General features: G+C 72.5%; 82 protein-coding genes, 4 tRNA genes and 1 riboswitch (1 of these 87 running past the window's edge). Of the genes, 70 read left to right on the top strand and 16 right to left on the bottom strand.

The window, feature by feature from the left end:
* Window positions 1-45: 45 nt before the first annotated feature.
* Window positions 46-119: transfer RNA gene (locus tag ACZ5OX_RS00905), tRNA-Cys, on the bottom strand.
* Window positions 120-159: 40 nt separating this feature from the next.
* Window positions 160-232: transfer RNA gene (locus tag ACZ5OX_RS00900), tRNA-Gly, on the bottom strand.
* Between the two features lie 317 nt (window positions 233-549).
* On the opposite strand from ACZ5OX_RS00900, the gene ACZ5OX_RS00895 reads away from it, so the two are divergent.
* From ACZ5OX_RS00895 to ACZ5OX_RS00885, 3 genes are all read left to right on the top strand, one after another.
* Window positions 550-1671, top strand: a complete 1122-nt coding sequence (locus tag ACZ5OX_RS00895; RefSeq protein ID WP_465627935.1) for a chorismate-binding protein — start codon at window positions 550-552, stop codon at window positions 1669-1671.
* A gap of 25 nt (window positions 1672-1696) precedes the next feature.
* Window positions 1697-2527 (top strand): aminotransferase class IV, encoded by an 831-nt coding sequence (locus ACZ5OX_RS00890; protein WP_465627933.1) that lies wholly within the window; start codon window positions 1697-1699, stop codon window positions 2525-2527.
* Between the two features lie 67 nt (window positions 2528-2594).
* The gene (locus ACZ5OX_RS00885) at window positions 2595-3443 is read left to right on the top strand and encodes a GNAT family N-acetyltransferase (RefSeq protein WP_465627931.1); all 849 of its coding nucleotides are present in this window, start codon (window positions 2595-2597) and stop codon (window positions 3441-3443) included.
* A 12-nt stretch (window positions 3444-3455) separates the two neighbouring features.
* Here ACZ5OX_RS00885 and ACZ5OX_RS00880 read toward each other — a convergent pair whose 3' ends face one another.
* Window positions 3456-3956, bottom strand: a complete 501-nt coding sequence (locus ACZ5OX_RS00880; RefSeq protein ID WP_465627929.1) for a DsbA family protein — start codon at window positions 3954-3956, stop codon at window positions 3456-3458.
* A 110-nt stretch (window positions 3957-4066) separates the two neighbouring features.
* Here ACZ5OX_RS00880 and ACZ5OX_RS00875 point away from each other — a divergent pair, with 110 nt between their 5' ends.
* Window positions 4067-4534, top strand: a complete 468-nt coding sequence (locus tag ACZ5OX_RS00875; RefSeq protein WP_465627927.1) for a hypothetical protein — start codon at window positions 4067-4069, stop codon at window positions 4532-4534.
* An 8-nt stretch (window positions 4535-4542) separates the two neighbouring features.
* On the opposite strand, the gene ACZ5OX_RS00870 is transcribed toward ACZ5OX_RS00875, so the two are convergent.
* The gene (locus ACZ5OX_RS00870; RefSeq protein ID WP_392914155.1) at window positions 4543-5112 is read right to left on the bottom strand and encodes a CGNR zinc finger domain-containing protein; all 570 of its coding nucleotides are present in this window, start codon (window positions 5110-5112) and stop codon (window positions 4543-4545) included.
* A gap of 430 nt (window positions 5113-5542) precedes the next feature.
* Window positions 5543-5956 carry an SsgA family sporulation/cell division regulator gene (locus tag ACZ5OX_RS00865; protein ID WP_030056266.1) on the bottom strand — a complete coding sequence of 138 codons (414 nt, stop codon included), beginning with the start codon at window positions 5954-5956 and terminating at the stop codon, window positions 5543-5545.
* A 195-nt stretch (window positions 5957-6151) separates the two neighbouring features.
* Between ACZ5OX_RS00865 and ACZ5OX_RS00860 the strand changes: the two genes are divergently transcribed.
* From ACZ5OX_RS00860 to ACZ5OX_RS00850, 3 genes are all read left to right on the top strand, one after another.
* Window positions 6152-6610: a TIGR02611 family protein gene (locus ACZ5OX_RS00860; RefSeq protein ID WP_465627925.1), complete on the top strand. Its 459-nt coding sequence runs from the start codon at window positions 6152-6154 to the stop codon at window positions 6608-6610.
* 78 nt (window positions 6611-6688) lie between these two features.
* A tRNA-Val gene (locus tag ACZ5OX_RS00855) sits at window positions 6689-6760 on the top strand.
* 208 nt (window positions 6761-6968) lie between these two features.
* Window positions 6969-7040, top strand: a tRNA-Val gene (locus ACZ5OX_RS00850).
* 80 nt (window positions 7041-7120) lie between these two features.
* Here the strand turns inward: ACZ5OX_RS00850 and ACZ5OX_RS00845 are convergent.
* Window positions 7121-7885, bottom strand: a complete 765-nt coding sequence (locus ACZ5OX_RS00845) for an exonuclease domain-containing protein (RefSeq protein WP_465627923.1) — start codon at window positions 7883-7885, stop codon at window positions 7121-7123.
* A gap of 165 nt (window positions 7886-8050) precedes the next feature.
* Here ACZ5OX_RS00845 and ACZ5OX_RS00840 point away from each other — a divergent pair, with 165 nt between their 5' ends.
* The 4 genes from ACZ5OX_RS00840 to ACZ5OX_RS00825 all read left to right on the top strand — a co-directional run bounded on the left by ACZ5OX_RS00840 (window position 8051) and on the right by ACZ5OX_RS00825 (window position 12521).
* On the top strand, window positions 8051-8611 hold the full coding sequence (locus tag ACZ5OX_RS00840) for a DUF4365 domain-containing protein (RefSeq protein WP_465627921.1): 561 nt from the start codon (window positions 8051-8053) through the stop codon (window positions 8609-8611).
* 32 nt (window positions 8612-8643) lie between these two features.
* A complete protein-coding gene (locus tag ACZ5OX_RS00835; protein ID WP_465627919.1) occupies window positions 8644-9807 on the top strand; it encodes a hypothetical protein in 1164 nt (387 codons plus the stop codon).
* Between the two features lie 88 nt (window positions 9808-9895).
* Window positions 9896-11875 (top strand): threonine--tRNA ligase, encoded by a 1980-nt coding sequence (thrS, locus tag ACZ5OX_RS00830; RefSeq protein ID WP_465627917.1) that lies wholly within the window; start codon window positions 9896-9898, stop codon window positions 11873-11875.
* Between the two features lie 85 nt (window positions 11876-11960).
* Entirely contained in the window at window positions 11961-12521 is a 561-nt protein-coding gene (locus ACZ5OX_RS00825) for an HIT family protein (RefSeq protein WP_097238679.1), read from the top strand.
* A gap of 71 nt (window positions 12522-12592) precedes the next feature.
* Here the strand turns inward: ACZ5OX_RS00825 and ACZ5OX_RS00820 are convergent, their stop codons facing one another.
* Window positions 12593-14239, bottom strand: coding sequence for a hypothetical protein (locus ACZ5OX_RS00820; protein WP_465627915.1), 1647 nt, complete (start codon window positions 14237-14239; stop codon window positions 12593-12595).
* 194 nt (window positions 14240-14433) lie between these two features.
* Between ACZ5OX_RS00820 and ACZ5OX_RS00815 the strand changes: the two genes are divergently transcribed.
* Window positions 14434-14859, top strand: coding sequence for a thiol-disulfide oxidoreductase DCC family protein (locus tag ACZ5OX_RS00815; RefSeq protein ID WP_449789506.1), 426 nt, complete (start codon window positions 14434-14436; stop codon window positions 14857-14859).
* Between the two features lie 25 nt (window positions 14860-14884).
* Here the strand turns inward: ACZ5OX_RS00815 and ACZ5OX_RS00810 are convergent, their stop codons facing one another.
* The gene (locus ACZ5OX_RS00810; protein WP_465627913.1) at window positions 14885-16933 is read right to left on the bottom strand and encodes an elongation factor G-like protein EF-G2; all 2049 of its coding nucleotides are present in this window, start codon (window positions 16931-16933) and stop codon (window positions 14885-14887) included.
* A gap of 290 nt (window positions 16934-17223) precedes the next feature.
* Here ACZ5OX_RS00810 and pgsA point away from each other — a divergent pair, with 290 nt between their 5' ends.
* The 16 genes from pgsA (at window position 17224) to ACZ5OX_RS00730 (ending at window position 33080) form a co-directional block, all read left to right on the top strand.
* On the top strand, window positions 17224-17871 hold the full coding sequence (gene pgsA, locus ACZ5OX_RS00805; protein WP_465628865.1) for a phosphatidylinositol phosphate synthase: 648 nt from the start codon (window positions 17224-17226) through the stop codon (window positions 17869-17871).
* 16 nt (window positions 17872-17887) lie between these two features.
* Complete coding sequence (locus ACZ5OX_RS00800; protein ID WP_465627911.1) at window positions 17888-18850, top strand: phosphatidylinositol mannoside acyltransferase; 963 nt, start codon at window positions 17888-17890, stop codon at window positions 18848-18850.
* A 52-nt stretch (window positions 18851-18902) separates the two neighbouring features.
* Window positions 18903-20087 carry a glycosyltransferase family 4 protein gene (locus ACZ5OX_RS00795; RefSeq protein WP_465627909.1) on the top strand — a complete coding sequence of 395 codons (1185 nt, stop codon included), beginning with the start codon at window positions 18903-18905 and terminating at the stop codon, window positions 20085-20087.
* A gap of 74 nt (window positions 20088-20161) precedes the next feature.
* Window positions 20162-20530, top strand: coding sequence for a 5-carboxymethyl-2-hydroxymuconate Delta-isomerase (locus ACZ5OX_RS00790; protein WP_449789501.1), 369 nt, complete (start codon window positions 20162-20164; stop codon window positions 20528-20530).
* A gap of 74 nt (window positions 20531-20604) precedes the next feature.
* A complete protein-coding gene (locus ACZ5OX_RS00785) occupies window positions 20605-21105 on the top strand; it encodes a hypothetical protein (RefSeq protein ID WP_387751912.1) in 501 nt (166 codons plus the stop codon).
* Between the two features lie 129 nt (window positions 21106-21234).
* Entirely contained in the window at window positions 21235-22146 is a 912-nt protein-coding gene (gene pdxS, locus ACZ5OX_RS00780) for a pyridoxal 5'-phosphate synthase lyase subunit PdxS (RefSeq protein ID WP_465627907.1), read from the top strand.
* A gap of 96 nt (window positions 22147-22242) precedes the next feature.
* Window positions 22243-22866, top strand: coding sequence for a pyridoxal 5'-phosphate synthase glutaminase subunit PdxT (gene pdxT, locus ACZ5OX_RS00775; RefSeq protein ID WP_392874674.1), 624 nt, complete (start codon window positions 22243-22245; stop codon window positions 22864-22866).
* A gap of 78 nt (window positions 22867-22944) precedes the next feature.
* Complete coding sequence (locus ACZ5OX_RS00770; RefSeq protein ID WP_049651428.1) at window positions 22945-23703, top strand: YebC/PmpR family DNA-binding transcriptional regulator; 759 nt, start codon at window positions 22945-22947, stop codon at window positions 23701-23703.
* Between the two features lie 163 nt (window positions 23704-23866).
* A complete protein-coding gene (gene ruvC / locus ACZ5OX_RS00765; protein WP_465628864.1) occupies window positions 23867-24418 on the top strand; it encodes a crossover junction endodeoxyribonuclease RuvC in 552 nt (183 codons plus the stop codon).
* Window positions 24415-25026: a Holliday junction branch migration protein RuvA gene (gene ruvA, locus ACZ5OX_RS00760; RefSeq protein WP_465627905.1), complete on the top strand. Its 612-nt coding sequence runs from the start codon at window positions 24415-24417 to the stop codon at window positions 25024-25026. Before ruvC ends, ruvA begins: the two co-directional genes overlap by 4 nt.
* A gap of 53 nt (window positions 25027-25079) precedes the next feature.
* Window positions 25080-26150, top strand: a complete 1071-nt coding sequence (ruvB, locus tag ACZ5OX_RS00755) for a Holliday junction branch migration DNA helicase RuvB (RefSeq protein WP_465627903.1) — start codon at window positions 25080-25082, stop codon at window positions 26148-26150.
* 260 nt (window positions 26151-26410) lie between these two features.
* Window positions 26411-26818 (top strand): preprotein translocase subunit YajC, encoded by a 408-nt coding sequence (yajC, locus tag ACZ5OX_RS00750; RefSeq protein ID WP_449789496.1) that lies wholly within the window; start codon window positions 26411-26413, stop codon window positions 26816-26818.
* A gap of 146 nt (window positions 26819-26964) precedes the next feature.
* Window positions 26965-28767 carry a protein translocase subunit SecD gene (gene secD, locus ACZ5OX_RS00745; protein WP_449808557.1) on the top strand — a complete coding sequence of 601 codons (1803 nt, stop codon included), beginning with the start codon at window positions 26965-26967 and terminating at the stop codon, window positions 28765-28767.
* Between the two features lie 4 nt (window positions 28768-28771).
* A complete protein-coding gene (gene secF, locus ACZ5OX_RS00740) occupies window positions 28772-29875 on the top strand; it encodes a protein translocase subunit SecF (RefSeq protein ID WP_465627900.1) in 1104 nt (367 codons plus the stop codon).
* A 46-nt stretch (window positions 29876-29921) separates the two neighbouring features.
* Window positions 29922-30473: an adenine phosphoribosyltransferase gene (locus ACZ5OX_RS00735; RefSeq protein WP_392874692.1), complete on the top strand. Its 552-nt coding sequence runs from the start codon at window positions 29922-29924 to the stop codon at window positions 30471-30473.
* Between the two features lie 120 nt (window positions 30474-30593).
* Entirely contained in the window at window positions 30594-33080 is a 2487-nt protein-coding gene (locus tag ACZ5OX_RS00730) for a RelA/SpoT family protein (RefSeq protein ID WP_465628863.1), read from the top strand.
* Between the two features lie 90 nt (window positions 33081-33170).
* On the opposite strand, the gene ACZ5OX_RS00725 is transcribed toward ACZ5OX_RS00730, so the two are convergent.
* A complete protein-coding gene (locus tag ACZ5OX_RS00725) occupies window positions 33171-34400 on the bottom strand; it encodes a DUF349 domain-containing protein (protein ID WP_465627898.1) in 1230 nt (409 codons plus the stop codon).
* Window positions 34401-34665: 265 nt separating this feature from the next.
* The gene (locus ACZ5OX_RS00720; RefSeq protein ID WP_465627896.1) at window positions 34666-35508 is read right to left on the bottom strand and encodes a peptidylprolyl isomerase; all 843 of its coding nucleotides are present in this window, start codon (window positions 35506-35508) and stop codon (window positions 34666-34668) included.
* Window positions 35509-35743: 235 nt separating this feature from the next.
* On the opposite strand from ACZ5OX_RS00720, the gene ACZ5OX_RS00715 reads away from it, so the two are divergent.
* The 7 genes from ACZ5OX_RS00715 to rpsD all read left to right on the top strand — a co-directional run bounded on the left by ACZ5OX_RS00715 (window position 35744) and on the right by rpsD (window position 43449).
* Entirely contained in the window at window positions 35744-36451 is a 708-nt protein-coding gene (locus tag ACZ5OX_RS00715) for an MBL fold metallo-hydrolase (protein ID WP_465627894.1), read from the top strand.
* 11 nt (window positions 36452-36462) lie between these two features.
* Complete coding sequence (hisS, locus tag ACZ5OX_RS00710) at window positions 36463-37725, top strand: histidine--tRNA ligase (protein ID WP_465627892.1); 1263 nt, start codon at window positions 36463-36465, stop codon at window positions 37723-37725.
* Window positions 37722-39512 (top strand): aspartate--tRNA ligase, encoded by a 1791-nt coding sequence (aspS, locus tag ACZ5OX_RS00705; protein ID WP_449789488.1) that lies wholly within the window; start codon window positions 37722-37724, stop codon window positions 39510-39512. Before hisS ends, aspS begins: the two co-directional genes overlap by 4 nt.
* A 156-nt stretch (window positions 39513-39668) precedes the next feature.
* A complete protein-coding gene (locus ACZ5OX_RS00700) occupies window positions 39669-40115 on the top strand; it encodes a GNAT family N-acetyltransferase (protein WP_465627890.1) in 447 nt (148 codons plus the stop codon).
* A gap of 140 nt (window positions 40116-40255) precedes the next feature.
* Window positions 40256-41074, top strand: a complete 819-nt coding sequence (gene ppk2 / locus ACZ5OX_RS00695) for a polyphosphate kinase 2 (protein ID WP_465627888.1) — start codon at window positions 40256-40258, stop codon at window positions 41072-41074.
* 38 nt (window positions 41075-41112) lie between these two features.
* Window positions 41113-42522, top strand: coding sequence for a replication-associated recombination protein A (locus tag ACZ5OX_RS00690; RefSeq protein ID WP_402406522.1), 1410 nt, complete (start codon window positions 41113-41115; stop codon window positions 42520-42522).
* Window positions 42523-42834: 312 nt separating this feature from the next.
* Entirely contained in the window at window positions 42835-43449 is a 615-nt protein-coding gene (gene rpsD, locus ACZ5OX_RS00685; RefSeq protein ID WP_030056230.1) for a 30S ribosomal protein S4, read from the top strand.
* A gap of 81 nt (window positions 43450-43530) precedes the next feature.
* On the opposite strand, the gene ACZ5OX_RS00680 is transcribed toward rpsD, so the two are convergent.
* A complete protein-coding gene (locus ACZ5OX_RS00680; RefSeq protein ID WP_449789484.1) occupies window positions 43531-43857 on the bottom strand; it encodes a tetratricopeptide repeat protein in 327 nt (108 codons plus the stop codon).
* 46 nt (window positions 43858-43903) lie between these two features.
* Window positions 43904-46051 (bottom strand): ATP-binding protein, encoded by a 2148-nt coding sequence (locus ACZ5OX_RS00675; RefSeq protein ID WP_465627886.1) that lies wholly within the window; start codon window positions 46049-46051, stop codon window positions 43904-43906.
* Window positions 46052-46352: 301 nt separating this feature from the next.
* Between ACZ5OX_RS00675 and ACZ5OX_RS00670 the strand changes: the two genes are divergently transcribed.
* The 15 genes from ACZ5OX_RS00670 (at window position 46353) to ACZ5OX_RS00600 (ending at window position 62635) form a co-directional block, all read left to right on the top strand.
* Window positions 46353-46832, top strand: coding sequence for a DUF948 domain-containing protein (locus tag ACZ5OX_RS00670; RefSeq protein ID WP_449789482.1), 480 nt, complete (start codon window positions 46353-46355; stop codon window positions 46830-46832).
* Between the two features lie 4 nt (window positions 46833-46836).
* A complete protein-coding gene (locus ACZ5OX_RS00665) occupies window positions 46837-47277 on the top strand; it encodes a DUF6167 family protein (RefSeq protein WP_465627884.1) in 441 nt (146 codons plus the stop codon).
* On the top strand, window positions 47277-49946 hold the full coding sequence (gene alaS, locus ACZ5OX_RS00660; protein WP_449789481.1) for an alanine--tRNA ligase: 2670 nt from the start codon (window positions 47277-47279) through the stop codon (window positions 49944-49946). The genes ACZ5OX_RS00665 and alaS overlap by 1 nt, the downstream gene beginning before the upstream one ends.
* Entirely contained in the window at window positions 49946-50425 is a 480-nt protein-coding gene (gene ruvX / locus ACZ5OX_RS00655) for a Holliday junction resolvase RuvX (RefSeq protein WP_392874730.1), read from the top strand. The genes alaS and ruvX overlap by 1 nt, the downstream gene beginning before the upstream one ends.
* Before the next feature lie 137 nt (window positions 50426-50562).
* Window positions 50563-51843 (top strand): endolytic transglycosylase MltG, encoded by a 1281-nt coding sequence (gene mltG, locus ACZ5OX_RS00650; RefSeq protein WP_465627882.1) that lies wholly within the window; start codon window positions 50563-50565, stop codon window positions 51841-51843.
* A 187-nt stretch (window positions 51844-52030) separates the two neighbouring features.
* Window positions 52031-53935 carry an endolytic transglycosylase MltG gene (mltG, locus tag ACZ5OX_RS00645; RefSeq protein WP_465627880.1) on the top strand — a complete coding sequence of 635 codons (1905 nt, stop codon included), beginning with the start codon at window positions 52031-52033 and terminating at the stop codon, window positions 53933-53935.
* Window positions 53936-53969: 34 nt separating this feature from the next.
* A complete protein-coding gene (locus ACZ5OX_RS00640; RefSeq protein WP_465627878.1) occupies window positions 53970-54800 on the top strand; it encodes a shikimate dehydrogenase in 831 nt (276 codons plus the stop codon).
* A 200-nt stretch (window positions 54801-55000) separates the two neighbouring features.
* Complete coding sequence (gene aroC / locus ACZ5OX_RS00635) at window positions 55001-56185, top strand: chorismate synthase (RefSeq protein WP_465627876.1); 1185 nt, start codon at window positions 55001-55003, stop codon at window positions 56183-56185.
* A complete protein-coding gene (locus ACZ5OX_RS00630) occupies window positions 56182-56703 on the top strand; it encodes a shikimate kinase (RefSeq protein ID WP_465627874.1) in 522 nt (173 codons plus the stop codon). The genes aroC and ACZ5OX_RS00630 overlap by 4 nt, the downstream gene beginning before the upstream one ends.
* Entirely contained in the window at window positions 56696-57787 is a 1092-nt protein-coding gene (aroB, locus tag ACZ5OX_RS00625) for a 3-dehydroquinate synthase (RefSeq protein ID WP_465627872.1), read from the top strand. Before ACZ5OX_RS00630 ends, aroB begins: the two co-directional genes overlap by 8 nt.
* 8 nt (window positions 57788-57795) lie before the next feature.
* Entirely contained in the window at window positions 57796-58224 is a 429-nt protein-coding gene (aroQ, locus tag ACZ5OX_RS00620; RefSeq protein WP_392875774.1) for a type II 3-dehydroquinate dehydratase, read from the top strand.
* 85 nt (window positions 58225-58309) lie between these two features.
* Window positions 58310-59167 carry an AAA family ATPase gene (locus tag ACZ5OX_RS00615; RefSeq protein ID WP_465627870.1) on the top strand — a complete coding sequence of 286 codons (858 nt, stop codon included), beginning with the start codon at window positions 58310-58312 and terminating at the stop codon, window positions 59165-59167.
* An 80-nt stretch (window positions 59168-59247) separates the two neighbouring features.
* Window positions 59248-60057, top strand: coding sequence for an Fpg/Nei family DNA glycosylase (locus tag ACZ5OX_RS00610; protein WP_465627868.1), 810 nt, complete (start codon window positions 59248-59250; stop codon window positions 60055-60057).
* A 172-nt stretch (window positions 60058-60229) separates the two neighbouring features.
* The gene (locus ACZ5OX_RS00605; protein WP_392874757.1) at window positions 60230-60556 is read left to right on the top strand and encodes a putative quinol monooxygenase; all 327 of its coding nucleotides are present in this window, start codon (window positions 60230-60232) and stop codon (window positions 60554-60556) included.
* Window positions 60557-60625: 69 nt separating this feature from the next.
* A complete protein-coding gene (locus ACZ5OX_RS00600) occupies window positions 60626-62635 on the top strand; it encodes an AAA family ATPase (protein ID WP_465627866.1) in 2010 nt (669 codons plus the stop codon).
* A gap of 7 nt (window positions 62636-62642) precedes the next feature.
* On the opposite strand, the gene ACZ5OX_RS00595 is transcribed toward ACZ5OX_RS00600, so the two are convergent.
* Window positions 62643-64316, bottom strand: coding sequence for a hypothetical protein (locus ACZ5OX_RS00595; RefSeq protein ID WP_465627864.1), 1674 nt, complete (start codon window positions 64314-64316; stop codon window positions 62643-62645).
* A 50-nt stretch (window positions 64317-64366) separates the two neighbouring features.
* Window positions 64367-64750, bottom strand: coding sequence for an ArsR/SmtB family transcription factor (locus ACZ5OX_RS00590; protein ID WP_449789471.1), 384 nt, complete (start codon window positions 64748-64750; stop codon window positions 64367-64369).
* An 81-nt stretch (window positions 64751-64831) separates the two neighbouring features.
* Window positions 64832-65045, top strand: a riboswitch (cobalamin riboswitch).
* 29 nt (window positions 65046-65074) lie between these two features.
* Between ACZ5OX_RS00590 and nicT the strand changes: the two genes are divergently transcribed.
* From nicT to ACZ5OX_RS00560, 6 genes are all read left to right on the top strand, one after another.
* Window positions 65075-66190, top strand: coding sequence for a Nickel transporter NicT (gene nicT, locus ACZ5OX_RS00585; RefSeq protein ID WP_465627862.1), 1116 nt, complete (start codon window positions 65075-65077; stop codon window positions 66188-66190).
* A 223-nt stretch (window positions 66191-66413) separates the two neighbouring features.
* The gene (locus ACZ5OX_RS00580) at window positions 66414-67520 is read left to right on the top strand and encodes a M24 family metallopeptidase (protein ID WP_465627860.1); all 1107 of its coding nucleotides are present in this window, start codon (window positions 66414-66416) and stop codon (window positions 67518-67520) included.
* Window positions 67521-67596: 76 nt separating this feature from the next.
* Window positions 67597-68160 carry an elongation factor P gene (gene efp / locus ACZ5OX_RS00575; RefSeq protein ID WP_449789468.1) on the top strand — a complete coding sequence of 188 codons (564 nt, stop codon included), beginning with the start codon at window positions 67597-67599 and terminating at the stop codon, window positions 68158-68160.
* A 4-nt stretch (window positions 68161-68164) separates the two neighbouring features.
* Window positions 68165-68602: a transcription antitermination factor NusB gene (gene nusB / locus ACZ5OX_RS00570; protein ID WP_402406573.1), complete on the top strand. Its 438-nt coding sequence runs from the start codon at window positions 68165-68167 to the stop codon at window positions 68600-68602.
* A 139-nt stretch (window positions 68603-68741) separates the two neighbouring features.
* Window positions 68742-69569 carry a thioesterase family protein gene (locus ACZ5OX_RS00565; RefSeq protein WP_449789467.1) on the top strand — a complete coding sequence of 276 codons (828 nt, stop codon included), beginning with the start codon at window positions 68742-68744 and terminating at the stop codon, window positions 69567-69569.
* Between the two features lie 152 nt (window positions 69570-69721).
* Window positions 69722-70639 (top strand): hypothetical protein, encoded by a 918-nt coding sequence (locus ACZ5OX_RS00560; RefSeq protein WP_465627858.1) that lies wholly within the window; start codon window positions 69722-69724, stop codon window positions 70637-70639.
* Between the two features lie 146 nt (window positions 70640-70785).
* On the opposite strand, the gene bldD is transcribed toward ACZ5OX_RS00560, so the two are convergent.
* Window positions 70786-71289 carry a transcriptional regulator BldD gene (gene bldD, locus ACZ5OX_RS00555; RefSeq protein WP_030056198.1) on the bottom strand — a complete coding sequence of 168 codons (504 nt, stop codon included), beginning with the start codon at window positions 71287-71289 and terminating at the stop codon, window positions 70786-70788.
* Window positions 71290-71619: 330 nt separating this feature from the next.
* Between bldD and pyrR the strand changes: the two genes are divergently transcribed.
* The 14 genes from pyrR (at window position 71620) to ACZ5OX_RS00485 (ending at window position 88177) form a co-directional block, all read left to right on the top strand.
* Window positions 71620-72243, top strand: coding sequence for a bifunctional pyr operon transcriptional regulator/uracil phosphoribosyltransferase PyrR (pyrR, locus tag ACZ5OX_RS00550; protein ID WP_449789465.1), 624 nt, complete (start codon window positions 71620-71622; stop codon window positions 72241-72243).
* 5 nt (window positions 72244-72248) lie between these two features.
* On the top strand, window positions 72249-73244 hold the full coding sequence (locus ACZ5OX_RS00545; RefSeq protein ID WP_392874788.1) for an aspartate carbamoyltransferase catalytic subunit: 996 nt from the start codon (window positions 72249-72251) through the stop codon (window positions 73242-73244).
* Entirely contained in the window at window positions 73241-74545 is a 1305-nt protein-coding gene (locus tag ACZ5OX_RS00540; RefSeq protein WP_465627856.1) for a dihydroorotase, read from the top strand. Before ACZ5OX_RS00545 ends, ACZ5OX_RS00540 begins: the two co-directional genes overlap by 4 nt.
* Window positions 74545-75108, top strand: coding sequence for a PH-like domain-containing protein (locus ACZ5OX_RS00535; protein ID WP_465628862.1), 564 nt, complete (start codon window positions 74545-74547; stop codon window positions 75106-75108). The genes ACZ5OX_RS00540 and ACZ5OX_RS00535 overlap by 1 nt, the downstream gene beginning before the upstream one ends.
* Entirely contained in the window at window positions 75105-76262 is a 1158-nt protein-coding gene (gene carA, locus ACZ5OX_RS00530; RefSeq protein ID WP_449789463.1) for a glutamine-hydrolyzing carbamoyl-phosphate synthase small subunit, read from the top strand. The genes ACZ5OX_RS00535 and carA overlap by 4 nt, the downstream gene beginning before the upstream one ends.
* Window positions 76255-79563 (top strand): carbamoyl-phosphate synthase large subunit, encoded by a 3309-nt coding sequence (gene carB / locus ACZ5OX_RS00525; RefSeq protein WP_465627854.1) that lies wholly within the window; start codon window positions 76255-76257, stop codon window positions 79561-79563. The genes carA and carB overlap by 8 nt, the downstream gene beginning before the upstream one ends.
* Before the next feature lie 88 nt (window positions 79564-79651).
* Window positions 79652-80755, top strand: coding sequence for a quinone-dependent dihydroorotate dehydrogenase (locus ACZ5OX_RS00520; protein WP_449789461.1), 1104 nt, complete (start codon window positions 79652-79654; stop codon window positions 80753-80755).
* A gap of 29 nt (window positions 80756-80784) precedes the next feature.
* Window positions 80785-81618 carry an orotidine-5'-phosphate decarboxylase gene (gene pyrF / locus ACZ5OX_RS00515; protein WP_465627852.1) on the top strand — a complete coding sequence of 278 codons (834 nt, stop codon included), beginning with the start codon at window positions 80785-80787 and terminating at the stop codon, window positions 81616-81618.
* A gap of 421 nt (window positions 81619-82039) precedes the next feature.
* Window positions 82040-82366, top strand: a complete 327-nt coding sequence (gene mihF / locus ACZ5OX_RS00510) for an integration host factor, actinobacterial type (protein WP_030056187.1) — start codon at window positions 82040-82042, stop codon at window positions 82364-82366.
* 49 nt (window positions 82367-82415) lie between these two features.
* Complete coding sequence (gene gmk, locus ACZ5OX_RS00505; RefSeq protein WP_392874805.1) at window positions 82416-82973, top strand: guanylate kinase; 558 nt, start codon at window positions 82416-82418, stop codon at window positions 82971-82973.
* A gap of 37 nt (window positions 82974-83010) precedes the next feature.
* Window positions 83011-83277 carry a DNA-directed RNA polymerase subunit omega gene (gene rpoZ, locus ACZ5OX_RS00500; RefSeq protein WP_030056185.1) on the top strand — a complete coding sequence of 89 codons (267 nt, stop codon included), beginning with the start codon at window positions 83011-83013 and terminating at the stop codon, window positions 83275-83277.
* Between the two features lie 145 nt (window positions 83278-83422).
* Window positions 83423-84640: a bifunctional phosphopantothenoylcysteine decarboxylase/phosphopantothenate--cysteine ligase CoaBC gene (gene coaBC, locus ACZ5OX_RS00495; RefSeq protein ID WP_402406603.1), complete on the top strand. Its 1218-nt coding sequence runs from the start codon at window positions 83423-83425 to the stop codon at window positions 84638-84640.
* A gap of 152 nt (window positions 84641-84792) precedes the next feature.
* Window positions 84793-86016 (top strand): methionine adenosyltransferase, encoded by a 1224-nt coding sequence (metK, locus tag ACZ5OX_RS00490; protein ID WP_392874811.1) that lies wholly within the window; start codon window positions 84793-84795, stop codon window positions 86014-86016.
* A 91-nt stretch (window positions 86017-86107) separates the two neighbouring features.
* The gene (locus ACZ5OX_RS00485; RefSeq protein WP_465627849.1) at window positions 86108-88177 is read left to right on the top strand and encodes a primosomal protein N'; all 2070 of its coding nucleotides are present in this window, start codon (window positions 86108-86110) and stop codon (window positions 88175-88177) included.
* 167 nt (window positions 88178-88344) lie between these two features.
* Here ACZ5OX_RS00485 and ACZ5OX_RS00480 read toward each other — a convergent pair whose 3' ends face one another.
* A protein-coding gene (locus ACZ5OX_RS00480) for a hypothetical protein (protein WP_465627847.1) crosses the window boundary here: on the bottom strand, window positions 88345-88501 show its 3' portion. Its footprint extends 506 nt past the window's final position; only the last 157 of its 663 coding nucleotides appear in the window; its start codon lies beyond the right edge, outside the window — the gene reads right to left on this strand; it ends in the stop codon at window positions 88345-88347.

Here is an 88501-nt window from a genome sequence, read left to right as displayed (position 1 = left end):
GCTAATCGCGCGGGGAGGTCCCCCGGTGGAACCGGGGGAGCCTCTTGGAGGTGGAGACGGGATTTGAACCCGTGTACACGGCTTTGCAGGCCGTTGCCTCGCCTCTCGGCCACTCCACCAGGCAACACATGAAGAACGATCTTACACTGTTCTCCATCGAGCGGACGACGAGATTCGAACTCGCGACCCTCACCTTGGCAAGGTGATGCTCTACCAACTGAGCCACGTCCGCCTGTCTCCCAGGGCCTTCACCGCTTTTCTTCGGCTGCGCTCCCTGGCGACGTGTTGAACTCTAGCGGATTCCCGGGCCAGCTAAAAATCCGTTCCCGCAGCATGCCGAGGGGATGGTCGCGAGTGCCGTCCCGTCAGCCCTCCCGGCACGTCACCGGCCGCCACCTGCGGCGCTCCCGGACGATCATCCGCAGGTCACCCGGCGCACACCTGGGTGACGCACACGGGTGCTCGTGCGCGGGGCGCGAGCCGGTCCGGGCCCGCGCCCCCGACCTACACTTCAGGCACCGCCGCCCAGCACCACCGCGCAGGAGAACCGTGTCCGGCCACCCCGACCCCCGCACCCCACTCGCCCGCTTCGGAGGCCGCCTGGCCACCGGACTGCGCGACGTCACCTCGGACCCGGCCGCCCTCGACTCCGCCGGCTACTGGGCCGTCGCCTACGACTTCGAGGGCCGGCTCACCTGCGCCCGCTTCGACGAGGTCCGCCCCGCCCCCGCTCCGCCCTCCGGTGCGGGCTGGCGCGGACCGCAGGCCGGCAGCTGGCACAGCTCCCTCGACCGCGCCGCCTACATCGCGGGCGTGCGCCGCATCCGCGAGCACATAGCCGCCGGCGAGGTCTACCAGGCCAACCTCTGCCGGGTGCTGTCCGCACCGCTGCCCGACCCGGACCGCAGTGACGTCGACGCCCTCACCGGCCTCCTCGCCCACGGCAACCCCGCCCCCTACGCCGGCACCATCCGCCTGCCCGGTCACGGCGTCGAGATCGCCACCGCCTCGCCCGAGCTCTACCTGCGCCGCACCGGCCGCACCGTCTCCTCCGGCCCGATCAAGGGCACCGGCCGCACCGAGGACGACCTCCTCGACAAGGACCACGCCGAGAACGTGATGATCGTCGACCTGGTCCGCAACGACCTCGGCCGGGTCTGCGAGACCGGCAGCGTCACCGTCCCCGACCTCTGCGCCGTCGAGAAGCACCCCGGCCTGGTCCACCTGGTCTCCACCGTCGAGGGCACCCTGCGCGAAGACGCCGGCTGGCCCGAGCTCCTCGCCGCCACCTTCCCGCCCGGCTCCGTCACCGGAGCCCCCAAGTCCAGCGCCCTGCGGATCATCGAAGCCCTGGAGACCGCCCCGCGCGGCCCCTACTGCGGCGCCGTCGGCTGGGTCGACGCGGACCGGGGCGAGGCCGAACTCGCCGTCGGCATCCGCACCTTCTGGATCGACCGGACGGACCCGGGCGCACCCGTCCTGCGCTTCGGTACCGGTGCCGGCATCACCTGGGGCTCCGACCCCGAGCGCGAATGGGCCGAAACCGAACTGAAGGCCGCCCGCCTGGTCGCGATAGCGTCGGGCAGCGAACCCGGAGCCGAGCCCGCAGCCGGGCACGGAGCCGAGCCTGGCGCCGAGTCCGGCCGCGGATCCGAGCCTACCGGGGCCTGAGCCCCCACCGCCTAGGAGCAGCCCGATGCACAACCGCACCACGAGCTGGGTCAACGGCACGCTCGTCGACTCCGCCGACGCGGCCGTCTCCGTCCTCGATCACGGCCTCACCACCGGCGACGGCGTCTTCGAGACCATGAAGACCGTCGACGGCCGGGCCTTCGCGGTCACCCGCCACCTGGACCGGCTCACCCGCTCCGCCCGCGGCCTCGGCCTGGCCGACCCCGACCACGACCTGGTCCGCGAGGCCTGCACCCGGGTCCTCGCCGCCAACCCCGCACCGCTCGGCCGGCTGCGCATCACCTACACCGGCGGCAACGGCCCGCTCAGCTCCGAGCGCGGCACCACCGGCCCCACCCTGGTCGTCGCCCTCAGCCCGATCACCCGCCGCCCCGACGAGACCGCCGTCACCGTCGTCCCCTGGCGCCGCAACGAGCACAGCGCCGTCGCCGGCCTCAAGACCACCTCGTACGCCGAGAACGTCGTCGCCCTGGCCGCCGCCCACCGCGCCGGCGCCTCCGAGGCCCTGTTCGCCAACACCGCCGGCCTGCTCTGCGAGGGCACCGGCTCCAACGTCTTCGTGGTCCTCGACGGCCGCCTGCTCACCCCCACCCTCGCCTCCGGCTGCCTGGCCGGCATCACCCGGCAGCTCGTCATCGACTGGTGCGGCGCCGAGGAGGCCGACCTCCCGCTCGGCGCCCTCCGGAACGCCGAGGAGGTCTTCCTGACCTCCACCACCCGCGACGTCCAGGCCGTCACCCGCGTCGACGACCGCGAACTGCCCGGCACCGGCCCCGTCACCGCCAAGGCCATGGCCGTCTTCACCGAGCGCAGCGGCGACGACCTCGACCCGTGACCTCCGACCCGAGGAGCGCGCGCCGACCGGGTGGATAACCCTCCGCACAGGGGGAAGGGACCACCACATGACCACCACGCTGCGCCCCGAGGGCCCGGAGACACCCGCCGCGGCCGGCGGCCGCACCAGACGCTGGCTGATCCTCTCCAACGGCCACCCGGTCGGCGCGCTGCGCACCACCGCCGATCCGCAGGGCGGTCAACTCTGGGGTCGGATATCCGAGTTGGAGGTCACCGAGGGACGCGGCCGGGGTCGGGGCACGTTCGGCGCCCTGGCCGCCGAGGAGGTGCTGCGCAACTGGGGCTGCACCCGGGTGGACGTCGGCGTCCCCGAGGCGGCCACGACGGCGCGCGGGCTCGCCGTCGCCCTCGGCTACACCGAGCGGGCCCTGAGCATGTCCAAGCGGCTGGTCGCCGCCCCCGCGCTGCCCTCCGGGGTGAGCGCGCGCCCCTTCGACCCGGCCGACCTCGACGACTGGCTCGCCCGGTCGGCGGAGGGCTACCGCCGGTCGCTCGTCGGGTCCGGCCTCACCGAGGAGCAGGCCCGCGCCAGGACCGGCGGCGACGACCCGCCGAACCCCGCCCCGCAGGGCGTCGACACCCCGGGCGTCGTCCTGCGCAGGCTGTACGGCGCCGACGGCGCAGAGGGCCCGTACGGCTCGATCTGGGTGCAACTGCGGCTGCGCGACCTGCCGGACGGCGAACCGCTCGCCTGGGTGATGGGCGTCGAGGTGTCCCCGGACCACCGGGGCCGGGGACACGGACGCACACTGATGCTGCTCGCCGAACGCGAGTGCCTGGCCGCCGGGGTGCACGACCTGGGCCTCAACGTCTTCACCCGCAACGAGGTCGCCGTCCGGCTCTACGACTCGCTCGGATACGCGGTCACCGAGCGCTTCTACGGCAAGCCGCTGTGACCTGACGTGCCGTCAGGACCACTTCGCCGCCTCGATGACGGCCACGATCCGCTCGCGCAGCCCGTCCTGGCTCTTGCCGCCGTCGAGGCGCTTCCCGCCGATCACGTACGTCGGCGTGCCGGTGACCCCGATCGCCTTGCCCTCGGCCTGGTCGGCGTCGACGGTCAGCATGTGCCGGCCGTCGACCAGCGCGGTGTCCACCTCCTCGACGTCCGCCCCGACCTCCCGGGCCACGTCCAGCAGCACCTGCTGCCCACGCGCGTCCAGCTCCGCGGTGCGGGCCAGCAGCGCCTCCACGAACGGCCAGCCCAGCCCCTGCGCGAACGCCTCCTCGGCCGCTTCCGCGGCGGCGTAGGCGTGCTTGTGCTTCTCCAGCGGGAAGTGCCGCACCTCCACGGGCAGCGCGTCGCCGTACTGCGCGCGCAGCGCCCGTACGTCGTCCAGCGCGGTGTGGCAGTCCGGGCACTGGAGGTCGCACCAGAACTCGAGGCGGGGGAGGGAACCATCGATCATTGCCCCAGTGTTCCACTAGTGGGCGCCCGCTCCGGCCGGAGGTGCGCCCGGAGGCGGACCGAGAGGAAGGCACCGATGACCAGGACGACCGGACACGAAGGAGCGCTTCCGTGCTGAGTGCGGCGGTCAGTTTCGTCCTCACCGCGGGCGGGGTGGCCTTCGCGGGACTGCGGGCCTACCGGCGGCGCTTCCTGTCGGCGACCCGCTGGTTCGCGGTGGCCCTGCTGCCCGCCGGGCTGTACCTGACCGGCCTGTTCCCGCTGGCGAGCACGATCGCCGGGGAGTTCGCCGACTGGGCGGCCAAGCTGGTCTTCGACCCCCGGGTGTGGACGGGCATCGCGCTGCTCGGCCTCTCCGCGGTCCTGCTGGTCACCACTCGCTGGGCGGGCCGCCGGGGCGGCGCGGCGGCGGTGGAGGGCGCCCCGGAGCGCCCGGCCGCGGCCCGCCCGGCGCCCGAGCGCCGGGCGGTGGCGCCGACGCCGCCCGGGGCCCCGAAGAAGCAGGCCGCGGGCAAGCGGGACGACGGCCTCGGCGACTTCGCCGACATCGAGGAGATCCTCCGCAAGCGCGGGATCTGAGCGGCGGGTCAGGCGGAGGGGACGGCCTCCGCCGACCGCTGGCGCGCCCGGTAGGCGGCGACGTGCAGCCGGTTGCCGCAGGTGCGGCTGTCGCAGTAGCGCCGCGAGCGGTTCCGGGAGAGGTCCACGAAGACCCGCGCGCAGTCCGGCGCCTCGCAGCGGCGCAGCCGCTCCCGCTCGCCCGCCACCAGGATGAAGGCCAGCGCCATGCCCAGCTCGGCCGCCAGGTGGTCGCCGAGCGCGGCGTGCGGTGCGAAGTAGTGGATGTGCCAGTCGTGGCCGTCGTGGTCGGTCAGCCGGGGCGTCGTGCCGGCGGCCGCGACGATCGAGTTGACCAGCTCGGCGGCCTCCGCGGTGGACTCCGTCGCGAACACCTCGCGCAGCCGGGTCCGCAGCTCGTGCACCCGCCGCAGGTCGTCCTCGGTCAGTGAGTCGATCTCGCTGATCTCCTGGCGGACCACGAAGGCGTCCAGTGCGGCGACGTCCGGCAGCCGCTCGGCGCCGCACACCTCGGGCGCGGTGTTGAGCAGCTCCACGAGGATGCTCAGCGCGCACTCGGTGTCATGGGTGATCAGCACGTTGGGGGCTCCTCGCGCAGGGGGACTCCGATACCCCGCGTCCGCGGTTACCCCAGACCATACCGGGCCCCGTGCCGGTGGGGCGGCGCCTTCTTTCGAATGCGTGTACGCAGTACGTCAAGGCGTACGAAACCGGGCGTCGTCCGGGGTGGCGGGCCCCGGGCCGGGGTCCGTGGACCCCGGCGGACGCGGCCGCCGGAACACGCCGACGCCCGGCGCCCGAGGCCGGCCACCCGTGAGGATGACCGGCTTCGGCGCCGGGCGTCTGTGGTGCTGGGGACCGCTCCGGTAGGAGCAGAACCGTTTCACCGGCCCCGAGGCCGCGTCGTGCGCGGCTGAGTCCGCTGCCGTGCCCCCGAGTAGGACGGCTGCGATGGCGGCAGGGGCTGCGGCCCCGCCGACAGCGGGGCGTGACCGCCTCCGGACGGAGTCAGCTTTCGGCGAGGATGTGGGACAGCTCCCGGTCGAGGTCGAAGTGACGGTGTTCGGTGCCGGGGGGTACCGCGGCGTCCGTCCGCTTGAGGAACGACTCAAGCGCCCGGGCCGGGGCCTCCAGCAGGGCTTCTCCTTCCGGAGAGCTCAGGGCGATGCAGACCACCCCTTGCCCGTGGCTCCGCGACGGCCACACCCGGACGTCGCCGGTACCAGTGGGTCGGTGCAGCCCCTCCGCGAGGAGATCTCGGGCGAACACCCACTCCACGGTCTCGTCGGCGCCCGTGTGGAACGTGGCGTGCACGGCGTAGGGGTCGGCAGTGTCGTAGCGCAGGCCCGCTGGGACGGGCAGTGAGGACTCGCTGGACACGATGAGGCGCAGGTGCAGCTCGCAGCTGACCGTGGTGTTCATAAGCGCCATGGCCTTTCGCTCAGTGTGCGCTCGGGGAATCGCACGTCGGCGAACGGACCATCCCACCTCCAAGACCGATGTAAACCCCTCTGTCCCGATTCGGGCGCGAGTCGTACCCCTTACGGCGCATTGCGGAATCGCTCCGCAGCGGCCGGGCCGGGCAATACCCGGGCGCTACTTGGTTAGTTTCCTGGCATGACTGTGCGAAACGACAAGACCGGCGGGAACGCGAGAACGGGTGAAGCGGCCGAGGCTGTTGACGCGGTCGTCGACGGTGGGCGGGCGGTCGGTTCGAGGGCCCCGGCCTTCGTCCGCCGCTCGCCGGCGCTGCACCGGATCTGGCAGGTGGCGATCTTCCTGGCCGGCCTCGCGGTGGTGGTGCTCGGGCTGGTCATGCTGCCGCTGCCCGGCCCCGGCTGGCTGGTGATCTTCCTCGGCATGGGGATCTGGGCCACCGAGTTCGTCTGGGCCCAGCTGGCCCTGCGCTGGACCCGCCGCAAGGTCGCCGAGGCCGCCCAGCGGGCCATGGACCCCCGGGTGCGCCGCCGCAACCTGACGCTCACCGCGATCGGACTGGCCGCCCTCGTCGGGGCGGGCGGCTGGTACTTCGCCCGCTACGGCCTGGCCGTCCCCTGGCAGCTCGACGAGAGCTGACCTGCCCGGGCGCGGGGTCCGGGGTCGGGAGAGTGGTCGGAGCACCCTCCGGGATGCGGTAATGTTTTCCCTGCACCCGGGCGATTAGCTCAGCGGGAGAGCACTTCGTTCACACCGAAGGGGTCACTGGTTCGATCCCAGTATCGCCCACCGGAATGCATTGTGATACGTGAGGCCCAGCCGATTATCGGCTGGGCCTCACGTGTATTTCCGGAATCTGCCTGAAGAGCCGTCGGTAATCGGCTGAGGCACAGTCATCTTCCGTGTGGAGCGCGAGTTCTGCGGCGGTGTCGGTGCCACCCGGAAGGGCGAGTTGTACGACCGGCCCCGAATGGTGCTACAGTTCTTCTCGTTGCCCGGGCGATTAGCTCAGCGGGAGAGCACTTCGTTCACACCGAAGGGGTCACTGGTTCGATCCCAGTATCGCCCACCGGACAGCACGCAGGCCCTGACCAGGAAACCGGTCAGGGCCTGCGGCGCGTTCCGGGCCCGGGATCCCGGGGCCGCCCGCTACGCCGCCGCCTCGCACCCGTGCTCCGGCTCCAGCCGGCGCCCACAGCCGCACCGGGCCGGCCGCAGCGGCCAGGACAGGTCCACCCGCTCCGGCGTCCCCGAGCGGTCGAACCAGTGCTGCAGCCCGCGCGCCTGCGCCGCGTGCCAGATCGCCTGCCGCAGGTGCAGCTCCGCCGCCGACAGCCCGCCCAGCGCCGCCGGGTAGCGGGCGCCTATCCGCCGGGTCAGCGCCAGCGCCGCCGTCGCGTCCGCCGCCGCGTCGTGCGCCCCGGCCAGCTCCACGCCGTAGTGGGCGCACAGGTCGGTCAGCGTCCGACGGCCCTTGCGGTAGCGGTCCACGTGCTTGTCCAGCACCCGGGGATCCAGCACCAGCAGGCCCGCCGCCGGCCCGTCGGCCAGCGTCACCCCGTGATGGCGGCGCAGCTCCCGGTCCAGCAGCGTCAGGTCGTAGGGCGCGTTCATCACCACCACCGGGCGCCCGGCCCGCGCCTCGGCCGCCAACGCGCGGGTGACCTCCGCCACCACCGTGCCGGCCGGCCGGCCGTGGGCGCGCACCTGCTCGTCGGTGATCCCGTGCACCGCGCGGGCGCCGTCCGGGATCGGAACCCCCGGATCGGCGAGCCAGGTCGTGGTCCGCGCCGGTGTGCCGGGCGCGAGCTGGACGACCAGGGCGGCCGAGACGATGCGGTCGTTCTCCACGTCCACGCCGGTCGTCTCGGTGTCGAAGGAGGCGAGCGGGCCGGTGTACCAGTGCTGCTGCATGACTGCCCCTCAGACGAGCGTTGCGCCCGGTTGATACCCGGCCCTGACGCCCCTTCAACCCGTTTGGCCCAAGCCCGGCCGGGGATCCTGCCCATGACCGTCCCGTTCGAATCGACTGCCCGTCCGGACCGGGACGGGCCCGGAACCGGGGGAGGCCACGGGGCGATGGCACTGACCCAGCCGCAGCCCGAGGAGACGGCGACGACGGCGGTACTGCGGGGGAACCTCGCCGTCACCGCCTGCATGGAGACCCTGCAGGTCGGCTATCTGCACGCGGTGGCCGCCGCGGCCGGCTGCTCGCTCTCCCAGCCCTTCCCGGACAACGGCATCGACTGGCACGTCAGCCACGGCTCCCGCGAGCACGAGGTGGACGACGAGGTCACCGTCAAGATCCAGCTCAAGGCCACCCAGCAGGTCGCGCCCGACCCGGCCGGGCCGTTCTTCAGCTTCACCCTGGACAACGAGCACCTGCGCAAGCTCGCCCGGCCCCGGGTCGCGGTGCCGCGGATCCTGGTCGTGATGCTGCTGCCGCGCCGGGTCGACCACTGGCTGCGGGCCCGCCCGGACGCCCTGGAACTGCGGCACTGCTGCTACTGGGTCAACCTGGCCGGCCATCCCGTCACCGGGAAGCGGCGCACCAACGTCCGGCTGCCCACCGAGCGGGTCTTCGACGACCGCGCGCTCTGCGACATCATGGCCCGGGTCGGCGCGGGCGGCAGCCCGTGACGGCCCGGCCCCGGCAGGGAGGAACCGGACCCATGACACCGCCGTACGGACCGGGCGAACCGGCCCCGCTCCTGCCCGATCCGGCCACCGTCGACCCGAAGGTCCTGGCGACCCTGCTCGCCCGGCACGGCTGGGTCCGCCGCGGCGGACCGGCCGCCCGCTACGGACGCTGGACCCCGCCCGACGGCGAACCCGGCACCAGCCTGCTCGTCCCGGCCGGGGACGGCTTCGACGACGCCGTCGAGCTCCTCACCGACGCCGTCACCGCGCTCTCCCGCTCCCGCACCCCCTCAGCCCGCTCCATCCTGCTCGCCCTCGCCGTCCCCGGCGACGAACTGTGCTGGCACCGCGAACCGCCCGGCCCCGACGGGACCACCGCCTGGGGCGAGGCCGAGCGGCTCCGGCGGGCGGCCCGCGGCATGCTCGCCGCCGGTGCCAAGGCCGCCCGCACCAGGGCCGGCTACTTCGGCGCCCGGCTGGACGGCCCCGCCGGGGACTTCCTGGACCGCGTCCTGCTGGTCGAACAGGGCGCCGCCCTCACCGCCCACACCCCCGCCCCCGAGGGCCGCGCCGCCGTCACCACCCTGGTCCGCGCCCTGGAGGCGCTGCGCGACGCCGTGGACTACCGCCGGGTCAGCGGCGGGCCCGAGGCCTTCGGGAACGCCGTCCGGTCCGGTGTCAGCCGGGAGCTCGTCCAGTCCGTCGAGGAGTTGGTGCGCGACGCGACGGCAGCCCGGCTCAGCGTCTCCTGGTCACCCGCCGCCGGAACGCCGGGCGGCTTCGGGGACCGCCGGATCGACCTCGACTTCTCACCCGGTGACCTGCCCGCCCTGGTGGAGGCCGCCGACCTGCTGGAACGGATCGAGCCCGCCGTCGCCGTCACCGTGCTCGGCGTCGTCACCCGGCTCAAGCGTGCCGACCCCACGGGCCCCGGCTCGGTACGGCTGCGGGTGCTGGCAGGCGCCGACGTCCGCGAACTCAAGCTCCGCCTGCCCGACCCCGACTACCGGCTCGCCGCCGAGGCCCACCTCGCGGGCCTGCCCCTGCGGGTCTCCGGCCGGCTGGACCGGCACGGCGGCTTCCGCCGGCTGACCCTCCCGCACGGACTGGAACTCCGCGGCTGGGAGGAAGGGGACCGCGAGCGGCTGCTGAAAGCGCTCGGGGAGACGGCGGAGGGAGGGGGAGAAGGGGCGTAGGTGGACGGCGGGGGCGGCGCTCTCGGTACCATCGTCACGCGCAGCGCAGTGTTGCGTCCTCTGAAATCCAGCACGTCAGGAGAGACCGGTGACGGACGTCCGGGTAATCATCAGCCGCGAACCCGATCGGGAAGAGCGCGTGGTGACGACGGGCACCACGGCCGCCGAGCTCTTCGCCGACGACCGCTCGATCATCGCCGCCCGCGTCGGCGGCCAGCTCAAGGACCTCGCCTACGCCGTCCAGGACGGCGACGAGGTCGAGCCCGTCGAGATCGGCAGCAAGGACGGCCTCGACATCCTGCGCCACTCCACCGCGCACGTCATGGCCCAGGCCGTGCAGCAGCTCTACCCCGAGGCCAAGCTGGGCATCGGCCCGCCGGTCAAGGACGGCTTCTACTACGACTTCGACGTCGAGAAGCCCTTCCACCCCGATGACCTCAAGGCCATCGAGAAGAAGATGCAGGAGATCATCAAGCGCGGGCAGAAGTTCTCCCGCCGCGTGGTCACCGACGAGTCCGCCCGCGAGGAGCTGGCCGCCGAGCCGTACAAGCTCGAGCTGATCGGCCTCAAGGGTTCCGCCGCCACCGCCGGCGAGGGCGCCGACGTCGAGGTCGGCGCCGGCGAGCTCACCATCTACGACAACCTGGACGCCAAGAGCGGCGAGCAGTGCTGGGGAGACCTCTGCCGCGGCCCGCACCTGCCCAGCACCCGGCACATCCCGGCGTTCAAGCTGATGCGCAACGCGGCCGCCTACTGGCGCGGCAGCGAGAAGAACCCGATGCTCCAGCGCATCTACGGCACCGCCTGGCCGACCAAGGACGAGCTCAAGGCCCACCTCGACTTCCTCGTCGAGGCCGAGAAGCGCGACCACCGCAAGCTCGGCAACGAGCTCGACCTCTTCTCCATCCCCGAGGAGATCGGCTCCGGCCTCGCCGTCTTCCACCCCAAGGGCGGCATCATCCGCCGCGCGATGGAGGACTACTCGCGCAAGCGGCACGAGGAAGAGGGCTACGAGTTCGTCTACACCCCGCACGCCACCAAGGGGAAGCTCTTCGAGAAGAGCGGCCACCTCGACTGGTACGCGGACGGTATGTACCCGCCCATGCAGCTCGACGAGGGCGTGGACTACTACCTCAAGCCGATGAACTGCCCGATGCACAACCTGATCTTCGACGCTCGCGGCCGCTCGTACCGTGAACTGCCGCTGCGCCTCTTCGAGTTCGGGACGGTGTACCGCTACGAGAAGTCGGGTGTGGTGCACGGCCTGACCCGTGCCCGCGGGTTCACGCAGGACGACGCCCACATCTACTGCACCCGCGAGCAGATGGCGGACGAGCTCGACTCGACCCTGACCTTCGTGCTCAACCTGCTCCGCGACTACGGTCTGACCGACTTCTACCTGGAGCTGTCGACCAAGGACCCGGTCAAGTACGTCGGGTCGGACGAGACCTGGGAGGAGGCCACCGCCGTCCTGGCGAGCGTGGCCGAGAAGCAGGGGCTGCCGCTGGTTCCGGACCCGGGCGGCGCGGCCTTCTACGGCCCGAAGATCTCGGTGCAGGCGAAGGACGCCATCGGCCGTACCTGGCAGATGTCGACCATCCAGCTCGACTTCAACCTGCCCGAGCGCTTCGACCTGGAGTACACCGCGGCGGACGGCTCGCGTCAGCGGCCGGTCATGATCCACCGGGCGCTGTTCGGCTCGATCGAGCGCTTCTTCGCCGTGCTGCTGGAGCACTACGCGGGCGCCATGCCGCCGTGGCTGGCCCCGGTCACCGTCACCGGCATCCCGATCACCGACGAGCACGTGCCGTACCTGCTGGAGGTCGCGGCGAAGCTCAAGAAGCACGGGATCCGGGTCGAGGTCGACACCTCGGACGACCGCATGCAGAAGAAGATCAGGAACGCCCAGCGCAGCAAGACGCCGTTCATGCTGATCGCGGGCAACGACGATGTCGAGGCGGGCGCGGTGTCCTTCCGCTACCGCAACGGCGAGCAGAAGAACGGTGTGCCGGTCGACGAGGCGATCGCCGAGATCGTGGACGCGGTGGAGCGTCGTATCCAGGTGTGACGTAGGCCCCGCCCTGGCGGGGACGCGCGGGGCAGGCTCTCGAAGAGTCTGCCCCGCGCGGCTTTGCAAGCACCGTTGGGCGAATATGCTGATCAGCATGACGACTGAGCCGGAACTGCAGCGGGGCGTCGGTGAGCCGGACGGCTTCCGCCGCCTGTGGACCCCCCATCGGATGGCGTACATCCAGGGTGAGAACAAGCCCACCGGCCCGGCTCCGGACGACGGTTGTCCGTTCTGCTCGATCCCGTCGCTGAGCGACGAGGACGGGCTGGTCATCGCCCGGGGGAGCGCCGTTTTCGCGGTGCTGAACCTGTACCCGTACAACGGCGGGCACCTGATGGTGGTCCCGTACCGCCACGTGGCCGACTACACCGACCTGGACGAGGCCGAGACGGCCGAGCTGGCGGACTTCACCAAGAAGGCGATGACGGCGCTGCGGGCGGCCTCCGGGGCGCACGGGTTCAACATCGGGATGAACCAGGGCGCTGCGGCCGGGGCCGGGATCGCGGCGCACCTGCACCAGCACGTGGTGCCGCGCTGGGGCGGGGACACCAACTTCATGCCGGTGGTCGGCCACACCAAGGTGCTGCCGCAGCTGCTGGCGGACACCCGGAAGATGCTGGCCGAGGTCTGGCCGCAGGGCTGAGCCCTGGCGACGCGTGCGAGAGGGCCCCACCGGGATGCTCGGTGGGGCCCTCTCGCGTGCTCCGCGCCGGGTCAGCCGGCGTTGAAGGTGTCCACGTCGTACGGGCGCGGGCTCTGCGCCTCGGACTTGATGATCGAGGTGCGGTTCTTGAAGAAGCGGTCGGCGTCCAGGTCGTGCTCCTCCAGGAACTCCAGCGTGGCAGCGTGGACGGCGGCGAGCACCGGGACGGAGGCGTTCTGGGCGTTGTCGACCATGGAGCGGTTCTCCCAGGCCCGGCCGGCCCAGATGTGCCGCAGCCCGAAGGGCTCGGGCAGCCCGAGCCCGCCGCCGAGCCAGCCGAGCAGGCCGGGCATCCGGTAGAAGGGGGCGCGGACGGCCTGGCGGACGACCTCGTCGTTGTCGATCAGGGGGAGCTTGACGGTGCGCTCCTCCCAGAACTTCACGGTCTTGGCGACCGACTTCTCCTTGTCCTTGGGCTTGTCGAAGAAGACGCCCTTGACCGGGCCGAGCGCGTAGCCGGACACCGTGATGTTGAGGACGTTGGCGAGCAGGGTGACGGTGACGGTGAAGGTGAGGACCAGCTTGCCGTCGTGGGTGATGAACTGGGTGGCGAGGTAGTGCCGGGGGCCGCCGGAGAAGGTCTGCTTGTCGGCGACGCTCTGCACGGCGAAGTCGCGCATCCGGTCGCCGTCCATGTCGGCGTTGCCGGGGCGGCTGATCTCGTCGGCGCCCTCGCCGATGTCGAAGACCACCCACTGCTTGATGGCGACGTTGGGCATGCCGCTGTTGGCGACGTGGCTGACGCCGAGGCCCTTGAGGTGGGAGGAGATCCGGCGGACCAGGTCCCAGGGGTGGAAGGCGCGGAAGTCGGCGTGGCCGTCGGCGGGGTGGAGGGTGTCGGCGAGGCGCCACTCGCCCCAGCGGCGGCCGGCACCGAGGATGCCCTTGGGGCCGGCGTAGTGGTGGATGTTGGTCTCCTGCTCGGCGTCCAGGCGGCCGAGCTTGTCGCGCAGGTCGGTGGCCTTCTTGTCGAGGTCGTCGCGGGGGACGGCCTTGGCGACGGAGGCGGCCACCACGCTGCCCTCGACCAGCGCCTGCCAGCGGGAGCGCAGGTCCTTGGCGGAGCGCTCGACGATCCGGCGGGCGAGGTACCAGCCGATGACCGGCGCGAGCATGGTGACGCGCAGGTAGATGCCGAGGTAGCCGGCGGCCGGTGGGCGCAGCAGGAGCAGGACGGCGAGGGCGGCGGTCGCGGCGAGCACGATGCCGCCGTAGACGGCCGCGTTCTTCGGGTTGTCCCGCTTGAGCCAGGCGCGGAGCTGGAAGGCGCCGAGCCAGATCAGGGTGCCGGGGAGGAAGAGCACGCCGGTGACGACGGAGACGGTGCTGAGCTGCCGGTCGCGGGTGTTGCGCAGTTCCTCGGCGGCCAGGCAGTGTTCGACGACCTGGCGGGTGTCGACTCCGAAGGCCGGGACGAGGGGTTTGCGGCCGCCGCCCAGGGCGCGGGAGATCAGCGCCTTGCTGAAGGCCTCGCCGAGGTTGGGGCGGAAGAGCGCGAAGCGGCCCTTCTTCTCCGTGGCGTCGGTGACGGCGCCGACGAAGGCGCCGACCTCGCCGTCGCGGTAGGCGGTCGAGGAGAGTCCCTGGGTGATGGCTGTCTGCGGGCCGGCGTCGGTCCGGGGTATCTGCGCACCCGGGGTCATGTCGAGTGTGGTCACGGTGGCGTCCCCTCCTCCCCTTGTCAGCGGCAGGTTACCGTGCCGTGGCACCCCCGCGCGGATGATCGTCTGAAGTGCCGTCACCGGAGGCCTGAGGGGCATGATGCCCAGCTTCGGGCGGGTCGATACCCGCCGGGGTGCCCCTGGTGGCGGTGGGGCAGGATGGACGGTGGAGCAAGGGAAGGGGAACGGCCGTGAAGGATCCGGTGCTGGTCTTCGACGGGGACTGTTCGTTCTGTTCGTCCTGCGTGCGCTGGGCGGAGCGGTACCTGCGGCAGACGCTGGCCTCGGGGGGCTGGGAGGCGGTGCCGTTCCAGTTCGCGGACCTGGCGGGGCTGGACGGGCTCGCCGGCGGCCGGGGCGAGGTGTCGGCCGAGCGGGCGGAGCGCGAGGTGCTCTGGGTGACGCCGACCGGTCGGGTGTACGGGGGCGCGCAGGCGGTTGCGCGGCTGCTGATGCGCTCCGGCGGGGCGTGGGCGTATCTGGGCGCCGTGTTGACGGCGGCGCCGGTGCGGCCGCTGGCGGGCCTGGCGTACCGCTGGGTGGCGCGCAACCGGCACCGGATGCCGGGGGGTACGGCGGCCTGCGCGCTGCCGGTCCGGAAGCCCGCCCAGCCGTAGGGCCGTCGGACCGCGGGGTCGGTCGTCAGTCGGTGTAGCGCTCGGCCAGGGCGGCGGGCATGGGTTCGTGGCGCAGGTAGGCGCGGGAGAACTCGGCGGTGCCGTGGGTGAGCGAGCGCAGGTCGATCGGGTAGCGGACGAGTTCGAGTTCGGGGACCTCGGCGCGCAGCAGGGTGAGTCCGGTGCCGCCGGTCTCGGTGCCGAGCACGCGGCCGCGCCGGGCGGAGAGGTCGCCGAGGACGGCGCCGAGGTAGTCGTCGGGCAGCAGGACGCTGACGGCGGCGACGGGTTCGAGCAGGCGGATGACGGCGTGCTCGGCGGCGTCGCGCAGGGCGAGGGCGGCGGCGTTCTGGAAGGACGCGTCGGAGGAGTCGACGGAGTGGGCCTTGCCGTCGGTGAGGGTGACCCGGACGTCGACGAGCGGGTAGCCCGTGGTGACGCCCTTGGCGAGCTGGGCGCGGACGCCCTTCTCGACGGAGGGGATGAAGTGCTTGGGGACGGCGCCGCCGACGACGTGTTCCTGGAACTCGAAGCCGGAGCCGGCCGGGAGGGGTTCGACCTCGAGGTCGCAGATGGCGTACTGGCCGTGGCCACCGGACTGCTTGACCAGGCGGCCGTGGCCGGCGGCGGCGGTGCCGAAGGTCTCGCGCAGGGCGACCTTGGGCTCGACGGTGTCGACGTGGACGCCGTGGCGGGTGCGGAGGCGGTCGAGGACGACGTCGGCGTGGGCTTCGCCGGTGCACCAGAGGACGAGCTGGTGGGTGTCGGGGCTCTGTTCCAGGCGTAGGGCCGGGTCTTCGGCGGTGAGGCGGGCGAGGGCCTGGGAGAGCTTGTCGTCGTCGGCCTTGCTGTGGGCTTCGATGGCGATCGGGAGCAGCGGCTCGGGGAGGCGCCAGCCCTCGAGGTCGACGGGGTGGCCGGGGTCGTGGACGGTGTCGCCGGCGCGGGCGGTGGTGAGTTTGGCGGCGCAGACGAGGTCGCCGGCGACGGCGTGCGGGACGGGGCGCTGGAGTTTGCCGAAGGGGCTGGTGAGGGCTGTGACCCGTTCGTCGCCGTCCTGGTCGGCGGTGTGGGCGGGGCCGACGAGGTGGATCCTGGTGTCGGGGCGCAGGGTGCCGGCGTAGAGGCGCAGCAGGCTGATCCGGCCGACGTAGGCGTCGCCGGTGACGCGGACGACCTGGGCGGCGAGCGGGGCGTCGGGGTCGCACGCGGGGGCGGGGCGGGTGCGTTCGGTGGGGTCGGGGAAGGTGTGGGCGATGAGGTCGAGGAGTTCGGCGGCGCCGAGTCCGTTCTCGCTGGTGGGGACGGCGGGGTGGAGGGCGCAGGAGAGGACTTCGCGGCGCAGGCCGGCCTCGAGGGAGTCGGTGTCGAGGGGGTCGCCGGAGAGGTAGCGCTCCATGAGGGTGTCGTCCTGGCCGGAGATGGCTTCGACGAGGCTGTCGTGGGCGGGGGCGGTGTCGGGCAGGGGGTCGGCGGCGCCGTAGGTGTCGCCGGTGAGGAGGTCGACGCTGCCGTCGGGGTGTCCGTCGTGGTGGACGGGCAGGAAGAGCGGGCGGAGGGTGTCGGGGCCCAGTTCGAAGGCGTCGTGGCAGGCGGTGAGGATGTCGTCGAAGCCGGTGCGGGCGAGGTCGAGTTTGGCGACGGCGATGGCGCGGGGGATGCCCTCGGCGGCGCATTCGCGCCACAGGGCGCGGGTGGGGGCGGTGACCGGGTCGGTGGCGGAGACGACGAAGACGGCGGCGTCGGCGGCGTGCAGGGCGGCGCGCAGGTCGGCGGTGAAGTCGGGGTGGCCGGGCGGGTCGATCAGGTTGATCTTGACGCCCTTCCATTCGAGGGGGAGGAGCGATAGCTGGACGGAGCGCTGCTGCTGGTGCTCGATGTCCTCGTGGTCGGAGATGGTGGTGCCGTCGGTGACGCGGCCGGCACGGCCGGTGGCGCCGGCGGCGAGCGCGAGGGATTCGGCGAGGGTGGTCTTGCCCACACCACTGGGGCCGATGAGGACGACGTTGCGCAGGTCCTTCGGGCCGGTGACGGCGGGTGCCTGGCCGGCTCGTGCCGTGCTGCGGTCGGGCATCGGGGTCTCCTCCCGTGGCGCCGAGGCTGTCCTTCGCAGTCTAGGGGCGGGTGTCGCCGGTGGCGCGTGCCGTACGGCCGGTCGGGTGCGGACGGGCGGGTGCCGTACGGCCGGCCGGTGATCGGACGTGTGCGTGCGGTGGGCGGGGGTGGCGTCCGGCGGTGCGTGCGCCGGAGCGTGTCCTCGGCGTGGCTACGATGGGTGCGCCGGACGGGCTGATCCGCCCGGCCGTCTGCCGCGCCGTGCTGCGCCAGGCGGGTATCTGGGAGATCGGAGCGGCTGGGAAGGCCATGCTCAACAAATACGCGCGTGGCTTCTTCACACGTGTCCTGACCCCGTTCGCCGCGTTCCTGATCCGCCTGGGCGTGAGCCCGGACGCGGTGACGCTGATCGGTACCGCCGGTTCGGTGGCCGGTGCGCTGGTGTTCTTCCCCCGTGGGGAGTTCTTCTGGGGCACCATCACGATCACGGTGTTCATCTTCTCGGACCTGGTGGACGGGAACATGGCCCGCCAGCTGGGCCGGAGCACGAAGTGGGGGGCGTTCCTCGACTCCACCCTGGACCGGGTCGCGGATGCGGCGATCTTCGGCGGTCTGGCGATGTGGTACGCGGGCAAGGGTGACAACGACCTGCTCTGCGCGGTGGCGATCTTCTGCCTGGCGAGCGGTCTGGTGGTGTCGTACACGAAGGCGCGGGCGGAGAGCCAGGGCCTGCCGTGCGACGTGTCCGGACTGGTGGAGCGGGCCGAGCGGCTGGTGGCCAGCCTGGTGGCGGCCGGGGTCGCGGGCCTGCACAAGTTCGGAGTGCCGTACGTGGAGTGGCTGCTGCCGGTGGCGCTGTGGCTGGTGGCGGCGGGCAGCCTGGTGACGGTGTTCCAGCGGATGCTGACGGTGCGCCGGGAGGCGTTCGAGGCCGACCGAGCGGCGGCCGGGAGCTGATGGGGGGCGTCCTGCGGTGACGGACCGACTGGTGTACTGGGCGTACGCGCTGGGGTGGGGGCTGTTGAAGCACCTGCCGGAGCGGGTGGCCCGGGGGCTGTTCGACCGGCTGGCGGACTACGCGTGGCGCAAGCGCGGCAAGCGGGTGCTGCAGTTGGAGGCGAATCTGCGCCGGGTCCGTCCCGGGGTGGACGGGGCCGCGCTGCGGGAGCTGTCGCGGGCGGGGATGCGCTCGTACCTGCGGTACTGGATGGAGTCGTTCCGGCTGCCGGTGTGGAGCCGGGAGCGGGTGGCCAGGGACGTCCAGGTGGAGGGCTTCGAGCACCTGCGGGCGCAGCTGGAGGCCGGGCGGGGCGCGCTGATAGCGCTGCCGCACATGGGCAACTGGGACCTCGCGGGGGCCTGGGTGGCGCAGCAGGGCTATCCGTTCACGACGGTCGCGGAGCGGTTGAAGCCGGAGCGGCTGTTCGACCGGTTCGTGGCGTTCCGGGAGGGCCTGGGCATGGAGGTCCTGGCGTTGACCGGTGGTTCGGTGAACGTGATCGGGACCCTGGCGCGGCGGCTGCGCGAGGGCCGGCTGGTCTGCCTGGTCGGGGACCGGGACCTGTCGGAGGCGGGCATCGGGGTGTCGTTCTTCGGTGAGGAGACCCGGATGCCGGCCGGTCCCGCGGCGCTGTGCCAGCGGACCGGGGCGGCGCTGCTGCCGGTGACGCTCTGGTACGACGGCCCGGTGCTGCGGGCGCGGATCCACCCGGAGGTGCCGGTGCCCGAGGAGGGCGACCGCAAGGAGCGCACCCGGGCGATGACCCAGGCGATGGCGCAGGTGTGGGAGCGGGGCATCCGCGAGCACCCGCAGGACTGGCACATGCTGCAGAGGTTCTGGCTCGCCGATCTGCCGGTCCGTGAGACGGTGAAGGCGGCGCCCGTGGAGCGCGTGGAGGCGGCCGCGGAGCCCGCGGCCGAGGCCTCCGGGTCCTGAGCCGTCCCGCCGTCCCCGCCCGCACGACTGTCCGAAGGAGCTTGAGGAACCCGTGAAGATCGGCATCGTCTGCCCGTACGACTGGGACGTCCCCGGTGGGGTGCAGTTCCACATCCGGGATCTGGCCGAGCACCTGATCGGTCTGGGGCACGAGGTGTCGGTGCTGGCGCCGGCCGAGGACGACGAGGCGCTGCCGCCGTACGTGGTCCCGGCGGGGCGGTCGGTGGCGGTGCCGTACAACGGGTCGGTGGCGCGGCTGAGCTTCGGGATCCTGTCGGCGGCGCGGGTGCGGCGCTGGCTGCACGACGGGCGGTTCGACATCCTGCACGTGCACGAGCCGGCCGCGCCGAGCCTGTCGATGCTGGCCGCGTGGTCGGCGACCGGGCCGATGGTGGGGACGTTCCACACGTCCAATCCGCGGTCGCGGGTGATGATCGCGGCCTCGCCGATCCTCCAGCCGGGGCTGGAGAAGATGCGGGCCCGGATCGCGGTGTCGGAGTACGCCCGGCGGACGCTGGTGGAGCACCTGGGCGGGGACGCGGTGGTGATCCCGAACGGCGTGGACGTGGCTTTCTTCGCGGACGCGGAGCCGGACGAGCGCTGGACCGGCGGTGCGGCGAAGGGGGAGCCGGGCACGATCGGCTTCATCGGCCGGATCAACGAGCCGCGCAAGGGCCTGCCGACGCTGCTGGCGGCGCTGCCGAGGATCCTGGCGGAGCGGCCGGGGGTGCGGCTGCTGGTGGCGGGCAAGGGCGACGAGGAGGAGGCCGTCGCGGGCCTGGCGCCCGAGGTGCGCGCGCAGGTGGAGTTCCTCGGCATGGTGAGCGACCGGGACAAGGCGCGGCTGCTGCGCAGCGTGGACCTGTACGTGGCACCGAACACCGGTGGCGAGAGCTTCGGGATCATCCTGGTCGAGGCGATGTCGGCGGGCGCGCCGGTGCTGGCGAGCGACCTGGACGCGTTCAAGCAGGTGCTGGACGGCGGGGACGCGGGGGAGCTGTTCCCGGTGGAGGACGCGGACGCGCTGGCCCGTACGGCGCTGCGGCTGCTGGGTGATCCGGCGCGGCTGGAGGAACTGCGGGAGGCGGCGTCGCGGCACGTGCGGCGGTTCGACTGGTCGACGGTGGGCGCGGACATCCTGGCGGTGTACGAGACGGTGACGGCCGGCGAGGCGGCGGTGGTCGAGGAGGACGTGCGCAGCGGTCGGCGCGGCCGGTTCGGGCTGGCACGGGACTGATCCCCGCGGGCGGGTCCGGGTGTCGGTGGGGTTAGGGTCGGGCGTCCGTACCACTGCGATCCACGGGGGCGACGATGCCGCAGATCTCCGTCGACTACTCGGCCGACCTGGCCGGCACCTTCGACCGCCGGGGCCTGGGCCTGGCGATCAACCGGCTGGCGGAGGCGACGATCGACGCGAAGCCGGAGTCCTGCAAGACGGTGTTCCGGCAGAGCGAGGTGCTGGTGGTGGGCACCGGCGGGGCGGCCGCCGACACCCAGGTGTTCGTGGAGTTCCAGATCTTCCCCGGCCGTACGCCGGAGGCGAAGGCCGCGCTGAGCGAGGGCGTGCTGGCGCTGCTGGCGCAGTACGTCCGGCCGAAGCCGGGCACCCGGCTGTTCACGGCGGTGAACATCGCGGACATCGACCGTGAGAGCTACCGGAACGCGACCGCCCGGGGCTGAACCGGTGACACCCGGTAACGTAGCGGCCCGTGACTACCTGGATCTGGGCCGGCGTGGCCGTGGTGCTGTTCGGCATGTACCTGAGTTGGACGGCCGGTCGGCTGGACCGGTTGCACGCCCGGATCGACGCCGCGCGGGCGGCGCTGGACGCGCAGCTGGTGCGCCGGGCGTCGGTGGCGATGGAGCTGGCGACGTCCTCGCTGCTGGATCCGGCGGCCTCGCTGCTGCTGCTGGACGCGGCGCACGCGGCCCGGCAGGCCGAGGACGAGCAGCGCGAGGTGGCGGAGAGCCAGTTGAGCCTGGCGCTGCGGGCGGTGTTCGAGGAGCCGGAGCAGATGGCGGCGCTGATGGCCGAGCCGGGCGGTGAGGACGCGGTTCGTGACCTGACGGCCGCGGTGCGGCGGGTGCCGATGGCCCGTCGGTTCCACAACGACGCGGTGCGGGCGGCGCGGGCGGTGCGCGAGCACCGTCTGGTGCGGTACTTCCGGCTGGCGGGGAAGGCGCCGTTCCCGCTGGCGTTCGAGATGGACGACGCCCCGCCGCCCGCTCTCACGCCCGAAGGAGCGCCCGCTTAGGGTGTCCCCCGGATACGGCCTGATTGTCGTGTCCCGTCGTCCGGGCTGGACTTGGTGGCGCATGGAGGCGTCACCCGTTCTGCCTACCATAGGGCGATAGCACTGATTCATCTTCGAGTGAGGTCTCACGTGTCCACCACCCCCACCACCGCAGACCAGCCGCAGATCGGCACCGCCCGCGTGAAGCGCGGCATGGCCGAGCAGCTCAAGGGCGGTGTGATCATGGACGTGGTCAACGCCGAGCAGGCCAAGATCGCCGAGGACGCCGGCGCGGTCGCCGTCATGGCCCTGGAGCGGGTCCCGGCGGACATCCGCAAGGACGGCGGCGTGGCTCGCATGTCCGACCCGAACATGATCGAGGAGATCATCGAGGCGGTCTCCATCCCGGTGATGGCCAAGTCCCGCATCGGCCACTTCGTCGAGGCCCAGGTGCTCCAGTCGCTGGGCGTCGACTACATCGACGAGTCCGAGGTCCTGACCCCGGCCGACGAGGTCAACCACTCGGACAAGTTCGCCTTCACCACCCCCTTCGTCTGCGGCGCCACCAACCTGGGCGAGGCCCTGCGCCGCATCGCCGAGGGCGCGGCCATGATCCGCTCGAAGGGCGAGGCCGGCACCGGCAACGTCGTCGAGGCCGTCCGCCACCTGCGCCAGATCAAGAACGAGATCGGCCACCTGCGCGCCCTGGACCACAACGAGCTGTACGCCGCCGCCAAGGAGCTGCGCGCCCCGTACGAGCTGGTCAAGGAGGTCGCCGAGCTCGGCAAGCTGCCGGTCGTGCTGTTCTCCGCCGGTGGCGTGGCCACCCCGGCCGACGCCGCGCTGATGCGCCAGCTGGGCGCCGAGGGCGTCTTCGTCGGCTCCGGCATCTTCAAGTCGGGCGACCCGGCCAAGCGTGCCGCCGCCATCGTCAAGGCCACCACGTTCTTCGACGACCCGAAGATCATCGCGGACGCCTCCCGCAACCTGGGCGAGGCCATGGTCGGCATCAACTGCGACACCCTGCCGGAGACCGAGCGCTACGCCAACCGCGGCTGGTAGTCACCCGCAGTTTCCGGGCCGGCCCGCCGCAGCGCCTCGGTGCGCGGCGGGCCGCGCCACGTAGTCCGTCGTAACGATCGATAGAGGTTGAAGACCGTGAGCACTCCTGTCATCGGCGTCCTCGCCCTCCAGGGCGACGTCCGCGAGCACCTGGTGGCGCTGGCCGAGGCCGACGCGCTCGCCCGTCCGGTGCGCCGCGCCGAGGAGCTGGCCGAGGTCGACGCGCTGGTGATCCCCGGCGGGGAATCCACCACCATGTCCAAGCTGGCCCTGCTGTTCGGCGTGATGGAGCCGCTGCGCGAGCGGGTCGCCGCCGGGATGCCGGTCTACGGCACCTGCGCGGGCATGATCATGCTGGCGGACAAGATCCTGGACGGCCGCGAGGACCAGGAGACCGTCGGTGGCATCGACATGACGGTGCGCCGCAACGCCTTCGGCCGTCAGAACGAGTCCTTCGAGTCCGGGATCGACTTCGCCGGCCTGGACGACGCGCCGGTGCACGGCGTCTTCATCCGTGCCCCCTGGGTCGAGTCGGTCGGCGCGGGCGTCAGGGTCCTGGCCGAGCTGCCCGCCGCGGACGGCCCGGACAGCCGGATCGTGGCGGTCCGCCAGGGCAACCTGCTGGCCACCTCCTTCCATCCGGAGCTGACCGGTGACCACCGGGTGCACGCGTACTTCGTGCGGATGGTCGAGGAGCACCTCTCCGCGGCCGCGCGCTGACCGTGTGCGTCTCACCGGTGGCGACACCGGTAAGATCTCATCTGTTCATTTCCCTTTGGCGACGTAAAGGAGCTGGCGATGTCCGGCCACTCTAAGTGGGCTACCACCAAGCACAAGAAGGCCGTGATCGACGCCAAGCGCGGCAAGCTCTTCGCCAAGATGATCAAGAACATCGAGGTGGCGGCGCGCACCGGCGGTCCCGACCCGGCGGGCAACCCGACGCTCTACGACGCCATCCAGAAGGCGAAGAAGAGCTCGGTCCCGATCGACAACATCAACCGCGCCGTCAAGCGCGGTGGCGGCCTGGAGGCCGGCGGCGCCGACTACCAGACCATCATGTACGAGGGCTACGGCCCGAACGGCGTCGCGGTCCTGATCGAGTGCCTCACCGACAACCGCAACCGCGCCGCCTCCGACGTGCGCGTCGCGATGACCCGCAACGGCGGCTCGATGGCCGACCCGGGCTCGGTGTCGTACCTGTTCACCCGCAAGGGTGTCGTCATCGTCCCCAAGGCCGACGGTGTGGACGAGGACAAGCTGTTCGAGGTCGTCCTGGACCAGGAGCCCGAGGAGATCAACGACCTCGGCGACTCGTTCGAGATCGTCTCCGAGGCCTCGAAGATGGTCGCCGTGCGCACCGCGCTGGTCGACGCCGGCGTCGACTACGACTCGGCCGAGGCGAACTTCCTGCCCAGCATGCAGGTCGAGCTGGACGTCGACGGCGCCCGCAAGATCCTGAAGCTGATCGACGCGCTCGAGGACAGCGACGACGTGCAGAACGTCTTCGCCAACTTCGACATCTCCGACGAGGTCGGTGCGCAGCTCGACGCCGAGTGACACGGCATCGATCGATCGACGGCGAGTGACCGTTCTCACTGCCCGGCCCGGTGGTCCCTGGACCACCGGGCCGGTGTCGTCGGTCGGGTTGTCGGACCCGGGCGGTAGCCTGCGGGGGTCCTCCGAGTGACGAGTGGCGAGTGGCAGGGAGTCGGGGCGAGTGGTGCGGGTACTGGGCGTGGACCCGGGGCTGACCAGGTGCGGAGTCGGCGTGGTCGAGGGCGCGCCGGGCCGGCCGCTGCGGATGGCCGGGGTCGGCGTGGTGCGCACCCCCGCCGAGGCGGAGATCGGGCAGCGGCTGCTCCAGGTGGAGCAGGGCCTGGAGGCCTGGCTGGACGAGCACCGGCCGGACCTGGTCGCCGTCGAGCGGGTCTTCGCCCAGCACAACGTCCGCACCGTGATGGGCACCGCCCAGGCCAGCGCGGTCGCGATGCTCTGCGCCACCCGGCGCGGCATACCCGTCACCCTGCACACCCCCAGTGAGGTCAAGGCCGCCGTCACCGGCTCGGGCCGGGCAGACAAGGCGCAGGTCACCGCCATGGTGCAGCGCCTGCTGCGGCTGGACGCGCCGCCCAAGCCCGCCGACGCCGCCGACGCGCTGGCGCTGGCCATCTGCCACATCTGGCGCGGCGGGGCGAGCAACCGGCTGGAGGCCGCGGTCCGGGCCGCCCGCACCACCCCCCGCTCCACTCCTTTGAAAGGCACCGTCCGATGATCGCCTTCGTGCAAGGGCCCGTGGCGGCCGTCTCCTCCGGGATCGCGGTCGTCGAGGTGGGCGGCGTCGGCATGGCCGTGCAGTGCACCCCGAACACCCTGGCCGGGCTGCGGCTGGGCGAGCCGGTCCGGCTGGCCACCTCCCTGGTGGTCCGGGAGGACTCGCTGACCCTGTTCGGCTTCGCGGACGACGACGAGCGCGCCGTGTTCGAGATCCTCCAGGCGGCGCCCGGCGTCGGCCCCAAGCTGGCGCAGGCGATCCTCGGCGTGCACAGCCCCGACGCGCTGCGCGCCGCGATCGCGGCCGGCGACGAGAAGGCGCTGGTCGCCGTGCCGGGCATCGGCAAGGCCAAGGCGGCCAAGCTGCTGCTGGAGTACAAGGACAAGCTCGGCGCCCCGCACGGCGCCGTCCCCGCCCAGAAGCCGGTCGCCGCCGGTCCGGCGCCGTGGAGCGAGCAGCTGCACTCCGCGCTGACCGGCCTCGGCTACGCCCCGCGCGAGGCGGACGAGGCGGTCGCCGCCGTCACCCCGGAGGCCGAGGGGCAGCCGACGCCGGACGTCGGCGCCCTGCTCAGGCTCGCCCTGCGCGGCCTCAACCGCGCCCGCTGATCACCTGACGATCTGTCCGTTTGTCGACACTGGAGACTCTGGAGCCCGCGAGGATGTACGACTCGGAACCCGCCGACCGGCTGGTCACGGCCGCCGCCGACGGCGAGGACCAGGCGGTGGAGGCGGCGCTGCGCCCCAAGCTGCTGGACGAGTTCATCGGCCAGGAGCGGGTGCGCGAGCAGCTGTCGCTGGTGCTCCAGGCCGCCCGCAAGCGCGGCAGCGCGCCCGACCACGTGCTGCTGAGCGGCCCGCCCGGGCTCGGCAAGACCACCCTGTCCATGATCATCGCCGCCGAGCTGGGCGTCCCGATCCGGATCACCTCCGGCCCGGCCATCCAGCACGCGGGTGACCTCGCGGCGATCCTCTCCTCGCTCACCGAGGGCGAGGTGCTCTTCCTCGACGAGATCCACCGGATGTCCCGGCCGGCCGAGGAGATGCTCTACATGGCGATGGAGGACTTCCGGGTCGACGTGATCGTCGGCAAGGGACCGGGCGCCACCGCCATCCCGCTGGAGCTGCCGCCCTTCACCCTGGTCGGCGCCACCACCAGGGCCGGCCTGCTGCCGCCGCCGCTGCGCGACCGCTTCGGCTTCACCGGGCACATGGAGTTCTACGCCCCGGCCGAGCTCCAGCGGGTGGTGCACCGCTCGGCCACGTTGCTGGACGTGGAGATAGACCCGGCCGGTGCGGCCGAGATCGCCGGGCGCTCGCGGGGCACCCCGCGCATCGCCAACCGGCTGCTGCGCCGGGTCCGCGACTACGCCCAGGTCCGGCACGACGGCCTGGTCAACGCCGAGATCGCCGCCCAGGCGCTGGACGTCTACGAGGTGGACGCCCGCGGGCTGGACCGGCTGGACCGCGCGGTGCTGGACGCGCTGCTGCGGCTGTTCGGCGGCGGTCCGGTCGGTTTGTCGACACTCGCCGTCGCCGTGGGGGAGGAGTCCGAGACGGTCGAGGAGGTCGCCGAGCCCTTCCTGGTCCGCGAGGGCCTGCTCGCCCGCACTCCGCGCGGTCGGATCGCCACCGCGGCCGCCTGGCAGCACCTCGGCCTGACTCCGCCGGTCCAGACCACTCGCAGAAGTGTTCCGGCGCAGTCGGAGCTGTTCCCCGCCGACGAAAGTTGACCGCCATCGGCTGAACGGGTGAGATCGGCGGGTCGGTTCCCGTCCGGTGCTCCCGAGGTGGCGTGGGGAGTGGCCCGGAGCGAAGTCCGGTGAAACTGTGCAGGCGGAGGGTCGCCACTTTCGGCGGCAGGATGCGATGCTTGGCGTTGTCCGATCGATTCGGGGTCGCCTAGACTCCGCCGGACCGCCCCTCTCACCTGACGGGCCGACCAATACCACACAGGCCGCCGGCCGGCGGCCCGTAAAGGACCCTGGCTGCAGTGAACCTCATCATCCTTCTCCTCCCGATCATCGCGATCGTGCTCATGTTCCGGTCGCAGAAGAAGCGCCAGCAGCAGATGCAGCAGATGCAGACGGCGCTGGAGCCCGGGGCGGGGGTGCGCACCATCGGTGGCCTGTACGCCCAGGTGAAGGCGGTCAACGAGGAGACCGTCGAGCTGGAGATCGCGCCCGGCGTGGTCACCCACTTCACCAAGAGCGCCGTCGCGGCCGTCCTGGACCCCCAGGAGTACGACGCGATCATCAACGGCCGCCCCGCCGATGACGAGCTGCCCGAGCCGGAGGCCGAGGACGCCGACGCCGCGCCGGTCGAGGACAAGCCGCTGACGCTCACCAAGGACAGCGCCGCGAAGGGCGATGCCGAGGGCGGGGCTCCCGAGAGCAAGTAGTACGGCCGGGCAACCCGCCCGGCCGCGCGGCATCCGCCGCGAGCCCACAGGACCTCAGGGCCGCAGAACCGCCGTACCCCCGTCCCGACTATCGCCGGCCGGGGGTACGGCCGGGAAAGTGGCATGGACAGGGAGAAACGAGCAAGGTGGCAACACCCAAGTCGCGCCCGCGCGACGGCTACCCAGGGCGGGCGCTGGCCCTCATCCTGGTCGTCACCGTCGGACTGGTCGCCCTCATGTTCGGGACGGGCACCACCAAGCCCCGGCTCGGGATCGATCTCGCCGGTGGCACCAGCATCACGCTGACCGCGAAGTCGTCCGATCCCAAGGCTCTCAACAAGTCCAACATGGACATCGCCGTCGGGATCATCGAGCGCCGCGTCAACGGCATGGGTGTCTCCGAGGCGGAGGTCCAGACCCAGGGCTCGGACACGATCATCGTGAACATCCCCAAGGGCGGTGACCGGCAGAACGCGGCGGACCAGGTGGGTACCACCGCGAAGCTGTTCTTCCGCCCGGTCCTGGCCGTCGCCCCCAGCGGCATCTCCGCACCGGAGCCGACCGGCACCCCGTCCGCGGCCGCCACCGGCACCCCGGGCGCCACGCCGGCCGCCACCCCCTCCGCCGGTGCCCAGTCCGCGGCCCCGAGCGCCACCAAGCAGGGCCGCCCCGCGAGCGAGGCGCTGGCCGCCGAGGGCGCCAGCCCGACCGCCGCCGCCACCGGTGCCGCCCCCGCCGCCACCGGCAGCGCGGCCCCGGCCGCCACCGGTGCCCCGAGCACCCCGGCCGTCCCGCAGACCCCGGCCGACATCAGCAACGCGATGACCCAGGGCACCGTGCCGCCCGAGCTGGCCGCCGCCTTCGCCGCCCTGGACTGCTCCAAGCCGGACGTCCGCGCCGCCCAGACCGGCGCCGAGGACAAGGCCGTCGTCGCCTGCTCCCAGAAGGCCGAGAACGGCTACTACGAGAAGCTGGCCCTCGGCCCCGCGGCCGTGAAGGGCGCGGACGTCTCCAAGGCCCAGGCCAGCATCGACACCCAGACGGGTGCCGGCTGGCAGGTCCAGCTGCAGTTCAACGGCACCGGCACCGACGCCTTCGCCAAGGTCACCGGCCAGCTGGCCGCCCAGGCCCCGCCGACCAACCAGTTCGCCATCGTGCTGGACAACCAGGTGGTCTCGCACCCGCAGGTCAACGGGCCGATCCCGGGTGGCAGCGCGGTCATCACCGGCCGCTTCAGCCAGGCCGAGGCACAGGACCTCGCCAACGTGCTGAGCTACGGCGCCCTGCCGCTGGAGTTCGCCAAGAGCGACATCACCACCGTCTCCCCGGCGCTCGGCAGTGACCAGCTCAAGGCCGGTCTGGTCGCCGGCCTGATCGGCATGGTCCTGGTGGTCGCCTACTCGCTGATCTACTACCGCGGCCTCGGCCTGGTCTCGATCGCCGGTCTGCTCGTCTCGGCGGCCCTGACCTACTCGATCATGAGCCTGCTCGGCAACGCGATCGGCTTCGCGCTGAACCTGCCGGCGGTCTGCGGTGCGATCGTCGCGATCGGCATCACCGCCGACTCCTTCATCGTGTACTTCGAGCGCATCCGCGACGAGGTCCGTGAGGGCGCCCCGCTGCGCCCGGCGGTCCAGCGGGCCTGGCCGCGCGCCCGGCGCACCATCCTGGTCTCGGACTTCGTGTCCTTCCTCTGTGCCGCCGTGCTCTACGTGGTCTCGGTCGGCAAGGTCCAGGGCTTCGCGTTCACCCTGGGCCTGACCACCCTGCTCGACGTGGTGGTGATCTTCCTCTTCACCAAGCCGCTGATCACGCTGCTGGCCCGCCGGAAGTTCTTCCTGAACGGCCACCCGTGGTCCGGCCTGGACCCGAAGCGGCTGGGCGCCCGCCCGCCGCTGCGCAGCAGCCGTCGCCGTAGCCCCTCCTCTGCCGCCGTGAAGGAGGCCTGACACCGTGTCACGCTTCTCCAACCTGGGCCACCGGCTCTACCAGGGCGAAGTCAGCTTCGACTTCGTCGGTCGCCGTAAGCTCTGGTACTCCATCTCCGGCGTGATCGTGCTGGTCGCGGCGATCGGCCTGGCCATGGGCCTGCACCTGGGCATCGAGTTCAAGGGCGGCTCGGTCTACACCGTGTCCAAGCCCGGCCTGACGGTCTCCCAGGCACAGGACACCGCCGACGGGGTCGTCTCCTCGCACCCGCTGGTGCAGTCGACCGACAGCGGCAAGATCCGCATCCAGGTCAGCACCGAGGAGCCGAAGAGCTCGGACGAGATCCGCTCCGAGCTCTCGCAGAAGCTCGGCGTGCCGCTGGACACCGTCGAGGCCCAGGTGATCGGCCCCAGCTGGGGCAAGCAGATCTCCCAGAAGGCGCTCACCGGCCTGATCGTCTTCATGGTCCTGGTGACGGTCTACCTGGCGATCGCCTTCGAGTGGCGGATGGCGGTCTCCGCCCTGGTCGCCCTCATCCACGACCTCCTGATCACCATCGGCGTGTACGCCCTGGTGGGCTTCGAGGTCACCCCGGGTACGGTGATCGGCTTCCTGACCATCCTCGGTTACTCGCTCTACGACACGGTCGTCGTCTTCGACACCGTGAAGGAGAACACCAAGGGGATCACCAAGCAGAACAAGCTCACCTACAGCGAGGCCGCCAACGCCGGCCTCAACCAGACCCTGGTGCGCTCGCTCAACACCACCGTGGTGGCGCTGCTGCCGGTCGCCGCGCTGCTGTTCATCGGTGGCGGCCTGCTGGGCGCCGGCACCCTGAACGACATCTCGCTCGCGCTGTTCATCGGCCTCGCGGCCGGTGCCTACTCCTCGATCTGCGTCGCCACCCCGCTGCTGGCGCAGCTCAAGGAGGAGCAGCCGGAGATGAAGGCGCTGCGCAAGCGGGTCCTGCAGCACCGGGCCGCCGCGGCCGCCAAGGCCGAGGCCGCGGACGGTGCCGAGGCGGACGGGGAGCCGACGGGCGAGGAGCAGCCTGCGGGTATGGTCGGACAGCGTGGCCGATCGGCCGGCACCGCCCGTGCCAAGGGCCGTCCGTCCACCAAGCGCTGACCCCGGGCAGGACCCCGGGCCCCACCGGACCGTTAAGGACAGAACCGTGACCACCGTCGACACCGCACTGGCCGAGCTGCTGAACAGCCGGATCCGGGACGTCCCGGACTACCCGAAGCCGGGTGTGCTGTTCAAGGACATCGCGCCGCTGCTCGCCGACGCCGAGGCCTTCGGCGCCCTGACCGGCGCGCTGGCGGACCGGGCCAAGCAGCTCGGTGCGACCAAGGTGGTGGGCCTGGAGGCGCGCGGCTTCGTGCTGGCGGCTCCGGCGGCCTTCGCGGCCGGGCTCGGCTTCGTGCCGATCCGCAAGCAGGGCAAGCTGCCCGGCGAGGTGTTCCGGCGCTCGTACGAGCTGGAGTACGGCTCGGCGACGCTGGAGGTGCAGTGCGACGCCTTCGCTCCCGGTGAGCGGGTGCTGGTGGTGGACGACGTGCTGGCCACCGGCGGCACCATCGGCGCCTCGCTGGACCTGGTGAAGGAGGCCGGGGCCGAGCTGGCGGGCGTCGTGGTGCTGATGGAGCTGGGCTTCCTGGACGGCCGCGAGCGGCTGGCCGGGCACCTGGACGGCGCTCCGCTGGAGACGCTGGTCACGGTCTGACGGACACCTCGGGAGGACGGCGGTCGGAACATCCGACCGCCGTCCTCCCGTTTCCTGGCACGGCCGGATGAACACCCCGGCGCCCGGCTCGGTACCATGAAGATTCATCCCCTCCCGGTTCTGCCCGACCGTTCGGGTCCCGGCGGGGGTCGGCCCCGGTGCCCCGAGGAGTTGTCCTTGCCCGACGAGGTTGTGCCCACGGCCGCAGCGGCCACCCCCGAAAACCGTCCCACGCCCTCGGGGGCCACCCCGGCACGCCCGGCGCCGACCTCGTCGCGTTCGCTCGGCCCCTCCGGCCGCGGCTCCACAGGCGGCATGCGAGCCCGGCTGGCCCGCCTGGGCGGCCAGCGCTCCAGCGTGCTCAACCCCGTCCTGGAGCCGCTGTTCCGCTCGATCCGGGCCAACGACCCCAAGGCCGACCCGGCGCTGCTGCGCGACATAGAGAAGGCGTACGCGGTCGCCGAGAAGTGGCACCGCGGGCAGAAGCGCAAGAGCGGCGACCCGTACATCACCCACCCGCTGGCCGTGGCGACGATCCTGGCCGAGCTCGGCATGGACGCCCCGACCCTGATGGCCGGGCTGCTGCACGACACCGTCGAGGACACCGACTACGGCCTGGAGACCCTGCGCAAGGACTTCGGCGACTCGGTGGCCCTGCTGGTGGACGGCGTCACCAAGCTGGACCGGGTCAAGTTCGGCGAGGCCGCGCAGGCCGAGACCGTCCGCAAGATGGTCGTGGCGATGGCCAAGGACCCGCGGGTCCTGGTGATCAAGCTGGCCGACCGCCTGCACAACATGCGCACGATGCGCTACCTCAAGCGGGAGAAGCAGGAGAAGAAGGCCCGCGAGACGCTGGAGATCTACGCCCCGCTGGCGCACCGGCTGGGCATGAACACCATCAAGTGGGAGCTGGAGGACCTCGCCTTCGCGATCCTCTACCCCAAGATGTACGACGAGATCGTCCGGCTGGTCGCCGAGCGCGCCCCCAAGCGGGACGAGTACCTGGCGACCGTCATCGACCAGGTCCAGGCGGACCTGCGCGGCGCCCGGATCACCGCCTCCGTCACCGGCCGGCCGAAGCACTACTACTCGGTCTACCAGAAGATGATCGTCCGGGGCCGGGACTTCGCCGAGATCTACGACCTGGTGGGCATCCGGGTCCTGGTCGACACCGTCCGCGACTGCTACGCGGCGCTGGGCACCATCCACGCGCGGTGGAACCCGGTGCCGGGGCGGTTCAAGGACTACATCGCGATGCCCAAGTTCAACATGTACCAGTCGCTGCACACCACGGTGATCGGTCCCGGGGGCAAGCCGGTCGAGCTGCAGATCCGCACCTTCGACATGCACCGGCGGGCCGAGTACGGCATCGCCGCGCACTGGAAGTACAAGCAGCGCGCGGTGGCCGGGGCGTCCAAGGTGCGTACCGACACCCCGACCCAGGTCCGCAAGGACGACAAGGCCGGCGCCGTCAACGAGATGGCCTGGCTGCGGCAGCTGCTGGACTGGCAGAAGGAGACCGCAGACCCGGGCGAGTTCCTGGAGTCGCTGCGCTTCGACCTGGCCAGCAACGAGGTCTTCGTCTTCACCCCCAAGGGCGACGTGATAGCCCTGCCGGCCGGGGCCACCCCGGTCGACTTCGCCTTCGCCGTGCACACCGAGGTCGGCTACCGGACGATAGGCGCCCGGGTCAACGGGCGGCTGGTGCCGCTGGAGTCGACCCTGGAGAACGGCGACACCGTCGAGGTGTTCACCTCCAAGGCGGAGAACGCCGGTCCGTCCCGGGACTGGCTGGGCTTCGTCAAGTCGCCGCGCGCCCGCAACAAGATCCGCGCCTGGTTCTCCAAGGAGCGCCGGGAGGAGGCGATCGAGCACGGCAAGGAGGCGATCGTCCGGGCGATGCGCAAGCAGGGCCTGCCGATCCAGCGGATCCTGACCGGCGACTCGCTGGTCACCCTGGCCCACGAGATGCGCTACCCCGACATCTCCTCGCTCTACGCCGCGATCGGCGAGGGCCACGTCGCCGCGCCGAACATCGTGCAGAAGCTGGTGCAGGCGCTCGGCGGCGAGGAGGGCGCGACCGAGGACCTGGCGGAGACCACCACCCCGACCCACGACAACCGCCGCGCGGCGCGCCGCCGGGCCAAGGGCGACCCGGGCGTGATCGTCAAGGGCGTCGAGGACGTCTGGGTCAAGCTCTCCCGCTGCTGCACCCCGGTGCCGGGCGACCCGATCGTCGGCTTCGTGACCCGCGGCAACGGCGTCTCGGTGCACCGCGCCGACTGCGTCAACGTGGACGCGCTGAGCCAGCAGCCGGAGCGCATGATCGACGTCGAGTGGGCGGCCACCCAGTCCTCGGTCTTCCTGGTGGCCATCCAGGTCGAGGCGCTGGACCGCTCCCGGCTGCTCTCGGACGTCACCCGGGTGCTGTCCGACCAGCACGTCAACATCCTGTCGGCGGCGGTGCAGACCTCCCGGGACCGGGTGGCGATGAGCCGCTTCACCTTCGAGATGGGCGACCCGAAGCACCTGGGCCACGTGCTCAAGGCGGTGCGCGGCGTCGAGGGCGTGTACGACGTCTACCGCGTCACCTCCGCCCGCAAGTAGCGGTGCCGCCCCGCCCTGGGGCGGCAACAGCGCGGAAGGCCCCCCGGGAGTGCTCCCGGGGGGCCTTCGCGGTTCGGCGGGTCAGGGCGGTCAGCCGCTGAACTCCTCCTGGCTCTTGTGCGCCTGGTCCAGCAGGGTCCGCACGCCGGCCAGCTCGGACTCCAGCTTGGCGACCTTGGAGGCGTTGCCGGCCGCGCGGGCCTTGTCCAGGTCGGCCTGGATCTTGTCGGCCTTCGCCTGGAACAGGCCCACCATGCCGGCCGCGCGGGCCTTGGCCTCCGGGTTGGAGCGCTTCCACTCGGCCTCCTCGGCCTCGCGGATGGCCCGCTCGACCGCGTTCAGCCGGCCGTCCAGCTTCGGACGGACCTCGCGCGGCACGTGGCCGATGGCCTCCCAGCGCTCGTTGACCTCGCGCAGCGCGGCCTTGGCGGCCTTGAGGTCGGTGATCGGCAGGATCGCCTCGGCCTCGGCGGCCAGCGCCTCCTTGAGCTTCTGGTTCTCCACCTGCTCGGCGTCCCGCTCGCTGAACACCGCGGAGCGGGCCTGGAAGAAGACGTCCTGGGCGCCGCGGAACCGCGCCCACAGCTCGTCCTCGATGTCCCGCTGGGCCCGGCCGGCGGCCTTCCAGCGCGCCATCAGGTCGCGGTAGGAGGCGGCGGTGCTGCCCCACTCCGTGGACGAGGACAGCGCCTCGGCCTCGGCGACCAGCGACTCCTTGGTCTGCCGCGCCCTCTCGCGCTCGGCGTCCAGGGTGGCGAAGTGCGCCTTGCGGTGCTTGGAGAAGACCGAGCGGGCGTGCGAGAAGCGGTGCCACAGCTCGTCGTCGCTCTTGCGGTCCAGCCGCGGCAGGCCCTTCCAGGTGTCCACCAGGGCGCGCAGCCGGTCCCCGGCCTCCCGCCACTGGGTGGACTCGGCGAGCTGCTCGGCCTCGGAGACCAGGGCCTCCTTGGCCGAACGGGCCTCGTCCTGGGCCTTGGCGCGAGCGGCCTTGCGCTCCTCGCGCCGGCTCTCGATCTCACCGGCGAGCGTGTCCAGCCGCTTGGCCAGGCCCTCCAGGTCGCCGACCGCGTGCCCCTCGACCACCTGGGCACGCAGGTGCTCCAGCGCGGTCTGGGCGTCCTTCGCGGCCAGGTCGGTGGTGCGCACCCGCTTCTCCAGCAGGCCGATCTCCACCTCGATGCCCTGGTACTTGCGCTCGAAGTAGGCGAGGGCCTCCTCGGGCGAGCCGGCCTGCCAGGAACCGACGACGCGTTCACCGTCGGCCGTCCTGACGTAGACCGTGCCCTGCTCGTCCACACGGCCCCACGGGTCGCTGCTCATAGCGCGTCCTCCACATGACGTCGCGCCCGCGCCGGGGCGGCGCGCGTCCGTCGTCCACAGTTGATGTGCGACGGACCGAAAGAGTCCGCCGTCCCCGTCCGCCGTGCCTTGCTGCCGAGGGTGACGGCTAGGCGGGTCCGGGCACCCTATACAACGCCAACATAGGCGACCAGGACCGGTGCTGTCCGCATCCGGGCCGGGCGATTTCGGTCCGGGGCCGTGCGGGGGCGGCGCGCACGCCGCCCGCCGACGGCCCCGGAGTCGGTCAACCCTTCGCCACCGTAACGGAGTTGAAGGTGACGTCGGCCATCGGGTGGCCGTCGGGCGAGCCTTCCAGGGTGCCCGCGGCGGCGATCTTCTGCACGGCGTCCAGACCGCCGGTGATCTTGCCGAAGGGGGTGTAGTTCGGCGGCAGCTTGGTGTCCTTGTAGACCAGGAAGAACTGGCTGCCGTTGGTGCCCGGGCCCGAGTTGGCCATCGCCACGGTGCCGGCCGGGTAGGTCGCGCCGACCAGGTTCTCGTCCGCGAACTTGTAGCCGGGGCCGCCGGTGCCGCCCGGGACGGTCGCGCTGGCGGTCGGGTCGCCGCACTGGAGCACGAAGATGCCGTCGGTGGTGAGGCGGTGGCACTTGGTGTGGTCGAAGTACTTCTCGCCGGCCAGGAAGGCGAAGGAGTTCACGGTGTGCGGGGCCTTGGCCGCGTCCAGCGCGATCGTCACCTTGCCGCAGTTGCTGTCCAGCGTCATGGCGTACGAGCCGCTCGGGTCGATCGTCATCGGCGGCTCGGCCTGCCACTGCTTGCCGTTGGGCGCGCCCGGCGCCGGGGCGGCGCAGCCCTCGACCGGCTTGCGGGTCGGGGTGGTCGGCTCCTGGGTCGGCGCGGCCTGGGCGCTGTTCGCGGCCGAGGCCTTCTTGTCGCCCTTGTCGTCCGAGCTGAACGCGCCGGTGGCGATCAGGGTGCCACCGCCGGCCAGCACCACGACCGCGAGCGAGGCGCCCAGGATCGTGTTGCGCCGCTTGCGCGCGGCCTCGGCCGCGACCCGGCGCTCCAACTGGCGCTCGTACTTCTCTCGGGCGAGCTGCCGCCGCCGCTGTTCGCTGCTGACCACCGGCCGTGTCTCCTACGGATGTGCGGGAAAAGTGGATGGATTCCGGAGCGGATCATCGCATCCCTCGGCGGCCAAGTGTAGGGACCCGGCCCGTAAGAACGCGGTGAACCTGTCAGGCCGCGTGCCCCGCCACCGCCATCTGGTTCGCAACCGGACCCGGAGCGCCGGTAGGCTGCGCTTACACCACTTGACTTGCATCCCGTAGCCGTCGCCGACCACATAACGAAGGACGAGCGTGTTCATCGCCGGATTCCCCGCTGGAGCCTGGGGCACCAACTGCTACCTGGTCGCTCCGGCGGCGGGCGAGGAGTGCGTCATCGTCGATCCCGGCCACCAGGCGGCCCGGGGCGTCGAGGAGATGGTCCGCGAGCACCGGCTGAAGCCCGTCGCCGTGCTGCTCACCCACGGCCACATCGACCACGTGGCCTCGGTGGTCCCGGTCTGCGGCGCCCGCGGCGTCCCGGCCTGGATCCACCCCGAGGACCGCTACATGATGTCCGACCCGGAGAAGGCGCTCGGCCGCTCCCTGGGCACCCAGCTGATGGGCGAGCTCACCGTCGGTGAGCCCGACGACGTGCGCGAGCTCACCGACGGCAGCGTGCTGGAGCTGGCCGGCCTGAAGCTCACGGTGGACCACGCCCCGGGCCATACCGGGGGGTCGATGACCTTCCGGACGCCCGGTGCCGAGGACCTCCCCCCGGTGCTGTTCTCGGGCGACCTGCTGTTCGCCGGCTCCATAGGGCGTACCGACCTCCCGGGCGGGGACAGCGAGGCGATCATGAACTCGCTGGCCCGGGTGTGCCTGCCCCTCGACGATTCCACCGTGGTCCTCTCCGGCCACGGCGGTCAGACCACCATCGGCCGCGAGCGCGCCACCAACCCCTACCTCCGACAGGCAGCAGGGGCGGCGGGCGCCCCGGCTTTCCCGCGACGAGGAATGTGACGGAAGAGAAGTTGAGCACCTTCACCGCCCCCAAGGGCACCTACGACCTGCTGCCCCCCAGCTCCGCGACGTTCCTGGCGATCCGCGACCGGCTCTCCGAGCCCTCCCGCCGGGCCGGTTACGGCTACGTCGAGACCCCGGTCTTCGAGGACGTGAAGCTGTTCTCCCGCGGTGTCGGCGAGTCCACCGACATCGTCTCCAAGGAGATGTACACCCTCACCACCAAGGGCGGTGACGAGCTCGCGCTGCGCCCCGAGGGCACCGCCCCGGTGCTGCGCGCCGCCCTCCAGGCCAACCTGCACAAGCAGGGCAACCTGCCGGTCAAGCTCTGGTACTCCGCCTCGTACTACCGCTACGAGCGCGCCCAGAAGGGCCGCTACCGCCAGTTCTCCCAGGTCGGCGCCGAGGCGATCGGCGCGGAGGACCCGGCGCTCGACGCCGAGCTGGTCATCCTGGCCGACGACGCCTTCAGCTCGCTCGGCGTGCGGAACTACTCGCTGCTGCTCAACAGCCTCGGCGACAAGCAGTGCCGCCCCGTCTACCGCGCCGCGCTGATCGAGTTCCTCTCCGGCCTGGACCTGGACGAGGAGACCCGCCGCCGCGCCGAGATCAACCCGCTGCGCGTCCTCGACGACAAGCGCGAGTCCGTGCAGGCCCAGCTGGTCGACGCGCCGATGCTGCGCGACTACCTGTGCGAGGAGTGCAAGGCGTACCACGAGAAGGTGCGCGAGCTGCTCACCGCGGCGGGCGTGGCCTACGTGGACGACCCCAAGCTGGTGCGCGGCCTGGACTACTACACCCGCACCACCTTCGAGTTCGTGCACAACGGCCTCGGCGCCCAGTCCGCGATCGGCGGCGGCGGCCGCTACGACGGCCTGTCCGAGATGATCGGCGGCCCGGCGCTGCCGTCCGTCGGCTGGGCGCTCGGCGTGGACCGCACCTTCCTCGCGATGGAGGCCGAGGGCATCACCCTGGAGCTGCCGTCCGCCACCGCCGTGTACGCCGTCGCGCTCGGCGAGGAGGCCAAGGACGTCCTGTTCGCCAAGGTGACCGAGCTGCGCCGGGCCGGCGTGGCCACCGACCTCGCCTTCGGCGTCAAGAGCATCAAGAACGCCATGAAGTCCGCCGACCGGTCCGGCGCCCGCTTCGCCCTGATCGCCGGGGACCGGGACCTCGCCGAGGGCGTCGTCCAGCTCAAGGACCTGAGCACCGGCGAGCAGACCCCCGTCGCCCTCGACGCACTCGTCACCACCCTGAAGGAGAAGCAGCTGTGATCCGCACGCACGACGCGGGCACGCTCCGCCCGGAGCACGCAGGCACCACCGTCACCCTGGCCGGCTGGGTCGCCCGCCGCCGCGACCACGGCGGCGTCGCCTTCATCGATCTGCGCGACGCCTCCGGCACCGTGCAGATCGTGGTCCGCGACCTCGACTCGGTGCACGGCCTGCGCGCCGAGTACTGCGTCAAGGTCGTCGGCGACGTCCGGGTCCGCCCCGAGGGCAACGAGAACCCGGACATCCCGACCGGCGCCGTCGAGGTCGTCGTCAGCGAGATCGAGGTGCTCTCCGAGGCCGCCCCGCTGCCCTTCCCGGTCGCCGAGTACGAGCCGGGCACGGTCAACGAGGAGGTCCGGCTGCGCTACCGCTACCTGGACCTGCGCCGTGAGGGCCCGGCCAAGGGCCTGCGCCTGCGCTCCAAGGTCAACAACATCATCCGCCGGGTGATGGAGGAGAACGACTACCTCGACATCGAGACGCCGTACCTCACCCGCTCCACCCCCGAGGGCGCCCGCGACTTCCTCGTCCCGGTCCGCCTCCAGCCCGGCCACTGGTACGCCCTGCCGCAGTCGCCCCAGCTGTTCAAGCAGCTGCTGATGGTGGCCGGCATGGAGCGCTACTACCAGATCGCCCGCTGCTTCCGCGACGAGGACTTCCGCGCCGACCGGCAGCCGGAGTTCACCCAGCTGGACATCGAGGCCTCCTTCGTCGACCAGGAGGACATCCTGGCCCTCGGCGAGAAGATCATCGGTGCCATCTGGCGCGAGGTGCACGGCTACGAGGTCCCGAACCCGCTGCCGCGGATGACCTACGCGGACGCCATGGGCCGCTACGGCTCGGACAAGCCGGACGTCCGCTTCGGCCAGGAGCTCACCGACCTGACCGAGTACTTCAAGGGCACCGACTTCCGCGTCTTCCAGGCCCCGTACGTCGGCGCCGTGGTCATGCCCGGCGGTGCCTCGCAGCCGCGCAAGCAGCTGGACGCCTGGCAGGACTGGGCCAAGGCGCGCGGCGCCAAGGGCCTGGCGTACGTCCTCATCGACGCCGAGACCGGCGAGCTGCGCGGCCCGGTCGCCAAGAACCTCTCCGAGGAGCACCTGGCCGGCCTCGCCGCCGCCGCGGGCGCCAAGAACGGCGACGCGATCTTCTTCGCGGCCGGCAAGGAGCGCGCCTCGCAGGAGCTGCTCGGCGCCGCCCGTCTGGAGATCGGCCGCCGCTGCGAGCTGATCGACGAGTCCAAGTGGGCCTTCCTCTGGGTCGTCGACTTCCCGATGTTCGAGCCGATCGAGGACGACAAGGGTCAGTTCCAGGGCTGGCACGCGGTGCACCACCCGTTCACCGCCCCGACCGCGGAGTCGCTGGCCACCTTCGACACCGACCCGGGCTCGGCGCTGTCCAACGCCTACGACCTGGTCCTCAACGGCTCGGAGCTGGGCGGCGGTTCGATCCGTATCCACCAGCGCGACGTGCAGAAGCGGGCGTTCGACGCGATCGGCCTCTCCGAGGAGGAGGCGGCCTCGCAGTTCGGCTTCCTGCTGGACGCCTTCAACTACGGCCCGCCGCCGCACGGTGGTGTCGCCTTCGGCCTGGACCGCATCGTCACGCTGCTGGGCGGGTACGACACCATCCGGGACGTCATCGCCTTCCCGAAGACGTCCACCGGCGGCGACCCGCTGACCGGCGCCCCCACCCCGATCACCCCGGCACAGCGCCGCGAGGCCGGCGTGGACGCCCAGCCGAAGGTCCGCGAGGACGCCAAGGGCGAGGCTCAGCCCAAGTCCTGACACCGCGTCATCCGCTAACCTGCAACGGCCCCGGACGGTCCACCCACCGTCCGGGGCCGGTCCACAACGGTGTGTGACACAGGGAGGGTTGACTCAATGCAGGTCACAACGAGAGTCGAATGTCCGGACGACGCCCCGGCGACCAGGCGCGTCCACATGGCCGCGTTCCCAGGACCGGACGAGGCGGACCTGGTGGACGCGTTGCGCCGCGATCCCGCCTGGCTGCCCGGCCTGTCCGTGGTGGCGGTCGACGAGGCCGGGCTGGTGATCGGGCACGCGCTGCTGAGCCGGCTGCGGGTCGGCGACGGCAGGGGGCTGGCGCTCGCGCCGGTCGCGGTGGCGCCCGAGTGGCAGCGCCGGGGCGTCGGCGAGCTGGTCGTCCGGGCCGCGCTGGCGGCGGCCGAGGACGCGGGCGAGAAGCTCGTGGTCGTCCTCGGCGATCCGGAGTACTACAAGCGGTTCGGCTTCGCGCCGGCCGGGCGGCACGAGGTCACCGGCCCGTTCGAGGTGCCGGAGACGTACTTCCAGGCGCTGCCGCTGACGGGGTACGACGGCGGCCCGCGCGGACTCTGCCGCTACCCCGAGCCCTTCCTCGCCCTCTAGGGCCCGTCTCCCTCGGGTGCCTCTCCCAGGGCCGGTCCACGAGACCGCCCCGGTCGCCACGGCCCCGCCGACCTGCGGATCCGGCCAGCGGCGCCTACGGTGAGTGCTCATCAGCATTCGACCGAACGGAGGACCCGAGGGTGGCCGAGCAGCAGCGCAGCGGCAAGCCGGAGAAGCTGGCCAAGAGGCCGTACGAGAGGGAGCTGCTGCGGCTCCAGCAGGAGCTGGTGAAGCTCCAGGAGTGGGTGCGGGTCGAGGGCGCCCGGCTGGTGGTGGTCTTCGAGGGGCGTGACGCGGCGGGCAAGGGCGGAGCGATCCAGCGGGTGACGGAGTACCTGAACCCGCGCATCGCCCGGGTCGCGGCGCTGCCCACGCCGACCGAGCGGCAGAAGACCCAGTGGTACTTCCAGCGCTACGTCGAGCACCTGCCGGCCGCCGGGGAGATCGTGCTGTTCGACCGCAGCTGGTACAACCGCGCGGGCGTCGAGCGCGTGATGGGCTTCTGCGACGACGACGAGTACTGGCAGTTCCTGCACCAGTGCCCGACCTTCGAACGGATGCTGATCGAGTCGGGCATCCTGCTGCGCAAGTACTGGTTCTCGGTGAGCGACACCGAGCAGGAGCGGCGGTTCCGGGACCGGCTGGAGGACCCGATGAAGCGCTGGAAGCTCTCCCCGATGGACGTCGAGTCGATCACCCGCTGGGAGGACTACTCGCGGGCCAAGGACGAGATGTTCCTCCACACCGACGTCCCGGACTCGCCCTGGCACGTGGTGGAGAGCGACGACAAGCGCCGGGCCAGGATCAACATGATCGCCCACCTGCTGTCCACCGTGCCGTACCAGGAGACGAAGGTCCCGCAGATCGAGCTGCCGCCCCGCCCCGCGTCGCGCGGCTACCAGCGCCCCCCGCGTGACCTGCAGAAGTACGTCCCGGACCACGCCGCCGCGCTGGAGTAGCGGCCCGGGCTGTCCGGGGCCTCGCATAGGCTTCCGGTGTGGACGAACCGGACCTCTTCACCGCCGCAGCCGAGGAACGCCAGACCAGGGAGCCCGGCCGGGCGCCCCTGGCCGTACGGATGCGTCCGCGCACCCTGGACGAGGTGGCCGGGCAGCGGCAGCTGCTGAAGCCCGGTTCGCCGCTGCGCCGGCTGGTCGCGGGCTCGCGCGGCCCGGCGGCGACCAGCTCGGTGATCCTCTGGGGGCCGCCCGGCACCGGCAAGACCACCCTGGCGCACGTGATCAGCCAGGCGGTCGAGGGCCGCTTCGTGGAGCTGTCCGCGATCACCGCCGGGGTCAAGGAGGTCCGGGCGGTGATCGACGGCGCCCGGCGGGCGGTCGGGATGTCCGGCCGGGAGACGGTGCTCTTCCTGGACGAGATCCACCGCTTCTCCAAGGCCCAGCAGGACTCGCTGCTGCCGGCCGTGGAGAACCGGTGGGTCACCCTGATCGCGGCGACGACGGAGAACCCGTACTTCTCGGTGATCTCCCCGCTGCTGTCCCGCTCGCTGCTGCTCACCCTGGAGTCGCTGACCGACGAGGACATCCGGGCGCTGCTGCGCCGCGCGGTGGCCGACGAGCGCGGCCTGGAGGGCGCGCTGGAACTGTCCGCGGAGGCCGAGGACCACCTGGTGCGCCTGGCCGGCGGGGACGCCCGCAAGGCGCTCACCACCCTGGAGGCGGCGGCCGGGGCGGCGCTGGAGGAGGGTGAGCCGAGCATCACGCTGGCCCTCACCGAGACGGCGGTCAACCACGCGGCGGTGCGTTACGACAAGGACGGCGACCAGCACTACGACGTGGCCAGCGCGCTGATCAAGTCGATCCGCGGCAGCGACGTGGACGCCACCCTGCACTACCTGGCCCGGATGATCGAGGCGGGGGAGGACCCGCGGTTCATCGCCCGCCGGCTGATGATCTCGGCCAGCGAGGACGTCGGCCTGGCGGACCCGACGGCCCTGCAGACGGCGGTGGCGGCGGCCCAGGCGGTGGCCCTGATCGGCTTCCCGGAGGCCCGGATCATCCTCTCCCAGGCGGCCATCGCGCTGGCCCTCGCGCCCAAGTCCAACGCCGCGTACCTGGCGATCGACGCGGCGCTGGCGGACGTCCGGCAGGGCCTGGCCGGCGCCGTCCCGTCCCACCTGCGGGACGCCCACTACGGCGGCGCGGGCAAGCTCGGCCACGGCAAGGGCTACCGGTACCCGCACGACCTGCCGGAGGGCATCGCCGCCCAGCAGTACGCGCCGGACGCGGTGCACGGCAAGGAGTACTACCAGCCGACCAGGCGCGGCGGCGAGGCCCGGTACGCGGACGTGGTGGAGTGGACGCGCGGGCGGCTGCGGGGGGAGCGCAGGGCGGAGAAGAAGGACGGGAAGAAGCCCGAGGAGCAGCCCGGGGAAAAGGGCGAGTGATCCACCGGTATACTTCGTCGGAGTGCCATGTCCCGGGACGGCGGCGGGGGAGACCCCACCGACCGGCCGCACCAGCGGGGCATCGGCGGTAGGCCTCCTCCGGGAGGCCCGCACCAGGAGCGTCGCGCACCGTCACCGGTGTCGCGGGCGGCCCGGGTTCCCGGGTCCGTCCGTGTGACCAGCACTTCCGTGCCCGGCTCCGGAGAGCGGCTGATCCCATCGCGCAGGCGGCGGGGTTTTCTCCGGGTCGCGACATGCGACCTCCGTCAACACCTGGTGAAGCCGTATTCGTAAGCAAGGAAGGTTTGGTTCATGGCGAACCAGAAGCGTCCCAAGGTCAAGATCGCGCGCGCGCTCGGTGTGCCGCTGACCCCGAAGTCCGTCAAGTACTTCGAGGCCCGCCCGTACCCGCCCGGCCAGCACGGCCGTGGCCGCAAGCAGAACTCGGACTACAAGGTCCGTCTGCTCGAGAAGCAGCGTCTGCGCGCCCAGTACGACCTGAGCGAGAAGCAGATGGCGCGCGCGTTCGACCGCGCGAAGAAGGCCGAGGGCAAGACCGGTGAGGCGCTCGTCGCCGACCTGGAGACCCGTCTGGACTCCCTGGTCCTGCGTTCGGGCATCGCCCGCACCATCTACCAGGCCCGCCAGATGGTCGTCCACGGCCACATCGAGGTCAACGGTGGCAAGGTCAACAAGCCGTCGTTCCAGATGAAGCCGGGCTACGTGGTGACCGTCCGCGAGCGCAGCAAGGAGAAGGTCCCCTTCCAGGTCGCCCGTGAGGGTGGCTACGCGGGTGAGGGCCAGACCCCGAAGTACCTCGAGGTCAACCTGAAGGCCCTGGCCTTCCGCCTGGACCGTGCGCCGCAGCGCAAGGAGGTCCCGGTGATCTGTGACGAGCAGCTGGTCGTCGAGTACTACTCGCGCTGACCCGGCTTCGCTCTTCGCGAACACCAGCGAGCCCCCGTCGCCTTCCGAGGCGACGGGGGCTCGCCCCTTTTCCCGCCGGCGTCAGATGCTCTCGCCGGTCATCGCGGCGGCCAGCCGCAGGTGCGGGCGGGCCTCCTCGGCGCGGCCCTGGCGCTCCAGGGTGCGGCCGAGCATCAGCCGGGCGTAGTCCTCGGCCGGGTCGGCCTCCAGGATCCGCAGCAGCTCGGCCTCGGCGCGGCGCAGCTGGGCCGAGTGGAAGTAGCTGCGGGCCAGCAGCAGCCGGACGGAGAGGTTGGTCGGCTCCTCGGCCAGTACGCCTTCGAGCATGCGGGCCGCGTCGGTGTAGGCCTTGGAGTCGAAGTAGAACTTCGCCATGCGGTACTCGTCGGCGGCATTGTTGACGGCCATGGTGTTCCTTCCGCAGTTACTTGCCTCCTCAAGCAATCGGCAAGCTTCAACTATTCCGCGCCGGTGAGGGCGCCGACGCGGGCGGCGCCGAGCGGGGGCCCGGGACCGGCCCGGGGGCCGCCGCCGAGCCCCCGCCGCCGAGCGCCCGGACGACCGCCGCGTCCAGGTCCAGCAGGGTGCCGGCCTCGTAGCAGTCCTCGTACTCCTGGGCGGTCAGCCCGGCCAGGGCCCGCTCCGCGCACTCCTGGTGCGGGCCGAAGAAGCTCCGCGAGCCCAGGAACGGGTTGCCGACCGTGCGCCAGAGCCGGTGCGCGGCTCCCTGCAGCACCCGGGCCTCGCGCAGGTCACCCGGCTCGCCCGGTCTGCCCGGCTCCGTCTCCAGCAGCGCCAGCAGGTCGACGCCCAGCGCGAGGCCGAGCAGGTCGTGGAAGAGGTGGTGCAGCCGTACGCACTCCCGGGCCAGCGTCCGGGCGGGCCGGACGGCGCCGTCCAGCCAGTGCGAGTACGCCATCGCGTAGTGCACGTACCCGTAGGCCCACTGCTCGCCGTGCTCCTCGCACAGCCCGCGGGCCTGGCGGAACCAGAGCTCGCCGCTGTCCGGGTCGCCCTGGAACAGGTAGGCGAGGCCCAGTTCCAGCATGGCCATCACCACGTTGCTGTTGAGCTCGCCGATGGTCCGGTAGTGCCAGAGCGCCTCCTCGAACAGCTCGGCGGCCCGGTCGGGGTCGTCGCCGACCAGCGCGACACAGCCCTGGCGGTGGACGGCGTAGGCCAGGGCCCGGTCGTCGCCGGTGTTCAGCGCCTGGCGGCGGCAGTCCTCCAGCGCCGGTCGGGCGAAGCCGAGGTCGCCCTGGAGGACGGCCACGTGACCGGTGACCCAGAGCGCCTTCGCCCGGACCTCGGTGGGCTCGCGGTCCAGGGCGAGCGCGCGGTCCAGCCAGTGCCGGCCCTCGTCGAGGTGGCCGCAGCCGACCCAGTAGAACCAGAGCGTGGCGGCCAGCAGCAGGGCGATCTGCTCCTCGCCGGGCTCGCCGAGGCAGTACTCCAGCGCCGCGCGGAGGTTGCCGTGGGCGAGCGCGGTGCGCTCGGCGGTCTCCGCCTGCCGGGGGCCGAACCACTCGGCCTCGCCCCAGGTGGCGACGCCCAGGTACCAGTCGCGGTGGCGGCGCAGCAGCCGCTGCTCCTCGCCGGCGGCGCGCAGCCACTGGCCGCCGTACTCGCGCAGGGAGTCCAGCAGCCGGAAGCGCACGCCGAAGGCGCTGTCCCCGCTCAGGACGACGGACTTGGCGACCAGCTCGTCGAGGAGGTCGAGCACCTCCTCGGCCTCGATGCCCTCGCCGGCGCAGACGTACTCGGCGGCCTCCAGGTCGAAGCCGCCGGCGAAGACCGACAGGCGGGCCCAGAGTAAACGTTCCTGCACGGTGCACAGCTCATGGCTCCAGCCGATCGTCGTGCGCAGCGCCCGGTGCCGGGGCAGGGCCGTCCGGGAGCCGCCGGTGAGCAGCCGGAAGCGGTCGTCCAGCCGGGCGGTGACCTGCTCCACGGACAGCGCGCGCAGCCGCCCGGCGGCCAGCTCCACGGCCAGCGGCAGGCCGTCCAGCCGGCGGCAGAGCAGCGCGACCGCCTCCGCGTTGGCCTCCGTCACCTCGAAGGACGGCAGCACCGCCCGGGCCCGGTCGGTGAACAGCCGGACCGCGTCCGGCAGCGCGCCCGGCCGCACCGGGCCGGGCGGCGCGAGGTCGACCGGCAGCGGCGCGAGGGCGAGCAGGTGCTCGCCCGAGGCCCGCAGGGCGGTGCGGCTGGTGGTCAGCAGCCGCAGGCCGGGCAGCGCCCGCAACAGAGCGTCGGCCAGGTCGGCGCAGGCCTCCACCAGGTGCTCGCAGCCGTCCAGCACCAGCAGCAGGCGCCGGCCGGTCAGCCGCTCGATCAGGACGTCCAGCGGCGGACGGGCGGTGCCGTCGGCGAACCGCAGCGCCTCCAGGACGGCGTCGCCGAGCAGCAGCCCGTCCTGCACCGGGGCCACGTCCACCAGCCAGGTGCCGTCCGGGAACGCGCCAGCCGCCCGCGCCGCCGCGCGCAGCGCCAGCCGGCTCTTGCCCACGCCGCCGGGGCCGGTGACGGTCACCAGCCGGGCCGAGGCCAGCAGGCCGGTCAGCTCGGCCAGTTCGTCCTGCCGCCCGACGAAGGCCGTCACCTCGGCCGGCAGCCGACCGGGCTCAGGACCGTGCGGTCCCGCCGCGGGCTCCCAGGGCTGTGCTCTCCGGTCCCCGGCCAAGGGCTGCTCCCCGTGCTCCAGGCCGGACCGCCGAGGTCCGGACGCGCGTAGGGCCGTACGGGCGACGGCCTGCCAGGCAGAACGAGGTGACCGGCCGGTAGGTTACGCGCGCGGATCGCACATCCGACCGGATCGCCGGGGGAGAGAACCCGGTCCGGGAATCAGGCGTGGGCGCGATAGGGTTCCGTCTGAAGAACTGCAAGGCGAGGGAGCGCGCAAGGTGTCCGTGGGAGAGCTGGCCGGATTGCTCGTCGCCGTGTTCTGGGCGGTCCTGGTCACCCTGCTCGCCGTGGTGCTGGTCCGCCTCTCCCGGGTGCTCAAGGAGGCCGCCGTCCTGGTCTCCGCGGTGACCGAACAGGCCGTCCCGCTGCTGACCGACGCGGGCACCGCCGTGCGCAGCGCCAACCAGCAGCTGGAGCGGGTGGACGAGATCACCGCCAACGTGCAGGACGCCGCCGCCAACGCCAACGCGCTCTCCTCCACCGTGGCCGCCACCCTGGGCGGACCGCTGGTCAAGGTCGCGGCGTTCAGCTACGGCGTGCGCAAGGCCGTCGCGCGGCAGCAGGGCGGTCTGCCGCCGGTGCCGTCGCAGGTCGGCGAGCGCGAGGAGCTGGCCCGGCTGATCCGGGCCGAGGTGCGCGCCGCGACCGCGCCCAGGACCGGCCTGCTCTCCCGGGTCCGGCGTGCGGTGAGGGGCTGACGGCATGGGACGCGTCTTCTGGATGGCGGTCGGCGCCGGCGCCACCGTCTGGGCCATGAAGAAGGCCAACGAAGCCGCGCAGCGGCTCACCCCGGACAGCCTCTCCGGCACCGCCGCGCGCGGTGCGCTGCACCTGGGGGACCTGGCCAAGCAGTTCGCCCAGGACGTGAGGGCCGGAATGGCCGAGCGCGAGGAGCAGCTGAAGGACGACCTCGGGCTGCACGGCACCGCCGTGGCGGAGCCCCGCGGGGCCCGCCGGGTCCTGCGCGGGGAGCCGCAGTACCGAGCTATCTCGGCGGCGCCCGGTAGCCCGGCCGCCGCCCTGCCTCCGTCCCGCGCCCGTTCCGTACCCGACGGCGCCCGTACCACCCCCAAGACCACTGAAGAAACGCCCCGCCGTGCCCTGCCGCCGCGGGGCGGCACCCCGAACCGGAAGGACCAATAATGGAGTCGGCTGAGATCCGCCGCCGCTGGCTGCGCTTCTTCGAGGAGCGCGGCCACACCGTCGTTCCGTCGGCGTCCCTGGTCGCCGACGACCCCACCCTGCTGCTCGTCAACGCCGGCATGGTGCCGTTCAAGCCCTACTTCCTGGGCGAGGTCAAGCCGCAGTTCTCGCGCGCCACCAGCGTCCAGAAGTGCGTGCGCACCCTGGACATCGAGGAGGTCGGGAAGACCACCCGGCACGGCTCCTTCTTCCAGATGTGCGGCAACTTCTCCTTCGGCGACTACTTCAAGGAAGGAGCCATCAAGTTCGCGTGGGAGCTGCTCACCAGCCCCGTCGCGGACGGTGGCTACGGCCTGGAGAAGGAGAAGCTCTGGATCACCGTCTACAAGGACGACGACGAGGCCGAGCAGATCTGGCGTGACGTCATCGGCGTGCCCTCCGAGCGCATCCAGCGCCTGGGCATGAAGGACAACTTCTGGTCGATGGGCGTCCCCGGCCCGTGCGGCCCGTGCTCGGAGATCAACTACGACCGCGGCCCCGCGTACGGCGAGGAGGGCGGCCCGGCCGTCAACGGCGAGCGCTACCTGGAGATCTGGAACCTGGTCTTCATGCAGTACGAGCGCGGCCACGGCGACGGGAAGGACGGCTTCGAGATCCTCGGCGACCTGCCGAGCCGGAACATCGACACCGGCCTCGGCCTGGAGCGCCTCGCCGCCGTCCTGCAGGGCGTCGACAACCTCTTCGAGATCGACACCAGCCGGATGATCCTCGACCGCGCCGCCGAGCTCACCGGCCACAGCTACGGCGCCGACCACAAGTCGGACGTCTCGCTGCGCGTGGTCACCGACCACATCCGCACCGCGCTGATGCTGGTCGGCGACGGCGTCACCCCGGGCAACGAGGGCCGCGGCTACGTGCTGCGCCGCATCCTGCGCCGCGCCATCCGCAACATGCGCCTGCTGGGCGCCACCGAGCCGGTGGCCAAGGAGCTCATCGACGTCGCGATCAAGGCGATGGCCCCGCAGTACCCCGAGCTGGAGGCCGACCGCAAGCGCATCGAGACGGTCGTCGTCGGCGAGGAGGCCGCCTTCCTCCAGACCCTGAAGGCCGGCACCAACCTGCTGGACGTCGCGGTCACCGAGACCAAGCAGTCCGGCGGCGCGGTGCTCTCCGGCGAGCAGGCGTTCAAGCTGCACGACACCTACGGCTTCCCGATCGACCTCACCCTGGAGATGGCCGAGGAGCAGGGCCTCCAGGTGGACGAGGCCGGCTTCCGCCGCCTGATGCAGGAGCAGCGGGACCGCGCCAAGGCGGACGCCAAGGCCAAGAAGATGGGCCACGCCGACGTCGCCGCGTACCGCGAGGTCGCCGACAAGTCCGGTGCCAGCGTCTTCACCGGCTACGCCCTCACCGAGGGCGAGGCCACCGTGGTCGGCCTGCTGGTGGACGGCGTTCCCTCGCCGGCCGCCTCCGAGGGCGACGAGGTCGAGATCATCCTCGACCGCACCCCGTTCTACGCCGAGGGCGGCGGCCAGCTCGCCGACCAGGGCCGGATCCGGCTGGAGTCCGGCGCGGTGGTGGAGATCCGCGACGTGCAGCAGCCCGTCCCGGGCGTCATCGTGCACTCCGGCGGGGTGCTGTTCGGCGAGGTCGTGCTGGGCGCCTCGGCGTACGCCACGATCGACACCGAGCGCCGCCGGGCGATCGCCCGCGCCCACTCGGCCACCCACCTGACCCACCAGGCGCTGCGTGACGCGCTCGGCCCGACGGCCGCCCAGGCCGGCTCCGAGAACGCCCCCGGCCGCTTCCGCTTCGACTTCGGCTCGCCCGCCGCCGTCCCCGGCAGCGTGCTGGTCGACGTCGAGCAGAAGATCAACGACGTGCTGGGCCGCGAGCTGGAGGTCACCGCCGAGGTCATGACGATGGACCAGGCCCGCAAGGCCGGCGCCATCGCGATGTTCGGCGAGAAGTACGGCGACGAGGTCCGGGTCGTCACCATCGGCGACTTCTCCAAGGAGCTGTGCGGTGGCACCCACGTCGGCAACACCGCCCAGCTGGGCCTGGTGAAGCTGCTCGGCGAGTCCTCGATCGGCTCCGGCGTGCGCCGCGTCGAGGCGCTGGTCGGCTCCGACGCGTACCGCTTCCTGGCCCGTGAGCACACCGTGGTCTCCCAGCTCACCGAGCTGGTCAAGGGCCGCCCGGAGGAGCTGCCGGAGAAGATCTCGGGCATGCTCGCCAAGCTCAAGGACGCCGAGAAGGAGATCGAGCGCTTCCGCGCCGAGAAGGTGCTGGCCGCCGCGGCGGGCCTGGCCGACTCGGCCGAGGACGTGCACGGCATCGCCGTGGTCGCCGCTCAGGTCGCCGACGGCGTGGGCGCGGACGAGCTGCGCAAGCTGGTCCTGGACGTGCGCGGCCGCCTGGGCTCGCGCCCGGCCGTGGTCGCCGCCTTCACCGTGGCGAACGACCGCCCGCTGACCGTGATCGCCACCAACGAGGACGCCCGCGGCCGCGGCATCAAGGCCGGCGAGCTGGTCCGCACGGCCGCCAAGACCCTCGGCGGCGGCGGTGGCGGCAAGGACGACGTCGCCCAGGGCGGCGGCTCGAACCCGGCCGCGGTCGGCGAGGCCATCGCCGCGGTGCGCGGTCTGGTCGCGGAGCGCGCCAGCTGATGGAGCAGGAGGAGAGGCCCTTCCGGCGTGGGCGGCGGATCGCCGTCGACGTCGGGGACGCCCGGATCGGGGTCGCGTCCTGCGACCCCGACGGGGTGCTCGCCACGCCCGTGGAGACCGTCCCGGCCGGGGTGAAGTCGCAGGCCAGGATCGCCGCCATCGTCGACGAGTACGGCGCGATGGAGGTGATCGTCGGGCTTCCGCGCTCGCTCAGCGGCAAGGAGGGCCCGGCGGCGGAGAAGGTCCGGGCGTACGCGGCCCGGCTGGCCAACCGGGTCTACCCGGTGCCGGTGCGGCTGGTGGACGAGCGGATGTCGACCGTCACCGCGACCCACGGGCTGCGCGCGTCCGGGGTCAAGGCGAAGAAGGGCCGCTCGGTGGTCGACCAGGCCGCCGCGGTGGTGATCCTCCAGACCGCCCTTGAGTCCGAACGGGTGAGCGGACGCCCGCCCGGTGAGAGCGTCGAGGCGGTCGGCTGACCGGCCTGGTCTAACGTCCCGTCGAGGGGCCCGTGCGGACGCGTCCGCACGGGCCCCTTCTCGTTCGTTTCCCTGTCCGGGCCGGATCGGTCCGCATCGATCCGGACCGGTTCGGGACCGCCGAAGGGGCGCGAGTCATGACCGACCAGGACTTCCACCCAGGGCTCACCCCCGGGCACCTGGGTGCGCCGGTGCTGGAGCCGGAGGGCCGCCCGCCGGGTGCGCCCCGTCCGCGCTTCGATGCGCCGGATCCGCACCGGCGGCGGGACGGACTGGCCTGCGGGCTCACCGCGTTCGCGCTGATCGCGGTGTTCGGCGGGATCGGGCTGACCGGGTACACCTGGGTCCAGGCGCAGCGCAGGCCCCCGGCCGCCGCCGACTTCGCCGGGCAGGGCACCGGCAGCGTGCAGGTCTCGGTGCCGGAGGGCGCGGGCCTGTCCCAGATCGCGTCCGCGCTGGTCCGCAACGGGGTGGTGGCCAGCTCGCTCGCCTTCACCCGGGCCGCGAAGGGCAGCGCGGCCGCGGCCGGGCGGATCCAGCCGGGGACGTACACACTGAAGCTGAAGATGTCGGCCGCGGCGGCGCTGGCGGTCCTGATCGATCCGGCCAACGCCAACGGCCTGACCATTCCCGAGGGTTGGCGCGGCTACCAGATCTACGCGGCCATCGACAAGAAGCTGAACCTGCCCCCGGGCACCGCCCAGCGGACCGCCCGGGAGCAGGGCGCCGAACTCGGCCTGCCGGACTTCACCAACGGCAGCCCGGAGGGCTACCTGTTCCCGGCGACGTACAGCGTCACCGAGGGCACCACCGCCGTCGACCTGCTGAAGCAGATGGTGGAGCGGGCCGGCAAGGAGTTCAGCCGGGACGACGCCACCGTGGTCGCCCAGAACCTGGGGCAGAGCGTGTACGGGCTGGTCACCGTGGCCAGCCTGGTCCAGGGCGAGGCCGACAACACCGAGGACATGGGCAAGGTGGCCCGGGTGATCTACAACCGGCTGGCCAGGGGCATGCCCCTGCAGCTGGACTCCACCATCAACTACGCGCTCGGCCGTTCGACCCTGAACACCTCGGTGACCGACACCAGGCTGGACTCCCCGTACAACACCTACCTGCACCCCGGGCTGCCGCCGAGCCCGATCTCCAACCCCGGGCGGCAGGCGATCATGGCGGCGCTGGACCCGACGCCGGGGGACTGGCTGTACTTCGTCACCGTGAAGCCGGGGGACACCCGCTTCACCGACAGTTTCGACGTGCAGCAACGCAACGTGGCGGAGTTCAACGCCAACCGGGCGACGGCCAATTCGAGCGCCCCGGCCTCGGGCACGGCCGCCGGCCCGAGCTCCCCGGCGGCCTCGGGGCCGGGGGCCGCGGGCGGAGCCGGGGCGCCCTCCGGCGCCGGTGGGGGGACGCCGTGACGGAGCTGTGCGCCGCCGGTGAGATCGTCCACCGACGGCGCGGGCGCCCGGCGGGGGTAAGGCTGCGGTACGGTAACGTCTCCCTCCAGGCGCTGCGCTAGCACGCCGGTTCGAGATTCAGCCGGGACGGCGTCGTCCCGGACGGCCGGTTCGATCCTCCGGTCGTCACCGTCGGTTAAGGGGATCGATGACCGATCTGGGTGGGGGCTACAACCCCCAGGGCGAGCCGTGGCACCCCGGTGATCCCGGGTACGACGGCCGGCAGCCGGTCCCCGGCCAGCAGGACGGCCAGTGGCAGCAGCAGTACCCGCAGCAGGGCCAGCCGGTCCAGCAGCCGTACGGGGACGTGCAGCAGGGGTACGCACAGCAGCAGATGACGCCGCAGATGCAGCAGCAGATGATGGCGCAACAGGGCTACCAGCAGCAGGTGCCCCAGCAGCAGATGCCGCAGCAGGGCTATCCGCAGCAGATGGCGCAGCAGGGCTACCCCCAGCAGGGGTACGCGCAGCCGATGCAGCAGCAGCAGCCGATGCAGCAGGGTTACCCGCAGCAGCAGGCACCCCAGCCCCAGCAGCAGATGCCGCAGCAGGGCTACCCGCAGCAGGGCTTCCCCGGTGGTCAGCAGGCGCCCCAGCAGCAGGTCCCCCAGCAGCAGGTCCAGCAGGAGCCGTCGCCCCAGCAACAGGTCCCGCAGCAGCAGCCGTCCCAGCAGCCGCAGGCGCCGCGCCGTCGGGCCAGGCAGCAGCCGGCCCCGGAGCCCGCGCCGGCCTCCGGCCCCGGCCCGGACGGGATCGACTGGGAGGCCGAGGCCGCCGCGCTGGAGGCCGGCGCGGATCCGGTCGGCGCCGCGCACGAGGGCGGCACGGACGAGTGGGACGGCCACGAGGACGGCCGCCACGAGGACGCCGGCTACCCCGACGAGCACGCCGAGGCCGCGGAGGCCGGCTTCCTCGGGGAGCAGGACGACTCCCGCGAGGCTCAGAAGAAGCGCAAGGAGAAGGGCAAGAAGTCGGGCCGCCGCAACGGCGGCGCCTGCCTGCTGGTCGCCCTGGTGCTGCTCGGCGCCATGGGCGGGGCCGGCTGGTGGGGCTACGGCTTCTGGCAGGACCACTTCGGCCCGGCGCCGGACTTCACCGGCGAGGGCACCGGCTCCGTCCAGATCGAGGTCAAGAAGGGCGCGGTCGCCGGGCAGATCGGCCTGGTGCTGAAGAACGCCGGCGTGGTCAAGAGCGTCGACGCGTACAGCGAGGCGTGCAAGGCCGAGCCCAAGTGCAACACCGTCCAGTACGGCTACTACCAGCTGAAGAAGGAGATGCCGGCCGCCGCCGCGCTCAAGGAACTGCTCGCCCAGGCGGGCGGTGCGGCGATCGTCGTCCCCGAGGGCAAGAACTCCACCGAGATCTACACCCTCATCGACACCAAGCTGAAGCTGCAGCCGGGCACCACGGCGGGCGTCGCCAAGGCCCAGGTCAACGACCTCGGCCTGCCGCCGTACGCGAACGGCAACATCGAGGGCTTCCTCTGGCCGACCCGCTACAACGTCTCCGAAGGCATGAAGCCCGAGGACCTGCTCAAGCAGATGGTGAAGAACGCCACCGAGAAGTACGCGGGCCTGGACGCCCAGGCCGCCTCGGTGGGCCTGAAGACCGGCTACGAGGTGCTCATCGAGGCGAGCATCCTCCAGCGCGAGGGCAACAACCCGGCGGACTTCGCCAAGATGGCCAAGACCATCCAGAACCGGCTGGCCGCCGGCGGCGAGATCAACCACCGGCTCGGCATGGACACCACGCTCCAGTACTCGCTGAACCGCAAGGAGCTCGACAAGAAGGACATGGACGACGCGGCCAACAAGTACAACACCTACATCAACCCGGGCCTGCCGCCCGGGCCGATCTCCAACCCCGGCGACGAAGCGCTCAGCGCGGTGCTGCACCCGGCGGACGGGAAGTGGCTGTACTTCATCGCGATGTCCCCGACCGACACCCGGTTCGCCGAGACGAGCAAGGAGCACTACGCCAACGTCAAGGAGTACTGCCAGGCGGCCGGGCAGAGCTTCGACGAGGCGCGCGGCCACTGCACCACCAAGAAGTAGCCACGGCCGTACGACAGTTCGCGGAGAGGCAGCGTTGACCAGCAAGCACCGGGCGGCCGTACTCGGCTCGCCGATCGCCCACTCGCTCTCGCCGGACCTGCACCGGGCGGCCTTCGCGGCGCTCGGGCTGGACGGCTGGCGCTACGACCGCTTCGAGGTCGACGAGGCCGCGCTGCCCGGGTTCGTCGCGGCGCTGGACGAGGCCGAGTGGGCCGGTCTGTCGCTGACCATGCCGCTGAAGCGGGCGATCATCCCGCTGCTCGACGAGGTCAGCGCGACGGCCCGCTCGGTGGAAGCGGTGAACACCGTGGTGTTCACCGCCGACGGTCGGCGCACCGGGGACAACACCGACGTCCCCGGGCTGGTCAACGCGCTGCGCGAGCGGGGGATCGCCGAGGTGCCGGAGGCGGCCGTCCTGGGGGCCGGGGCCACCGCCTCCTCGGCGCTGGCCGCGCTCGCCCAGATCTGCACCGGCGAGGTGACGGTCTACGTGCGCGGCGCCGAGCGGGCCCGGGAGATGGCCGTGCTGGGCGACCGGCTCGGCGTGGCCGTCCGCACCGCCGACTGGGAGCGCGGCGCCGAGGCGCTGGCCCGGCCGCTGACCGTCTCCACCACACCGGTCGGCGCGACCGACGCGTTCGCCGGGGCGCTGCCCGCCGAGCCGGGCGCGCTGTTCGACGTGCTGTACCACCCGTGGCCGACGGCCCTGGCCGCGGCCTGCGCCGCGCGCGGGGCGACCGTCCTGGGCGGGCTGGACCTGCTGGTGCACCAGGCGGTGCTGCAGAGCGAGGCCTTCACCGGGCGGACGCCCGGGCCGCTGGCGGCGATGCGCGCGGCGGGGGAGAAGGCGCTCGCCGGTCACTGAGCCCGGGGGCGGGCCCCGCGGACCGTCCGGACCGTCGGCGGGTTCCGGGAGGGCGTTCCGGCCGGATGGTGGCCGGTTGCTGTCCGTCACGCGGACTGTGCCGCCGGGTGCTGCTGGGGCATGAAAGGATTCAGGGACAAGGCACGCCCGGGGCGGGCCCCGGCGGTGCCGAGGTCCGGTCCGCTGATGAAGGAGCTCCGTTGGGTACGTTGCGCTGGCTGACGGCGGGGGAGTCGCACGGTCCCGCACTCGTCGCGACGCTGGAAGGCCTGCCCGCCGGTGTACCGGTCACCACCGACGTGGTGGCCGACGCGCTGGCGCGCCGCCGGCTCGGTTACGGCCGCGGGGCGCGGATGAAGTTCGAGCAGGACGAGGTGACCTTCCTCGGCGGCGTCCGGCACGGTCTGACCATGGGCAGCCCGGTCGCGATCATGGTCGGCAACACCGAGTGGCCGAAGTGGGAGCAGGTCATGTCGGCCGACCCGGTCGACCCCGGGGTGCTGGCGGGCCTGGCCCGCAACGAGGCGCTCACCCGCCCCCGGCCCGGCCACGCCGACCTGGCCGGCATGCAGAAGTACTCGATCGACGAGGCCCGGCCGATCCTGGAGCGCGCCAGCGCCCGTGAGACGGCCGCCCGGGTCGCGCTGGGCGCCGTCGCCCGCGCCTACCTGCGCGAGGTGGCCGGGATCGAGATCGTCAGCCACGTGGTCGAGCTGGCCGCCGCCAAGGCGCCGGCCGGCGTGGTGCCGCTGCCCTCGGACGAGGCCCGGCTGGACGCCGACCCGGTGCGCTGCCTGGACGAGGACGCCTCGAAGGCGATGGTCGCGGAGATCGACCAGGCCCACAAGGACGGCGACACCCTGGGCGGCGTGGTCGAGGTGCTGGCGTACGGCGTGCCGGTGGGCCTCGGCTCGCACGTGCACTGGGACCGCCGGCTGGACGCGCGGCTGGCCGCCGCGCTGATGGGCATCCAGGCGATCAAGGGCGTCGAGGTCGGCGACGGCTTCGAGCTGGCCCGGGTTCCGGGCTCCCAGGCGCACGACGAGATCGTCCCGACCGCCGAGGGCGTCAAGCGCACCTCCGGCCGCTCCGGCGGCACCGAGGGCGGCCTGAGCACCGGCGAGGTGCTGCGGGTGCGTGCCGCGATGAAGCCGATCGCGACCGTGCCGCGGGCGCTGCAGACCCTGGACGTGCGCACCGGCGAGCCGGCCAAGGCGCACCACCAGCGCTCCGACGTCTGCGCGGTGCCTGCCGCGGGCATCGTCGCCGAGGCGATGGTCGCGCTGGTGCTGGCGGACGCGGTCAGCGAGAAGTTCGGCGGCGACAACGTCTCCGAGACCCGCCGCAACGTGCAGGGCTACCTCGACCACCTGATCGTCCGATGACCACACCCCTGGTGGTGCTGGTCGGCCCGCCCGGCAGCGGCAAGTCCACTGTCGGGCGGGTGCTGGCCGAGCGCCTGGGCGTGGGCTTCCGGGACACCGACGCCGACATCGAGGCGACGGCCGGCAAGCCGATCCCGGAGATCTTCGTCGACGAGGGCGAGCCGCACTTCCGCTCGCTGGAGGCGCAGGCCGTGCGCGCGGCCGCCGAGGGACACGACGGGGTGCTGGCGCTGGGCGGCGGCGCGGTGATGGCCGAGGCCACCCGCGCGCTGCTGCACGGGCTGCCGGTGGCCTTCCTGGAGGTCCCGCTCGCCGACGCGGTCAAGCGGGTCGGCCTGGACGCCCCGCGCCCGCTGCTGGCCGTCAACCCGCGGGCCCGCTGGCGCGAGCTGATGGAGGCCCGCCGCCCCCTCTACCTGGAGGTGGCCACCGCCGTCGTCGACACCGCCGGGCGCAGCCCGGAGCAGGTCGCGGACGCCGTACTGGAAGCACTGGAGCTGAAGACCCCCCATGAGTGACACGACCGTCAGGATCAACGTCGGCGCCGGTGCCGGCCATGACGCGTACGAGGTGCTGATCGGGCACCAGCTGCTGGGCGAGCTGGCGCCGCTGATCGGTACCCGGGCGAAGCGGGTGGCGGTGATCCACCCGGAGGCGCTGGCCGCCACGGCGGACGCGATCCGTGAGGACCTGGCCGGCGAGGGCTACGAGGCCATCGTGCTGCAGGTGCCGAACGCCGAGGAGGCGAAGAGCGCCGAGGTCGCCGCGTACTGCTGGTCGGTGCTGGGACAGACCGGGTTCACCCGCAGCGATGTGATCGTCGGACTGGGCGGTGGCGCGACCACCGACCTGGCCGGGTTCGTCGCGGCGACCTGGCTGCGCGGGGTGCGCTGGATCTCGATGCCCACCACGCTGCTCGGCATGGTCGACGCGGCGGTCGGCGGCAAGACCGGCATCAACATCGCCGAGGGCAAGAACATGGTCGGCGCGTTCCACCCGCCGGTGGGCGTGCTGGCCGACCTCGCCACACTGGAGACCGTGCCCCGGCACGACTACGTCTCCGGCCTGGCCGAGGTCATCAAGTGCGGCTTCATCGCCGACCCGGTGATCCTCGACCTGATCGAGGCCGACCCGGAGGGCGCGAAGACGCCGGCCGGGCCGCACACCGTCGAGCTGATCCGCCGGGCCGTCCAGGTCAAGGCCGACGTGGTCTCCGGGGACCTGAAGGAGTCCGGGCGCCGGGAGATCCTCAACTACGGCCACACCCTGGGCCACGCCATCGAGCGCAACGAGCGCTACAAGTGGCGGCACGGCGCGGCGATCTCCATCGGCATGGTCTTCGCCGCCGAACTCGGCCGTCTGGCCGGGCGCTTGGACGACGAGACGGCGGACCGGCACCGCACCGTGCTGGCCTCGGTCGGCCTGCCGCTGAGCTACCGGGCGGACGCCTGGCCGAAGCTGCTGGACGCGATGAAGATCGACAAGAAGTCGCGCGGCGACCTGATCCGCTTCATCGTGCTGGACGGCCTGGGCAAGACCTCCGTGCTGGAGGGCCCCGACCCGTCGCTGCTGGTCGCCGCGTACGCGGAGGTCTCGGCGTGACCAGGGTGATGGTCCTCAACGGCCCCAACCTGGGCCGGCTGGGCAGCCGCGAGCCGGACGTCTACGGCGCCACCTCGTACGCCGGCCTGGTCGAGCGCTGCACCGAGCTGGGCAAGGAGTTCGGCTTCGAGGTCGAGGTCCACGAGACCAACTCCGAGCAGCAGATGGTGCAGTGGCTGCACGAGGCCGCCGACGGGCAGGTGCCGGTGGTGATCAACCCCGGCGCGTTCACCCACTACTCGTACGCGATGCGGGACGCCGCGGCCCAGCGCACCGCGCCGCTGATCGAGGTGCACATCTCCAACCCGTACGCCCGGGAGACCTTCCGGCATACCTCGGTGATCGCCGCGGTGGCCTCCGGCACCATCGCCGGGTTCGGCCTCGGCTCGTACGAGCTCGCGCTGCGCGCGCTGGCCGAACGGCTCACCACCCGCTGAGGGCAAGGGCGGTGGCCCGGCGGCGGACTGTGCCCGCCGCCGGACCGCCGTGTAGTGTCCACGCTGAGAGGTGTGGGGAGGTGCCGTGACGCAGTACACCGGAGGCGGGCAGGTCCCGCCGCGTCCCGTCGCTCCGCCGGTGCCGCCGGGCGGCGGTGCACGGGGGGCGTCGTCGGGGGCGCCGCTCTCCCCACCGTCCGCGCCGCCGGTCCACCCGGCGCCCACGGCCCCCGCCGCTCCCGGGCCCGCCGCCCACCCGGCTCCGGCCCCCGTGGCCGCACCGGCACCGACCGCGCCGGTGCCCGCCGGCGGCACCGGGCACTTCGTGCTGCCGTCCGGCGCGCCCGTCCAACTGCCCGCCCATCCGCCGCAGCAGCACGCGCCCAGCGGTCCGATCGCCGTCCTGCTGATCGGACCGGCCGGAGCCGGCAAGACCACCGTCGCCCGCCACTGGGCCGAGCGGCGGCCGCGACCGACCGCGCACATCAGCCTGGACGACGTCCGCGAGTGGGTGCAGTCCGGCTTCGCCAACCCGCAGTCCGGCTGGAACGACGCCTCCGAGGCGCAGTACCGGCTGGCCCGTCGCACCTGCGGCTTCGCCTGCCGCAACTACCTGGCCAACGGCATCTCCTGCATCATCGACGACGCCGTCTTCCCGGACCGCCCGGCGATCGGCCTCGGCGGCTGGAAGCGGCACATCGGCCCCGGCATGATCCCGGTCGTGCTCCTGCCCAGCCTGGACTCGGTGCTGCACCGCAACGCCCGGCGCAGCGGCAACCGCCGGCTCGGGGACGAGGAGGTGGCCCGCATCCACGGGCGGATGGCCGGCTGGTACAACTCCGGGCTGCCGATCATCGACAACTCCTACCTGGACGTCGCCGGGACGGCCGCCGAGCTGGACCGCGTCATCCTGGCCCGGCTGATGGGCGTCCCGGTCCGCTGACCTGCGGCGCGGCGGGGCCTGTCGGACCCGGCTGCGATGATGGACGGGTCCAGCCGCAGCACCCGGAGGAGCTGACGCCCGTGCCCGAAGGCCACATCATCCACCGCCTGGCCGCCGAGAACCGGAAGGCCTTCGGCGGCCGCCCGGTGCGGGTCTCCAGCCCCCAGGGCCGGTTCGCCGACGAGGCCAAGGTGATCGACGGGCAGCTGCTCACCGCGACGGAGGCCACCGGCAAGCACCTCTTCCTCGGCTTCGAGGAGGGTGCCTGGGTGCACGTCCACCTCGGCCTCTACGGCGGCTTCACCTTCGGCACCGGCCCGGCGCCCGAGCCGGTCGGGCTGGTCCGGCTGCGGCTGGAGAACGAGGACGGCTACGCCGACCTGCGCGGTCCCAACACCTGCGCGCTCGTCACCGAGGAGCAGAAGGCCGCCGTCGCCGCCCGGCTGGGCCCCGACCCGCTGCGCGCCGACGCCGACCCGGAGGCCGCCTGGCGCCGGATATCGGGCAGCCGCACGACCGTCGCCGCGCTGCTGATGGACCAGAAGGTGCTGGCCGGAGTGGGCAACGTCTACCGGGCCGAGGTGCTGTTCCGCCACGGCATCGCCCCGCACCGGGCCGGGCGCGAGATCACCCGCCGGGAGTGGGACGCGGTCTGGGCCGACCTGGTCGCCCTGATGCGGGAGGGCGCGACCGCCGGGCGGATCGACACCGTCCGCCCCGAGCACACCCCCGAGGTGATGGGCCGCGCGCCCCGGGTGGACGACCACGGTGGCGAGGTGTACGTCTACCGGCGGGCCGCCATGCCCTGCCTGGTCTGCGGCACCGACGTGCGGACGGAGGAGCACGCCGCCCGCAACCTGTTCTGGTGCCCGACCTGCCAGGCGGCGTGAGCGGAACCGGCCGGGACGCGCGCCGCCGCCCTGTGACGCTCGCTGCCCCGTGACGCGTGCCGCCCCGTGTCGTAGGCAGCGCCGCTGACCTGCGACGATGGGTGGCGCGCGCGCCGTGACGCGTGCCCCTGTCCGTACGGCCACGTGTGAACGTGGAACGAAAGGAAGTCCCATGATCTTCATTACGGTCAAATTCCCGGTCCGCCCGGAGCGCGCCGACGACTGGCTGAGCCTGGTCGACGAGTTCACCCAGGCCACCCGCCAGGAGCCCGGCAACCTCTTCTTCGAGTGGTCCCGCAGCGTCGACGACCCCAACGAGTTCGTCCTGGTCGAGGCGTTCCGCGACGGCGACGCGGGCAAGGCGCACGTGGAGTCGGCGCACTTCACCAAGGCCATGGAGGAGCTGTCGTACGCGGTGGCCGCCAAGCCGCGGATCGTCTCGACCGAGATCCCCGGCATGGACGGCTGGGCGGAGATGGGCGAGATCACCCCCCGGTGACCTGAAGCTCCCTCCGGTCGGGTGCCCAGCCCGTAGGCTGGGGCCCGGCCGGTCGGAGGGAGCAGGCGGATGGAGCGGCGCGAGGTGTCCAACACCGTGTCGGGTGCCACGGTGGGCGGCCACGTGGTGCAGGCCGGGACCATCGGATCGGTGCACTTCCACGATCGGGAGCCGCTGCCGAGGCCGCGTCAGATCCGCCCGCCACGCGGTCCCTTCGTCAACCGGGAGCCGGAACTCGCCGCGCTGACCCGGGCTTTGGGTCGGGTCGAGGAGGACGGGCTCGGGGTCGTGGTGTTCACCGGCCTCGGCGGGGTCGGCAAGACCGAGCTGATCGCCAAGTTCGCCAGGGACCACCGGGAGCACTTCCCGGACGGGGACCTCTACGCCGACCTGAAGGCCTACCGGCACCACGGCGGGGTGGACCTGCCCGAGTTGCTGGCCGGCTTCCTGCGCGCCCTCGGCACCGAGCCCCCGGTCGTGGAGGCCGAGCGGTTCACGGCGTTCCGCACCGCCACCGCCGAGCGCCGGTGCCTGTTCTTCCTGGACAACGTCGAGCACGCCGCGGAGGTCCGCGCGCTGCTCCCGTCCAGTGGACTGGTGGTGGTCGCGAGCCGGCGGCGGTTGCCCGCGCTGCGGACGGACGGTGCCGAGGTGCGCCGGCTCGGGCCGCTGAGCGCGACGGCGGGCGCCGAACTGGTGCGCGGCTGGGTGGGCTCCGGGCGGGGCACCGACGGGGAACTGGCGGAGCTGGTCGAACTGTGCGGCGGGCTGCCGCTCGCGCTGAACGCGGTCGGGAGCCAACTGCTGGACCGGGACAGCCTGCCGGTCGGCCGGGTGGTGGCCGAACTGCAGGACCGGGAAGGCGGGTTGGCGATGCTGGAGGACGAGGAGAGCGATCTCGGCGCGACCTACGACCTGGTCTACGAGCGGCTGTCGGCGCGGGGCCGGGCGCTCTATCACCTGATCGGCGTACACCCCGGCCCCTTCGTGTCCGCCGAACTGGCGCGCGCGGTCGGCGTCGAGCGGGCCGAGCGGGCGATCGCGGAACTGCGTGACGTCCACTTGCTGGACGAGGTGGTGGACGAGGACGAGGGTGAGAACCGCTACCGGGCCCACGACGTGGTGCGGCTGCACGCCTACGGCCGGACCCAGGAGCTGCCCGACCGCGGGGCCCTCCTCGCCGCTGTCGTGGCGTACTACCGGGGCCGGGCGTCGGTCGCCGACCGTGCGATGGCCGCGAGACGGCTCCGCCTCCAGGACCCGAGCGGTGACGAGCTGCCCCGCTTCCCCTCCGACACCGCCGCGCTGGGGTGGCTGTACGCCGAGCGCGCCAACTTCCGCGCGGTGGTGGAGTCGGCGGCCGAGCAGGGGTGGCACGGCGAGGTGTGGCGGCTCTGCGAGTCGCTCTGGCTGCTGTACCACGACCGCAAGCTCTACCAGGACTGGATCGCCACCCACCGGATCGGCGTCGAGTCGGCGCAGTGGGACAACCAGCCCGCCGCCGTGGTCCGGATGCGCAACCAGCTGGCCCGGGCCCACTACGAGCGGAAGGAATTCCGGCTCGCCGCCGAGCAGTTGGCGCTCGCCACGGAGCAGGTGCCGCTGGTGGCCGACCGGCAGGTGCTGGGGGTGCTGTACGAGACGGACGGTCTGCTCTGCCTGGCCGACGGCCGTCCCGGCGACGCGGTGGAGCGGTTCACCCTGGCCCTCGCGGAGAACCGGGGCGACGAGCACGGCGAGATCGTCCAGAGCTACCACCTGGCGCAGGCGCTGATCGCGGACGGGCGCGCGGAGGAGGCGCTGACCGTGCTGGCCGGGGCCACTGACCAGGCCGAGCGGACGCAGGACGCCGACATGTTGATGAAGCTGCCGCTGGTCCGGGCCCGGGCCCACCGGGCCCTGGGGCAGCTGGACCTCGCCCTCGCCCAGGCCCAGGACTGCGCCCGGCAGGCCAGGCACCGGAGCCAGTACGCGAAGGAGGCGCAGGCCCACACCCTGCTCGCCTCCCTCGCCGAGGAGCGGGGCGACGAGGAACTGGCCGAGCGCAGCCGCGCGCGGCTGCGGGAGCTGCAGGGCTAGACGCGCTTCAGGGCCCGGTGCGGAACGACACCCGGGTGCGGTGCTCGCCGGTGCGGACGGTGAGCCCGTGCTCGGGGAGGGCGGCCGGGGCGCCGCCCTCGGCGAGCCAGCAGGCCACGGCCGAGCCGAGCAGCAGCGGGTCGATCGCCGGGTCGGGGCGGTTCCAGTCCGGTTCGGCGCGGGCTTCCAGCAGCAGGCCGGTGCGCAGCCGGAGCAGGTGGCGGGCCGGGCCGAGGGCGGCCACCGCGACGGCCAGGCCGGGGAGTTCGGCGGCGGTGTCGGCGAGCCAGCGGGCGGCGGGGAGTTCGGCGTGCACCTCGGTGCGGGCGAGGACCTCGGCCGTGTAGCGCAGGGCGTCGCCGGGGTGGTCGTCGGTGAGGGCGTGGAAGCCGCGCGGGGTGTGGCCGTCCGGGTCGAAGGGGTAGCGCCGGAGGCTGACGTCGGTGCCCTCGCTCCGGCCCTCGACGTCGTACGCGGTGGGCCCCTCGGTGGCGGCGGGGTGCGGGACGGGCTTGGGGTAGGGCGGCAGGGCCGGTTCGTCCCGGGGTTCGTCCAGCTCCTTCAGGAAGGAGTAGAGCAGCGGGCGCAGCAGGCGGGCGGACTCGCCGCGGTGGGCGAGCGACCGGTCGGTGATGCCGCTCAGGTCGGCCGGGTCCCGGGCCAGGGCCAGTTCGAGCTGGGCGGTGAGGTCCCCGTCGGGGTCGAGGACGGGCGCGGCCTGGCCGAAGGCGTAGCTGGGGGAGCGCGGGTCGAGTTCGGCGGCGCCGGTGGCGACGAGCAGGGTGCGGTGGTCCAGGGCGGCGCCGTAGACGGTGACCGAGCCGTGGTCGCCGATCACGCAGTCGGCGGCGACGAGTGCGGCCTGCCAGCCCTGGTGGGGTGGGATCAGGCGCAGGCCCATCCGGCAGGCGGCGGCGAGCAGCGCCTCGGGGTCGTGCCGGCTCCACACGTTGGGGTGCAGGACGACGGCCACCGTGTACTCGTCGGCGGGCAGTTGGCGGACCAGCCGCTGGGGCAGGTCGGGGTGGCGGCCGAATAACGAGTGCTCGCTCCAGGTGGAGCTGACGACGACGAGCCGTCGGCCGCCGACGGCGCCGAGCGCGGCGCGGTAGCCGTCACGGGAGCGCCGGCTGCCGAGCATCCGGTCGAAGCACGGGTCGCCGACGACCTGGGCGACGTCCAGCGCCTCGGGGCAGGAGTCCCGCAGCCGGTCCAGCTGCTCGGGGTGGGAGAGGCCCAGGACGTCGACGAACACCCTTCCGCGGTGGGTGAGTTCGTTGCGGGACAGGCCGGCGGCGCTGACCGTGTCGCCGGTGGACTCGGTGACCAGGCGGTTGTAGCCGGCGCCGTGCGGGAGGACGACGAGGCGGGCGTCCAGGCGGTGCATGGAGGAGTGGACGGCGCAGGCGACGGCAAGGTCGAAGCGGCGGCGGACGGCGTCTTCCCAGTCCAGCACGGTGAAGCCGGACAGGCCGTGCAGGTACTCGTCCAGGGCGCGGTCGGCGAAGGCGGAGCCGGGGTTGACGGTGAAGTAGCGCTCGATGCCGTCCGGGCTCAGCAGGGTGAGGACGTCCAGGACCCGGGTGGCCGAGGTGAGGGTGCGGGCGACCGCCAGCACGCGGGCCCTGACCGGTCGGGTGTTCCAGCGGTCGGCGGGCCAGGCGTGGGGGTGGGACGGCACACCATGATCGTACTCATCCGGTCGGGCCGCGGCGCGGTTCCGAGTGCGGGTCAGCCCGCGGCCGCGCTGGGCTCGTGGTGCTCGGCGGCGGCGCACTCGTCGAGCAGGGGGCGCATGGCCTCGTCCACGAGCCGGTAGCGCACCACTCGTCCGTCCCGGTCGCCGGTGACCACGCCGGCCGTGCGGAGCAGCCGCAGGGCCTGGGAGACGGCCGGGTCGCGCATGCCGGTGGCGACGGCGAGATCGCTGACGGCGAGCGGGCCGGCCCGATGGAGGGCGAGCAGCAGGGCGAGCCGGCCGGGGTCCGCGAGCAGGGAGAACCGCTCGGCCCAGGACCGGACGTGCGCGGGCTCGCCGATCGCGGCGATGGCCTCGCAGACCCGGTGTCCGTCGATGGTGCGGTGGCCCGCGCGGTCCTCCGGTACGAGATGCATGCGGACATTCTCGCAGGCAGGGGCCTGTGATCCTGGACACCTGCGCAGGTGCGCAGCCTTGCATGGGTCGGGGCGGGGCCCTACGGTGTTCCCCGCCGTGGTGCTCGGGAAGACCGGTGACGGACCCTCAGGGGTCCCAGCCCGGAGCGGCCCTCGCCACTGTGATCGGGTCGCTCCTCCGTCCACGGAGGAGCGTCGTCCGCACCCATGAAGCCACTGGGCGCCTCGTGCGCCTGGGAAGGCGGGTGCGGGTGTTCCCGTCAGCCAGGAGACCGGCCACGGCAGCTCACGAGGTTTTCCACGAGGTGCTGGAGCGTGATCCGCATGACCCTGCCCGAAACCGTTTCCGCCGGGACCGGACCCGGCCCCGCCGCGCTGCCCACCTTCAGATGGCGGCGCGAGGACACCGTCCGTACGGCCGGGCTGATGGCGGTGATCGTGGCCATGCACGTGGTGGCCTTCGGCACGCTGATCTTCCTGGTCGCACCCGAGCGGTACGCGGTCGGTACCCAGGTCTTCGGGGTGGGCCTGGGTATCACCGCGTACACCCTCGGCATGCGGCACGCCTTCGACGCCGACCACATCGCGGTGATCGACAACACCACCCGCAAGCTGATGGCGGACGGCAAGCGGCCGGTCTCGGTGGGCTTCTGGTTCGCCCTCGGGCACTCCTCGATGGTGGTGCTGATGGCCGCCCTGGTGGCGGGCGGCGCGCAGCTGGCGAACACGCTGATGGACGACGAGTCGGCCACCCACAAGTGGCTGGGCGTGGTCGGCACGACGGCCTCCGGTGCCTTCCTCTACCTGATCGGCGCGCTCAACCTGGCGGCGCTGCTCGGCATCCTCAAGGTGTTCCGCTCGATGCGGGCCGGGCGGTTCGACGAGAAGGAGCTGGAGGCGCACCTCGACTCGCGCGGCTTCATGGCCCGGGTGCTGAACCGGGCGACCCGTTCGATCACCCGGCCGGGGCAGATGTTCCCGGTGGGCATGGTGCTGGGCCTGGGCTTCGACACCGCGACCGAGGTCACCCTGATGGTGATGGCCGGCTCGGGTGCGGCCTCCGGGCTGCCGTGGTACGCGATCGTCTGCCTGCCGCTGCTGTTCGCGGCCGGGATGAGCCTGTTCGACACCCTGGACGGGACGTTCATGAACTTCGCGTACCAGTGGGCCTTCGCCAACCCGGTGCGGAAGGTGTACTACAACCTGACCATCACCGGGCTGTCGATCGCGGTGGCCTTCATCATCGGCACCATCGAGCTGGTCGGGGTGCTGCACGAGAAGCTCGACCTGACCGACCCGGTCACCGGGTTCATCGCGGACATCTCGCTGGACAACGTCGGCTACGCCATCGCCGGGCTGTTCGTGGTCGTCTGGGCGATCGCGATCGGGTACTGGAAGCTCGCCCGGGTGGAGAAGCGCTGGACGCCCGACAGTCCGTGACCGGGCGGCCGCCGGCCTCCGAGCACGTGGAGCGGCGCCGCCCCGAACCCGGGGAGGCGCCCGCGGCCCGCCCGTTCCCGGGCACCGGATCGGCGCCGAACGACGCGGCGGGTGGGGGAGCGGGGTGCGCGGCGCGGTCGCGCGGGGGCGCGCAAGGGGCACCGGGGGTTCTGTCGGGGGCGCTCGGCGGGCGGTTCGGGCCGGGGGTTCGTAGGCTCGACGCATGGCGGATGCGTACGCGGGGCGGCGGGAGCGGGTGAGGGAGCACTGCAGTGCGGCCGGGGCCGACGCGGCGCTGATCACCCGTGCGGCGAACGTGCGGTACCTGACGGGCTGCGCGCCCTGCGGGGCGAGTCTGCTGCTGACCAGAGAGCGGGCCCTGCTCGCGCTGCCGGACGACCTGCCGCCGGACGACACCGGCGAGCACCTGATCGCCCCGGACGTCACCCGGCTGCCGGTGGCGGGCGGGTCGGACACCGCGCTGGCCGCCGCGTCGGCCGCCGCGCGCTCGGGGGTGGCGGGCCTGGCGGTGGAGGAGCACGACCTGACCGTCAGCCGGCACCGGGCGGTCGGCGGCCTGACCGAGGGGGCGCGGCTGGTGGACCTCGGCCGGACCGTGGAGCGGCTGCGGGTGGTCAAGGACGAACGCGAGATCGCCGACCTGCGGATCGCCGCCGAGATCGCCGACCAGGCGCTCGGCGAGCTGCTGGAGTCGATCCTGGTCGGCCGCACCGAGCGGCACCTGGCGATGGAGCTGGAGCGCCGGATGATCGACCACGGCGCCGACCGGGCGGCCTTCCCGGTCTCGGTCGGCACCGGCAGCCACTCCGGCCAGGCCGCCCACCAGCCGACCGACCGCCGGGTGGAGGAGGGCGACTTCCTGACCGTGGTGATGGGCGCCCAGTACCGCGGCTACGGCGTCTCCACCGCCCGCACCTTCGTGATCGGCGCCGCTCCCGCACCCTGGCAGGTGGAGCTGCACCGGCTGGTCTTCCGGGCCCAGCGGGCCGGGCGGGAGGCGCTCGGACCAGGGGTGGAGCAGTGCGTACCCGACCGGGCCGCCCGGCAGGTCCTGGAGGCGGCCGGCCACACCGAGGCCTCCCCGCACCCGGTGGGCCACGGCATCGGGCTGGAGATCCGGGAGGCCCCGCGACTCGGTCCGGCGGACATGGGTAAACTGGACAGCCGCGTACCGGTCACCGTCGGCCCAGGGGTCCACCTCCCGGGCAAGGGCGGGGTCCGGATCGAGGACACGCTCGTCGTGCGCCCCCTCGAAGAGGGCGGGCCCGAGCTGCTCACCATCACCACCAAGGAGCTCCTCGCCCTGTGACCGCGGCCCCCGGGCCGTGGGCGGCAGGACGCACCCCTTGGTTCCTTGACAGCTATATCCAGGAGTAAGTGCGCCCGTGGCTTCCACGAACGATCTCAAGAACGGCATGGTCCTCAAGCTGGAGGGCGGCAAGCTCTGGTCCGTCGTCGAGTTCCAGCACGTCAAGCCCGGCAAGGGCCCGGCCTTCGTGCGTACCAAGCTCAAGGAGGTCCTGACGGGCAAGGTCGTCGACAAGACCTTCAACGCGGGCACCAAGGTCGAGACCGCCAACGTCGACAAGCGCGGCATGCAGTTCTCGTACAAGGACGGCGAGAACTTCGTGTTCATGGACATGGACACCTACGACCAGCTGACCATCGAGCCGTCGGTCGTCGGCGACGCCGCCAAGTACCTGCTGGAGGGCTTCGAGGCCCTCGTCGCGCAGAACGAGGGCTCGGTCCTGTACATCGAGCTCCCGGCCGCCGTCGAGCTGACCATCGCCAACACCGAGCCGGGCGTCCAGGGCGACCGCTCCACCGGTGGCACCAAGCCGGCCACCCTGGAGACCGGTGCCGAGATCCAGGTCCCGCTCTTCGTCACCACCGGCGAGAAGGTCAAGGTCGACACCCGCGACGGCAGCTACCTCGGCCGGGTGAAGTAAGTCCGTGTCGGCCGCACGCAGCAAGGCCCGCACCAGGGCCTTCCAGATCCTCTTCGAGGCCGACCACCGCGGGGTCGACCCGCAGCAGGTCCTCGCCGACTGGGTGGCCCGCGCCCGCGAGCCCAAGCCCGACGAGGGCACCCCGCAGGTGGGTGAGTACACCATGGAGCTCATCGAGGGGTACGTCCAGCACGCCCGCCGCATCGACGACCTGATCGAGCAGTACGCCGTGGGCTGGACCCTCGACCGGATGCCGATCGTGGACCGCAACGTCCTGCGGCTCGGTGCGTACGAGCTGATCTGGGAGGACGGCGTCCCGGACGCGGTCGTCCTGGACGAGTCCGTCGAGATCGCCAAGGAGTTCTCCACGGACGACTCCCCGGCCTTCGTCAACGGCATGCTCGCCCGCTTCCTGGAGCTGAAGCCGGGCATCCGCCGGTAACAGGCGCCCCGTGAACGGCCGCCGGACCCGAACAGGTGTCCGGCGGCCGTTCCGCGTTTCCCCCGGTCGGCGTAGGCTGTGGACCTACTTGTCAGTAACTTGACGTCCGGAACCACGCGTGAAGGGCAGGTCCCGCCACATGACCACGGCGACCCGCAGCGAGTTCGACCAGGGCATCGCCCTGACCAGGCACCCCGAGGAGGCCGGCCGCTACGAAGCCGAGCTCGGCGCCGGCTGGCAGATCGGCGGCGGGGTGAACGGCGGACTGCTGCTCGCCGTGGCCGGACACGCGCTGTCGCTGGAGCACGAGGCGCACCCGGACCCGGTGTCGATCAGCGGTTACTACCTGTCCGCCTCCACCCCCGGCCCGGCCACCGTCCGCACCGAGGTGCTGCGCACCGGCCGCGGCCTGTCCACCGGCACCGCCTCGCTCAGCCAGGACGGCGTCGAGCGGCTGCGCGTGGTGGCCAGCCACGGCGACCTCGCCGCCGCCGACGGCGAGGTGCGCACCAGCGCGCAGCCGCCGCAGCTGCCGCCGCCGGACCAGTGCATCGGCGTCGAACACGCGCCCAAGGAGCTGATCGCCCAGGCCGCCCTGCTGGAGCGGTTCGACCTGCGGCTGGACCCGGCCACCGTCGGCTGGGCGCTCGGACAGCCCTCCGGCAACGGGCGGATCCAGGGCTGGTTCCGGCTCGCCGACGGCCGCGAGCCCGACCCGCTGCTGCTCCTGCTGGTCGCCGACGCGCTGCCGCCGGTCACCTTCGACCTCGGCATGCCAGGCTGGGCCCCCACCATCGAGCTGACCGTCCACCTGCGCGCCAAGCCCGCACCCGGCTGGCTTCGGGTCACCCACGCGACCCGCAACCTGGCCGGCGGCTACTTCGAGGAGGACGCGGAGGTCTGGGACGAGTCCGGCCGGCTGGTCGCCCAGTCCCGCCAGCTGGCCCGGGCGCCCCGGCCGGCCTGACCCGAGGCCCCGGAGGGGTCCGTATTACCGGTGGTTACATTCCTGTGACACGCCGTACGTGTGCGGCGCGCGCGGATGGGGAGGAAGACGGTCAGCGGCGAGCTCGTCGCCGACCGTCAACTTCACCCGACCGCCGAAGCCAGGAGCCATCGATGAGCCAAAAGGGGCGCGCCCGCCGTAACTCCGACTGCACCTCGGGCGGCTCGCGGCCCGTGGTGCGGGCTCCGCACCGGCCGCGGCCGGCCGAGGGGGCCGAGCAGGCGTTCGTCATCGGAGTGCTCACCAGCGCGGCGGACTTCGCCCGGGCCCGCGCCTGGGGGATCTCGGACGCGCCCGACCACGAGCGCTACCTGGCCGACACCGCCGACCTGCTGGCCGAGGCGCTGGAGCGGTTCGACACCGTCCGGGCCCGGATGTTCCACCCGCAGGACTTCGAGGAGTTCTGCGTGCTGCACGGGCTGGACCCGGCCGAGCCCGCCGCCCGTGACCGCTACCTGGTCAACCCGGCCCTGCAGACCCAACTGCTGTCCTACCAGGGCGAGGAGCTGGCCGGGGACTTCGTGCCGCGTCTGGCGCGCGCCCGGGAGAACGGGCTGACGCTCTGCCACGCCGACCTGCTGCTCGACGGGGGCCTGTACGGGGGCGCGGGCGCGCCCGACGAGGAGCACGCCGCCTGGGTGGGCGCCGCCTACCAGCGCGGGGGTGAGGTGTTCCGGCGGATGCTGGTCGGCGCGGGCGCCGGCGTGTACGAGCTGCGCCTGCGGGTGGACGCGCCCGGCGGGACGCTGACCGCCGCGGCGCGGGTGCTCCAGTGGGAGGACGGCGTTGTCCGGATCAACGACGAGGACCTGGAGCTGGTCTGCGCGGTGCTCTGCACCGGACTGGCCCTGGAGCTGCCGGGCGTCGCGGTGCTGCACGGCTCACAGGGCTCGGCGGCCACCTGCGGGGAGTACCTGCCGGCCTCCTGGGCCTGGTCGAGCGGCGGCCAGGAGTGGGCGCCGGCCGACCGGCCGGTCCGGCTGGACGGCGTGGCCGCGCAGCCCGGTTACAGCCTGGGCACGGTCTGCTGACGCCCGCGCCGCGCCGCCGCGGTGCGACAACACCGCGGCGCGGCCCCCGACCGGGAGCCGCGCCGTGACGTTTCTGCTTGCCAGCACTACGGAAACGAGTGCTGGGTCGTCCCTCGATCCGCTGGCGGGAGCCGGTGCGGTGAGCCTCAGCTCGCGTCCTCCTCGCGCACCGCACGGCGCGCGTCGGGGTTCAGCACGCCCCAGGAGATCAGCTGCTCGGTGAGGATCGACGGGGACTGGTCGTAGATGACGGCCAGGGTGCGCAGGTCGTCCTGGCGGATCGACAGCACCTTGCCGTTGTAGTCGCCGCGCTGGCTCTGGATGGTCGCCGCGTAGCGCTGCAGCGGGCCGGCCTTCTCGGAGGGGACCTGGGTCAGTCTCTCCAGGTCCAGGACCAGGCGCGGCGGCGGCTCGGCCGCGCCGCCGGGGGTGCCGCCGGGCAGCAGCTCCTGCACCGGGACGCCGTAGAACTCCGCCAGCTCGGCCAGTCGCTGCACGGTGACCGCACGGTCACCACGCTCGTACGAGCCGACGACGACTGCCTTCCATCGCCCCTGGGACTTCTCCTCGACACCGTGCAGGGAGAGCCCCTGCTGGGTGCGGATCGCTCGGAGCTTGCCTCCGAGTTGCTTCGCGTAGTCGCTGGACATTGATCTCCCCGGACGAGATTGCTTCGCGTTCAGTGGTGGGTCACGGGCGATTGCCGACGTCGTTACCGGTGGGTCCGACGTCCGTCTCGTAACTCACTGTGAGGTTACGTAGAGTAAGGTAGATGCGTCAAGCCGAATGGGGCAGTCGTGCGAATGGCCCGCATCGTCGGCGCGTCCGGAGTGTTAACCCCGGGAAGCGGAATGATGGACTTCTGTTTGCGATCCGGCGCGCTGGTAGGATGACCCGAAGCCCACGCCCGGCCGGCGGGGGCCATCCCAGACATCCTTTAAGACCCGTCCCGTGAGGCGGGGAAGGAGGTCCGCTTCGGCATGACCACACACCATGAACCGACGCCCCGGCCACCGCACCAGGTGCTGGACGGCGCGGACATCGCCCGGGTCGTCACCCGGATAGCGCACGAGATCGTCGAGCGCGCCAAGGGCGCGGAGGACGTCGTGCTGCTCGGCATCCACACCAGGGGCGTCCACCTCGCCCGCCGCCTGCACGGCCGGCTGGCCCAGATCACCGGGCGCGAGATCCCGCTGGGCACCCTGGACATCACCATGTACCGGGACGACCTGCGGCTGAAGCCCGCCCGCGCCCTGGAGCACACCGAGATCCCGCCCGGCGGCATCGACGGCAAGCTCGTCATCCTCGTCGACGACGTGCTCTTCTCCGGCCGCACCATCCGCGCCGCGCTCGACGCGCTGAACGACATCGGCCGCCCCCGCGCCGTCCAGCTCGCCGTCTTGGTCGACCGGGGCCACCGCGAGCTGCCGATCCGCGCCGACTACGTGGGCAAGAACCTCCCCACCTCGCTGCGCGAGGCCGTGCAGGTGCGCCTGTCCGACAGCGACGGCGTGGACGCCGTCCTGGTCGGCGACCGCGACTTCGCCGTCCGCTCCTCGCAGGCCCTGGCCTCCCAGCCTTCCGAACCGCACCTCCCGGAGTGACCCGCGTGAAGCGCCACCTCGTCTCCGCCGCCGATCTCAGCCGCGACGACGCGCTGCTGATCCTGGACACCGCCGAGGAGCTGGCCCAGCTCTCCGGCCGGGCCGTCAAGAAGCTGCCCACGCTGCGCGGCCGCACCGTCGTCAACCTCTTCTTCGAGGACTCCACCCGGACGAAGACCTCCTTCGAGGTCGCCGAGAAGCGCCTGTCGGCCGACGTCATCAACTTCTCCGCCAAGGGCTCCTCGGTCTCCAAGGGGGAGAGCCTCAAGGACACCGCGCTGACCCTCCAGGCGATGGGCGCCGACGCGGTGGTCATCCGCCACCACGCCTCCGGCGCGCCGGCCCGCCTGGCCCAGTCCGACTGGCTGCACGGCAGCGTCATCAACGCCGGTGACGGCACCCACGAGCACCCCACCCAGGCGCTGCTCGACGCCTTCACCATGCGCCGTCACCTCAACCCCGGCAGCGGCAACGACCTCGCCGGGCGTCGGGTGACCATCGTCGGCGACGTCCTGCACAGCCGGGTCGCCCGCTCCAACGTCCACCTGCTGAACACGCTGGGCGCGCAGGTCACCTTCGTCGCCCCGCCGACGCTGCTGCCGATCGGGGTCGAGAACTGGCCCTGCGAGATCAGCTACGACCTGGACGCCGTGCTGCCCAAGACGGACGCGCTGATGATGCTGCGGGTGCAGCGCGAGCGGATGAACGCCGCGTTCTTCCCGACCGAGCGCGAGTACAGCCGCCGCTACGGCATGAACGGCCGCCGGATGGCCCAGCTGCCGGACCGGGCGATCGTGATGCACCCCGGCCCGATGGTCCGCGGCATGGAGATCACCGCCGAGGTCGCCGACTCGCCGCGCTGCACCGCCATCGAGCAGGTCGCCAACGGCGTCTCCGTCCGGATGGCCGTCCTCTACCTGCTCCTCGGCGGCGCCGTCTTCGCCGACACCCCCACCCCCACCGACTCCTCCCGCACCGACTCCGTGGAGACCTCCCAGTGACGAGCTACCTGATCCGCAACGCCAAGATCCTGGGCGGCGACCCGCAGGACCTCCACCTCGCCGACGGCGTGATCAAGGCGATCGGCACCGGCCTGACGGTCGAGGCCGACATCGAGATCGACGCCACCGGCCTGATCGCCCTGCCCGGCCTGGTCGACCTGCACACCCACCTGCGCGAGCCCGGCCGCGAGGACGCCGAGACCGTGCTCACCGGCACCCAGGCCGCCGCGATGGGCGGCTTCACCGCCGTCCACGCGATGGCCAACACCACCCCGGTGGCCGACACCGCCGGCGTGGTCGAGCAGGTCTGGCGGCTCGGCCAGGAGGCCGGCTACTGCGACGTGCATCCGGTCGGCGCCGTCACCGTCGGCCTGGAGGGCAAGAAGCTCGCCGAGCTCGGCGCGATGCACGAGTCCGCCGCCGACGTCCGGGTCTTCTCCGACGACGGCAAGTGCGTGGACGACGCGGTGCTGATGCGCCGCGCCCTGGAGTACGTCAAGGCCTTCGACGGCGTCGTCGCCCAGCACGCCCAGGAGCCCCGGCTCACCGAGGGCGCCCAGATGAACGAGGGCCAGGTCTCCGGCGAGCTCGGGCTCGGCGGCTGGCCGGCCGTCGCCGAGGAGTCGATCATCGCCCGCGACGTGCTGCTCGCCGCGCACGTCGGCTCCCGGCTGCACGTCTGCCACCTCTCCACGGCCGGCTCGGTCGAGATCGTCCGCTGGGCCAAGTCCAAGGGCTGGGACGTCACCGCCGAGGTGACCCCGCACCACCTGCTGCTCACCGACGAGCTGGTCCGCACCTACGACCCGGTGTACAAGGTGAACCCGCCGCTGCGCACCGCCGAGGACGTCCAGGCGCTGCGCGCGGCGCTGGCCGACGGCACCATCGACGCCGTCGCCACCGACCACGCGCCGCACCCGGACGAGGACAAGGACTGCGAGTGGGCCGTGGCCGCGATGGGCATGGTCGGCCTGGAGACCGCGCTGTCGGTCGTGCAGCAGACCATGGTCGACACCGGCCTGCTGAACTGGGAGGGCGTCGCGGACCGGATGTCGCACCGCCCGGCCCGGATCGGCCGTCTCACCGGCCAGGGCCGGCCGGTCTCGGTGGGTGAGCCTGCCAACCTGGTCCTGTTCGATCCCGCGTACCGTGGAGCCGTGAACCCGGACAGCTTCGCCACCCGTAGCCGCAACACCCCCTACAAGGGCCTTGACCTGCCCGGACGGGTGCACGCCACCTTCCTGCGGGGCCGCGCCACGGTGCTGGCCGGGGAGCTCGTCGAGCAGGACGGCACCCGGTGATGGACCACGCCGCGCTCGCCCAGGAGCAGGCGAAGGTCACCGACTGGCCCGGCTACATCGGCTGGTCCGTCGGGCTGCTGATCGTGATCGGCCTCATCTACTGGCTGATGCGCCAGGGCTGGAACTGGCGGCGCACCCTGCAGTCCGGCATGCCGCCGCTGCCGGCCGTGCCGACCCGCGCCGGGCGCACGATCCTGGAGACCAGCGGCCGGTACCACGGCACGACCACCGCCGGGAACTGGCTCGACCGGGTCGTCGCCCACGGCCTGGGCACCCGCAGCCGCGCCGACCTCACCCTCGGCGAGGACGGTCTGCTGGTGCAGCGCCCCGGTGACGTCGACTTCTGGATCCCGGCCGAGCACCTGACCGGTGCCCGCACGGACTCCGGCATCGCCGGCAAGGTCGTCCCCTCCGGGCTGCTCGTCGTCACCTGGACGCACGAGGGCACAGAGCTGGACTCCGGCTTCCGGGCCGACCACCCCGATGAGCACGCCGCCTGGGTCGAGGCGATCGCTCAGCTCGCAACACGTACGAAGACGAAGACGGAAGAGGCCGCGCAATGACCGCACCTGCCCCCACCACGCAGCGCCAACGGCGGGAACGAGTGCCTGCCGTGCTCGTCCTGGAGGACGGCCGGACCTTCCGCGGCCAGGCCTACGGCGCCATCGGCGAGACCTTCGGCGAGGCGGTCTTCAACACCGGCATGTCCGGCTACCAGGAGACCCTCACCGACCCGTCGTACCACCGCCAGGTGGTCGTGATGACCGCCCCGCAGATCGGCAACACCGGCTGGAACGACGAGGACGACGAGTCCAAGCAGATCTGGGTCGCCGGTTACGTCGTGCGCGACCCCGCCCGGGTCGCCTCCAACTGGCGCTCCCGCCGCTCGCTCGACGAGGAACTGGTCGCCCAGGGCATCGTCGGCATCAGCGGCATCGACACCCGCGCGCTGACCCGCCACCTGCGCGAGCGCGGCGCGATGCGCTGCGGCATCTTCTCCGGCGAGGCGCTGGCCGACCCGGCCGCCCTGCTCACCCGGGTGCAGGAGTCGCCCGAGATGAAGGGCGCCGACCTGTGCGCCGAGGTGGCCACCACCGAGGCGTACGTCGTCCCCGCGATCGGCGAGAAGCGCTTCACCGTCGCCGCGCTGGACCTCGGCATCAAGGGGATGACCCCGCACCGGATGGCCGAGCGCGGCATCGAGGTGCACGTGCTGCCGGCCAACTCCACCCTGGAGGACCTCTACGCGGTCCAGCCGGACGGCGTGTTCTTCTCCAACGGCCCGGGCGACCCGGCCACCGCCGACCACCAGGTCGCCGTCGCGCAGGGCGTGCTGGAGCGCGGGACGCCGTTCTTCGGCATCTGCTTCGGCAACCAGATCCTCGGCCGGGCCCTGGGCTTCGGCACCTACAAGCTCAAGTACGGCCACCGCGGCATCAACCAGCCGGTGCAGGACCGCACCACCGGCAAGGTCGAGGTGACCGCCCACAACCACGGCTTCGCCGTGAACGCCCCGCTGGACACGGTGAGCGACACGCCCTACGGGCGGGTCGAGGTCTCCCACGTCTGCCTCAACGACGACGTGGTCGAGGGCCTCCAGGCACTCGACGTCCCCGCCTTCAGCGTGCAGTACCACCCCGAAGCTGCTGCCGGCCCGCACGACGCGGCCTACCTCTTCGACCGTTTCGTGAAGCTCATGGAGGCCCAGCGTGCCTAAGCGCACCGACATCAAGTCCGTCCTGGTGATCGGCTCCGGCCCGATCGTGATCGGCCAGGCCGCCGAGTTCGACTACTCGGGTACGCAGGCCTGCCGGGTCCTCAAGGCCGAGGGCCTGCGGGTCATCCTGGTCAACTCCAACCCGGCCACGATCATGACCGACCCGGAGATCGCCGACGCCACCTACGTCGAGCCGATCACCCCGGAGTTCGTCGAGAAGATCATCGCCAAGGAGCGCCCCGACGCGCTGCTGCCGACCCTGGGCGGCCAGACCGCGCTCAACACCGCGATCTCGCTGCACGGCGCCGGCACGCTGGAGAAGTACGGCGTCGAGCTGATCGGCGCCGACGTCGAGGCGATCAACAAGGGCGAGGACCGCGACCTCTTCAAGGGCGTCGTCGAGGCCGTCAACGCCAAGATCGGCCACGGCGAGTCCGCCCGCTCGGTCATCTGCCACACCATGGACGAGGTGCTGGCCGGCGTCGACACGCTCGGTGGCTACCCGGTCGTCGTGCGCCCCTCCTTCACCATGGGCGGCGCCGGCTCCGGCTTCGCCCACAACGAGGAGGACCTGCGCCGCATCGCCGGCCAGGGCCTGACCCTCTCGCCGACCACCGAGGTGCTCCTGGAGGAGTCCATCCTCGGCTGGAAGGAGTACGAGCTGGAGCTGATGCGCGACAAGAACGACAACGTCGTGGTCGTCTGCTCCATCGAGAACTTCGACCCGATGGGCGTGCACACCGGTGACTCGATCACCGTCGCCCCGGCGATGACGCTCACCGACCGCGAGTACCAGATCCTGCGCGACATCGGCATCGCCGTCATCCGCGAGGTCGGCGTCGACACCGGCGGCTGCAACATCCAGTTCGCCGTCAACCCCGACGACGGCCGGGTCATCGTCATCGAGATGAACCCGCGCGTCTCCCGCTCCTCGGCGCTCGCCTCCAAGGCCACCGGCTTCCCGATCGCCAAGATCGCCGCCAAGCTGGCCGTCGGCTACACCCTGGACGAGATCCCGAACGACATCACCGAGGAGACTCCGGCCTCCTTCGAGCCGAGCCTCGACTACGTCGTCGTCAAGGTGCCGCGGTTCGCGTTCGAGAAGTTCCCGAGCGCCGACGCCACGCTGACCACCACCATGAAGTCCGTCGGCGAGGCCATGGCCCTCGGCCGCAACTTCCCCGAGGCGCTCCAGAAGGCGCTGCGCTCGCTGGAGAAGAAGGGCTCCCAGTTCTCCTGGACCGGCCCCCTCGGCGACAAGGCGGAGCTGCTGGCCAAGGCGGTCGTGCCGACCGACGGCCGGATCAACACCGTGATGGAGGCCATCCGGGCCGGCGCCACCCCGGAGGAGGTGTTCGAGGCCACCAAGATCGACCCGTGGTTCGTCGACCAGCTCTTCCTGCTCGACGAGATCGCCGGCGAGCTGGCCGAGGCCGCCGAGCTCACCCCCGAGCTGCTGCGCCACGCCAAGCGGCACGGCTTCTCCGACCAGCAGATCGGCGAGGTCCGCGGCCTGAAGCCGGACGTCGTCCGCGAGGTGCGCCACGCCCTCGGCATCCGCCCGGTGTTCAAGACCGTCGACACCTGCGCCGCCGAGTTCGCCGCCAAGACCCCGTACTTCTACTCGTCCTACGACGAGGAGAACGAGGTCGCCCCGCGCACCAAGCCCGCCGTGATCATCCTGGGCTCCGGCCCGAACCGCATCGGCCAGGGCATCGAGTTCGACTACTCCTGCGTGCACGCCTCCTTCGCGCTCGCCGACGCCGGGTACGAGACCGTCATGGTCAACTGCAACCCGGAGACCGTCTCCACCGACTACGACACCTCCGACCGGCTCTACTTCGAGCCGCTCACCCTGGAGGACGTGCTGGAGATCGTCCACGCCGAGCAGCAGGCCGGCCCGCTCGCCGGTGTGATCGTCCAGCTCGGCGGCCAGACCCCGCTGGGCCTGGCCCAGGCGCTCAAGGACAACGGCGTGCCGATCGTCGGCACCCAGCCCGAGGCGATCGACCTCGCCGAGGAGCGCGGCGCCTTCGGCCGCGTCCTGCGCGACGCCGGCCTGCCGGCCCCCAAGCACGGCACCGCCTTCTCCTTCGAGGAGGCCAAGGCGATCGCCGACGAGATCGGCTACCCCGTGCTCGCCCGCCCGTCCTACGTGCTCGGCGGCCGCGGCATGGAGATCGTCTACGACGAGGCCTCGCTGGCCTCGTACCTGGAGCGGCACGCCGGTCTGATCTCCGAGCACCCGGTGCTCATCGACCGCTTCCTGGACGACGCGGTGGAGATCGACGTCGACGCGCTCTACGACGGCACCGAGCTCTACCTCGGCGGCGTCATGGAGCACATCGAGGAGGCCGGCATCCACTCCGGCGACTCCGCCTGCGCGCTGCCCCCGATCACCCTCGGCGGCTTCGACATCAAGCGCCTGCGCACCTCCACCGAGGCCATCGCCCGCGGTGTCGGCGTCCGCGGCCTGATCAACATCCAGTTCGCCATGGCCGGGGACATCCTCTACGTCCTGGAGGCCAACCCGCGCGCCTCCCGGACCGTCCCGTTCACCTCCAAGGCGACCGCGGTGCCGCTGGCCAAGGCCGCCGCCCGGATCTCGCTCGGCGCCACCATCGCCGAGCTGCGCGCCGAGGGCCTGCTCCCGGCCGAGGGCGACGGCGGCACCCTGCCCGCCGACGCGCCGATCGCGGTCAAGGAGGCCGTGATGCCGTGGAGCCGCTTCCGCGACGTCCACGGCCGCGGCGTGGACACCGTGCTCGGCCCGGAGATGCGCTCGACCGGTGAGGTCATGGGCATCGACAAGGTCTTCGGCACGGCCTACGCCAAGTCGCAGACCGGCGCCTACGGCGCGCTGCCGACCAAGGGCAAGGTCTTCGTCTCCGTCGCCAACCGGGACAAGCGCAACCTGGTCTTCCCGGCCCGCGCGCTGGTCGGCCTCGGCTTCGAGCTGCTCGCCACCGCCGGCACCGCCGAGGTGCTCCAGCGCGGCGGCATCCCCGCCACCGTGGTGCGCAAGCACAGCGAGGGCGAGGGCCCGAACGGCGAGCGGACCATCGTCCAGCTGATCCACGCCGGCGAGGTCGACCTCATCATCAACACGCCGTACGGCACCGGCGGGCGCCTCGACGGCTACGAGATCCGCACCGCGGCCGTGGCCCGCGCGGTGCCCTGCCTGACCACCGTCCAGGCGATGGGCGCGGCCGTCCAGGGCATCGACCGGCTGCTGCGCGACGAGGTCGGGGTGATGTCGCTCCAGGAGCACGCCGAGCTGATCAACGCCGGCCGCAAGTAGCACCACCGCAGTGGGGGGCACCGGAGCCTTTGGGTGCCCCCCACTTCCATGCCCGAGTACGGCTTCTGGTCCGGGAGTTGAACCACCCTTGTACAAGCTTCTGTTCGATCTGGTCTTCAAGAAGATGGACCCCGAGAAGGCCCACCACCTGGCCTTCTTCTGGATCCGCCTGGCCTCCTCGGTGCCCGGCCTGCGCACCCTGGTGCGGCTGGTGCTCGCCCCGCGGGACCGCGCCCTGCGCACCCGCGCCCTCGGCCTGGACCTGCCCGGCCCGTTCGGCCTGGCGGCCGGCTTCGACAAGAACGGCGTCGGCATCGACGGCCTGTCGATGCTCGGCTTCGACTACGTCGAGATCGGCACCATCACCGGCGAGCCCCAGCCCGGCAACCCGGCACCCCGGCTGTTCCGCCTGGTCGAGGACCGCGCGCTGATCAACCGGATGGGCTTCAACAACCAGGGCTCGGCCCGGGTCGCCGCCCGGCTGGCCGCCCGCCCGCACACCAGCTCCACCCCGGTGATCGGCGTCAACATCGGCAAGACCAAGGTGGTCGAGGAGGCCGACGCCGTCGCCGACTACGTGAAGTCCACCGAGCGGCTCGCCAAGTACGCCGACTACCTGGTGGTCAACGTCAGCTCGCCGAACACCCCCGGGCTGCGCAACCTCCAGGCCGTGGACCACCTGCGGCCGCTGCTCGCCGCCGTCCGCGAGGCCGCCGACCGCACCACCCCGCACCACGTGCCGCTGCTGGTCAAGATCGCCCCCGACCTGGCCGACGAGGACGTCGACGCGGTCGCCGACCTCGCCCTGGAGCTGGGCCTGGACGGCATCATCGCCACCAACACCACGATCGGCCGCGAGGGCCTGCGCACCGACGCCCGGCGGGTCGAGGAGATCGGCATGGGCGGCCTGTCCGGCGCCCCGCTCAAGGCCCGTGCCCTGGAGGTGCTCCAGCGGCTGCGCGCCCGCACCGAGGGCCGGCTGACCCTGGTCTCGGTCGGCGGCATCGAGACCGCCGAGGACGCCTGGCAGCGGATCGTCCACGGCGCCGACCTGGTCCAGGGCTACAGCGCCTTCATCTACGAGGGCCCGTTCTGGTGCCGGAAGATCCACAAGGGCCTGTCCGCCAAGGTCCGCGCGGGCGGCTTCCGCAGCCTGGCCGAGGCCGTCGGCAGCGCCGTCCGCGGCGCGTGAACACCCCCATCGGTTCTGGAAAGGACGACATGACCCTCGCCCCGTTCGGCGCCCGGCTGCGCCAGGCCCTCGACACCCGCGGCCAGCTCTGCGCCGGCATCGACCCGCACGCCTCCCTGCTCGCCGCGTGGGGGCTCGGCGACGACCTCGCCGGGCTGGAGACCTTCAGCCGCACCGTGGTCGAGGCGCTGGCGGACCGGGTGGCCGTGCTCAAGCCGCAGGCCGCCTTCTTCGAGCGCTTCGGCAGCAAGGGCGTCGCGGTGCTGGAGAAGACCGTCGAGGAGGCCAGGGCGGCCGGCGCGCTGGTCCTGATGGACGCCAAGCGCGGCGACATCGGCTCCACCATGGCCGCGTACGCCGAGGCCTTCCTGTCGCCGGCGAGCCCGCTGTTCTCGGACGCGGTGACGGTCAGCCCGTACCTGGGCTTCGGCTCGCTGCGCCCGGCCCTGGACCTGGCCCGGGAGCAGGGCTGCGGCGTGTTCGCGCTGGCGCTCACTTCCAACCCTGAGGGCGCCGAGGTGCAGCGCGCGGTGGGCGCGGACGGCGAGCCGGTCGCGGCCTCGGTGCTGCGCCAGCTGGCGGCCGAGAACGAGGGCGCCGCGCCGCTCGGCTCCTTCGGCGCGGTGGTCGGCGCGACGCTGGCCGACGCGGGCGTGGAACTGGCCATCAACGGCCCGCTGCTGGCGCCCGGGATCGGCGCCCAGGGCGCGACCATGGCGGACCTGCCGCGGGTGTTCGGCGGTTCGGTGATCAACGTGGTGCCGAGCGTCAGCCGGGACGTGCTCAAGCACGGGCCCTCGGTGCCGGCGCTGCGGGAGGCGGCGGAGCGCTTCGTCGGGGAGTTCGCGGACGCCGTCGGGTAGGGCGCCGAGTGGACTGCCGCGCAGGCGGTCGGGTCGGCCGCCAAGTCGGCCGCCAAGTCGGCCGTCAAGTAGCGGAACCCGTCGTTCAGGTAGCCGCGCGGTGACCCTGCGGAGTGTCCGCAGGACCGCGCGGTGGCCGCGGAGCCGACGTGAGCGCCGTCACATCGGCACCTCCAAAGCCTCGCAATCGCGGTCATTTTGCCCCGGAAAGTCCTGGTCGGCCTTGGCTGACCAGGACTTTTCGTGTTCTTTTCCTGACGTGGCGCCGCAATCCGGGTAGTGTCCGGCGATAGGTCATCGGCGAGCCGCGATTTCCGTGGCTCCCGCAGGTCAGGGCCTTGTGGTTCCCCTTGCGGACGGTGTCCTCGGTACCGAACCAGTCCTAGCTCAATCCATCCATCCACACCCTGAGGTGAACGGCGTGGCCCTTCCGCCCCTTACCCCTGAACAGCGCACCGCCGCGCTCGCCAAGGCCGCCGAGGCTCGCCGGGAGCGCGCCGAGGTCAAGAACCGGCTCAAGCACTCCGGCGCCTCCCTGCACGAGGTCATCAAGGCCGGCAAGGCCGACAACGACGTCATCGGCAAGATGAAGGTCTCGGCCCTGCTGGAGTCCCTTCCGGGCGTCGGCAAGGTCCGCGCCAAGCAGATCATGGAGCGCCTCGGCATCAGTGAGAGCCGCCGCGTCCGCGGCCTCGGTACGAACCAGATCGCTTCCCTGGAGCGGGAGTTCGGCGGTGGCGCCGCCTGACCGTGCCCCCGTGGTCCCAGGATCCCCCGCGATCCGGGATAATCGGTGCATGAGTGAGCGTCCGCGGCTGACCGTGCTCTCCGGCCCCTCGGGGGTCGGCAAGAGCACGGTCGTCGCTCATATGAGGAAGATGTACCCCGAGGTCTGGCTCTCGGTGTCGGCGACGACCCGCCACCCGAGGCCCGGCGAGAAGAACGGGGTCCAGTACCACTTCGTCGACAACGACGAGTTCGACAAGCTGGTCGCCAACGGCGAGTTGCTGGAGTGGGCCGAGTTCGCCGGGAACCGTTACGGGACCCCGCGCGCGGCCGTGCTGGAGAAGCTGGAGCGCGGCGAGCCGGTGCTGCTGGAGATCGACCTCCAGGGCGCCCGGCAGGTGCGCGAGTCGATGCCCGAGGCGCAGCTGGTCTTCCTGGCCCCGCCGAGCTGGGACGAGCTGGTCCGCCGGCTGACCGGCCGGGGCACCGAGTCGCAGGACGTGATCGAGCGGCGGCTGGAGGCGGCCAAGGTCGAGCTCGCGGCCGAGACCGAGTTCGACACGACCCTTGTCAACACCTCCGTCGAGCAGGTAGCGGCCGAACTGCTAGCCTTGCTCGGTGTAGCCTGACCTGTCTGTCTTTTCCACCCTTTCGGAAGGTTTTAGCGTGTCCTCTTCCATGACCGCGCCCGAGGGCATCATCAACCCGCCGATCGACGAGCTGCTCGAGGCCACCGACTCCAAGTACAGCCTCGTGATCTACGCCGCCAAGCGCGCGCGCCAGATCAACGCGTACTACTCCCAGCTCGGCGAGGGCCTGCTGGAGTACGTCGGCCCGCTGGTCGACACCCACGTGCACGAGAAGCCGCTGTCGATCGCGCTGCGCGAGATCAACGCGGGCATGCTGACCGCCGAGGCGGTCGAGGCTGCCTGAGGCGGTCGCTGAATTTCCGGAAGGGCCCGGCGGAATCGTTTCCGCCGGGCCCTTCGGCGTTGTGGGCGGCACCACGGTGCGGGTGATCGCCGAGGGGCCGTAGGGTGGGCGCGTTCCTGTTCGGACGAAGGGTTGGAAGGTGACTGTGGACGCCCCCCGTGTGGTCCTCGGCGTGAGCGGCGGGATCGCCGCCTACAAGGCGTGCGAACTGCTGCGCCGCTTCACCGAGTCCGGCCACCAGGTCACCGTGGTGCCGACCGCGGCCGCGCTGCACTTCGTCGGCGAGGCGACCTGGGCGGCGCTGTCCGGGCGCCCGGCCGCCACCGAGACCTGGGAGCGCGTGCACGAGGTGCCGCACGTGCGGATCGGGCAGCAGGCCGACCTGGTGGTGGTCGCCCCGGCCACCGCCGACCTGATCGCCAAGGCCGCCCACGGCCTCGCCGACGACCTGCTGACCAACACCCTGCTCACTGCCCGCTGCCCGGTCGTGGTGGCGCCCGCCATGCACACCGAGATGTGGGAGCACCCGGCCACCCGGGAGAACGTGGCCACGCTGCGCCGCCGGGGCGTGATCGTGCTGGAGCCGGCCGTCGGACGGCTGACCGGCAAGGACACCGGCAAGGGCCGGCTGCCCGAGCCGTCCGCGATCTTCGACGCCTGCCGGGCCGTGCTGCGCCGCGGCGGGCCGGTGCCGACCGACCTGGCCGGCCGGCACGTGGTGGTCTCGGCCGGCGGCACCCGGGAGCCGCTGGACCCGGTGCGCTACCTGGGCAACCGCTCCTCCGGCAAGCAGGGCTACGCGCTCGCCGCGACGGCCGCGGCGCGTGGCGCCAGGGTGACATTGCTCTCGGCCAATGCCGAGCTGCCGGACCCGGCCGGGGTGGACGTGGTGCACGTGTCGACCGCGCTGGAGCTTCGGGAGGCGGCGCTGGAGGCGGTCCGGGACGCGGACGCCGTGGTCATGGCCGCGGCGGTGGCGGACTTCCGGCCCGCCGAGTACGCGACCGGCAAGATCAAGAAGGTCGAGGGGGTCGAACAGCCGCCCGTCGTGCTGGTCCGCAACCCCGACATCCTGGCCGAGCTGTCGGCCCACCGGGCCCGTTCGGGTCAACTGGTCGTGGGTTTCGCGGCGGAGACCGACGACGTGCTCGCCAACGGCCGCGCCAAGCTCGCCCGCAAGGGCTGTGACCTGCTCGTCGTGAACGAGGTGGGCAACGGCAAGGCCTTCGGTACGGACGTCAACGAGGCCGTGGTGCTGGGTTCGGACGGCAGTGAGACGGCCGTTCCGGTGGGCCCGAAGGAGGCCCTCGCGGACGTGGTCTGGGACCTGGTGGCAAAGCGGCTGGAAACGGGCGGCAACTGATCGGAACCGCTCGCGCGCCGCTCGAGAAATTCTGAAGCGGGTGACGTTCGACGGAAGCAGACGGTTAGACTCCAGGAATCAAGTCTTTCCGGAGTTCCCCGGGTCGCCCCGGGGAACTTCAGTCAGCAGCCGCTGCAACCCCAGGGAGCGCTGTGTCTCGCCGCCTGTTCACCTCGGAGTCCGTGACCGAGGGACACCCCGACAAGATCGCTGACCAGATCAGCGACACCATCCTTGACGCTCTCCTGCGGGAGGACCCGACGTCCCGGGTCGCCGTGGAGACGCTCATCACCACCGGCCAGGTGCACGTGGCCGGCGAGGTGACCACCAAGGCGTACGCGCCGATCGCCCAGCTCGTCCGGGACAAGATCCTGGAGATCGGCTACGACAGCTCCAAGAAGGGCTTCGACGGCGCCTCCTGCGGCGTCTCGGTGTCCATCGGTGCCCAGTCGCCCGACATCGCGCAGGGCGTCGACACCGCGTACGAGGCGCGCGTCGAGGGTGCCTCCCAGGGGGACGACACGGACGACCTGGACAAGCAGGGCGCCGGCGACCAGGGCCTGATGTTCGGCTACGCGTCCGACGAGACGCCCGAGCTCATGCCGCTGCCGATCACCCTGGCGCACCGCCTCTCCCGCCGCCTGACCGAGGTGCGCAAGAACGGGACCATCCCGTACCTGCGCCCCGACGGCAAGACCCAGGTCACCATCGAGTACGACGGCGACAAGGCCGTCCGCCTCGACACCGTGGTCGTCTCCACCCAGCACGCCAGCGACATCGACCTGGAGTCGCTGCTCACCCCGGACATCCGCGAGTTCGTGGTCGAGCCGGAGCTGAAGGCGCTGGCCGAGCAGGGCATCAAGCTGACCACCGAGGGCTACCGCCTGCTGGTCAACCCGACCGGCCGCTTCGAGATCGGCGGCCCGATGGGCGACGCCGGCCTCACCGGCCGCAAGATCATCATCGACACCTACGGCGGCATGGCCCGCCACGGCGGCGGTGCCTTCTCCGGCAAGGACCCGTCCAAGGTGGACCGCTCGGCCGCGTACGCGATGCGCTGGGTGGCGAAGAACATCGTCGCCGCCGGCCTCGCCCGCCGCGCCGAGGTGCAGGTCGCGTACGCGATCGGCAAGGCCGAGCCGGTCGGCCTGTTCGTGGAGACCTTCGGCACCGAGACCGTCCCGGTCCTCGCCATCCAAAAGGCCGTCTCCGAGGTCTTCGACCTGCGTCCGGCCGCGATCATCCGCGACCTGGACCTGCTGCGCCCGATCTACGCCCAGACCGCGGCGTACGGCCACTTCGGCCGTGAGCTGCCGGACTTCACCTGGGAGCGCACCGACCGGGTGGAGCAGCTGAAGGCGGCCGTGCAGGACTGACGCACAGCTTGAGTGAGGCGGCGCCCGCCCCTGTCCGGGGGTGGGCGCCGCCTCGTGCGTTGTCGGTGTGACCTGGTAGTACTGGGAAGTGATGAGCAGCACAGGGGAGCCAGAGCAGCTGGCGTTCATCCGCGAGACGGTCAAGCGGGCCAAGCCCAGGACGTGGCGCGGTGCCAAGCGGGCGGAACACAATCCGATCGCCCGGGTCGTGGTCGACAAGGGCGTCCTGAGCATCGACCAGTTCTTCGACTACGAGGTTCCGGCGGTCATGGACGAGGCCGCGCAACCCGGAGTCCGGGTCCGGGTCCGCTTCGGGGCCCGACTGGTCAACGGGGAACGGCAGGGCGGGACGCTCCACGACGGGTTCATCGTCGAGCGGCTCGCGAAGACCGACTACCCGTACGCCCTGGCGCCGATCGCGCAGGTCATCTCGCCCGAGCCGGTGCTCTCGCCCGAGCTGCTGAACCTGTGCCGTACGGTCGCCGACCGGTACGCGGGCACCCTGGCCGACGTCCTCCAGCTCGCCGTACCGCCCCGGCACGGCGAGGCGGAGGCGGAGCCCTCGCCGCCGTCCCGTCCCAGGCCGGACCCGCCGGCCCCGGGCGGCTGGTCCCGGTACCCGGCGGGGCCGGACTTCCTGGCCGCACTCGCGAACGGGGGCTCGCCGCGGGCCGTCTGGGCGGCGCTGCCCGGGCGCGGATGGCCCTACGAGATCGCGCGGGCCGTGGCGGCCACCCTGGCGAGCGGCCGGGGCGCACTGGTCGTGCTGCCCGACGGGCGGGCCACCGCCAGGGTGGACCGGGCGCTCACCGAACTGCTGGGTGAGGGCCGGCACGCCGTTCTCGCCGCCGACCTCGGCCCCCGCGAGCGGTACACGCGATGGCTGGCCGTGAGCCGCGGGTCCGTACACGCCGCGATCGGGACCCGGGCGACGATGTTCGCACCGGTCCGCGACCTCGGCCTCGTGGTGGTCTGGTCGGACGGCGACAGCAGCCACAGCGACGGGCACGCGCCCTATCCGCACGCCCGGGACGTCGCGCTGCTCCGGGCGACGGAGGCGGGCGCGGCGGTGCTCCTCGGCGGCCACTCGGTGACGGTGGAGGGTGCCCAACTGGTCAGCAGCGGCTGGGCCAGGTCGATCGTGGCGGATCGCGAGACGGTGCGGGAGACGGCACCCGCGGTGCGTACGGTCACCGACCGCGACGAGGCCAGGGACGCGGCGGCGCAGGCCGCGCGACTGCCGTCCGTGGCGTGGCAGGCCGCGCGGGACGGGCTCGCCGCCGGCGGTCCGGTCCTGATCCAGGTGCCCCGGCGGGGTTACGTGCCCCGGCTGGCCTGCAACCGCTGCCGTGAACCCGCCCGCTGCCGGCAGTGCGAGGGGCCGCTGGAAGCGGTCTCGGCGGACGCTCCCCTGCACTGCGGCTGGTGCGGGAGGGACGAGACGGACTGGCACTGCCCCGAGTGCGGCTCGTTCCGGCTCCGGGCGCAGGTGGTGGGGGCGCGCCGGACGGCCGAGGAACTGGGCAGGGCCTTCCCCGGGGTGCCGGTACGGGTCTCCGGACGGGACACGCTGCTCGCCACCGTGCCGAACGAACCGTCCCTGGTCATCTCGACTCCGGGGGCCGAGCCCGTGGTGGAGGACGGTCCCGGGTACGCGGCGGCCCTGCTGCTGGACGGGTGGTCGCTCCTCACGTTCCCCGATCTGCGGGCGGGGGAGCACGCGCTGCACCGCTGGCTGACGGCGGCCGCGCTGGTGCGGCCCGGTGCGGAGGGCGGCACGGTGGTGGTCGTCGCCGAACCGACCGTCCGTCCGGTACAGGCACTGGTGCGCTGGGACCCGTTCGGGCACGCGGGCATGGAACTGGACGAACGTGCCCAGCTGCACTTCCCACCGGTGTCCCGGATGGCCTCGGTGGTGGGGAGTCCGAAGGTCGTGGCGGACCTGCTGGACATCGTCAAGCTGCCGGAGGGCGCCGATGTGCTCGGCCCGGTGCCGCTGCCGCAGGTGCGGGGGGAGGACCGTGAGAGAGCGCTGCTGCGGGTCTCGCCCGGGCAGGGCGCCGCGCTGGCCGCGGCCCTCAAGGCCGCGCAGATCACCCGGACCGCCGTGCGGGGGCCCGCGAGTCTGGACGTGCGGATCGATCCGACCGAGATCGGCTAGCGCCGGGTGGGGCGGGGTGAGTGGGCCACCCCGCCCCGGTTCGGCCCCGGGTTCGGCCCCGGCCCTGGTGCGGCGGTTCGGTCGGGTAGGTCGGGTTGGTCGGTTCGGTCGGGTTGGTCGGGTTGGTCGGTTCGGTCCGGTCGGGTTGGTCGGTCCGGTCGGTTCGGTCAGCCGCGCAGCGGGATGCCGGGGCGGTCCGGCTGGGGGCGGTCGACGGGGGTGCCGCGGTCGGTCGTGCCGCGGTCGACGGGGGTGCGGTCCATCGCGGCGCGGTCGATGGCGGTGCGGTCGATCGCCGTGCGCTCCAGGGCTCCGCGGTCGAGG

Source organism: Kitasatospora sp. NPDC032121 (assembly GCF_055580145.1).
Note: the sequence above shows the minus strand (reverse complement) of the source record. Positions and strands in the feature narration are given on the sequence as shown.

What these genes read in the sequence shown, in the direction of transcription:
- ACZ5OX_RS00865 (WP_030056266.1), bottom strand. Translation starts at nt 5,956, where the DNA reads ATGAACACCACGGTCAGCTGCGAGCTGCACCTGCGCCTCATCGTGTCC.
- ruvB (WP_465627903.1), top strand. Translation starts at nt 25,080, where the DNA reads ATGTACGACTCGGAACCCGCCGACCGGCTGGTCACGGCCGCCGCCGAC.
- mltG (WP_465627882.1), top strand. Translation starts at nt 50,563, where the DNA reads ATGACCGACCAGGACTTCCACCCAGGGCTCACCCCCGGGCACCTGGGT.
- ruvA (WP_465627905.1), top strand. Translation starts at nt 24,415, where the DNA reads ATGATCGCCTTCGTGCAAGGGCCCGTGGCGGCCGTCTCCTCCGGGATC.
- ACZ5OX_RS00790 (WP_449789501.1), top strand. Translation starts at nt 20,162, where the DNA reads ATGCCGCAGATCTCCGTCGACTACTCGGCCGACCTGGCCGGCACCTTC.
- ACZ5OX_RS00885 (WP_465627931.1), top strand. Translation starts at nt 2,595, where the DNA reads ATGACCACCACGCTGCGCCCCGAGGGCCCGGAGACACCCGCCGCGGCC.
- ACZ5OX_RS00825 (WP_097238679.1), top strand. Translation starts at nt 11,961, where the DNA reads ATGCTGATCAGCATGACGACTGAGCCGGAACTGCAGCGGGGCGTCGGT.
- pyrF (WP_465627852.1), top strand. Translation starts at nt 80,785, where the DNA reads ATGACCCTCGCCCCGTTCGGCGCCCGGCTGCGCCAGGCCCTCGACACC.
- ACZ5OX_RS00860 (WP_465627925.1), top strand. Translation starts at nt 6,152, where the DNA reads ATGACTGTGCGAAACGACAAGACCGGCGGGAACGCGAGAACGGGTGAA.
- gmk (WP_392874805.1), top strand. Translation starts at nt 82,416, where the DNA reads ATGAGTGAGCGTCCGCGGCTGACCGTGCTCTCCGGCCCCTCGGGGGTC.
- ACZ5OX_RS00485 (WP_465627849.1), top strand. Translation starts at nt 86,108, where the DNA reads ATGAGCAGCACAGGGGAGCCAGAGCAGCTGGCGTTCATCCGCGAGACG.
- ACZ5OX_RS00535 (WP_465628862.1), top strand. Translation starts at nt 74,545, where the DNA reads ATGGACCACGCCGCGCTCGCCCAGGAGCAGGCGAAGGTCACCGACTGG.
- ACZ5OX_RS00835 (WP_465627919.1), top strand. Translation starts at nt 8,644, where the DNA reads ATGACACCGCCGTACGGACCGGGCGAACCGGCCCCGCTCCTGCCCGAT.
- bldD (WP_030056198.1), bottom strand. Translation starts at nt 71,289, where the DNA reads ATGTCCAGCGACTACGCGAAGCAACTCGGAGGCAAGCTCCGAGCGATC.
- ACZ5OX_RS00665 (WP_465627884.1), top strand. Translation starts at nt 46,837, where the DNA reads ATGGGACGCGTCTTCTGGATGGCGGTCGGCGCCGGCGCCACCGTCTGG.
- ACZ5OX_RS00810 (WP_465627913.1), bottom strand. Translation starts at nt 16,933, where the DNA reads ATGCCCGACCGCAGCACGGCACGAGCCGGCCAGGCACCCGCCGTCACC.
- aroQ (WP_392875774.1), top strand. Translation starts at nt 57,796, where the DNA reads ATGGTCCTCAACGGCCCCAACCTGGGCCGGCTGGGCAGCCGCGAGCCG.
- ACZ5OX_RS00580 (WP_465627860.1), top strand. Translation starts at nt 66,414, where the DNA reads ATGGCGGATGCGTACGCGGGGCGGCGGGAGCGGGTGAGGGAGCACTGC.
- ruvX (WP_392874730.1), top strand. Translation starts at nt 49,946, where the DNA reads ATGGAGCAGGAGGAGAGGCCCTTCCGGCGTGGGCGGCGGATCGCCGTC.
- nicT (WP_465627862.1), top strand. Translation starts at nt 65,075, where the DNA reads ATGACCCTGCCCGAAACCGTTTCCGCCGGGACCGGACCCGGCCCCGCC.
- ACZ5OX_RS00880 (WP_465627929.1), bottom strand. Translation starts at nt 3,956, where the DNA reads ATGATCGATGGTTCCCTCCCCCGCCTCGAGTTCTGGTGCGACCTCCAG.
- ACZ5OX_RS00845 (WP_465627923.1), bottom strand. Translation starts at nt 7,885, where the DNA reads ATGCAGCAGCACTGGTACACCGGCCCGCTCGCCTCCTTCGACACCGAG.
- ACZ5OX_RS00565 (WP_449789467.1), top strand. Translation starts at nt 68,742, where the DNA reads ATGACCACGGCGACCCGCAGCGAGTTCGACCAGGGCATCGCCCTGACC.
- ACZ5OX_RS00590 (WP_449789471.1), bottom strand. Translation starts at nt 64,750, where the DNA reads ATGCATCTCGTACCGGAGGACCGCGCGGGCCACCGCACCATCGACGGA.
- ACZ5OX_RS00630 (WP_465627874.1), top strand. Translation starts at nt 56,182, where the DNA reads ATGACCACACCCCTGGTGGTGCTGGTCGGCCCGCCCGGCAGCGGCAAG.
- ACZ5OX_RS00840 (WP_465627921.1), top strand. Translation starts at nt 8,051, where the DNA reads ATGGCACTGACCCAGCCGCAGCCCGAGGAGACGGCGACGACGGCGGTA.
- aroB (WP_465627872.1), top strand. Translation starts at nt 56,696, where the DNA reads ATGAGTGACACGACCGTCAGGATCAACGTCGGCGCCGGTGCCGGCCAT.
- ACZ5OX_RS00560 (WP_465627858.1), top strand. Translation starts at nt 69,722, where the DNA reads ATGAGCCAAAAGGGGCGCGCCCGCCGTAACTCCGACTGCACCTCGGGC.
- pgsA (WP_465628865.1), top strand. Translation starts at nt 17,224, where the DNA reads ATGCTCAACAAATACGCGCGTGGCTTCTTCACACGTGTCCTGACCCCG.
- ACZ5OX_RS00700 (WP_465627890.1), top strand. Translation starts at nt 39,669, where the DNA reads ATGGCCGCGTTCCCAGGACCGGACGAGGCGGACCTGGTGGACGCGTTG.
- carA (WP_449789463.1), top strand. Translation starts at nt 75,105, where the DNA reads ATGACCGCACCTGCCCCCACCACGCAGCGCCAACGGCGGGAACGAGTG.
- ACZ5OX_RS00600 (WP_465627866.1), top strand. Translation starts at nt 60,626, where the DNA reads ATGGAGCGGCGCGAGGTGTCCAACACCGTGTCGGGTGCCACGGTGGGC.
- ACZ5OX_RS00785 (WP_387751912.1), top strand. Translation starts at nt 20,605, where the DNA reads ATGTACCTGAGTTGGACGGCCGGTCGGCTGGACCGGTTGCACGCCCGG.
- ACZ5OX_RS00770 (WP_049651428.1), top strand. Translation starts at nt 22,945, where the DNA reads ATGTCCGGCCACTCTAAGTGGGCTACCACCAAGCACAAGAAGGCCGTG.
- pyrR (WP_449789465.1), top strand. Translation starts at nt 71,620, where the DNA reads ATGACCACACACCATGAACCGACGCCCCGGCCACCGCACCAGGTGCTG.
- alaS (WP_449789481.1), top strand. Translation starts at nt 47,277, where the DNA reads ATGGAGTCGGCTGAGATCCGCCGCCGCTGGCTGCGCTTCTTCGAGGAG.
- ACZ5OX_RS00605 (WP_392874757.1), top strand. Translation starts at nt 60,230, where the DNA reads ATGATCTTCATTACGGTCAAATTCCCGGTCCGCCCGGAGCGCGCCGAC.
- ACZ5OX_RS00890 (WP_465627933.1), top strand. Translation starts at nt 1,697, where the DNA reads ATGCACAACCGCACCACGAGCTGGGTCAACGGCACGCTCGTCGACTCC.
- ACZ5OX_RS00680 (WP_449789484.1), bottom strand. Translation starts at nt 43,857, where the DNA reads ATGGCCGTCAACAATGCCGCCGACGAGTACCGCATGGCGAAGTTCTAC.
- mltG (WP_465627880.1), top strand. Translation starts at nt 52,031, where the DNA reads ATGACCGATCTGGGTGGGGGCTACAACCCCCAGGGCGAGCCGTGGCAC.
- rpsD (WP_030056230.1), top strand. Translation starts at nt 42,835, where the DNA reads ATGGCGAACCAGAAGCGTCCCAAGGTCAAGATCGCGCGCGCGCTCGGT.
- ACZ5OX_RS00725 (WP_465627898.1), bottom strand. Translation starts at nt 34,400, where the DNA reads ATGAGCAGCGACCCGTGGGGCCGTGTGGACGAGCAGGGCACGGTCTAC.